Below are 106953 nucleotides of genomic sequence, written 5' to 3' on the forward strand. Positions count from 1 at the left end.
TCAAACACTGACCCCCCTCCGACGGAAGAAGGAGAAGAGCCAGCACATACCCACACCACAACTCACAACCAAACCACAACGGCCAGTTGATCATCCATGATGCGGAGTACCAAAAACATTTGGCACTGACATTCATCGACACACTGTTGAGTTCTCAAAGAACACGCACACACCATCACACCCGAAGACAACATCTCCGACCGATCCGGGGCAACCGCTCCATCTTATCCCCTCCGACTCACCGGCGCAAACCAGTACTCCGTGAAGACAATCCGGGGCTGAAGCACAACCATACACGATGGCCCACTTCGGAAAATTTCGCCAGGCACTCCGTACAACCTCGTGTCCCCAGCCCTTACAGGCGGAGTCGGTGTCCGTGTCGCTCTGACTCGGAATAAGTTACGCGATGAAACCCGCAACGCCAAACTGCCTGGTCAGCCTGTCCGGAATGACTTTTCTACGGCACCCAGTACTTCGCGGCGAGCTCCTCGATGATCACATCGCCGTCAGCTGCCTGTTCCAGTGCGGCGAGGTCGGCATCGATCGATACCAGCCGGGGATCGTCACCTTCCGCCTGCTGGACCGGGTGGCCCCCGTCTTCGGCGAGCTGGCGGAGCAACTTCTCGCGAACCCGGTCCTTCAGCGAATCACTCATACCGAAATCATGGCTGTGGGGCCGGAGGTTGTCGAGGGCCGCCCCGGCCGCTCACTCCTCGGCGTCGTCGGGTGCCTTCACGTTGTCGCTCTTACCGAAGATCCGGAGCGCTGCCGGAATGAGCACGATCAATGCCCCGAGAATCGCAATCAACGAAAAGACCTGCATTGCCATCTGTGAACCCGACTCTCTGTTTCATGCTTGCGGCGTCCGTCGTCAAGCCGGCGCCAGCCAGCTTCCCCAAGATGTATTCCTCGTGACCGTAAACGCCGCGAGAGCGATCAGTACACCCACCATCAAGTACGGACGAATGACAATCGCTCGACGGCGCGTTCCTGCCCACCGCCGCTGAGCCCACCGAACCCAAAGGTATGCCGAGACAGCGATCAACGGAACGATCAGGACGTTGCTCGACAACGCTGCACTGATGTCGAGGTTGGTGAGGTCGTGGACCGCCCGAAGGCCCCCACAGGCCGGGCACCACCACCCCGTCGATGCGTACACGGGACAGAAGCCGTACGAACCCGACTGATGTGGATCGCGAAAGTGCAGGACTGCTACTGCGGCGGCCACCCCTGCGGCGACTGCGGCCGGCGCACCGAGCGCGCGCGGACCGGCCACCGGTGACGTCTCGGGCCGATTCTCGATGTCCACGCCTCCAGTGTTGCCGATCTTCTCCGTCGGCGGCGGGCAGGGACTCCGTTGCGGAATGGATCCGCGTCATCGATGTGTCGGTCCGGATACAACTCTGGCCCTCCCCGATGATCGGGAAGGGCCAGAGGACCGCTGAGCTGCCTGAGAGAATCGAACTCTCGACCTTTTCATTACGAGTGAAATGCTCTACCGACTGAGCTAAGGCAGCGGTGCCTTTCGGCGGTGGCGAGTCTAGCGCCTCAACCCCGAGTATGCGAAAACGGCTCCCTGAACGCGTCGGCGAGGCTGGCTACCATGGCGTCGACGGCCCACTGTGGTTTGACGTTGACGGCGATCGCCTCGCGGCACTCGAGTACCGCTTCAATACACTTCAGCAGGCCTTCCGGCGAGGTTCGCGAGGCCAGTTCCGCAGCTCGGTCAGCCATATCGGGATGGTTGGCCGCGGCGGCGGATCCCCACGTGGCGGCGAGGGCGTCACGGTAGAGACCGGCGAGATCGATGAGCGCTCGGTCCAGCGCATCGCGCCCGGTACGGGTAGCCCTCGACTTCTGCCTCTTCTCCAGATCCTTGAGCACCCCGGCTGATCCTCGGAGAGCGCCGGCAGCACCTTTCCCGGTGCCGCCTGCGCCGAGGGCGGTGCGCAACTCCTCGGTCTCCTGCTCGTCTCGGGCCGCGCTCATCTCTTTCGCTTCGGCATCGGCCGAGCGCACCAACTCCTCGGCCGCGGCGAAAGCAGTCGCGGGCCGCAACGCCGCAACTGCGAGGTCCAGCGCTTCCTTACGACGAACGCGAGCGTTCAAGTCGGTCGCCAGCCGTCGGGCACGTCCCACATGACCACCACTGATCGATGCAGCCAAGCGCGCCTCGTCCGGCCCGACACCATCCCGCTCGCGCAAAACCTGAGCAATCGCCTCCGCCGACGGCGTGACAAGAGGGACGTGTCGGCAACGCGACCGTAGGGTCACGGATATGTCCTGAGGATCGACGGATGGTGCGCACAGCAGGAACACCGTGCGATCCGGCGGCTCCTCGACGACCTTGAGGAGAGCGTTGGCGGCGCCCTCGGTGAGCCGGTCTGCATCCTCTACGACGACGATCTGCCAGCGGCCGGTACTGGGCCTGCGGGACGCCGTCTGGACGATGGCCCGCATCTCCCTCACGCTGATGCTCAGTCCCTCCGGGACCACCCGCCGCACATCACCGTGGGTGCCGGCCATCGCTGTGGTGCAGGAGTGGCACGCACCGCAGCCGGGGACGCCGTCACTTGTGCATTGCAATGCCGCGGCAAAGCACTGCGCGGCCACCGACCTGCCCGAGCCCGGGGGGCCAGTGAAAAGCCACGAATGCGTCATCGACGACCCCATCGAGCCGACTCCCCGACGGGCCGCCGTAGCAGCGGCTGTCAGTTCTGCCTCGACGTCTGCCTGGCCCACCAACCGGTCGAATACGGTCACGACGTCAGACTAACCGGCACTTGCGACACCCCAGCGGCCCCGCCGTCCCGGCTCACGTCTTCTTGTCCGCGGCCTTTTTCGCAGCAGCCTTCTTGGCGGGTGCCTTCTTGGCAGCAGTCTTCTTCGCTGCGGCCTTCTTGGCGGGCGCCTTCTTGGCGGGTGCCTTCTTCTTGACGGGTCCGCGCGCGCGACGCTCCGCCAGCAGTTCCGAGGCGCGGGCGTCGGTGATGCTTTCCACTTCATCGCCCTTACGGAGGCTGGCGTTGGTTTCGCCGTCGGTCACATACGGTCCGAACCGGCCGTCTTTGATCACCATCGGCTTTTCACTGACCGAGTCGACGCCCAGCTCGCGCAGCGGCGGCGTCGCGGATGCCTGCCGTCCCCGGCGCTTGGGCTCCGCATAGATCTTCAAAGCCTCTTCGAGAGTGACCGTGAACATCTGATCCTCGGTGGCGAGCGACCGCGAATCGGTGCCCTTCTTGAGGTAAGGACCGTACCGGCCGTTCTGAGCGGTGATTTCTTCCTTCGACTCCGGATCGATACCCACCACACGCGGCAACGACAACAGTTTCAGGGCGTCGTCCAGAGTGACTGTGGCCAAATCCATGGACTTGAGGAGCGAACCGGTTCTCGGCTTGGGGCCGGCAGCCTTCTTGGCAGCCTTCTTGGCGGGGGCCTTCTTCGCAGCCGTCTTGGTCTTGGTGGTGCCCTCGGCGGGCTCGGTGACCGGCACCACGGCAGGCTCGGGCTCCGGTTCCGGCTCGGGAAGGATCTCCGTGACGTAAGGGCCGAAGCGGCCCTCCTTCGCCACGATCTCGTGCCCGGTGAGTGGATCGACACCGAGCTTGCGGCCTTCCTGCGGCGTCGAGAACAACTTCTCGGCGTACTCCGGTGTCAGCTCGTCGGGCGGAAGGTCGTCGGGCAGATTGGCCCGCTGCGAGATCAGATCGCCTTCGGGGTCGTCCGGGTTCTGAACCATTCGCTCGAGGTACGGACCGAAGCGTCCGACGCGGACGTGAACTTCACGGCCCTCCGTGTCGTCGAACAGCCGGATGGAGTTGACCTCGCGAGCGTCGATCTCTTCGAGATTGACACCGACCATTTTTTTCAGGCCACCCTCGCGGGCGACGGAACCCTCGGCGCCGTGGTCGCCACCGAAGTAGAAGCTGCTCAGCCAGTTGCCGCGCTGCTCCCGGCCCCCGGCAATGGCGTCGAGATCATCCTCCATGCCCGCGGTGAAGTCGAAGTCGACCAGCCGTCCGAAGTGCATCTCCAGAAGCCCGATGACCGCGAACGCGACCCAGGACGGGACCAGCGCACTACCGCGCTTGTAGACGTAGCCGCGATCGAGGATGGTCTTGATGATCGACGAATACGTGGACGGACGGCCGATCCCGAGTTCTTCGAGAGTCTTGATCAGACTCGCCTCTGTGTACCGCGCCGGCGGATTGGTGGTGTGCCCGTCCGGATCGAGCTTGGTGGCCGTGACCGCCTGGCCCTCGACCAGGACCGGAAGCCGCGACTCGGCGTCGTCGGACTGGCCGCCCGCCTCCTCGTCGACACTCTCGACGTATGCCTTCAGGAAGCCGGCGAACGTGATGGTCCGACCCGACGCGGAGAACGTGCATTCTTCGCCCGTACCTGCCGTACCCGAGATTCGCAGAGTGAGCGTGGTGCCGCGGGCATCGGCCATCTGCGACGCCACCGTGCGCTGCCAGATCAACTCGTACAGCCGGAACTCGTCGGTGTCGAGCCTCGAGTGCAGCTGCCCGGGAGTCTGGAAGACGTCACCCGCAGGCCGGATGGCCTCGTGAGCTTCCTGCGCGTTCTTCACCTTGCGGGTGTACTGGCGCGGCGACGAGTGAACATACTCGGCGCCGTACAACTCCGTGGCCTGCGCGCGCGCGGCAGCGATGGCCGACGCAGACAACGTCGTGGAGTCGGTACGCATGTACGTGATGTAGCCGTTTTCGTACAACCGCTGGGCGATGCGCATCGTCCGCTCCGACGTGAATCGAAGCTTCCGTCCCGCTTCCTGCTGGAGCGTCGACGTCATGAACGGCGGGTAGGGCTTGCGGGTGTACGGCTTACTCTCGGCGGACGACACTGTGAGATCGACACCGGCGAGCGATTCAGCAAGCCTCTGCGCGCGGGACTCGTCCAGCACGGTGACCGTGCTGGTCTTCAACTGGCCGTCCGCGCCGAAATCACGCCCCGACGCAACTCGTGAACCGTCGACACTCACCAGGCGGGCCCCGAAGCTGCGCGGGCTCGCGTCGGCGCCTGCGTCGAGCGTGGCCGATATGTCCCAGTAGGACGCGGACCGGAACGCCATCCGTTCACGTTCACGCTGAACGATGACGCGGGTAGCGACGGACTGCACACGGCCCGCCGACAACTTCGGCATGACCTTCTTCCACAGAACCGGGCTGACCTCGTAACCGTAGAGACGGTCCAGGATGCGGCGGGTCTCCTGCGCGTCGACCAGGTCGTTGTCGAGTTCGCGGGTGTCCTCGGCCGCGGCGCGGATAGCCGGCTCGGTGATCTCGTGGAAGACCATCCGGCGAACCGGGATCTTCGGCTTGAGCGTCTCGAGAAGGTGCCAGGCGATGGCCTCGCCCTCGCGGTCGGGGTCGGTGGCAAGGAAGAGTTCGTCGGCGTCCTTGAGGAGACTCTTCAGCTCCGTGACCTTGGACTTCTTCTCCGGACTGACCACGTAGAGGGGTTCGAAATCATGGTCGACGTTGACGCCGAGCCGGGCCCACGACTCGCCCTTGTATTTGGCCGGGACATCTGCGGCCCCGCGCGGTAAGTCACGAATGTGGCCGACCGACGCCTCGACGACATAGTTCTTTCCGAGGTACGGGGCGATCTTGCGGGCCTTGGTCGGCGACTCGACGATCACGAGGCGGCGAGGCTGGCCGGACGCTCCCGCCGCATCCTGTGCACTGCCGTTGTCACCTTTTGCCACGTGTTGCCCGAGCCTTCCTGAAGTCGATCGCTGCCACTCGACAGTTGTGCAGACACCCCGTTTATACCGGGTTCGCCTTTTACTAGAGTGACATACCCGGAACACATCCTCGCAGATCAGTACTGCCTACACGGTCCTACACGTGGGGCCAAACGGTACAATCGTCCACATTTCCGGGTGCTTCGCCGATACTCTCGACGAGTCTGCCGAGCCTACGCCGACCCGATATCCGGAGGCCCGGACCCGACCCTCGAGTGCCGATCAACGTGGGCGCGATACCCGCCCTCATCAAGGCCTGCGCCAGCGGCGCGTGGGTATCCGGGGCGTGCGGATCGAGTCCGAGAACGAAACGTTCCCCCTCCGCTTCACCGCGGCCCGCAGCCAGAGCCCACAGCCGCAACTGCCTCCCCGACGGCACCCAGCCCGGCGGGACCGCCTTCACCGCGCCCCTCGTCCACTGTTCCGCGAGCGGCCGCAAGTCGACGACCGAGGCGGTGCGCACGAGGGGGCTGCCCTCGTCGCTCCGGGTGATCTCGGCTTCCAACCCTGCCTCCGCGATCAGCCCGGCGATTGCCTCGGCACGCCACAGCGCATCTACCACAATCGAGATGCGCGCGCGGCCGCCCGCGGAGACCACCTGCCCGGACGCGGCGAGAAGCCCACCCAGATCTGCAACCGCCGGTGGAAGGGCCTCTGCAGAGAAGAAGGAGAGTTGACTCATCGAAGTACCCCTTTGTGCCACGTCACTGTGGCCACCAGCCGTTGAAAAACGAATCGTCCCCCACCGCCTCGGGCGATGGGGGACGATTCGGACGGTGATCGCGAGGATCCCGCCTATCTGATCTTGATGTCCACCGAGTGGACGGCAGAATCAGACTGCGCGAACGCCGGTTGCCTGGGGGCCCTTGGTGCCCTGGCCGACCTCGAACTCCACGCGCTGGTTCTCCTCGAGGGTGCGGAAGCCGCTGCCCTGGATCTCGGAGTAGTGAACGAAGACGTCAGCGGAGCCGTCCTCGGGTGCGATGAAGCCGAAGCCCTTTTCCGCGTTGAACCACTTCACAGTGCCCTGTGCCATGCTTTTCCTTCTCTTTCTAACCACCGGATTCGGCGGACAGCACGTACAGTCCGCCGGGCCGGTTCCGACCGCTGTACTTCTTGATTTCCCCCTCAGGAAAAGCAGAGCACCGCGTTCGCAACATCGATCCTGCGAACGCTCACTCTTTCAAGCCCACGAACACAGAAGCTGCGACCAGTTGTAGTCAACCATGAACTCCGCGAACGCAACAGTCGAAAACGGAACAATTCACACAAAATGTTGATCTTGCAGCGAACAGCCGCGGAGCAGCGCATCCGGCAGGCACCTGCGGCACCCCCGACAGCAGCCTCGGGAGGTCACTCGCTATCATCAAATGTGCAGGTCGTGGGCGGTGTAGAAGCTCCTCGCCCCGCTCCATCGACAGCCCGGAGAGATCAGTGAGCACACCGTTTTCGCCACGTGACGACAGTGGGAATTCTGGCGGAACGTACGGTCGCGAGTTGCTCGACAGAGTGCTCGACGGCGTCCCTCACTACGAAACGCCACTGACATTCGCTGCCGAAATGCCCGCTCGGACGTCGTCACTGACGGATTGGCCCGTGTGGGTTCACCCCTCGGTCGTCTCGGCCCTGCAGCAGAATGGGATCGCTCGCCCCTGGAGCCATCAGGCCGCCGCCGCCGATCTCGCCCACCACGGGACAAATGTGGTGGTGTCGACGGGAACCGCTTCGGGGAAGTCGCTCGCCTACCAGCTTCCGGTACTCACCTCTCTGGCAATGGATCCGCGGTCGACCGCCCTCTACCTGTCCCCCACCAAAGCGCTGGGCGCAGACCAGTTGCGGGCGGTGACGTCGATCATCGACTCTGCGGAAGACCTTCGGGGTGCCTGCCCGTGCATGTTCGACGGTGACACACCGACGGAGGTGCGTCACTGGGCACGCGAGAACTCACGGTGGCTCTTCACCAACCCAGACATGCTGCATATTTCCCTTCTCCGCACCCATCAGCGGTGGGCGCATTTCTTCCGCAACCTTGCCTTCGTCGTGATCGATGAATGCCACTCCTACCGTGGTGTCTTCGGCTCCAACGTGGCACTCGTCCTGCGCCGCCTCCGACGCATCGCTGCACGGTACGGGGCAGACCCTGTCTTCGTTCTCGCATCCGCCACCACAGCGGATCCCGGCTCTGCCGCGTCCCGCCTGATCGGGGCCCCGTGCGCCGAAGTAGTGGACGACGGGTCGCCCCACGGACCGCGAACCATCGCCCTGTGGGAGCCACCCCTCATGCGGGATGTGACGGGAGAGAACGGAAGTCCCGTCCGCAGGCCTGCAGGTTCGGAGGCCGCACGCATCATGGCCGCCCTGATGGCCGAAGGGGCACGCACTCTCACCTTCGTTCGTTCGCGGCGCGGCGCGGAGTTGACCGCCATGGCCACCAAACGCCTACTCGGGGAGGTCGATCCCGAACTCGCGACGCGGGTCGCGTCGTACCGAGCCGGCTACCTGGCCGAAGACCGGCGTGAACTCGAGGCTGCCCTCGCCGACGGAACGCTACTCGGTGCGGCAACGACGAACGCGCTCGAGCTCGGAGTCGACATCGCCGGACTCGATGCCGTGGTCGTCGCTGGATTTCCCGGGACAGTTGCCTCGTTCTGGCAGCAAGGAGGCCGTTCCGGTCGGCGCGGCGAAGGATCCCTCGTGGTCCTGGTGGCCCGTGACGATCCACTCGACACCTACCTGGTCCACCATCCTTCCGCACTGCTGGACAAGCCGGTGGAGGCAACGGTCACCGACCCGTCCAATCCCTACGTCCTCGGTCCGCAATTGCTCTGCGCAGCAATGGAGTTGCCGCTGTCCGATGCCGAAGCCGACAAGTTCGGGGGACTGGACGTCCTCGCGAAGCTGTCCGAGCAGGGCCTGATTCGCAGGCGCGCCCACGGTTGGTTCGTGACCGCGGGGACAAATCCGCATGGCGCGCTGGATATCCGGGGCGGAATCGGTACGCAAGTAGCAATTGTGGTGTCGGAAACCGGACGCCTACTCGGAACCGTCGACACCGGTCGCGCCCCTGCCACCGTCCATCCCGGCGCCGTGCACATCCATCAGGGTGAGTCCTATGTCGTCGACGAACTGGATCTCGATCAAGGTCTCGCCTTGGTGCACGCCGAGGACCCCGATTGGACGACGTCGGCTCGGGAAACCACCGAGATCTCCGTGACCGCCGTGCTCGAGCAGAAACTGTTCGGTGACGTCGAAGTCGCACTTGCCGAGGTAGAGGTGACGCATCAGGTGATCGGATTCCTACGCCGACTGCCGTCCGGCGAAGTTCTCGACGCAGTGGAGTTGGACATGCCCGAGCAGACCCTGTGCACCCGAGCCGTGATGTACACGATGACCCCGGAGTTGCTCGCACAGGCCGGTGTCCCGGCCGAACGAGTGCCCGGATCACTCCACGCCGCTGAGCACGCCGCGATCGGACTCCTACCCCTGGTCGCGATATGTGATCGCGGGGACATCGGCGGCGTCTCGACCGCCCTGCATGCCGACACCGGCTTACCCACCGTCTTCGTCTACGACGGACACGCCGGTGGTGCCGGATTCGCCGACCGGGGTCACGCCGAGCTCACGCGATGGCTGGGCGCGACCCGGGAAGCGATCACTTCCTGTGAGTGCACCTCCGGTTGCCCTTCCTGTGTGTACTCACCGAAATGCGGCAACGGAAACGACCCCCTCGACAAGGATGGTGCGATCCGGGTTCTCACCGCGGTGCTGGACGCGCTCGGCTGAGTGGCCGGCTCATTCCGCAGGTCCCGCCCGCGCAACGGCCCGGGCATCTCGAATGCCGAGCGAGGACAGCAACACCGGGGCGTTGACCGTCACCTCCACATCCCAGGCCTCGACCTTGCAGTCGATCATCTCGACATGCATCCGCTGGGCCACGACCCGCGCCGCGGCGCACGCGGACTCGCCGCCCCGGTCGAGTCCCACACCGGCGGCAAGGGCAGCGAGGTCGGCCGCGGACTGAGCCCGATGCCGCACCGAGACCGCCGAACCGACGTGCAGCAGAGTCGCCGTGATCACCACGAGGGCCGCGAGCGCGAAACACGCGAGCACCGTGGCAGAACCACGCTCGCCCCCCGGCTGGGCACTCACCGCCCACCCCTACCTGCAACAGTCGGCTCGAGCGCCGCGACGGCTTCCGCCGAGATATGCACGAGTGGGAGGAGCGGACTGCGGGCACGCACGGTGGCCACGACAAAAGCCCCGTCCTCTCGCAACTCCACGTCCGCGCCCTCCGGAGCCACCCTCATTGCCGCGGACATCGCCGACTCCCGATCTCCCCGGGCAGCGAGGCGAGCCGCTTCCCGAGCCGAATCGACACAGCGAACCTGGAGCGTCGCCGCCGTGATTGCTCCGATGCACAGGACGACCACTACCACGATGGACGCGATCGCAATGGCCGCCTCCACCGTGACCGCCCCCGCATCCGAGCGGCCAAACCCCTTCGACGGTGCCATCAGACCGCGGTACTCAGCGCCTTGTCGATGATGTTCGTCAGCGCGGTCACGATGCTGTCGCCGGTGACGACCGAGTAAAGCACCGCTCCGAACGCCGCCGCGGCGATGGTGCCGATCGCGTACTCGGCGGTCGACATCCCCTCCTCCCCCACTGCGAGCAGGGTCAAGCGAGCCGTAAGTGCGCGCATCTTGTTCTCCATCATGTTTCCCCCTTGATGAACCGGCGCAGCGGATCTGCACCGGGAGTATGAAGTCAGAGCAGTCCGCCGTCGACGACGCGGGAGGCGAGACCGATGACGACGGGAACGATCCCGAGGCAGATGAAGGCCGGTAGGAAGCACAGACCCAGCGGACCGCTGATCAGCACGCCGGCGCGTTCGGCCGATGCCGCCGCCGAATCCTCGGCATGGGTGCGGCTTTCGGTAGCCAGCTCGGTCATGGAACCGGCCAACGACGAACCCGATCGCGCCGAGCGACGGGCCATCCGAGCGAGTGATTCGGTGGCTGGATCAGACGCCGCCGATTCCCAGGCGGTGGCTGCGTCCGCTCCCAGAGACAGCAGATCCGCTGCTCGGCGCAACGACTCGGACAACGGTGGTGGGGCAGTGAGCGACACCGCCTCGGCAGCAACGGCGACCGGGAGGCCCGAGCGTAGGCACGCAGCCAGCAGGTCGAACGTGGCAGCGATAGCGAGCGGGTCCTCACGGCGGCGTCGATCGTCACTGTCGACGTCCACGATCGGACTGCGCTCGTCTCGCAGACGGCCCCGTGAAGGCCGTCGGCCGGGAAGGACGAGAAGTGCACCGGCCATGAGAGATAATGTGATCCAGCTCATTCCGTTACCTGCGCTGTGATTCGATCGGTCCACAAGAGTCCCGCACACACCAAGCCCGTACCCAGTACTGCCAGACCGCCGCCGAGTCCGCCACCGAACAGCACGTCGAGTGGTGCCGCACCCATCATGTGGCCGAGGCCGATACCCAGGAGCGGAAGCCCAGCAAGGACGCTCGCTGTTGCCCTCGCGCCCGCCAGCCCCGCCTCGGTGCGTTGACGGAATCGTCGTCGACCGAGCAGATCGGTGCGCGCGGCCTCCAGTAACTCGGCGAGCGCCAGACCGTGCTTCTCCGCGACGTCCCAGATGTCGGCAACTCGGGCCAGTTCGACTCCGACCCGAGAATCGTTGGTACGCAAACCATCCGCAGCGGTACCACCGAGGCGCGCGCGTGCCGAGGCGGCGCGAAAGGCCACCGACACGACACCGGAACTCTCATCCGCCGCAGTGTCACACGCCGTCGCAGGATGCGCACCGACGCGCAGTTCGGCAGTGACCACCTCGAGGCTCGACAGAATCACGCGCAGATCGGCATCTCTCGCGCGAGCTGCTCTTCGCCGCACATACCTGAAACGGAATGTGGCGCCTGCCATCACCGCCGCAAGCACCACCGAGATTCCGCCCAGTTGGTAGAAGACGGGAAGGACGACGAGCGCAGGCGGAACTATTCCGGGCACTTTCGTGCCTCGCCGGGTCGGCCGTCGTCCGACAGCGGTAAGCAGGCGGGTCCGGGCCAGCGCTGACGGCATCGCGAGGAGAGCGCAGGCCAGGACCACGAGACCCACGATCATGTCGCCACCACCCGTTCGGCAGGTTCATCTCGGATACGCCGAGCGCAGAGTTGCTGCAGCAGTGCAGCACCCGCGTCCGGACCAATACCGAAGGTCCATGCCGGGACGATGGTGACGAGCCCACGGTCGTCATAGGTGACCACACCGATCTGCATCAGCTGCCGCGCCCCACTCGAGGACCGGTGCACGTGCAGGATCACCTGGACGGCCGCGGCCAGTTGACTGTGCAGAGCTCTGCGGTCCATTCCGCCCAGCGCCGCGAGGGCCTCGAGCCGGGCGGGCACTTCCTCGGGCGAGTTGGCATGGACGGTCCCCGCCCCGCCGTCGTGCCCGGTGTTCAGAGCCGTCAACAAGTCGACGACCTCTGCACCGCGCACCTCCCCCACAACGATTCGATCGGGACGCATACGGAGAGACTGGCGCACCAGGTCGCGGACGGTCACTTCGCCGACTCCTTCGACGTTGGCCGCCCGCGCCACGAGCCGGACCACATGCGGGTGCCTCGGTGCGAGCTCGGCGGCATCTTCGACACAGATGATGCGTTCGGCTGGGTCGACGGCACCGAGCAGCGCGGCGAGCAGGGTGGTCTTTCCGGCGCCCGTGCCCCCGGTGACCAGAAAGGCGAGCCGCGCGCGCACCACCGTTCCGAGCAGGGCGTGAGCCTCGTCGGTGAGGGCGCCGCCTGCGAGGAGTGCGTCGAGTCCCTGGGTTGCCGGCCGCAGCACTCGCAGCGACAGGCACGTTCCACCGTGAGCCACAGGGGCGAGCACGGCGTGGAGCCGCACTCCGAACGAGCCGTTGCCTACCCCGCGCAGGCGCCCGTCGACCCAGGGTTGCGCGTCGTCGAGCCGGCGACCGGCAGACAGGGCGAGACGTTGAGCGAGTCTGCGCACCGCCGCCTCGTCGGCGAACCGGACTTCGGTGTGTTCGAGGCCGCGACCCTGGTCGACCCACACCTGGTCGGGGGCGGTGACGAGGACGTCCGCGACGCCGGGCCGAGTGAGCAGCGCCTCGAGAGGGCCTGCCCCCGTCAGCTCGGTCATCAGTACCCTCAACGCACCGAGCAGGTCCGTGTCACCGAGCACACCACCGGACTCGGTGCGGATGGCTGCAGCGACCGTTGCGGGGGTGGGCTCCCCCGAGGTGTGGGCAAGGCGTTCCCGGACCCGGTCGAGGAGGTCGGGCGTGACGAGGGAGCTCACGCTGCCCACTCTCGGGAACGCGGCCTCTCGGCGGCCGTGTCGAGGATCGCCGACGCAGCCGCCGCGAGCGCCGAACGCCGACCGGGTTTCAAGCCACCGTGCTCGAGCATGGCGGTGAGGGAGCGCTCGGCGCGTATGGACGCGATCAGTGGCAGGTCGAGCACTTCTGCCACATCCGAGCCTCGCAGACCTCCCGGTGCCGGGCCTCGCACCACGACACCCTGATTGGGGTTCCGCTCGATGATCCACTGCGCGACCTTGCCGGCAGCGATACAAGCCCGGACGGTCGCCGGCACTACGAGGACCACCAGGTCTGCCAGTTCGAGGACCGTTTCGGTGACCGGTCCGGGGAACCTGGACAAGTCACATACGACGAGATCACCCGCGTGACGGCTGGCGTCGATAACCGCGCGGGCCGCTGCCGGCGTCGGCCCTGCACTCGCGTGGCCGCTACGACTGCAGGAGAGGACCCGTAACTGTTCGCCGCGGGCGGGGAGCGCGTCTCTGAGCGCGTCGGACGAGATCCGCCCGCCCTCGATCGACAGGCCCGACCAACGCAGGCCTGGAACGTCCTCGAGACCGAGGAGCACGTCCAGACCCGACCCCCACGCATCGGCGTCCAGCAGCAGTGTCGGCTCCGCTCGCGCACCTGCGGCGGCACACAGCGCCACCGCGGTTGCCATGGTGGATGCACCGGCACCCCCGCAGCCCCCGACGACCGCGACGACGCTGCCGTCCGCCTCAGGTTTCTGAGGTTGCTCGCCGAGAACCGTGACGAGAGCGGCTTCGTCCTCCGGTACCGCCAGTACGTGCTCGGCGCCGACCGCGGTCGCGATCCTCCACTCGTCGATGCCCGGCGCACCGGCACAGAGCAACACCACCCGGCGGCGGCGAGGCAGACGCTGACAGCAGGCGATGGCAGCCCGCGTGTCGAGGACGACGAGGGGAGCGCTGGCCCAGGTGTGGCGCGCATCCGCGAGGTCGACTTCGTCGAGCCTGCGATCCGCTGCGGCGGCAACCCGGCGAATGCTGTGCAGGAGAGCCGGGTCGTCGATCAGAACCAGCACTTCCCCACCGATGTCTGCGTCCATGGCAGTGAGCGTGCCCGGCACGGCACCACGCCGGGAAGGGGGACTGAGCGATCTGTGGACAACTTCTGCCCTGTGGATAGAAATCGGTACGATCGCACCATTCTGCGGGAACCGGGCTGTATTTCGTCGGGGACTTCGAGACACTTGCCGCAAACAGAGGACGACCCTCGCCAGGGGGGGAGGAGGCGAGGGTCGTCGGTGTTCAGCCCCGGGGGGTCGGGCTGAACATGTCCGAATCAAATCCGGACATCTTTGATACTACACCTCTCCAGATGGCTATTTGCAAGTTCAACTGTCGAACGGTTGTGCCGTGTCGCAAGTGTCGTACGAGGTCCGCGCTGTGGCGTCCGGAACGCACCTCCCCGGCCGAGCAGCGCATATCCTGGCACGTGTGACCGTGAAGCCGCAGACAAGTGCAGAGACAGGTCGACACACCGAGACGGGTCGAGTGGCCGCATTCTTCGACCTCGACAAGACGATCATCGCCAAATCGAGCACCCTCGCGTTCAGCAGACCGTTCTTCGACCAAGGGCTCATCAACCGCCGGTCGGTCCTCAAGAGCAGCTACGCCCAGTTCCTCTTCCTGTTGTCCGGCGCCGACCACGATCAGATGGAACGGATGCGCGCCTATCTGACCAGCATGTGCGCCGGGTGGAACGTGGAACAAGTCCGGGCCGTGGTGGCCGAGACACTGCACGACATCGTTGACCCCCTCGTGTTCGCGGAGGCCGCCGATCTCATGGCGGATCACAAGCTACGGGGTCACGACGTGGTCGTGGTCTCGGCATCGGGCGAGGAGGTGGTGGCACCGATCGCCGAGGCGTTGGGAGCCACCCGCAGCACCGCCACGCGCATGGCGGTGAGGGACGGTCTCTACACAGGCGAGGTGGAGTTCTACTGTTACGGCGAGGGGAAGGTGGAAGCCATGCTCGAGCTGGCCGAGGAGAACGGCTACGACCTGTCGGCCTGCTATGCCTATTCCGACTCCGTCACCGACCTCCCCATGCTGACCGCGGTGGGTCACCCGACGGCCGTCAACCCGGATCGCGCACTACGGAAGGTTGCAGCCGGAAACGGTTGGCCCATATTGACTTTCTCAAATCCGGTTTCTCTCCGGGCACGCCTGCAGTCGCCGTCGGCGACGAGGGTCGCCACCACGGCGGCCGTCAGCATAGGCGCCCTCGTCGCCGGTGCGTTCACCTATGGAGTCCTGCGGCGCAAGCGCTGACGCGCGGCAACACGCGACACGGCCACAAACCGAATTTGACACTTGCTGTGAGGTGGGTCACGGGGTACAAAGGAGTTACGGAAGAACGGAAGGCCAAGATCGACCCAGAAGAGAAGGATCGATCTCCCGACCGAGATTCCCGGCACGGGCACTAGGTACCCACGCGGAGCACAAGCCACTATAAGGGCAGAAGCGTTGTGGGCCTGCGAGACTCGGGTTTTCATCGGCAAGGACCCTGCACCGGTTGCAGGGACGACCCGACGACAGTCGAACTCTCGCCGAGGCCATCCACACAACCCACCGAGCACGCTTGGTAACCGGTAGTCCGCGCTGACGGGCGGCGAAGTCGATGAAAGTCGGCAGCGCCGCCCGTTTCGTGTGGTCGCTCGACCGTGTGCCGAATCCTGATGTCAGGTAGCCGCCGCCTCAGCGATAGATGTCGCCTCCCGGGCCCCAGCCTCCAGCGCACCACAGCACAGAATCACCCAGCTCCCGACACCTTCCGCGGCGCCGGACGCGAATGCGGCAATCCCGTTGCGGTACGCCTGCTGGCGGCGCAACCAGCTCACCTCCGGCACGCCCAGATTGTGAGGGTCGAGGCCGCTGGACACGCACACCAACCGTGACGCGGCTCGGGCGACGACACCGTCGCCGACACCGAACGGCTTCAACGCCAACAGTTCCCCGTGCACCACCGCGGCCAGGACCGGGGCGGGCGCTGCGGTCCCACCGGTAACGAGTTGCGCGAGACCGTCCAGCCGTTCTGCCACCCCGCCGGCTGGCCGTGGCCTGCCCAGCAACTCCGGATCATCCACGAGGTCTGCGGCGGCGAGCAGGTGCAACCTCGCGAGCGCTTGCAGCGGAGCACGCTGCCACGTCGACTGCAGAAGACCCAGCGCGTCCCCGTCGAGCGCCTGACCCACGCGCAGCGCACCGGATAGGATCGGATCCGCGACCTTACCCGGGGCCGGCAGTTCGGTGCGTCCGCCGTCGAGGGAGGCCGACGCGCGAGCCGCCCGGACGGCCGCCTCCGCCGCCGTGGTCGGCCAGCCACGCCGGTTCGTCTTGTGGCGATGGACCTCTCCGAGCGCGTCGCGCGCACGGTCCGCGGCGTCTCGGACACCGGGAAGGTCGAGGAGGGGTTGCAACGGGTCACTCACGTCTGAGAACGCTACCCGGCGCGGAGTCGCCCTCAAGCGCCGAGCCGGATCGATCCTCCCGGGATGGCCTCGAGCAACTTCCGCGTGTAGACCTCCTTCGGCGAGCAGAACACCTCGTCGGTGGTCGCCTTCTCGACGATGGCACCCGCAGACATGACCAGGACGTCGTCGGCGATCTGCCGCACCACCGCCAGGTCGTGGGTGATGAACAGGTAGGTCAACCCCAGTTCTGCCTGCAGATCATTGAGCAAGGTGAGGATCTGGTCCTGTACCAGCACGTCCAGCGCCGACACCGCCTCGTCACAGACCACCATCTCCGGTTGCAGCGCCAGCGCCCGGGCGATCGCCACCCGCTGTCGCTGCCCACCGGAGAGCTCGTTCGGGAACCTTCGCATCACCGACGCCGGCAATGCGACCTTGTCCAACAGGTCACGTACCCGGGCCTCCCGTTCCCCCTTGGTACCCACCTTGTGGGCGCGAAGAGGTTCCTCGATGGTGCGGAAGATGGAATACATCGGGTCGAGTGTGCCGTACGGATTCTGGAAGATGGGTTGTACCCGGCGACGGAAGGCGAGCGTCTCGCTCCGGTCGAGCGTCGCTACGTCCTTGCCGTCGAACACGACATTTCCCGACGTCGGGGCCAGCAGTCCGAGCACCATGTGCGCCACCGTCGACTTACCCGACCCGGACTCGCCGACGATCGCGGTTGTCGTTCCCCGGCGGACCGCGAACGAGACGTCGTCGACGGCCTTGAACTCGGTGGTTTTCCGCAGTCCATGACGGATCGTGAAGACCTTGTTCAGACCGGTCGCCACCACCACGTCGTCGGTGACCTCACCGAACTCGCCCCCAATCGCACCCGTCTGCTCTGCCTCGCCGACCACCTCGAGTGTCTGTTCCCGGATGTCGGCCCGTGCGAGCGACGAACTGCGCCGCTGCGACGCCAGCGACGGTGCGGCTGCCACCAGCTTCCGAGTGTAGGCGTGTTGTGGGCGTTGCAGAATTTCCAGGGCGGGCCCTGATTCCACCACACGGCCCTTGTTCATGACGATGAGATGCTCCGCCCGCTCGGCGGCGAGACCGAGGTCGTGGGTGATGAGGAGCACCGCCGTCCCCAGCTCGCTGGTGAGCCCGTCGAGGTGATCGAGTATCTGCCGCTGGACGGTGACGTCGAGGGCCGATGTCGGTTCGTCGGCGATGAGCAATTGTGGGCGGGCGGACAGTCCGATGGCGATGAGCGCCCGCTGTCGCATACCGCCCGAGAACTCGTGCGGGTACTGCCCCAATCGGTCCTCGGCATCCGCGAGCCCGGCTTGTTCGAGGAGTTCGGCTGCACGGACCCTCGCGGCCCTTCCCTTCGCGATCCCGTTGGCCGACAGAGCCTCCCGTATCTGAAACCCGACTTTCCACACCGGATTGAGGTTGGACATCGGGTCTTGCGGAACGAGGCCGATCTTCTGTCCGCGCACGGCGACGAAGTCGCGCTCCGGGGCGCCCGCAAGGTCTCTTCCCTCGAAGAGGATCTGACCGCCGGTGACCGTGCCCGTGCCGGGCAGCAGATCGATGATGGCGTGAGCAATGGTGGACTTACCGGAACCGGACTCACCGACAATCGCCACCGTCTGCCCCGGGTACACCGTGAGGCTCACGCCGCGCACAGCGGGAACCGCACCCGAACGGGAGTGGAAAGACACCTCCAGATTCCGAATCTCGAGCAGCGGCACCTCCTCGGCCACCGTCGTCGGTCCGGCGGATTCGTTCGAAGACATCGCGCTCACCGCTTCCGGGCTTTGGGGTCGAACGCGTCCCGGAGAGCGTCACCCATCATGATGAAGCCGAGCACCGTGATCGCCAGCGCGGCAGCCGGATAGAAAAGAATCGCCGACCCCTGACGGAGCGTGACCTGGGCGGTGCTGATATCCCCGCCCCACGAAATCTCCGAGGACGGGAGACCGATCCCGAGGAACGACAGCGTCGCCTCCGCGACGATGTAGATGCCCAGCGAGATGGTCGCGATGACGATGATCGGTGCCAGGGAATTGGGCAGCACATGACGCAGAAGTGTCCGGAAGTTCGAGACTCCGAGCGCCCTCGACGCCATCACGTAGTCGTTGTTCTTGGCCGAGAGAACCGCTCCGCGAGCGATTCTCGCCATCTGAGGCCACCCGAAGAGAGCGAGCACGACGATCACCGTCCAGATGGTGCGATCCGCGAACAACTGCATCAGGACGATCGCGGCGAGGATGAGCGGGATCCCGAAGAAGATGTCGGCTACCCGCGACAGCAGCGAATCGGTCCAACCGCCGTAATACCCGGCGAGGGAACCGAACACCACGCCCACGACCAGAACGATCGAAGTCACGCCCACACCGACCAGCACCGACGCGCGAGCTCCGTGGATGGTGCGCGAATAGATGTCACACCCCTGCTTGTCGTAACCGAACCAGTGGCCCGAGGACGGGCCTTGCATACTGAACGCGAGGTCGCAGAAGCGCGGGTCGGCATCGGTGAACAGGCCCGGGAAAGCGGCCACGGCGACGACGGCGAGAATGATCAGGGACGCCACCGCGAACAGGGGACGACGGCGTAGATCGCGCCACGCATCCGACCACATGCTGGTGGGCGGCTGATCGATGGCCACGGTGTCGGTCTCCCCCGGCGCCGCCACTTCGTCCGGTGCCACGAAATGCGCCTGACGGGTCTTCCGGTCGCCCGTCCAGGCGGACTCGTTCTCCACTTTCTCAGACATAGCGAATCCTCGGGTCGAGCGCGGCGTACAACAGGTCGACGATCAAATTGGCCAGTAGGTAGATGACGATCAGCACCGTCACGAAAGACACCACCGTGGGCGCCTCGCCCCGGGTGACGGCCTGGTAGATCGTGCCGCCGACACCGTTAATGTTGAAGATGCCCTCGGTGACGATCGCGCCACCCATCAAGGTCGCGAGGTCGGCGCCGAGGAAAGTGACCACGGGAATCAGCGAGTTCCGCAGGACGTGCACCTGCACAACTCTGCGCCGGGAAAGACCCTTGGCCGTAGCTGTTCTCACGTAGTCGGCGGTGAGATTCTCGGCCACCGAGGTCCGGGTGAGCCGCAGCACGTATGCAAACGACACCGACCCGAGGACGAAGGCCGGCAACAATAGATTCGTGAAGCTGGTATTGCCACCTACCGTCGGCGGAACCCATCCCCACTTCACCCCGATGAAGAACTGGGCGAGAAATCCGATGACGAAGATCGGGACCGCAATGATCACGAGACTCACCAGAAGCACGGTGCTGTCGAAAAGGCCGCCCTTACGCAGGCCGGCAAACAGTCCGAAGCCGATCCCGAAGATCCCTTCGATGGCCAGTGCCATCAGGGACAGTTTGACGGTGATCGGAAAAGCCTGCGCGAGAACCTCGCTGACCGGGCGACCCGAGAAGGACATACCGAAATCGAGCGTGAAGATGCCTTTCAGATACAGAAAGTACTGCATCAGGAATGGCTGATCGAGGTGATACCGGGCGCGGAGCTGGGCCGTGACCGCGGGACTCAGGGCCTTGTCGCCGGCGAGCGCCGCAATGGGGTCGCCGGGCAGAAGGAACACCATGGCGTAGATCAGGAACGTCGCCCCCAGGAACACAGGAATCATCTGAAGCACACGGCGACCGATGTACCAGAGCATCGGATCCCCTCCTCTCCGCCGGGGCCGGTGACGAGGAATCTCGCCTCACCCCGTCGGCGACTCCGGTGTCAGTTCTTCTCGATGTCGGAATACATCGGGATGCCCTTCCAGTCGATCGTCACGTTCGATACTTTCTCCGACCAGCCGCTGGCGGCATTGCGGTACCACGTGGGAACAGCCGGAAGATCCCTCAGGAGCACTTCCTGCGCCTGGTCGAGCAGATCCTGAGCCTTGTCAACATCGACCTCGCCGGCCGATGCACGCAGCAGCCGGTCGAACTCCGGGTTCGAGTAGTCACCGTCGTTCGAGCTGCCGCCCGTCTGGTAGTTCTGCGCGAGGAACCCATACTGCTGCGGGTAATCGCCCTGCCATCCCGAACGGAATGCGGACGGGATGGTGCGGTTGGTGGCCTCGGTACGAATCTGAGCGAACGTCGGGTATTCCTTACCCTTCGCATCGATTCCCAGAGTGTTGCGAATGCTGTTGGCCGTGGCGTCCACCCATTCCTTGTGCCCGCCGTCTCCGTTGTACGCGATCTCGAAACTGCCGGTCCACGGGGCAATGGCATCGGCCTGCGCCCACAGTCTCTTTGCCGCCTCCGGGTCGTACTTCAGGTTGCCGTTACCGGCGAGCGAATCCGACCAACCCTCGATAGCGGGACTCGTGAAGTCGAGAGCCGGAGTACGGGTGTTGTTGTAGATCTGTTCCGTGATCTGGTCGCGGTTGATCGCCATCGAGATCGCCTGCCGACGGAGGGTGCCTTCTTCACCGCTGAAGTGCGGCAGACGTCCCGGAATGGTGAAAGTCTCGATGGTCGCGGACGGCTGGTTCACGGTGCGGCCCGGCAAATCCGACTCGAAAGTGGTGACTGCGCTCGGCGGAACCTGGTCGAGAACATCGACGTTGCCGGACAGCAGATCGGTGTAGGCGGTGTCGAGGCTGTTGTACATGATGAAGTCGACACCGTCGTTCTTCGGCTTGCGATTGCCGTTGTAATCGGGGTTGGTCACGGTGTCGATGCGTACGTTGTGCTGCCATGCGCCGGGTCCCGCGAGCTTGTATGGTCCATTGCCGACCGGGTTCTCACCGAACGCCGCCATGTCCTCGAAAGCGACCTCGGGCAGGGGGAAGTACGCAGCGAATCCGAGTCGATCGGGGAACGCGGCCTCCGGCTGCTTCAGCTCGATCGTGAAGGTGGTGTCGTCCACCACCTTCAGTCCCGACATCGTCTGGACGGTCGGGTTCCCGGCCGCCACCTCGTCGTAGCCCTGGATCGGGTCGAAGAAGGATGCCTGAAGCTGCGCATTGGTGGACAGCGCGCCGTAGTTCCACGCATCGACGAACGACGACGCCGTGACGGGTGAGCCGTCCGTGAAGGTCCAGCCGTCCTTCAACTTCACGGTGAACGTCTTACCGTCCGTGGTATCGATGGACTCGGCCACCTCGTTGGTGATTCCACCGTCGGCGTCGTACGAGACGAGACCGGCGAAGAGGGAGTCGACGACCCGGCCGCCCTGGTTTTCGCTGGTATTCGTAGGGATCAACGGATTCTGGGGTTCACCCGCCCAGGCATTGACTATCCCGCTTCCTCCGCCCGAGGACTCGCCGGACGAGCAGGCGGACAGCATTCCCGCTGTGAGACCCACCGCCAGAACGACGGTTGCCACGCGTGTCATACGCACAACGTTCCTCCAGCCCCGGTGGGATAATGGGACGACGATAGTCACGTTACGGCTCCGTGGGGCCGGGGGCGCAGAATCTCGCCGAAATGCTGTCTCACCAAAACATCACCTGGCACGTTTCGGTAATTCGACCACCAGCGGATACCGTCCGGCGCGCTGATCGGACCGATCGTCGCAGAATACGGCCATGCAACCTTGTGCAACGGTGCGCTCACGAGACCTTGTGACTACCCTCACACGTGCTAGAACTGCCATTTTCGAGACTGGAAAGAAGGCCGGGCCACAATGACCAGTGCAGCACAGGCGAACGGATCGACGGAGAAATCCGAACAGCCGGATGCCGTCCCGCAGGTGTACCCGCCGAGCCCCGAGTTCACCGCGACCGCCAACGCCGGACCCGAACTCCAGGCCGAGGCAGATGCCGATCGACTCGAGTTCTGGGCCGAGCAGGCCAAACGACTGCACTGGCATGCACCGTTCACCGACGTCCTCGACTGGTCCGACGCCCCCGTCGCGAAGTGGTTCGTGAACGGCAGGCTCAACGTCGCGTTCAACTGCGTCGACCGCCACGTCCTCGAAGGCAACGGCGACCGCGTCGCCATCCACTTCGAAGGCGAACCGGGCGATACCCGCGACCTCACCTACCACGACCTCCTCGCCGAAGTAAGCAAGGCCGCCAACACCTTCAGCGACCTCGGACTGGTCCCCGGCGACCGCGTCGCGATCTACATGCCGATGATCCCCGAGGCCATCATCGCCATGCTCGCCTGCGCACGCCTGGGCCTTACCCATTCCGTCGTCTTCGCCGGATTCTCCGCCAGCGCGCTGCGCTCACGTATCGACGACGCCGAAGCCAAACTCGTCGTCACCGTCGACGGCCAGTGGCGACGCGGACAGGCCGCTCCCCTCAAGCCGTCGGTCGACGAAGCAGTCGACGGCGCCGAATCCGTGAGGAACGTGCTGGTGGTCAAGCGCACCGGCATCGATGTCGACATCACCGAAGGCCGAGACCTGTGGTGGCACGAGACCGTCGACAAGGCCTCCGACACCCACGAGCCGAAGCCGTTCGACTCCGAACATCCCCTGTTCATCCTCTACACCTCCGGCACCACCGGAAAGCCCAAGGGCATCATCCACACCTCCGGCGGTTACCTCACCCAGGCGTCCTACACCCACCACAACGTCTTCGACCACAAAGCCGGACAGGACGTCTACTGGTGCACCGCCGACATCGGCTGGGTCACCGGGCACACCTACATCGTGTACGGGCCACTGAGCAACGGTGTCACCCAGGTGGTCTACGAAGGCACCCCCAACTCCCCCGACGAGCACCGCCACTTCCAGATCATCGAGAAGTACGGAGTGAGCATCTACTACACGGCGCCCACCCTGGTACGCACCTTCATGAAGTGGGGCAGGGACATTCCCGACGCCCACGACCTGTCCTCCATCCGGTTGCTCGGCTCGGTCGGCGAACCGATCAACCCCGAGGCCTGGAAATGGTTCCGCGAAGTGATCGGCGGGAACAAGGCACCGATCGTCGACACCTGGTGGCAGACCGAGACCGGGGCGATCATGATCTCCCCGCTCCCCGGCATCACCGCCACCAAACCGGGATCCGCCATGGCCCCGCTACCTGGCATCTCCGCAAAGATCGTCGACGACGACGCCACCGAACTCGGCAACGGCGGCTCCGGCTACCTCGTCCTCGACAAGCCGTGGCCGGCGATGCTCCGCGGAATCTGGGGCGACATGGACCGCTACCGCGATACCTACTGGTCCCGCTATCCCGAGCAGGGCTGGTACTTCGCCGGCGACGGCGCCAAGTACGACGAAGACGGCGCCCTGTGGGTCCTCGGCCGCGTCGACGATGTCATGAACGTCTCCGGCCACCGCATCTCCACCTCCGAGGTCGAATCAGCCCTCGTCGGCCACCACGGAGTCGCCGAGGCCGCGGTCGTCGGCGCCGCGGACGAGACCACCGGCCAGGGCATCGTCGCGTTCGTCATCCTGCGCGAGGGAGTCGAGAACACCGGCGACGCCCTGATCGCCGAACTCAAAGCCGAGGTCGCGCGGGAAATCAGCCCCATCGCGAAGCCGCGGCAGATCACGGTCGTCCCAGAACTGCCGAAGACGAGGTCGGGCAAGATAATGCGCCGCCTGCTCAAGGACATCGCCGAAGGCCGCGACCTCGGCGACACCTCCACCCTCGTCGACCCCAAGGTTTTCGACGCCATCCGCGGCAAGTAGGGCGCTCCGCGCCCCGTGAGTGGTTGACGAGTCCCTGCACTCCTCAACCACTCACGGGCGGCGAAGCCGCCACTACTCACGCGACATCTCCTACAGATGCGAATTCCAACTAGTGGGACGACCATCCAAATCGCAGGAATTGAACATCGCGTCACTTTCGGATGGCAAATCGTGAGCCGATGCGCGGCGCGACGATACTCCAACGCCCACTCGCACCCGGGGGGCGCGCTGACCGTTAGCCTTCTCGTAGCGGATCTCGCGATCGCGGGAATCAGTGACGGCAGCACGGTCGACGTAGTGAAGGTCGGGCTGCTCATGACATCGTCGGCAGTTACTGTGACGACGATGTCGGGCACACGTGGCCCGAAGAAGACTCGGACGTGCAAGAGCTACCTGGAGGGGTCGACAAGTGAGCATCACTCACGGCAAGGGAGACAGCCCGCGTTACACGGGAGACGGGGTGCCGAACACGGTGTCCTCGATCCCGCTCACGGACGCGGACATTTCGCCGTCCGGCGAGGCGACTCTCGGCACGCTGGTCAAGCACGCGACCGCCCAGGTGTCCACTCTCGTGCGCGCCGAGGTCGAGCTGGCGAAGGCGGAGGTGACCGGCGAGGTCAAGAAGGGCCTGCAAGGCAGCCTGTTCTTCATTCTCGCGTTCACCGTGCTGCTGTTCAGCTCGTTCTTCTTCTTCTTCTTTCTCGCCGAACTCCTAGACGTGTGGATCGCCCGCTGGCTGGCCTTCCTCATCGTCTTCCTGATCATGATCGTGGTCACTGCGATTCTGGGATTGCTCGGCTATCTACGGGTCCGCAAACTTCGCGCACCGGAGAAGACCATCGATTCCCTCAAGCAGGCCAGAACCGTGCTCCCGACGTCGTACTCCGATGCGGAGGCCCACCTCGCGTCTCCCAGCGGACGACACGCACGATAGTTCCGTCCGGTGGCACCACCCGATCCGTCAACCGTCCGTTTCGACGGCCCGTGGATTCACCGCGACATCCATGCGAATGGAATCCGCTTTCACACCGTCGAGGTCGGCGCGTCCGCACCGGATGCGCCGCTCGTCGTCCTGCTGCACGGATTCGCGGACTTCTGGTGGTCGTGGCGACATCAACTCAGCGCGCTGTCCGGGGAAGGCGTCCGCGCCGTGGCCGTCGACCTCCGCGGTTACGGCGACTCCGACAAACCTCCCCGCGGCTACGACGGCTGGACCCTGGCCGGTGACATCGCGGGCCTGATCCGGGCGATGGGCTACAGCGAGGCCACGCTGGTGGGGCACGCAGACGGCGGCCTGGTCTGCTGGGCTACCGCGGTGCTCCACTCGCGTCTCGTGCGGTCGATCGCACTGATCAGCTCTCCACACCCGATCACCCTGAGACAGGCGGTCCTCCGCGACCGCTACCAGCGCAAGGCCGTGCTGCCCCCGTTCGTGTCCTATCAGGTGCCGTGGCGCCCCGAACGGCGGCTCACGCGCGACAGCGGGGCCGAAGTCGAGCGCGTGATCGTCGAACGCTCGGGGCCGGCCTGGCCGAAATCTCCGGAATTCGACCTCGTGATGTCCCGGATGCGGTCGGCGATCCAGATCCCCGGCACCGCGCACTGCACGCTGGAGTATCAGCGGTGGGCGTTCCGCAGCCAGTTCCGCCCCGACGGCCGCCGGTTCATGGCGTCGATGGATCAGACGCTGCGGATACCCGTGCTGCACCTGCACGGCGACCTCGACCCCTACGTCCTCGCCGACACAGTGCGACGCAGCCACCGCTACGCGCCCACACAGGAATTGCACACGATCACCGGTGTCGGGCACTACGCGCACTGGGAAGCGCCCGAGCGGGTGAACACCGCCCTGCTGGGTCTGGTCTCGACGCGCCGCGTGTAGCGGTCGCTCAGAGGATGCAGCTTCCGGTGTCCACCGGTGCCGTCGCCCCGGACGCCGTCTGCAACTGATACGACACCTCTGCGGCGGTGAGGACGAAACCGGTGTCGCTGTTGTCGACGGCGGCGCCGAAGACCACTCCGAGCACCATCCCCTCACCGTCGACGAGGGGTCCACCCGAGTTGCCCTGCCGGATGGAACCGCGCACCGTGTACACCTCGCGCTGGACCGTCCCGGCCCGGTAGATGTCGGGACCGCTGAGGTCGAGTATCTCGCGGATCCGCGCAGCACTGGCCGTGTACGACCCGCCGCCCGGGTAACCGAGGACCAGCGCGCTGTCGCCCGTTCGCCCCGTCTCGGGCGCGAAGTTCAGCACGGGAGCGTCGAGACCCGGCACCTCGAGAACGGCCACGTCCGTGGACGGGTCGAACAGCACCACCTCGGCATCCATGGGCCCGTCTGCGGTGTCGACGACGATTCCCGCCGTGCCCGCCACCACGTGCGCATTGGTCATCACGCGTTCGGGCGCGACGACGAAGCCCGAACCCTCGAGCGCACGCTGGCAGCTGGGCGCCACACCTCGGATGCGCAGCACGCTGGACTGCAACGACGACGCCACCGGGCTCTCGAGAACACTGGCGTCGGGCGGATCGACGGTGGTGATGGGGGTGCGTCCGAACGGACCGATGACATCCGGAAGTCCCGAGGTGTCGAGGAGAGCGGAGAACTCCGTGGGGAGTTGGCGCATCCACGCCGGTGCGATGTTGTCGACGGTTTCGAGCACGCTCGACCCGCGAACAGCTGCCGCGAGTTGCGGTTGAGACGACGACGTCAGCGGGATGGCCAACAGCCACGCCGCCACGAATACCGCGACCGCCTGCACGCAGGCACCGATCACGCTGTCAACGGAGCGCGCGACCGGACTGTGCATGCTTCCGCGGGCGGCGCGGCCCAGGACCATGCCCGCGACTTCCCCGATGATCACCAGCACCACGATCAGCGCGATTCCGACGAGCACCCGGCCCCGTCCCCCGTCGACGTGCACCAACACGTGCGGGGCGATCAGGATGCCCGCGACCGCACCGAGCAGCACCCCGACGAAGGCGAGCACGGACGCCACCGCGCCCTGTCGCCAACCGGAGCTGGCCGCCACGAGTGCGATCAGCACGATCGCCAAATCGATCCAGCGCGACCCCGTCATCGCTCACCCACCCGATGTCCGTGTATGTGCGGCAGGTGGTCGTCGTCGATGTCGTTCTCCATTTCGGCCAGGACGGTGTCGAGGTCTCGGATGTCCCGGCGGTCCCACTCCTGTTCCCAGCCCGAGATCGCGAACAAAGCCGCCAGGATGCCGGCCGTGAAACCCCACACGAGCATGCCGTCGGCCGAGAATGCCGGACCCTGGTAGCCGGCGGGGTGGCGCACCTGGAACCGGTTCCGCGGGTCGATCAGGGTGTGAACGGGTACCCGGGCGACACGTTCGGCCTCCGCAGGATCGACCACTCCGACCTCGCTGGGCTTCTCCCAGTACGCAAGGACGGGAGTGACGTCGAAACCGGACGGCGGGATGAAGATCTCCTCGAGCACTGCGAGCGGTCGCACTCCGGACGGGTCGAGTCCCGTCTCCTCCTGGGCCTCACGCAGAGCGGTGGCGATGGGACCGTCGTCGCCGGGATCGCTGGCTCCGCCCGGGAACGCGACCTGACCGCTGTGCTGACGCATGGTGGACGCCCGCTGGGTGAGGAGGACGTCGGCGTCGGCGGGCAGTCCGCCGGACATCAGCGGGTCTGCCTCGGCAGGGCCGCCGAACAACACGAGTACCGCGGCCTCGCGCGTGGCCGCCCCGCTGGGGGCACGCCGGTGCAGGACCGGATTGATGCGGTGCGGGTCGGCCGGTGTGCGACGCACGACCTCGCGTAACCAGGACGGAACAGCGGCGCCGTCGACGGACGCGGTCATGCCGCCACCCCCAGGTTCTGCTCGACAGCGGCTGCGATCTCGTCGACGCTGCGGAACGGCTGCGGCAGAACTTTCGCCACACTGCCGTCCGGCCGGATCAGGACGGACACGGGCAGTACCGCCGGCGCCCCGACCGCGGCAGCGACGCGCCCGTCAGCGTCCTGCACACCGGGCACCGTGACGGAGTAGTCGACGAGCCGTGACAACGCACTGGCCTGTTGGGGATCGGTGTGCACGGTAAGGACGGTAACGGCGTCGCCGGCCCGATCGGAAAACTGCTGCATGTACGGCAACTCCTCCGCGCAGGGACCACACCAGTAAGCCCACAGGTTCAGCACCGCCGGCCGCCCGGCGAGAGCGGACGCGAGATCGACACGGCTGCCGTCGCCCACGCATTCGAGTGTGATGCCGGCCAGCACCGAATCGGCCGCGGGCGTCGACGAGGCCGCGATAGGGCAGGGTTCGAGCGCCGCATCCGCCCGCAGTGCGGAAAGCGCGTCGGGATCGGCGCCGACGGACATCGGCGCACCACCGCCCGAACCGAACCGGTCCTCGTACGACGGCGCCTGCGCATCGTCACCCCGCGGCCAGATCGCCACGACCAGAGCCGCTACGACGACGAGGGCGGCCACACTCCACCGCGCTGCACTGGACACTCGTATCGACCCTTACCGGCCGGCCAGACGAAGCAAATGCTCCGTCTCCGGTCCGCGAACCAACTCGGCAGCGACATCGGGGGCGACCGGGCCCAGTCCGTACGACGGACAGTCCTTGGCGAGCACGCACACGCCACACGCCGGCTTGCGCGCATGGCAGACCCGGCGGCCGTGAAAAATCACCCGATGGGACAGCAGCGTCCATTCCTTGCGTTCGATGATGGCCCCGATCGCATGCTCGACCTTGACGGGGTCCTCCTCGTCGGTCCATTGCCACCGCCGGACCAGCCGGCCGAAGTGGGTGTCGACGGTGATGCCAGGGATGTCGAACGCGTTGCCCAGAATCACGTTGGCGGTCTTCCGGCCGATACCGGGGAGCTTCACCAATTCCTTCAGGGTCTTCGGAACCTCTCCGTCGTGATGCTCGAGCAGGGCCTGTCCGAGGCCGATCAGCGACGTCGCCTTGTTCCGATAGAAACCGGTGGACCGGATGTACTCCTCGAGCTCGGTACGTTCGGCTTCCGCATACGACTTGGCGTCGGGGTAGCGGGCGAACAACGCGGGCGTCGTCAGGTTCACCCGGACGTCGGTGCACTGCGCGGAGAGGATGGTCGCGACCGCAAGTTCCAGTGGAGTGGTGAAGTCGAGTTCGCAGTAGACGTGTGGGAACGCCTCCGCCAGGCGGCGGTTCATCCTACGGGCGCGCCGCACGAGGCCGAGCCGGGATTCCTCCTGATTCACGGCCCGCGAACGGGCGCGTCCACGCACTTGGGAGCCGTCACTGGGGGTCTCATGCACGAGTCCAACTCTACGGACCCCCGCACGACCCGAATCGCCGCTGTGTCGCTTCTGAGACATTCGCAGTGTTTACTTCCCGGTATGCAAGGTCTCGCTGTGGTCCTCTTCCCAGTGCTGCTGATGCTGTTTGCGCTGGCCATGGAACGTGTGGAGTTCCGGCTCCGCCGGCTCACCGTTCGTCAGCAAGAGGTGGAAGAGTTTCTCGACCAGGCAAGTCACGACGAAGTGGCCACCCTGGCCCATGAGGGATTCCCGCACGCCCTGGCACGCTTCCATCGACGGCGCAGAGGGCAGTCGCGGTTCGACAGCGACGAGGCTGCGGTGACGGAAGTCGGCTCACGCCGCGCCAGCTGACACCTGAAGAATGTGTTTCGCAGCACGCTTCGTGCGGGTTAACTTTTTCGACTTGCGTGGTATCGGTCACTCATACCGAGCCGTCTCAACGTAGACTTCAGAGCCGGACCTGTTGCACAGCGACACGCCGCCGATGACCGGGGCGCCGTCGACATGCAGCAAATCGCGCACAATATGACTACAGACGAACGAATATTCCCAAGGAGCGCACACGTGGACGACGTCCTGGCAAGAGCCGGCATCTTCCAAGGAGTCGAGCCCTCAGCAGTAGCGGCGCTGACCAAGCAGCTGCAGCCTGTCGACTTCCCCCGCGGACATGTCATCTTCAACGAGGGTGAGCCCGGTGACCGCCTGTACATCATCGTCTCGGGCAAGGTGAAGATCGGCCGCCGCTCACCGGACGGCCGTGAGAACCTGCTCACGATCATGGGGCCGTCGGACATGTTCGGTGAACTGTCCATCTTCGACCCGGGCCCGCGTACGTCCACCGCGACCACGGTGACCGAGGTCCGCGCCGTGAGCATGGACCGGGAAGCGCTCAAGGCGTGGATCGACCATCGTCCCGAGATCGCCGAACAGCTCCTCCGGGTGCTCGCCCGCCGTCTGCGACGCACCAACAACAACCTGGCCGACCTGATCTTCACGGATGTTCCCGGCCGTGTCGCCAAGGCTCTGCTGCAGCTCGCTCAGCGGTTCGGCACGCAGGAGGCCGGTTCACTGCGCGTCACGCACGACCTCACGCAGGAAGAGATCGCTCAGCTCGTCGGCGCTTCCCGCGAGACGGTCAACAAGGCCCTCGCCGACTTCGCACACCGCGGGTGGCTGCGTCTCGAGGGAAAGAGCGTGCTGATCTCCGACTCCGAGCGGCTGGCGCGGCGCGCCCGGTAGTTTTCCTCGTTCGAACGACTTCGGCCACCCCTGTCGCCAGGGGTGGCCGAAGTGGTTTCTCAGTCTCAGTCGGGTGCCCGCAGATACGCGAGCTGCACGTTGACCGATTTCTCGGCCGCCGGCCACAGCTGGGGATCGACGTCCGAATACACGTGCTCGACCACCTCCCGAACGGTGGCCTCGCCGCCCAGTTCCAGGAGCGCCGCCCGCACCTGAGCGAGACGCTCCTCACGATGATCGAGGTACTGCCGGGCAACGGTCTGCAGGTCGGGCAACTCGGGGCCGTGCCCGGGCATGACCCCGTGTCCTGCCCCGAGGTCGAGCAGACGACGCAGCGAAGACAGATAGTCGCCGAGGTCACCGTCCGAGTCGTCGAGGACCGTGGTGCCGCGGCCGAGGATCGTGTCCCCGGTGAGGATCGTGCCTTCACCTTCCACGATGAACGACACCGAATCACGGGTGTGGCCCGGTGTCGCCACCACCCTGACAGTGAGCCCGGCGACGTCGATGGTCTCGCCGTCGACGAACGGCTCGCCGCCGCCGCGGAGAAACTCCGGGTCGACCGAACGCACCGGAGCGCCGGTCAGTTCGAAGAACCGCTGCACCCCACCGGTGTGGTCGAAGTGGCGGTGGGTGATCAACGTCAGCGCGACGGGGCCGAGGGCGGCAACCCGGGCGAGGTGCTCTTCGTCCTCGTCGCCCGGGTCGACCACGATGCACTCGTCCCGGCCCGGCGCCCGCAGGATCCAGGTGTTGGTGCCGTCGAGCGTCATCATGCCGGGATTGTTCTCGAGCACGACCGAGACGATCGGGGTGACCGCACGGACCTGCCCGTACGCGGGATGGGCGAGCGTCATCGCATTACGCCTCCGGTAGCACTTCTGCGATCACTTCCACCTCGACGGGTGCGCCGAGCGGAAGTTCCGCGACACCGACTGCGGACCGAGCGTGCGCGCCCGACGCACCGAAGATCTCACCGAAGAATTCGGATGCGCCGTTCACTACACCGGGCTGACCGGTGAATCCTTCGGCGGAGGCGACGAAACCGACGACCTTGACGATCCGCACCACGGAGTCGATGCCCACCAGCGCGTCGACAGCCGCCAGCGCATTGAGCGCACAGGTGCGCGCACCCGCTTTGGCGTCGTCCTCCGACACGTCGGCGCCCACCTTGCCCTTGGTCGTCAACTTGCCGTCGACGATCGGCAGCTGACCCGAGGTGTAGACGTAGTTGCCGGTCCGCAAGGCCGGCACGTAGGCGGCGACCGGTGGCACGACGGGCGGCAACGTCACGCCCAGCTCACTCAGGCGAGCCGACCACTTCTGTGTTTCGGTCACGCCCTCAGCCCTTCGGACGCTTCAGATACGCAACGTGCTGTTCGCCGGTGGGCCCGGGGAGAACCGTGACCAGTTCCCAGCCGTCGGTTCCCCACTGGTCGAGGATCTGCTTGGTGGCATGTGTGAGCAGCGGAACGGTGGCGTACTCCCAGGAAGTCAATTCACTCATGCCGGTGAGCCTATCCCCCGCACATCCCGGCTCCCAGACTTATAGGCTCGACGCGTGGTTGCATCCGAAGAGCAGTTCACCCCGACATGGCCAGAGAAGGCAGCTCGAGCGCGGCTGCACTTCGTGTCCGGAAAAGGTGGCACCGGAAAGTCCACGGTCGCCGCCGCGTTGGCCCTCGCCCTCGCCGAGGGCGGGCGTCGTGTGCTGTTGGTGGAAGTCGAGGGCAGGCAAGGTATCGCCCAACTCTTCGACGTGCCTCCGCTGCCGCCGCAGGAGACGAAGGTCGCGGCAGCCGAAGGGGGCGGCGAGGTGATGGCGCTTGCCATCGACATCGAGACCGCCTTCCTCGAGTACCTCGACATGTTCTACAACCTCGGTTTCGCCGGCCGGGCGATGCGCAAATTCGGTGCCATAGAATTCGCCACCACCATCGCACCGGGACTTCGCGACGTGCTGTTGACGGGCAAGATCAAGGAATGTGTCGTGCGCACCGACAAGAGCGGGCGGCAGGTGTATGACGCTGTGGTCGTCGATGCTCCCCCGACGGGTCGGATCAGCAGTTTCCTCGACGTCACCAGGGCCATGGCGGACCTCGCGAAGGGCGGCCCGGTGCGCTCGCAGAGCGAAGGCGTGGTGCGGCTGCTTCATTCGGACGACACCGTGGTGCACCTGGTGGCACTGCTCGAGGCGCTGCCCGTGCAGGAGACCGCGGATGCGGCTGAGGAACTCGCCCGTGCCGATCTCCGTTTGGGGACCGTCGTCGTGAACCGGACCAGCCCGCAGTTCCTTCCGGACGAGACACTGGCCGAGGTCGCGAAGGGACGCATCGACGCGGATGTCGTTCGTGCCGGTTTGGAGAAGAGCGGGATCACGTTGGACGACGGAGACTTTGCCGGACTGCTGACCGAGACCATCGAGCACGCCTCGGTACTCGAAGCTCAAAGAGAGAGCGCCGGACAGCTCAGCGCAGTGGACGGGGCGCGGCTCCAGCTGCCCTCTCTCGCCGACGGTGTGGACCTGGGCGGGTTGTACGAACTCGCAGAAATTCTGACGGAACAGGGTGTCCGATGACCCAGACGATGGAACATGAGCGACGTCGAACCGCCCCCGCCCTCGACATGGCGAGCATCCTCGAGAGCCCGGGAACACGGATCGTGGTGTGCTGCGGAGCCGGTGGTGTCGGCAAGACGACGACGGCCGCGTCGCTGGCACTGCGCGCCGCGGAGCGGGGCAGGAAGGTGGTCGTACTGACCATCGATCCGGCCCGCAGACTCGCGCAGGCCCTCGGGGTGCAGGAGCTCGACAACTCGCCGCAGCCGGTGCAGCTCGGACCCGGAGCCACCGGCGAACTGCACGCGATGATGCTCAACATGCGGCGCACCTTCGACGAGATGGTGATCGAGCATTCCACGCCGGAAAAGGCGCAGCAGATCCTCGCCAATCCCTTCTATCAGACAGTCGCCACGTCGTTCTCCGGAACACAGGAGTACATGGCGATGGAGAAGCTGGGCCAACTCGCCTCCAGCAAGGAATGGGACCTCGTGGTGGTCGACACGCCGCCGTCCCGCAATGCCTTGGACTTCCTCGACGCGCCCCAGCGTCTCGGCGCCTTCCTCGACGGTCGGATGATCCGGCTGCTGACCGCGCCGGGACGCGGCATCACCCGGCTCGTGACCGGTGCGATGGGCTTGGCGCTGCGCGGCGTGTCCACCATCGTCGGCAGTCAGATGCTGTCGGATGCATCGAGTTTCGTGCAGTCACTCGACTCCATGTTCGGAGGTTTCCGCGAAAGGGCAACGCGTACTTACGAGTTGCTCCGACAGCCCGGCACAAATTTCCTGGTTATCGCGGCGGCCGAACCGGATGCGCTGCGGGAGGCCGCGTTCTTCGTGGACCGGCTCGCAGGCGACGGCATGCCGCTCGCGGGCCTCGTCCTGAATCGGACGCACCCCACTCTCAGTTCCCTACCCGCCGATCATGCGGCCACCGCCGCCGATCAACTCGGGGAACAGGATCCCCTCACCGCCGCTGTCCTGCACATCCATGCCCACCGAGCAGTGACAGCGAAGCGAGAGGTACAACTACTGAGCCGGTTCACGGCTGCCCATCCTCGGGTGCCGATCGTCGGCGTTCCCTCATTGCCGTTCGAGGTGTCCGACCTCGAGGCGCTGAGGGCGGTGGGTGATCAGCTCACCCGCGGGAGCTGATCAGCTCTCTGCGGAGACCCGCTCGCCCACCTTCCGAACTTCTGCCCGTCCGCCCACCCGATGTTGGAGGTCAGACGGCGGACTGGTGCTGTCGCTGTGCTTCGAAGAAGTCGGACCACGACTCGACCTCGGGATGCTGTTTGAGCAATGCCCGACGCTGACGTTCCGTCATGCCGCCCCACACGCCGAACTCGACACGATTGTCGAGCGCATCGGCTCCACACTGCATCAATACCGGGCAGTGCCGGCAAATCGTCGCAGCCTTGCGCTGCGCTGCGCCACGTACAAAAAGTTGATCGGGATCGACTTCCCGGCAACGGGCCTGCGTAACCCAGGCGATTCGGGCTTCTGCTTGCTCGACGTCCAGACGGCTGGTTGGGGTGGTCATGTGCATTCGTTTCCCCTCTTCGAGTCTGCGCAGCCCAGCACTTATCACGGAAGGGCTGCACCACATTCGCAATAGAGTGTTACCTCCATCACACTGTTCCAACAACTTAAGTAAAGAAACCGCAACGCGCAAGACGGGGAAGACGCTTTTTTGGTACGGCCGTCCATACCCCGTGCTCAGGGCATTTTCTCGGTCGAAATCCGCGCCCAACCAGCGGACCCGCAGAGCCCACGTACTCTGTAGATCGTGTCGATTGCAAAAACAGTGGGGAAGCTCGCAGGATCCTCCGCCCTGGCAGGTGTACTGCTCGCCGGCGTGATGTTTCCGCTCGCCGGCGGCTTCGGTTTCATGTCCAACAGAGCGGCTGACACCGTCGACAACGTTTCCGCCGAATTGGTCGAGGGCACCGTCCCGGCCGTCTCGACGATGGTCGACTCCGCGGGCAACCCCATCGCCTGGCTGTACGAGCAGCGACGGTTCGAAGTCCCGAGCGAGAAGATCTCCAACGAGATGAAACTCGCGATCGTCTCGATCGAGGACCGCCGCTTCCCCGAGCACAAGGGCGTCGACTGGCAGGGCACAATGCGTGCCTTCCTGACCAACACGACCAGTGGTGAAGTTCAGCAGGGTGCGTCCACGCTCGACCAGCAGTATGTGAAGAACTACCAGCTACTCGTCGTCGCAAAGACCGACGCCGAACGTCGCGCCGCGATCGAGACCACTCCGGCACGCAAGATCCGTGAGATCCGGATGGCGCTGACGCTCGACAAGGAACTCACCAAGGACGAGATCCTCACCCGGTATCTCAACCTCGTCCCCTTCGGTAACGCCTCGTTCGGAATTCAGGACGCCGCGCAGACGTACTTCGGCATCGACGCGTCCGAACTGAACGCGGGGCAGGCCGCGATGCTCGCGGGCATGGTGCAGTCGAGCTCGGCTCTCAACCCGTACACGAATCCCGAAGGCGTGCTCGAACGCCGCAACGTCGTGCTCGACACGATGATCTCCAATATCCCCGACCGCGCGTCGGAGTTCCGGGCGCTCAAAGAGACACCGCTCGGTGTGCTCCCCGAGCCCAACCGGCTGCCGCGCGGTTGTATTGCCGCAGGTGATCGCGGCTTCTTCTGTGACTACGCGCTGCAGTATCTGGCCAACGCCGGAATCAGTCGCGAGCAGATCGACAAGGGCGGCTACCTGATCAAGACCACCCTCGACCCGGCCGTGCAGGCGTCGACCAAGGCGGCGCTCACCGCGAATGCCAGGCCGAATCTCGACGGCATCGCCAACGTCATGAACGTCGTCCAACCGGGCCAGGATTCGCATCGAATTCTGGCGATGGGGAGTAGCCGCACCTACGGCCTCGATGCCAACGCGAGTGAGACCGTCCAGGCCCAGCCGTACTCACTGGCAGGTCATGGCGCCGGGTCGATCTTCAAGATTTTCACTACCGCCGCCGCCATGGAGAAGGGACTCGGCACCAGTGCCGTGCTGGACGTCCCCGGGCGGTTCGAGGCCCGAGGCATGGGTAGCGGTGGTGCGCGAGGGTGCCCGGTCGCCACTTACTGCGTCGAAAACGCCGGCCGATATCCGGCGGCACTGTCGGTGACGGATGCGCTCGCGCAGTCGCCGAACACGGCGTTCGTCAAGTTGATCCAGGCCACCGGCGTCGCCCCGACCGTCGACATGGCGGTGCGTCTTGGGCTGCGCTCTTACACCGAGCCCGGCACCTCCGGCTTCGACGACCGCAGCATGGCCGATTTCCAGAAGGACCAGAATCTGGGGTCGTTCACGCTCGGGCCCACCTGGATCAATCCCCTCGAACTGTCGAATGTCGCAGCCACACTCGCCTCGCACGGCAAGTGGTGCCCGCCGACTCCCATCGACTCGGTGTTCGACCGTGAAGGCAAGCCCGTCTCGGTGACCCAGCAGGCCTGTGAGCAAGTTGTCGAGCCGGGATTGGCCGACACCCTCACCAACGCGATGAGCAAGGACGACAAGCCCGGTGGCACATCCGCCGCCGCGGCGGGCAGCGTCGGCTGGACGCTCCCGATGGCCGGCAAGACCGGCACCACCGAGTCACACATGTCCTCGGGCTTCCTCGGGTTCACCAACAACCTCGCCGCAGCCGTGTACGTGTTCGGCGACTCGCCCACACCGGGCGAGATCTGCTCGAGCCCGCTGCGTCCGTGTGGTGATGGCAACCTCTTCGGTGGTAACGAACCGGCCCGCACGTGGTACGCGGCGATCAATCCGATCGCCAACAACTTCGGACCGACGACCCTGCCGCCGATCGACCAGAAGTATGTGCGGGGGTCGCAGAACGGCCAGGTTCCGGACGTCGTCGGACTGAGCCAGTCGGCCGCAACCTCACGGCTCCAGGCAGCAGGCTTCACCGTGAATGCGGTGACCACTCAGGCTCAGGCCGCGAAGGGCACGGTCACGGGCGCATCACCGTCCGGATCGGCCATCCCCGGTTCGACCATCACGATCTACATCAGCGACGGATCGGTGCGCGCGGCGCCGCAGCAGGTACCCGGGCAGGGCATCCCCGTGCCGCCCATCCAGCTGCCCGGTCTGCCGCCGATCCAGCTGCCGCCCATACCGCGCTGACCATCTGGGCGTGGGAAGGTGCGCTGGCGTGCACTTTCCCACGCACTGCAGATCAGAGGCGCGACTTGACCGCGTGGGACAACCGCGAGCCGTCGGCCTTGCCGCCCGCGAGCGCAGTGGCCGCCTTCATGACCTGACCCATCTGGCGCATGCCGGGACGCTCCCCGATCTCCTCCGCCACCTGGGCGATGGCCGTATCCACGACGTCGACGAGTTCGGCATCCGTCAGCGGGGTCGGCAGGTACTCGTCGATGATCTGGGCTTCGGCCCGCTCCTGTGCCGCCAATTCCCCTCGACCGTTCTCGGTGTAGATTTCGGCCGACTCCCCGCGCTTCTTCGACTCCTTCGCGAGGACCTTCAGCACCTCGTCGTCGGTCAGTTCACGGGCTTCCTTGCCGGAGACCTCCTCGGTCTGCACAGCGGCCATGAGCATGCGAATAGTGGCGGTGCGCAGCGAATCCTTCGCCTTCATGGCGGCCGTCATGTCGGAGCGCAGTCTTGCTTTCAGTGAATCTGGCATGGCGGAAACGCTACGCGCCCGGATCGCGTCACATGCACGGGAATGCCGAGTACCCGTTTGTACCCTGCAACTCGATTGCACTCACCCGTATCCTGGAAGTGTGTCCAACGAGTTCCGCACCAATCTGACCCGCGCCGCGCTGGGTACGGCGGGCGCCGCCGCACTCGGTGTCGGCTACGCCTCGCTCATCGAACGCAACGCATTCGCGCTCCGTGAGGTCACGATGCCGGTCCTCGAGCCCGGGTCGTCGACGCTGCGTGTGCTGCACATCAGCGACCTGCACATGATGCCCGGACAACGTCTGAAGCAGAATTGGCTGCGCGAACTGGACAACCTGGAACCCGACCTGGTGGTGAACACCGGCGACAATTTGTCCCACCAGCGGGCCGTCCCCGCGGTGGTCCAGGCGCTGGGGAATCTGCTTGCCCGTCCGGGCCTGTTCGTCTTCGGCAGCAACGACTACTTCGCGCCCAAGCCCAAGAACCCGCTGAAGTACTTCCGCAAGGAGCATGAGCGCGTCCTGGGTGAACCGTTGCCGTGGGGTGATCTCCGCGCTGCCTTCACCGAGCGGGGGTGGTTCGACGTCACGCACGTGCGCCGCGATCTCGAGGTGTCGGGGGTCCGGATCGCGTCGGCCGGGGTGGACGATCCCCATTTGCAGCGCGACCGTTACGACACCATCGCCGGCCGGCCGAACCCGCTGGCCGATCTGCGCCTGGGCCTCACCCACTCCCCCGAACCGCGGGTGCTCGACCGGTTCGCGGATGACGGGTACGACCTGGTGTTGGCGGGCCACACCCATGGCGGGCAGTTGTGTCTCCCGTTCTACGGGGCGTTGGTCACCAATTGCCAGATCGACCGTTCCCGGGTCAAGGGTCCGTCGAAGTGGGGCGCCCACACCCGACTGCATGTGTCCGCGGGTATCGGGACTTCGCCGTGGGCTCCGGCCCGCTTCTGCTGCCGTCCCGAGGCGACGTTGCTGACGTTGGTACCGGCCAAGCGTGGCGGCTCGGACAGCGGTGTCGGCGAGGGTCGGACGGAGCCGTCGGAAAGCTCTGCGATACGCCGTTGACCTGCGGATTTATTCGCGGCTGACTCTGTACTGTAAGCTAGCCGAGGTTCGACACGGGGTGTGGCGCAGCTTGGTAGCGCGCTTCGTTCGGGACGAAGAGGTCGTGGGTTCAAATCCCGCCACCCCGACAGTGTGGGATTGAAAGAGGCTCCCTCCGCGCAGGCGGAGGGAGCCTCTTTCTTCGTTGTGGACGGTTGTCGGTGACTCCCGGAGACCCACCCCACCCACAGTAGGCTAGCCTGCCCTCATGTCTACGAGGGTTCCTCTACGCGCCGGACTCGTCGCTCTGGCCACCGTCTTTCTCGCCGCCTGCGGCACCACCGACACCGGGTCCAGTTCCGGCAACACCGAGGTCGCTACCGGCGGACGACTCTTCGCCACGGCGGACGAAGAGACCGCCAAACTGGGTACCGATGCCGAACCGGGCGCGTTTCCGCGCACCGTCACGCACGCAGTCGGCGAGGCTGTCATCGAGAAGAAGCCGGAACGCGTCGTCGTTCTCGACGGCGGCGAACTCGACGACGTGCTGTCGCTGGGCATCACGCCCGTGGGATTGGCGAGCCCGGAGAGCGCGGCCGGTCAGCCGTCGTATCTCGCGGACAAGCTGTCGGGCGTGCCGGATGTGGGAACGATCAACAACCTGAACATCGAAGCGATCACTGCGTTGCAGCCCGACCTGATCCTCGGCAGCAAGCTGCGGGCCGACAAGCTGTACCCGCAACTGTCCTCCATTGCACCGACGGTGTTCGGCATCCGTCCCGGCTTCCCGTGGAAGGAGAACTTCCTTCTGGCCGCCGACGCGCTCGGCGAGGAAATGCAGGCCGAGGAGGTACTCAACGCATATCAGACCCGCGCCGGGGAGGTGCGGGACTCGATCACCGGCGAGCCCACTATCTCGTTGGTCCGCTTCATGGCCGGCAAGATCCGGCTCTACGGCAATCTGTCGTTCATCGGCGTCATCCTCGAGGATGTGGGGCTGCCCCGCCCGCAACTGCAGGATGTCGACGAACTGGCGGTCGAGGTGAGCCAGGAGACCATTTCGCAGGCGGATGCCGACCGGATCTTCCACTCCAGCTACGGCGCACCCGAGACGACCGACGAGGCCGCAGTGGTCGGTGGGCCGCTGTGGAACCAGCTTCAGGCGGTCAAGGACGGCCACGCCGTGCACGTCAGCGACGAAACCTGGTTCCTCGCCCTTGGTCCCACCGGTGCCATGCTGGTACTCGACGACCTCGAGAAGATGCTCGCAGCCTGATTCGTCCTACGGGCTGACGGGCATGAAGGCGTCGTAGATCGCCTCCGGTGCACCGTCGACGGCCCAGATCATCATCACCGCGACGGCGATGGTGAGGGCGGGCCCGAGAACAAGTTTCTCGAAGGGCCCGCCCGCCCGGATGGAGAGGAAAGACGGCAGCCGGAACTCCCACCACCGCTCTCTGCCCAGCGGCAGGAACGGGGCGAGGAAGGGCACACCTTCCTTGGTGATGGCGTCGCCGAGGCAGTGGGTGGCGCAGCCGAGCGCCACCGCAACGCCGAGCCCGGTGGAACCGGCCTCGGTGGGATACGACTGCCAAGTGAGCGCCGACAGCACCGCAGCCACCGCCGAAACAGCTAACCAGCCTTTCTCTTTGGCGAACTCCCCGGCAAGGCCGCGGAGCGCCAGGCCCAGGCAGAGAAACAGGGTGGCGATGATCGCCGGCTTACCGAACTGCACGACAAGCGCCGACACACCTGTTCCGAGCCCCGCCGCGAACAACGCGGTGTGGGTGAGGGTGCGGTGCCCACCACGACGCTTACCGTCCCGTTTACCCTTGGTCACCGTGTAGAAACCCAGCGATACCGCGTCGACTCCCTTGGCGACGATACTGCTCACGGGGCCGAAGGACCGTGCCACGGTCGACTGGCTGGTGTCGAGGTCGGGTAGCAATGCCGCGCCCGCGCACACCGCCGCAAATGTGAACGTCTCGGCGGTCGAGGTGGGCCCACCCCACTCCAGGGGAAGCAAATCTGCCGTCGCCAAACCGACAGCAGCACCGGACATTGCGTGGGTAGGACCCATGACCATGGAAGAACGCACCTTTCGACCCCGACTCGGGACACGGTCATCCGAGCCGGTGTCCTGACACCGCTCAACCTAGCAACAACATCCGACACTCCAGTCACACGCCGGGAGTACTTCCTCACCGTCGGTAGTGAAGAAATACTTCCGGGCCGAAGCGCTCTCAGGCGCCCTGGGCCTGCCACATCCAGTGCAGTTGCTCGAGCCGGGCCGTGATGGAGATCAACAGGTCCTGCGTTACCGGATCGGCCGATTCGGTGGCCGCGACGCGCTCGCGCAGTCGGTCGATGACGGCGGCGAGATTTCCGACGATCGACGCGGTGATCTCGGCATCCTCGGTCCACCCGTCGCCGATGCCCTTGGCACCGGAATCCTGTGCGACCGTGGCCGCGCGGCCGTCCGGGCTGACACCGATCGCGGTCGCACGTTCCGCTGCCTCGTCGGTGAAATCGCGTGCCGCGGTCACGAGCTCGTCGAGCGCGAGATGCACCGATCGGAAGTTCTGGCCGATCACATTCCAGTGCGCCTGTTTGGCGATGAGGGTGAGGTCGATCAGATCCACGACGGTGGCCTGTAGTGCGTCACCGGCGATCTTCTGCTGCGCGGGATTCAATGTGCTGGTGATGGGATTACTCATGGTGTATTTCCTCACTTGTCGTTTTCGTTGCGGGCGCATCCGGACCGACGAAAGTCGTGCGCCTCAGGCTTGTTTCTGTCCTTCGCGGACACCGATTTCCACTCGCTTGCCGAGGTCGGCGTCGACGTTCTTCCAGTACTCGAAGACGCGCAGCAGAACCGGTTCGCTGACGCCACCGAGTGCGTGGCCGACGATGTTGTTCACCAGCCGGTCGCGTTCGTCGTCATCGAGAACCTCACGAACGAGTGTGCCGGCCTGGGTGAAGTCGCCGTCCTCGGCGTGCTGGATGTAGCCGGCGCGCACCGACTCCCCGTCGAACGCCCACAGGCCCTCGTCACCGGCGAGGGATGCATCCGCGTGGGGACCACCGTACGAGTTGGGCGCGTACACCGGCGTTTCCGGCGAGTTGGTCGCGTACCGCATCGCCCCGTCCTGCGAGTAGGAGTTGACCTGGCTCTTCGGCGAGTTGACCGGCAACTGGGCATAGTTCGCGCCGATCCGGTACCGGTGCGCGTCTGCGTAGGAGAAGACACGACCGAGGAGCATCTTGTCGGGCGAGAAGCCAATTCCCGGAACCACATTGGACGGCTCGAACGAGGCCTGCTCGATCTGCGCGAAGAAGTTGTCGGGGTTGCGGTTCAGCGTCCACTTGCCGACCTCGATCAGGGGGTAGTCCTTCTGGGACCACACCTTGGTGAGGTCGAACGGGTTGAATCGGTACCCCTCCGCCTCGGCAACCGGCATGACCTGAACCTTCAGCGTCCAGCTGGGGAACTCACCACGGGCGATGGTGTCGTACAGGTCGGCGCGGTGGTGGTCGGGCGCCGTCCCGGCCAGCTCGTCGGCCTCCGCCTGGGTGAGGAACTCGATGCCCTGGTCCGTCTTGAAGTGGTACTTCACCCAGAACCGTTCACCCTCGGCATTGACCCACTGATAGGTGTGGGAACCGAAGCCGTCCATGTGACGCCACGTCTTCGGAATTCCGCGGTCACCCATCAGCCAGGTCACCTGGTGCGCCGACTCCGGCCGCAGCGTCCAGAAGTCCCACTGCATGTTGTGGTCGCGCAGGCCGGAACCCGGCAGACGCTTCTGCGAGTGAATGAAGTCCGGGAACTTGATGGGGTCCTTGATGAAGAAGACCGGCGTGTTGTTGCCGACGAGGTCGTAGTTGCCGTCCTCGGTGTAGAACTTCACGGCGAACCCGCGCGGGTCACGCCAGGTGTCGGGGCTGCCTTGCTCGCCCGCCACAGTGGAGAAGCGCACGAGCGACTCGGTTTTCGCTCCCGGCTGGAACAGCTTCGCCTTCGTGTACCGGCTCACATCGTGCGTGATGACCAGTTCTCCGAAGGCGCCGCCGCCCTTGGCATGGACCACCCGCTCCGGGACGCGCTCGCGGTTGAACTGGGCGAGCTTTTCGACGAGGTAGTGGTCGTGCAACAGGATGGGGCCCTGCGGTCCTGCGGTGAGCGATTCGTTGTCGCTGACGACAGGAATTCCGGCGTTGGTGGTGGTAGCGCGCTGTGTTTGCGGCATGGCAAAGCCTCCAGAGTGCTCAGCGGTGATGGGATGTAGGAAGACGGGTCAGAACTGGGGTTCAGTCGCGTCGGGACGGCACTGTTCACACAGTCCCCAGAAGACGACTTCGGCCTCGTCGACCTGGAAACCGTGCGACTGTGACGGTTCGAGGCAAGGCGCGTCACCGACGGCGCAATCGACGTCTGCGACGGTGCCGCACGATCGACACACGAGGTGGTGGTGGTTGTCTCCGGTGCGGGTTTCGAACCGTGCGGGTGACCCCGCGGGTTCGATGCGGCGAAGGAGGCCGGCAGCCGTGCACGCTTTCAGGACGTCGTACACGGCTTGCGTGGACACCGAACCCAGCTGGTCGCGCACTACGGCAGCAATGTCGTCGACGTCGGAATGCGGCTGCGAGGCAACCGCATTCAACACTGCCACCCGAGGTGCAGTGACACGGAGGCCCACGCCGCGCAATTGCGCTCGGGGATCTTGGTCGTGTCGCATGTATCCCAGTATGGCCCTCTTTTGGAATTAGTCAAGAAAACAAAGGGTCGGAAAAACTTGACACGTCGGAAGTTCCCGACATAACGTCGGAGGGTGCCAGACGACCTCGTCTTCCTCGCCCTGTCGAATCCGGTCCGTCGACGCCTTCTCGAGATCCTCGCGGACGGCCCGCACACCGCCGGTGACCTCGCGGGACGCTTCGACCTGAGCCGTCCGGCCGTCGCCGAACACCTGCAAGTGCTCCGCCGGGCCGGGTTGGTTCGAGACGAACCTTCCGGACGGCAGCGGCACTACCACCTCACCCCGGAGCCCCTCTCCGACGTCGGCGACTGGCTACACCCGTTCGAGCGGTTCTGGCGACATCGCCTCCGCACTCTCGCCGACTTCCTCGAGGAGGACTCGTGATCGACCCCACCACCACCGCGATTTCCGTCGACCAGTTCATCGCCGCACCACCGGCGAAGGTGTGGCGCGCCCTCACCGAGCCCGAACTACTTGCCCGCTGGTGGGCACCCGGTGACATCGCCCCCACGGTCGGGCATCGATTCCATCTCGAGATGCCGGGCTGGGGATCTGTTCCCTGCCAGGTCGTCCAGGTCGAGGTCGAAGCGCGATTCGTCTACACCTTCACCGAGAACTGGACTCTGGACTGGCAACTCGTCGCGGAAGGCACTGGCACCCGCCTCTTCCTCGATCACTCCGGATTCGACCTCGACGACAAGAGAAGTCGTGACGCCTTCGAGCGCATGGGTCCGGGTTGGCGCGACACCGTTCTGCCCCGCCTCGCAGGCGTCGTCACAGAACTCGGTTGACGGCGCCCCGCGCTCAGCGCAGCTTCGCCGGCCCGGTGGTCATACGGCCCGTGATCACGACAGCGTGATGGGTCCCGGGCACCAGCCAGTCGGCCAGAGTGGGGCCTTCTGCTCGCACGGCTACGCGGGCGTACCGGAGGTGCCCCCGCAGCCGGGCCGACGCCGCCAGGAGGCGTTCACCCGACTCTTCGGGCTGGGCGAATCCCAACGCGCCCGCGATCGGCAGCCTCGGACCGCGGGGGTGCGCCGTCGTCGACACACGCCACGCCCCGGATGACGCCTCGAACACACCGTGAACGTCCCCGTCGAACGCAGCCAGCACCTTCGGCAAACCCCAGTGCACGCGTCCGCCGTGGACGGATGGTTCCGAGTCGACTGCGATGAACGGCACCGCCATGCGCGGCATCGGACCTGTCCGACGCCCGGGTGCCCGCAGCACCGGGCTGGCCAGGATCTCGCGATACGGTCCGACGGGCGAGTCGAGGTAGTCGACCATCATGGCCAAGGTCACCGGCAACAGGGCGCCCCCGGGGCCGAGTTCGCGGGCGGCGTCGGTGGCGCGATGCCACCACAGCGTCGCGCGCACCTCGGCGCGCCACGGCGGCGGCGAGCTCTCCGGCCATTCGGTGCGGTCGGTGGTCGATTCAGGCACGCTCCACATCGACGGTCTCCTTTCGGGTCGTCACGGTGAGGGGAAGGCGCAGGGCGCCGGGTGCGTCCGCCGGTACCACCGGGAAGCGCGGGAGTGAGGGGTCGATACGCACGTATGGCTTACCCGGTTCCGGCCTGGTGTCCGCCTCCCCCTTGTTCGGCCACAACGCGAACGCCCGCTCCGCCTGCGCCGTGATGGTAAGCGACGGGTTGACGCCGAGATTCGCGCTGACCACGGATCCGTCCGCCACGTGGAGTCCGTCGTGCCCGTAGGCCCGCAGGTACGGGTCGACGACTCCGGCGCGGGGTGAGTCGCCGATCGCGCACCCACCCAGGAAGTGGGCGGTCATCGGGATGTTCACCACGTCGCCCAGCGAACCACCGGGGTCACCGTCGATCTTGTCGGCAACCTTGCGGATGGCCGTGTGCCCTTGGGGTATCCATTCCGGTGGAGGAGTGCCCGGACCGGGCCGACTGGTGACCGCGCGCCCGAAGCGGCCCCGCCCCTTGGTGAGTTCCAGGGAGTTGTCGTCGGTTTGCATCACCAGCGCGATCACCGTCCGCTCGGACCAGTGCCGTACCGACAGACTGCGCAGGAAGGCGTCGGGTCTGCGGAGCGCGACACCGATAGTCTTCAGCAGACGAGGTGTCCTGCCCCCGCCGTCACTGAGGACGGTCTGCAGCAACCCGATCGCGTTGCTGCCCTTGCCGTAGCGCACAGGTTCGATGTGGGTGTGATCGTCCGGGTGGAACGAGGACGTGATCGCGATCCCGCGCGTGAAGTCGGTGTTCCGGTTCTTCGCGGTGGCCGCGAGTACAGCCTCCGAGTTTGTCCGCACTACGGTTCCGAGCCGCGGCGACAGCCGTGGCAACGCCCCCGACTCCTTCATCGCGAGCAGCAGTCGCGCGGTGCCGTACGTGCCCGCGGCCACCACCACCTGGTCGGCGGTGAAGGTACGCTCCCGCTTGCGGATTCCGTTCGTTCGACGAGTGCGTACCTCGTATCCGCCACCCTGGCGTGGGCGTAACTCCTTCACCGTGGTCAACGGATGTATCTGCGCACCGGCCTGTTCCGCCAAGTAGAGGTAGTTCTTGACGAGCGTGTTCTTGGCGCCCACGCGACAGCCGGTCATGCAGCCACCGCACTCGGTGCAACCGGCGCGATCCGGGCCCTTGCCACCGAAGTAGGGGTCCGCGACCGTCACTCCCGGTTCCCCGAAGAAGACACCGACAGGCGTGGACGTGAACGTCTCACCGACACCCATCTCTTCCGCCACCTCGCGCATGATTGCGTCGGCCGGGGTGAACAACGGACTGGTCCGCACTCCCAGCATCCGTTTCGCCTGCTCGTAGTACGGAGCCAACTCCGACTGCCAGTCGGTGATATGCGCCCACTGCTTGTCCTCGAAGAATCGGCGGGGCGGCTGATACAAGGTATTGGCGTAGTTGAGCGAACCGCCGCCTACACCGGCACCCGCCATCACGAGGACGTCGGGAAAGAGGTGGATGCGTTGCATGCCATAGCAACCCATCCATGGAGCCCATAGATACCGGCGCAGCCTCCAGCTGGTCTCCGGCATCTCGTCGTCGGCGAAACGCCGTCCCGCCTCGAGGACACCGACCTTGTACCCCTTCTCGGTGAGCCGCAGGGCAGCCACACTGCCGCCGAAGCCCGAGCCGATCACCACCACGTCGTAGTGCGTCACGCGACGGCCTCCTTCTCGGTCTTTCGACGCGCCACGTAGTTCTCCCGGTCGAAGTGCTGCAGTTGCGAACGGAATCTGAAGGTGAACGTCGGCCACTGCACCGAGTTGCGCCCCTCCGCGTCGTAATACCAACTCGAACATCCACCCTTGTTCCAGACGGTGCTCTGCAAGTCCGATTGGATTCGCGTGTTGTACTGCCGCTGCGCCTCCTCTGTCACCTCGAACGCTGCAATGCCGTTGTCCCGCATGGTGTCAAGTGCATCGACGATATACGCAGACTGGGATTCGAGCATGTACACGATGGAGCTGTGCCCGAGGTTGGTGTTGGGGCCGTACATGAGGAACAGATTGGGGAATCCGGCGACCGTCGTCCCCTTGTAGGCGTGGGGACTGCCCTTCCAGTGCTCGGCGAGGGTGTGCCCGTCCGCACCGCGGAGCGCATGTGCGACAGGGGGTTCCGTGGGGGTGAAACCGGTAGCGAAAATGATGGTGTCGACCTTGTGTTCGCCCCCGACCGCGTCGACCACACCGTCCTCGGTGATGCCCGCCAGGCCTGCGTCGACGAGCGTGACGTCCGGCCGGTCGAGCGTGCGCAACCAGTCGTTCGACAACAGCATCCGCTTGCAGCCGATCGTGAAATCGGGGGTGAGCTTCTTTCGCAGTTCGGGATCGCGAATCTGCCGACGCAGATGCGCTTTGGCCACCATCTCGAACACGGGCAACAGTCCGGTGGCATGAGCCAGGACTCCGCCGAGCGCTTCACGGAAACTGTAGACAGAGCCGCGAACTACTTTTTGCGCCATAGGTATCCGGCGATACAGGCGTTTCTCGGGATCGGAGAGCACTCGATCGAGCCGCGGGATGACCCACGCCGGCGTGCGCTGAAACACCGTCACGTGCTTCGCGTGCGGTGCGATTTCCGGAACGAACTGCACGGCCGACGCACCCGTGCCGATGACGGCCACCCGCTCACCGGTGAGGTCGTGGTCGTGATTCCACGTCGCGGAGTGGAAGGTGGTGCCGCCGAACGTGTCGATGCCCGGCATGTCCGGGATGCTCGGGGTCGACAGAGCACCGGTGGCCGCCACCACCACATCGGCGGTCAACGAGCCACGGCTCGTACGCACATGCCACAGCGCTTTGGTGTCATCCCAGTTCGCCCCCTCCAGTTCGCAGTCGGTCACCACCCGGGACGAAATGCCGGTGTCGGCCGCGACCTTCTTCAGGTACCGGTAGATCTCGGGTTGCCGGGCGAACGTGTGGCTCCAGTCGGCGCTGGGTGCGAAGGAGAACGAGTACAGCGACGTGGGGACATCGCACGCACACCCCGGGTAGGTGTTGTCGCGCCACGTGCCGCCGACATCGTGGCCACGCTCGATGATCAGGACATCGGCCTCCGGACGGGACCGGAGGATCCGAGCCGTGAGACCCATTCCCGCGAAACCGGCTCCCACGACGAGAGTGTGTACATGCTGCGGAAGACTCACGACTTCTTCACCTTCGATTCCCACGCCGGCAGCAGCCGCGCGCGTGCTGAGTGATCGGCCTCGGGGGTCCGGAACAGTGCCGACACCGCGAGACCGCGAACCAATTCGATACTGAGCTCGATGGTGTCGGCGTCGTACCGATCACCGAACACCTCCGCGGACCCGTGTCGCAGCGCCTCGGTGACCTTCCGCTCCAGCGGAACGGTCGCCTCGAACAACGCCGGGTCGGTGCGGGCGGCCACCCACAACTCGAGTGCCGCATAGAACAACGGGCCGGAAAAGGCGTCGGCCAGCACGTCGATGCCGCGATCGGCGTCCACTTCGGCGGCGAGGATCTCCGCCATCCGCTTGTCGACGAGGTACTCCACCGCCGCCACGACCAGCGACTCCTTGGTGGGGAAATGGTGCAGCTGGGCGCCCCGCGACACCCCCGCCCGGCGGGCGATGCCCTGGGTGGTGGTGCGCGCGTAGCCGAGCTCGACCAGCGAGTCGACCGCAGCCTCGAGCAATCTGGTGCGCATCGCGGCGGTGCGCTCGGCCTGGGTGCGAGTCGGTTTGGCGAGGGCTATGTCGGAGGTCACATCTGCACTGTAGGCCGAAATATGAAAACAGTCCAGACTGCTTTTAAGTTTCCGGCCGCTGACACCCCATGAGTGCCTTATCAACGTCCGGCGGTCAAGGCGTACGCACAGGCCTACGGGACGAGGCGGTACCTCAGCATCATGTCGTGGTCCTCGTGGTCGAGCATGTGGCAGTGCCACACGTAGCCCTGCAGAGGTCGCGACGCCTGACCGTCGGTGTGCCCGCCCGAGTGCTGTGTCGGATGCGCCGACATGCCGAAGGTCGCGTCGGGATCGAAACCCAGTTCCCCGGCCGTCGGGAACCGCACGACGACCCGAGTGACGGAGTTGGCGTCGGCGATGACCGTGTCCTTGAAACCGGACTCCCACGGCTGCGGCGACTGCACCGGTCCCCGGATGAACGGATCCGGAGACGGCGTCCACCGTGTCCCGACAGCGGGCAGCGGCGACGCCGACATCATTGCGACCGTATCGACCGCCTGCCGCCCGAGTACGCGGAACCTCACCAGATGCAGATGGATGGGGTGCGGTTCGGGTGTGGCGTTGACGATGTTCCACTGTTCAACCGCACCCTGCCGCGGCATCTCGATGTCGTCGGTGGTGTAGCGCAGGTTGTTGAGCGACATGAGCGGCGAGGGTTGGCCGAGGCCCTGTCCGATTTGCAGTACCGAGACGTTGCGTACCGTCCGGGGTTGTGCGACCGGTGCGAGCAGTGGCGGCTGCCGGCTGCCGCCGCGCAGGGTCTGCGGCACCGGCCCGGTGAACCCCGCCGCAGCTCCCACGCGGAAACGGCAAAAGCGCGGCATGGGCACGATCCCGCGCTGCGCGACCTGGTCGGGAATCGCCTCGTCGTTCCGCAGTTCGACGGTCGCGCCGGGCCCCAGCGCCCCGAAGTCGACCAGCAGGTCGGCCCGTTCACCCGGACCCAGGCGAACGTGGTCGACGGGGACCGGAACGTCGAACAGGCCGCCTTCGGCACCGATCACCCAGAACCTCATGCGATTGTCGAAGAAGAGGTTCCACACGCTGAACGAGGCGGCATTGACCATGCGCAGGCGGTACAGCCCGCGCGCCACGGCCATCTCGGGCCACACCTTGCCGTTCACCACGCCGGTGTCGCCGGGTGTCGCCGCTTCCCAGCTCCCCTGCGGGTTCAGCGGGTTGGAGCGGACACTCTGCCTGCCGTCCTCCGTGAAGGTCTTGTCCTGCAGGATGAGCGGAACCTCGAACTCGCCGGCCGGCAGCCCGAGCGGATTACCCGCTGTACCCGTGTCGAACTCGTCGCGGAGCAGGTACAGACCGGCCAGTCCCGCGAAGATGTTGAGCCGGGTCACGCCCATCGCGTGATCGTGGTACCAGAGTGAACACGCATCCTGCTGATTCGGGAACTCGTAGACCAGCCCCTGCCCGCGCCGCAGCGTGTGCTCGGGGTGTCCGTCGAACTCGGGCGGATTGGACCCGCCGTGCAGATGCAGTGCGGTCGGCACGTCGGTGCGGTCCGCCTCGGTCACACCGTGCAACCTCGTGTCCACATCCGCGGCGAGAGGATTACTCGCGATGTCGTTGCGGTACACGAGCGACGTCCGTTCGCCGACCCGGGCCTCGATCGTCGGTCCCAGGTAGTCGGTGCCGCCGTAAGCGAGCGCCGGGGACGCCGCGAGGTCGGAGTGAAAAATATGCATCGTGCTGCTCGCATGCACCTCGACGGAGGTGCCCCCGAGTGTCGGAAGCAGCGGAAGTGGGTCCCGAAACGGCTCGAGTGGCGGCGACCGGAACACGAAGGGTCGCAGAGGGTCGATCCCGAACGGGAAAGCAGCCGCAGAGCCGACTCCTACCGCCCCCAACCCGGCCGTCAACGCCAGTCCACGAACGAACGACCTGCGCGGAATCCGTCCACCCATTCGCCGCCCCCTGCACGGTGAAAAATCCTTTGCGACTCGGAAAGCCGACGGTACCTCGAGCCGGGGTGCCCTCAGCCCGGTTTCGCCACCCGGGGATTCCGTCGCGCCCGTGTGCCGACCGTGCCACTCTGACGTCATGACTCGTGCGGTACCGAAGAACATGGCCTGGATTCCGGGTGGCACGTTTTGGATGGGGTCGGAGGACTTCTATCCCGAGGAGCGCCCCGTCCACCAGGTGACGGTCGACGGGTTCTGGATGGACTCGCACCAGGTGACCGTCGCCGAGTTCCGGCGGTTCGTGAAAGACACCGGGCACGTCACGACCGCCGAGGTCGTGCCCGACCCCGCGCAGTATCCGGGCGCGGACCCGTCGTTACTGGTCCCCGGATCGCTGGTATTCACGCCGACCCCCGGACCGGTTCCGCTCGGCGACTACACCCGCTGGTGGTCGTTCACGCCGGGGGCGGACTGGCGTCATCCAGAAGGTCCAGACAGCAACGTCGGCGGACGTGAACGCCATCCCGTCACCCATGTGTCGTGGTTCGACGCCCGCGCGTACGCGCAATGGGCCGGCAAGGACCTGCCGACGGAAGCAGAGTGGGAGTGTGCGGCGCGCGGCGGACTGGACCGGAAACCGTTCGTGTGGGGCGATGAGCACGAGCCGGGCGGCAGGCCGGGCGGCAATGTATGGCAAGGGCAGTTCCCGTGGGAAAACTTGCTCGCGGACGGCTTCGCCCGCACATCGCCAGTGGGTCACTTCCGGCCCAACGGATACCAGCTCAGTGACATGGCCGGCAACGTGTGGGAGTGGACCACCGACCATTTCACCGCTGATCACTTCGCGAGCGGGAAGAACGTTGCGCCCACCAGTTCTTGCTGCATTCCGACCAATCCGAGAGTCGACACTGCGCGTGTCGAGAACCCCGGCGAGCCCTACGCGCGGCGAGTCATCAAGGGTGGTTCGCACCTGTGCGCGCCGAACTACTGCCTGCGCTACCGGCCGTCGGCTCGGCAGGGCGACACCGAGGAGACGTCGACGTGCCACATCGGGTTCCGGTGCATCATGCGACCGTGAGGCTGCGGGCCGGTCTCACCTCACGGGGATGAAGACAGACGGCGCCCGCTGCGGTTGAGTCGGTCGGGTGCGGTCGACCAAGCTGTCAGTGACCCTGGCCCGGGAAGCTCTTGCGGCGCGGACCGAATCGGCCAACGGCTGGTTGCAGGGCACCCCTCCCGGCCGAACAATACGTCGCGTCATCGACGGACTCGTCGAGATCGAACTCGTCGACCGGTCGATGACGCTCGCCGCGAGAATATTCACGTCGGTACTACCCGTGATGATTGCGGCCTCGACGTTGAGCAGTTGGAACCTGACCGCCCGCACCATCAAAAACCAGTTCGGCTTCGACCCCACGGTGTTGACTTCCACGTCCGGCGCCGTGGACACCACCGACCCGTCCTTCGCAGCGTTCGGGGTGGTCGGTCTGCTGATGATCGCGATCAGCGGCACGTCGTTTGCCCGGGCCCTCGCCCGGATCTACGGGAAGATCTGGAACGTCCCGTCGATCAACCTCCGGGACGCCTGGCGATGGCTGGTGGTCCTGTTCGCCGTCGCGCTGTCGGGGACGGCGATCGGCCTGGCGAGCGAGCTCGCGAGCGTCCGGTTCATCGGGCCACCCCTCGCAGTCGCCGGGGAGTTCGCGGTGTGGATGGCCGTCTGGACTCTCAGCCCGTACCTGCTGACGATGGGCACCCTCGAGGGCCGCGTCCTCTGGGCCACCGGGGCGCTGACCGCGGCAGCACTCACTGCTCTCCACGTCGGCGGACGTCTCGTTCTGCCCCGGATCACCGCCTCCGCACAGCACCAGTTCGGGCCACTAGGCCTGGTGTTCACCGCGATCAGCTGGCTGTTCGTCCTGTCCGTCGTGATCGTGGGGTCCGCGGTGATCGTCAAAGCCGTCGCGCTGGACGAGGCCTACATCGGGCGGTATCTCCGCGGGCCGGACGCCGTCGCGTCAGAACGCTCCGCCGAGTCCCTTGCCGAGAACGACGGCTCCCATGACGAGTAGCAGCACACTCATGACGGCTGCGTTGTTCGCCTGCAGCCACACCTTCAGGTTGTCGAGGGTCCCCCTCATCTTGTCGGCGGCGACAGCGTAGGCAACCACGGGAACGAGCACCGTCGAGCCGGCCAGCACTGTGAACACCACCAGCGCGATCCCTTGCTCACCGCCGCTCACCCCGGACGAGCCGATCACCACACCCGCGGAAACACACAGCAGGAGGTTCTTGGGATTGACTGCGGCCAGGACGAATCCGAATCCGATCGACTTGACGAAGCTCAGATCATCGATGGCCTGCATCCACTTCGGTGGTTCCGCATGGGCATTGCGACCTCTCCACTGCCGTCCGGCGAGCAGGAGCAGCAGCACACCGAGGACGACCTTGACCCACGACGTCGTCGCCGAGGGGCCATCGGAGTCGGCGGTGTCGATACCTCCGGCGAGAAGCACGACGATGCCGGTGGCCACGAGAATCCCGGCTATCCACCCCACGCCGAAGCCCGCACTCGCACCGCCGGCGCGCTTCGACAACAACATCAGGATGACCGCGATGATCGGAATCGGTGAAATGGCGACACCGACGGCGAGCGGGAGCATTTCTCCGATGACCGAGCCCATACCCGAACCGTAGGGGCGGCGGTCTCGTCGCGCCTCGCACCCGGTGGGTGAATGTGAGTGCCGCAGGACAATTCTGAGTACTGCGGCACTCACCAGACGCGGCGAGCGCCGCGTCACTCACTCAGGGGACGAGCAGTTCGGCGATCTGGATGGTGTTGAGCGCGGCACCCTTGCGCAGGTTGTCGCCGGAGACGAACAGTGCCAGTCCCCTGCCCTCGGGGACACCCGGATCCTGCCGGATGCGGCCGACCAGCGACGGATCGCTGCCGGCCGCCTGCAGCGGGGTGGGCACGTCGACGAGCTGTACCCCGGGAGCGGCGGCCAGAAGTGCCTGCGCGCGTTCCACCGACAGCGGACGCTCGAACTCGGCGTTGATCGACAACGAATGCCCGGTGATCACGGGGACACGCACGCACGTGCCCGACACCAGAAGGTCGGGCAGCCCGAGAATCTTGCGGCTCTCGTTGCGGAGCTTCTGGTCCTCGTCCGTCTCACCGCTGCCGTCGTCGACCAGAGAACCGGCGAGCGGCAGCACGTTGAACGCGATGGGTGCCACGTACTTGTTCGGGGCCGGGAAGTCGACGGCGCTGCCGTCGTGGACCAACTTCTCCGCATTGTCGATGACGGCGCGCGCCTGGGTCACCAGTTCCTCGACACCGGCGATGCCGCTACCCGACACCGCCTGATAGCTCGACACGATGAGACGCTGCAGTCCGGCCTCGTCGTGCAGCACCTTCAGGACCGGCATCGCCGCCATCGTGGTGCAGTTGGGGTTGGCGATGATGCCCTTCGGCGGGTTCTTCGCTTCCTCCGGATTGACCTCGCTGACGACCAGGGGAACGTCCGGGTCCTTGCGGAACGCGGAGGAATTGTCGACGACGATGGCACCGGCCGCGGCGAAGCGCGGGGCCTGCTCACGCGAGAGCGTCGCACCGGCCGAGAACAGGGCGATGTCGATGCCCTTCAGATCCTCGTCCGAGGTGGCGGACGCATCTTCGACGACGATTTCCTCGCCGCGGAACGGCAGCTTCTTGCCCGCCGACCGCGCCGACGCGAAGAACCGCACCTTGTCCGCGGGAAAGTTCCGCTCCTCGAGAAGAGTGCGCATGACGATGCCGACCTGACCGGTGGCACCGACTACAGCGATGGTGGTCATGATTTACCGTCCCGTTCCTGCGTGCACGACAGCTTCTTCGTCGCCGCCGAGTTCGAATGCGTCGTGAATCGCCTTCACAGCCTTGTCCAGATCGGTGTCCTTGACGAGTACCGAGATGCGGATCTCCGACGTGGAAATGAGGTCGATGTTGATCCCGGCCGTGGCGAGCGCCTCACAGAAGGTGGCGGTGACGCCGGGGTGGCTCTTCATGCCGGCTCCGACGAGGGACACCTTGCCGATGTGATCGTCGAAGACGATCTGGGTGAAGCCGATTTCACCCTGCAGCTTCGAAAGCTTCTCGACAGCGCGCGGACCGTCGGCCGTCGGCAGGGTGAACGTGATGTCCGTCTTCCCCGTCTCGACCTTCGAGATGTTCTGCAGCACCATGTCGATGTTGATCTCCGCGTCGGCCACAGCCCGAAAGATCTGCGCGGCGTAACCCGGGGTGTCGGGCAGGCCGACGACGGTGACCTTGGACTCGCTGCGGTCGTGCGCGACTCCGGTGAGAATGGCTTCTTCCACGGGGATGTCCTCCATCGATCCGGACACGATGGTGCCCGGCTTTGTCGTGTATGACGAGCGGACGTGCACAGGCACGTTGTAACGGCGGGCGTACTCGACGCAGCGCAGCATCAGCACTTTCGCACCGCACGCTGCGAGTTCGAGCATCTCCTCGAACGAAACCGTCTCCAAACGCTGCGCATCGGGAACGATGCGCGGGTCCGCGCTGAAGATGCCGTCGACGTCGGTGTAGATCTCGCAGACGTCCGCCTTCAGGGCAGCCGCGAGAGCCACGGCGGTGGTATCCGAACCACCACGTCCGAGCGTCGTCACATCCTTGCTGTCCTGGCTCACGCCCTGGAACCCGGCAACGAGGACGATCGACCCCTCGTCGAGCGCGTCGCGAACGCGACCGGGGGTGACGTCGATGATCTTGGCGTTGCCGTGCGCACCCGTGGTGATCACACCTGCCTGCGAGCCCGTGAACGAACGGGCTTCGGCACCGAGCGAATGGATCGCCATCGCGACGAGAGAGTTGGAGATGCGCTCACCGGAGGTCAGCAGCATGTCCATTTCGCGGGCGGGTGGGGCAGGGCACACCTGCTGAGCCAGATCGAGCAGCTCATCGGTGGTGTCCCCCATCGCTGAAACCACGACGACGACATCGTTGCCGGCCTTCTTGGTCTCGACGATCCGTTCAGCCACTCGTCGGATTCGCTCGGCGGTTGCCACCGAGGATCCGCCGTACTTCTGGACGACGAGAGCCACGCGTTTCTACCTCCAGGTCGAAGAATCTGTACTGGTCCAGCTGTCGAGCTTACCGGCGCAGTCCAATGTGATCCCGGGTGAGTCCGTCGGGCCGCTTATCCGAACACCGTGGTCGCGGCCTCCGCGACCCTCGCGACTTCCGTGCAGTTCGGCCCGTGAACAGTGACGACTGCACCGGCGGAACCGAGCTTGCGGGTGAACTCGTCCACCTGAGCGCCGGGCCGCGTGACGTCGATGGGCTCACCGACAGGGGTGCTCCACTGGCATCGGTCCCCGACCATCTCCGGATCGGCCTGAACGCGCGGTCTGTTTCCGTTGATCGGCGCGAGTGTGAATGTCACCGTCACCTCGGTTCCGGGCTCGCGCCGCGTGGGAAACAGAACGCAGTCGAACGGGGTCGGCGCGGCAGCGGGATCGACGACGCGACCGCCCGCCGCGTCCCCGAGGACGCCCAGCACCTCGCACGGATCATGGCTCGCCAATGCCACTTGCCGAGAGGAGGAGCCTCGGCCCGGCAATCCCGACGCCATTGCGTCGATCGCCGACACGAGCACTGCGTCGACAAGGGGGCAGACGTCCTCGCCGGCGACCGTTCCCGCGCGGACCGTCGCGAGCTGCGGCGCCACCTCCAAGCTGCCGAGCTCCAGCTGGAAGACGCGCTCACAGGTTCCTCGGGCAAGGTCGGCCCCCGCACCGCCATACACCGTCACCCCGTCCACCGTGTCCGGCTCGGTCAGCGATTTTCCCGAGAGCATCGACGGCAGAAGAGAGAGCTCCACGTAGGTGGTGCCGCCGCGCGGTCCTGCCATCAGGGCCGAACACACCGACAGCTGTACCGCCGACCCGTACTGAAGGATCGGCCCGAAGTCGCGTAGCGGCCCCTCGTCGAGCAGTCCACAGGGATCGGCCGCACGGAGGGCGTCCTCGAGCTCGAGATGACGCTGCTCGGGCGCGGACAGTGCCTTCTGCGGCGTCGCAGCGGGAGTTCCCGCGACCGAATGCCCACACCCGGACGTGATCACGGCACAGAGAACCGCCGCGGCGACCTTGTTCATCCGATCCCCCCTCGAATCGGCCCGAACACTACCGGCCAGGCGCTGCACGGAGACCGAAAGCTTCGGCACGGTCGACGATCCGCCACTCGGGCGCGTCGATCGTTCGGATCTCGAAGAAGTCGTCGTTGTAGTCGAAGACGTGATACATCAGTTGCCAGCCGTTGACGACCGCGCCGCCCTCCCCCGATTTCAGCGCCGCGACGATCGATTCGCGACCGGCCTGCGCCCGCCGTCAGCACGGACGCGAGATCGGGAGGCGCTTCGACGTACGGGGGCGGCCCGACTTCGAGCAACCCGAGCGGCGCGAACGCCTGCTGCACCACGAGGTCCCGGGCGCCGGAGGATAGGCCAGCGCATACACGCGGAGCTTCTCCCAGAACGCCAACTCCTCCGGAACGTTCGGGTCGGGCGTGGGTAACCCCGATGCTGGATCGTGATCGCCGACCGGTGTCAGGGCGAGCCCGGACTGCAGTTCCTGCACCCGCGGCAGGTCGTCCTCCCCCTCGCATGCCCAGCGGCCGATAATGGAGCCCACCGCGGTCGGGAACGAGATTCGGGTGGCTCCTTCCAGCACGCCTGCCTCCCAGCCCGGCCCCGTGAGCCGGTAGGTGCCCGCGGATGTACCCGTCGCTCGCTTGCCGACATACGCGAAATTGTTCGTCCACGCGTCAACGAATTGCAGCACGTAGTACGTCCCGCCGGTGTCCGGCACGGTCAGCAACTGCGGGCCGTGCGTGAGGTCCATTTGGGCGATCGAACAGATGGTGTCGTTGTTCACCGAGACGAACGTGTCCCGGGGCCCCGCGAGCGTGCGCGCGTGGCTGAACCAATTGAAGGGCCCCGCATCGAGACTCCCTTTACCCTCCGATACGAAACGGTTCACCTGGTCGAGGTCGAACACCTGCGGAAATCCGTACATCCACGCCTTGGCAGCGAGTTCCTGCAGCTCTGCACCCAGGACTTTCTCCTGTCCGTTGGCGGCTTCGCCGCCCGTGCGCCTTTGTGGGAGCTGGAGCAACCACAAGGCGCACGAGCGCGCAGCGCCTCGGCGTCCGTCGTCCTAGTACGTGCCGGTGTCGTACTTGCTGGTGTCCCACGTGGTGACGGCCCAGATCACGACCACGTCCAGAGCGATGATCAGAATCGACCACAACGGGTAGTACGGAAGCCACAGGAAGTTCGCGAGAATCGACAGTGCAGCAATGCAAACGGCCACGATCCGCGCCCAGGTAGCGCCCGTCATCAGGCCGACGGCACTGGCGACCAGGACGACGCCCAGAACGATGTGAATCCACCCCCACGTGGTGGTGTCGAACTGATAGGTGTACTCGACGCCGATGACCAGAAGATCGTCGGAGGCAACTGCGGCGATCCCCTGGAAGAAGGAGATCACGCCCACCGTCAGCAGCAATATCGCCGCTGCCAGCGAGGTTCCCGCGGCAAAACCCTGTTTGACAGGGCTGTTCGTCCTGGACTCCGGATTTGTCGTCATGTCCATGCCCTTCTCGAAGGATGTGTTCGAACAGTCGAATCGTCCTTCGAGTGCGCCGGTGCCGGCATCATCCGCACCGGGTGATCCTCATCTGCAACGGATGATGCGGCGCAAACAGCCAAGTGCGAGAGTCGAGATCGGCATGCCCACGGGCCGACCTTTTCCGAAGGGGTACGTGATGACCGATCCGCCAGACGTGTCCGTGCCGACGGCAGACTCTCGGTGGTCGATGCCGCGAGGCCTGATCGTGATTCTCGGGCTGGCCGCCCTCGTCGTGACTGTGGCGGGGATCCAGGTGGCCGCGTCGATTGTCGGCCCGATCTTCCTCGCTCTGATGCTGACCGTCGCGGTTCACCCGCTGCCCGAATGGCTGCACCGGAAGGGTGTCCCAGGATGGCTCGCGACGATCGCGGCGATCCTGGTGGTCAACGGCATCGTTCTCGTCCTCGTGCTGTCGCTGGCCCTGTCGGTCGCCCAGCTCGCAACGCTCCTACCCGAGTACGCGGACGACTTCACGGCACTCATCGATGAGGCTCAGAGTTTCCTGAACAGCAACGGCGTGAACTCGACCGACGCCCAGACCCTGCTGTCCCAAGTGGATTACAGCAAGGTGTTCGGACTCGTGGAGGGCATCCTGCAGGCAATGCTGGGCGTCTTCTCGAATTTGCTGTTCGTCCTCGCCCTGTTGCTGTTCATGGCCGTCGACGGAAGCTCCTACGGTGCGCGGATGCGGATCGTCACGCAGATGCGCCCCGACATCGCCACCGCTCTCACGTCTTTCTCGGCCGGCACCCGCAAGTATCTGATCGTGTCCACGGTCTTCGGGCTGATCGTCGCCGTCATCGACACCGGAGCGCTGTGGGCGCTCGGGATTCCGCTGCCGATCCTGTGGGGACTGCTGTCGTTCATCACCAACTACATCCCGAACGTCGGCTTCATCCTGGGGCTGGTTCCGCCGGCGCTGCTCGCCCTGCTCCAGGGCGGTCCGGGACTGATGCTGACGGTCATCGTCGTGTACAGCGTCATCAACGTCATCATCCAGTCCGTGATCCAGCCGAAGTTCGTCGGTGACGCGGTGGGCCTGTCCGTGACGTTCACGTTCCTGTCGCTGGTGCTCTGGGCGTGGATCCTCGGGCCGCTCGGCGCGATCCTGGCAATCCCGTTGTCGTTGATGGCGAAGGCGCTGTTGATCGACATCGACCCGTCTACGCGGTGGGTGAACACAATCCTCAGCAGCGCTCCCACTCCCCCTGCGCCGGTTCCTGCCCCCTCCCCACCGCGACACGAGAAGGAAGAATCATGACACCCGATTTCTCGGACACCACCGATTTCGAGGACGCCGACCGCGGTTTCGTCGACCGCCTCGACCCATGCACCGTCACGGACGCGGGCGGTCGCGCGGTGTGGGACATGCAGGAGTATTCGTTCCTGAACGGTGACTGTCCGGATACCGCCCACCCGAGCCTCTGGCGCCAGTCGCAACTGTGCGCGAAGGACGGTCTGTACGAGGTCACGGATGGTATCTACCAGCTACGCGGTATCGACCTGTCCAACATGACGATCGTCGAGGGCGAGACGGGCGTCCTGGTGATCGACCCGCTGATTTCGCGAGAAACCGCGGCCACCGCGCTCGCGCTGTACCGGAAGAACCGTGGCGATCGGCCCGTCACCGGTGTGATCTACACGCACTCCCACATCGATCACTTCGGCGGCGTCGCCGGCGTTCTCCCGGACGGTCGCGACGACGTGCCGATCCTCGCCCCCGAGGGCTTTCTCGAGAACGCCGTGGCCGAAAACGTCTACGCCGGGACCGCGATGGGACGTCGCGCCACCTACATGTACGGAGCGTTGCTCCCCAAGGGACCGCGCGGTCACGTCGGCGCCGGCCTCGGCACCAACGTGTCGTCCGGTATCCCCGGTCTGATCCCACCGACCGTGGACATCACCCACACCGGTCAGGAGGAGACCGTGGACGGCATCCGGATCATCTTCCAGGTGACGCCCGGAACGGAGGCGCCCGCCGAGATGAACTTCCTGTTCCCGGACCATCGGGCACTGTGTATGGCCGAGAACGCCACCCACAATCTGCACAATCTCTTGACGTTGCGGGGCGCATTGGTCCGGGACCCCCGCGCGTGGTCCCGGTATCTCGATCAGGCGATCGAGATGTTCGACGGCGGGTACGACGTCGCGTTCGCCTCCCACCACTGGCCGACGTGGGGTCGGGATCGGGTGGTGAAATTCCTGTCGGAGCAGCGCGACCTGTACCAGTACCTGCACGACCAGACGTTGCGGATGCTCAACTCCGGGATGACGGGCGTGGAGATCGCGGAAAATTTCCCGATGCCTCCCAGTCTCGAATCGGCATGGCACACACGTGGTTACTACGGCTCTGTCAGCCACAACGTCAAAGCGATCTACCAGCGCTACATGGGCTGGTTCGACGGCAATCCGACTTCACTGTGGCAACACACACCGGCGAACGTCGCGACACGATACGTCGAATGCCTGGGCGGTCAGGCCGAGGTCCTGGCCAAGGCCCAACGCTATTTCGACGACGGTGACTTCCGGTTCGCCGCCGAAATCCTGAAGCATGCGGTGTTCGCCGACCCTTCGGACAGCGACGCGAAAGAAATGCTCGCCCGCACGTACGAGCAACTCGGGTTCGGCTCGGAGAACGCGACGTGGCGCAACTTCTACCTCACCGGCGCACTCGAACTGCGCGGGGGAATCGTTCCTCCTCCCATCACAGAACTCGGAGCAGACATGCTCGGCGCCCTGACGATCGAGCAGATTTTCGACTCCGTGGCCCTCCGTATCAACGGCCCACGAGCCTGGGACAAGTCCCTCGTCGTGGAGTGGCACTTCACCGAACCCGAAGCGCACTACCGGACGACGCTGTCCAACGGTGCACTCATCCAGACGGTCGCGCCGAGGACCACGACGCGTCCGGACGTCTCGCTGACCCTGACGAAGATGCAGTTGCTCGGACTGTTCGCCGGCAAGGGGCTCGAGGGCATCGAGGTGACGGGTGACCCGTCGACGCTCCTGGCCCTCACGGAACTTCTCGACGCACCAGACAGCGCGTTCCCGATCGTCACACCGTAGGCGCTCCGCGCCTGTGCGTGGTTGGCGAGTGCAGAGACTCGTCAACCACGCACGGGCGGCGGAGCCGCGCAGGGCGTTCGCCCACACGAACTCACACGATCTCGCTAAAATCAGCGCACCGACCAATGCAATCGGCGGTTGGCGATCGTCGAAGATCTTGTTTCTCGGTGCAGCGAGAATGTGGGGGTCGGTATGACGGCAGTGCATTTCGGCGAGTTCGATTCGAGCGTGCAGATACCGTCCGATACCGGAGGCCGGACAGTGCGACGCACCCGGTTACACGACGCGCTCGACGCGGCGCTCACGGACGACGTACGGCCGTTCCCCGTCGCCCTCGTCTGCGCTCCTGCGGGTTCCGGTAAGACCCAATTTCTCGCCGGTTGGGCGCGGGACATACTCGACACCGAAGGCGCACCCACGATCGCGTGGTTGACCATCGAGGAGCGCTACAACGACCTCGACCTCATTCACCGCGTCATTCTGCGCGCCCTGAGCGAGACCGGAAACCCTGCGCTGGTACACCTCTGCGATCTGCTGGGCGGCGACACTCACGACCTCGGTGCAACACTGTCCGCTGCGCTCGTCGATCTCGGGGAGCGGGTGTGGATGGTGATCGACGACGCCCATCTGCTCCTCGACGACGAGGTACTCACCGACCTCGAATTGTTCATGCGGTGGCAGCCGCCGCTGTTGCGCACCATCATCTCCGGGCGGTTCGAGCCGCCCCTTGCATTGCAGCGACTTCGCCTCGACGGCAAGCTCTTCACCTTGACGGCACAGGATCTCGCGTTCACGGCCGACGAGGCGGCTGAGATGCTGGTCGAGCACGGCGTGCACCTTCGACCGGATGACCTCGCCGCGCTCATGGACCGCACCGAGGGTTGGGCTGCCGGTATCCGTTTGGCTGGAATGTCTTTGGAGGGACATGCCGATCCGACCGGGTTGATCGAGGAGTTCACGGGCAATCGTCGGGCGGTCGCGGACTACCTCATCGAGGAGGTACTCGCCGGCCAGACGGACGACATGCGCGAGTTTCTCCTACGCACGTCCGTTCCCGGATCTTTCACAGTCGAACTGGCGGAGCAGCTCACCGGTTTCGCCGACGCGCACGCCAAAGTGGGCTGGCTGGAGCATCACAACTTCTTGGTCAACCGCATCACCGACAGTCCGACGCGCTACCGCTACCACCCGCTCCTGCGTAGCTACCTGCGCGCGGAGATCAGCAGGATCGGACGTGTAGAAGTCGAACACCTCGAACTGACCGCGGCCCGCTGGCACACGGAATTCGGTGACGCGCTGCTCGCACTCGAACATGCAGTCAACTCCGGTGATCACGACGAGATCGTGTCGCTGCTCTCCCGTACGTCGGTGTCGTTGATCGTCAGTGGCCACGGCGCCGCGGTCGATCGGCTCCTGGAAAGGGCCCCCCGTTCGACGCAGGACCATCCGTCGGCGCCCCTGATCCGTGCTGCCGCAGCCCTCGCTGCCGGCAATGTTCCCGTCGCGGCGTCGACTCTGGACCGTCTGGATCGGGAGGTGTCCGTCGTGCTCACGGACGGCACCGAGTATCGCCACCATCTCTTGCTGCGCGAATCACTACGTGTGCAGACCGCACTCCAGAGCGGCGGTGTCGGCGAGGCTTTGACACGGCTCCGCGAAGTGGGAGTCGAGTCCACCGGTGATTCCGCATACGACGCCTTCGTGCTACTCCAAGAAGGGCGGGCCCTGCTCTTCCTCGGACGGAACACAGAATCGGAGCAAATTCTCCTGAAGGCACTGGCTCATGCCCGCCTCGCGGGCCCCGCACTCACCGTCATGTACTGCCTCGGGAGCCTCGCTGCTGTGTCCATGTCGCGCGGTGAAGTATTGCGGGCCTCCACGTTGGCCGACGAGGCGCTCACCCTCGGCAGAGCCCAGGACGTCAAGGGTGATCCGACGTTCCACCTCATCGAACTGATCGACGCCTGGTGCCGCTACGTCCGCCTCGACGAGGATGCCGCCAGGACTGCAATCGAAGCCGCCGACGCGCTACGCTGTGCCGACGCCCGGACCGCCGGACTGGTCGACGGCGCAGCGGCACTGTTCGGCCTCGGCACGTCCGGACAGCGACACGCCTCGGTAGCCGTCTTGCACACGCACAGCCCGGTGTCGTCGTCCCGGCCGATGCCGCCCGGGATCCGCGCTGCATTGCTGCCTGCCATTCAGTACGCATACCTGGCTTCGGGTGAGTCCGGTTGGGCACACGAATTGGTCACCGAAACACAGTCGCTCCTCGGGGCGACGGGAGACACGGCGGTCATCGAAGCGATCGTGCATCTGCACGCCCACCGACTCGACCTGGCCCGCAAGACGTTGCAGCCCGTCCTGAACGGCGACCTCGAATGCACCGCGGGTACCAATCTGATCGCGGCGTGGCTCGTGGACGCGACCACTTCGCTCGCCCGAAAACACGACTCTCGCGCTCACAGCGCGCTTACCGAGGCGTTGCACCTGGCCGAGCCAGAATCGGTGCTGCGCCCGTTTCACGATTGTGGGCCACAGGTTCGCGACCTTCTCGTGCGGAGTACCGGCCGTTTCGGTGTGCTCGACACGTTCGCCGAGGAGCTGCGCGCCTCGTTTCCCCGCTTGTCGAACACCACCTCGGATGCCCTGACGCCGCGTGAACTGGAACTGCTCGTGGAACTTCCCTCGTGGCGGACCGCCGAGCAGATAGCCGAAGATCTGTGTGTCTCCGTGAACACCGTGAAAACCCATCTTCGCGGTATCTACCGAAAACTCGGCGTCACCTCCCGGCGCGACGCAATCGGTGCGGCGCAGAAGCGCGGTCTGCTCTGAGCCGATTCACCACTTGCGGGTGAGGCGAACCGCAGTCCCAGGGGTCACTCTGAAAAGCAACGGCCTGACCGCTGTCGAACGACTGCACATCCCGAATGAAGGAGCCCGCCGTGGTGCGTCCGGAATCGAGCTGGCCCGACAACGTCAGGTACGCCTTCCTGCTCGGTGGCAGGCTTTCGGAACGAGTTCTGGCAGCTTTTCCCGAATTGGACGTGTCCGCGGTGACCACAAGCGACACCACGCTGTACGGGCGTGTCGACAGCCCGACGGATCTGCGCGGGCTGCTCGCCCGGTTCGACGCCCTGGGGCTGACGGTGATCGAGATGCGGCGACTCCCGGACTAGCTTTCAGGCGCGCCGGGCGACGTCGAGCGCGAAAGACGCGGAGACAGCGTCGGCGACGCGGCCCTGGTGGTGGGCGAGAAGTTCTTCGCGCTCGTGCGCCGCGAGGCCACCCCAGATTCCGTACGGCTCCGCGACGCTGAGCGCGTGCTCGCGGCACTCGAGCAGCACGGGACAACCACGGCAGATCTGTTTCGCGCGAAAATCACGCAACTCACGTGCCCGGCCGCGTTCTCGGTCGGGGTGGAAGAAGTGTGAAGATTCGTAGCCGCGGCAGGCGGCGTCTCGTTGCCAGTCCCAGACCTCGGCGACCGGGATGGGAAGACTCAGCTTATTGGGCACTGCACGCCTCCAGATGCTCGTGATCCGTCATGTGCAAGCCCGAGAACATGCTCCCGGGCCAGGTCTGCTGCGCCGACGATGCCGACGTTCGCGCCGAGTTCGGCCAGCCGAACCTCGGCGACCGGACGATGCGAGCGTCCGGTCAGGCGGTTTTCGAAGGCGGCCGCAGCCGGTGCGCGGAGCAGTTCACCCGCCTCGCAGACACCCCCGCCGATGATGAGGACGTCAGGGTCGAAGAAGGCCGCGATGTCGGCCATGCCGTGTCCCAGCCAGGAGCCGATCACCTGGAAGCACTCGAGCGCCGCCGCATCGCCTTGGCGCGCTGCAGCGGTCACGTGATGTCCGGTGATGTCATTGGCGTACCCACCGGCTCGGGCCAGAAGATCGGCCGCATAGCCGGGTGAGACACTCGCAAGGTCCTGAGCTTCCCGAACGAGCGCCCGTCCGCTGGCGTAACGCTCCCAGCATCCGTGATTCCCGCAACCACATCGGCGTCCGTGCGGTTCGACATTGAGGTGACCGAATTCCGCAGCTACCCCGAAACGTCCGCGATGCAGGACACCGTCCACGACGATGCCGCCGCCGATCCCCGTTCCGACGGTGAGAGCGACGACAGTGTGTCCGCCGCGTCCTGCTCCGAACCGCGTTTCACCCCAGGCCGCGGCATTGCCGTCGTTCTCGACGACCGTCGGCAGACCGCAGGCGCCTTCCACCACCACACCCAGAGGCTCGTTGCGCCAGGCCAGGTTCGGTGCAAACAGCACGGTACCGCGATCGGAAGCCACGAATCCGGCGGCGCCGATGCCCACCGCTTCCACGGGATGCGTCCGAGCCAGTTCGCCGACGAGTTCGGCGATCACAGCCTCGACTCCGCGGGCGTCGTAGGCAGGCGTGGTCCGGCGCACCATCCGGTGGATCACGCCGTCGCTGTCGACAACTCCGGCCGCGATTTTCGTGCCACCCACATCGATGCCGATCGTCAGGGCCATGGTTCGTGTCCTCCATACGAGTGAGCGGTGTCACGCTGACAGTAGAGGAACTTACGACCAACATCAATACATACTTCAGTCTTTTTGCGAACAAAGACCGAGTTGTTGGGAGTCGGCGCTTTCGCGGCTTCCGCTCAGGTGGCACCATTCTTCGGGTGACCTTCGCCCATCGTTTGCGTCCGCGCCTCGTCCAGGAGCGCGAGTCGGTTTCGACGCTCGAACTGTTCTTCGACCTCGTGTTCGTGTTCGCGATCACCCGCGTCACCGACTTCATGGCCGACGACCCCACCGGGGTCAATCTGCTGCGTGGCGCGCTGGTGATCGCCGTGCTGTGGTGGAGTTGGGTGGGGTACGCGTGGATCTGCAACCTCGTGCGCGCCGACGAGGGAGTCGTGCGGGTGGTGATGTTCGGTGCAATGGGTGGCGTCTTCATCACCGCGTTGACCATCCCCGAGGCATTCGACGATCTCCCCGGCGGACTGGACGGTCCCGTCGTCTTCGCCCTCGGCTACTTCGTGGTGCGGGCCCTGCATCTGCTGATGTTCTGGGTGATCAGCCGCGACGATTCCCAACTCCGCGGACAGGTTCTCCGGTTCACGCCCAGCATGTTGATCGGCACGACATTCCTGCTCATCGCCTCGCAGCTCACCGGAACCGCGCAAACAGTGATGTGGTTCCTGGCCCTCGCCGGTGATTACGTCGGCACCCTCATCGGGGGAACCGGGTGGCGGCTGCGATCGATCGCCCATTTCGCGGAGCGGCACGGGCTCATCATCATCGTCGCGCTGGGCGAATCGATCGTGTCCATCGGCATCGGCGTCGCGACCCTGCCGATCTCCTGGGCCATCATCGTGGCGTCACTCCTCGGCCTCGCGGTGTCGGGGCTGCTGTGGTGGTCGTATTTCGACGTGACATCACTGGCCGTGGAGCACGCGTTCGAACAAGCAACGGGTGCCCGTCAAATTCGGATCGCCCGCAACTGCTACAGCTTCCTGCACCTTCCGATGGTGATAGGTGTCGTCATGCTGTCGCTGGGACTGAAGAAGATCCTGTCGTATGTCGGCGACGGTAACCATCACCGGCTCACCGACGCGCTGTACGGCTGGCCGCTGATCGCGCTGTTCGGCGGCGCTGCGCTCTACCTGCTCGCGCTGGTGTGGTTCAAGGCCTACGCCGCCGGATCCGTGACGGTGCCCCGCGTGGTGGCGGCCCTCGTCCTGCTCGCACTGATCCCGCTCGTCTGGCACGTCCCGGCCCTCGCGACGCTGGGAATTCTCACCACAGTCCTGCTCGCGCTGATCGGCTTCGAAATGATCCGCTACGACCAGCCCCGCGATCAAATCCGTCACGCCCACCCGTGAGCACTTTCTCGACGGCGGGCGGTTAACGAGTACGCACGGGTGGGGACGGGAGGATCTCCCGGAGGAACGGCTCGATCCGGTTCTCGATGGCCGCGTTGTACGCCGCCGGTTGCTGGATGGGATTTGCGTGTCCGATCCCGTCGAGCTTGGCGACGAGCAGCGTGCCGTCCACACCGCCGGACTGTTCGACGAGTATGCGTTGGGTGTAGTCGACATCGACCACCGGGTCGAAGCGTCCGTCCCGTGGCCGCACGAAAACCACTGCAGGCAGGGGCTTCCCGTCCCGCTCCGTGGCGAGCGATTTCAGATTGTCGATGGCACCCGAGGCGACGATCACCTTGAACTGGGACTCGATCAACCCGTTACTGGCGGCATCCTCCGAGAGCACCTTGTCGCGGAGGACCTCGCCGAAAACGCGGCCGAGTGCGGACAGGTCGACACGGGGGAACCACGAGTCTCTGCTGTCCAGAAAGCGATCCTTGCGGGCCGCAGTTTCGACAACCACGCGAAGGCTCCTACTTTCCCTGGCGCCCGGTAACCAGCCGACCCACCGCAGCATGTCTTCCCCGGCGTCACGCATATCTCCCCGCACCGCGTGCAGATCGACAGGAGTGCAGTCGAGTACGACCCCTGCCAGCAGGGTGCCGGTGTCCTCGTAGATGTGCTGAGCCACCTCCAGCGCAACCACCCCACCCATGCTGTGCCCCGACAGGATGAGGTTGTCGGTTCCGGTGGCGGCGGCGTGGTCGACGATCAGGTCGCTGATCACCTTGGTGTCGATACCGCTGTTGTCGTATTCCACTGCCCACACCTGCCCCAGCCCGGTATAGGCACTGAGCGAGCGTGCCGTGGCTGTGGCGTCGACGTTGCCCAGCCCGACCAGATCGACCACGGCTGTGCGCCGATCGGCTGGGTTCTTTGCGTCGTAGACGGCGTGGACGGCGGGCTGGGTCAGGGCCAGCCGCTCCCTTTCGGGTTGGACGTCCTCGATCCAATACTGCCCACCCACGATGAGCACGGGCACCATCGACAATCCGAGCCACATCAGCGCCCGGCGAGTGCGACCGAACCGGCGCCACGCGTGTCCGGGCCGGGATCGGCGCAATTGCATTTTCCGTCGGGCATCACTCCAGTCGCCGACGGTGGACGGGGGACGAGGGACGTACTGTTGCATCTCTTCCGACGGTACGCGCGCCAGTCTCCGAAGGTGTTCACGCAGCAACGGAGACGTCGGTGCGATCACCTGCCCCGCTCCTGCCCTCACGCCCCTCCCAGGCCCTGCACAGCAGAATGGCCAGTCCGACGCAGACCCAGCCGGCGAGCACATCCACTACATAGTGCTCCCCGCCGTAGACGAGCGCGAATGCCATCGCCAGTGGGTACAGCACCAGTGGAATGCGCAGCCACCACTTGGTGGCGAGCGGCCACAACGCAACGGAAACGAGGAAGGCGAAGCCGGCGTGCAGCGAGGGCATTGCGGCCACCGGATTGCCTTGCGCCTCCAGCCACCGCGTACTGACGTCGAGCGGAACGATGCCGAATCCGAAACCGGCAACACGGCCCACAGGGTCGTCGATCGCGCCCGCCTCGGCGGCGAACCACGGCGGTGCGGACGGCAGCAGAATGTAGGTCGCCAATCCGAGGTAGGAGAGCACCAGCACCCGCCTCATGTATGTGCCCCAGATCGGCCTGGAGTACGCGTAGAAGATCGCCGCCACCAGCCACGGCACCAGAAAATGACTGGTGTAGACGATCCCGGTGAGAACTGTCCACCACGGTGGCACGCCATGCGCCCCCAGCAGATGGTCCTGCAGCCAGACCGTCGGGATCGTGCCGCCGAAGAGCCAACTCTCCGCGGTGACCAGTTCCGTGACACGGACGGGCATTCCGAGTTCGTCGGCGACCCCGCGGCTGAGGTCGTATACCACCAGCGCCGCGATGAGAGGCAGCCAATCGGTCAGTACCTTCAGGTGCTCACGCCAGGTGCGGTCGATGGTGAATGCGATCAGGCCTGCGATGATCCAGGCTGCCTGATAGAGACGATCGGTCGGCAGGCCGACGAAGTAGACGACCAGCACCAGCGCCGACAGGTACGAGAACCACACCACCTGCCGCAGGCGAATCCTGCGCCGCGACGGGTCCTCGGCCTCGGCCTCCGTCGGTGCCGCCCGGAAGAACTGCTCCTTCAGCCAGTCGTTCACGTGCACCCCACCTTCGAGCCCGGTTCATCGATGCTACGCACCTGTCATCGCCACCGGGCTCGGTCAGGAGGGATCTGCCTCTTGCGTGTCGAACGATCCGTGCCGCCCGGCGCCGGCGGCGAACCGCGACGCTCCCTCGACCGTTCCGTTCGCCAACGAGGTTGCGCCATGGCGCAGTTCCGCCAGCAGCGCGAGTTCCTCGGGGAGACCGTGCTGTTCGAGGACGGAAAGACGGTCTTGTCGCATGCACACCTGAGGGAAGGCTGCGATGTCGGCGGCGAGCTGCTGCGCCGCCGACACGGCGTCGCCGGCCGGTACCCTCCGGTTGATCAACCCGATGCGGAGTGCCTCGTCGGCGTCGACGGCGCGGCCGGTGAGGATCAGATCCATTGCCCGGCTTTCACCGATGAGCCGTGGGAGGCGGACCGTCCCGCCGTCGATCAGGGGCACACCCCAGCGCCGGCAGTACACACCGAAAATTGCGTTCTCGTCGGCTACCCGCAGGTCCGCCCACAGCGCCAATTCGAGTCCGCCGGCCACGGCATGACCCTCGACCGCGGCGACGACCGGCTTGGACAGCCTCATCCGGGTCACCCCCATCGGGGCATCACCGTCCGGGGCTACGCGATTGCCCCGTCCTGCACTGATCGCCTTCAGGTCCGCGCCCGCGCAGAACGTTCCACCCTCGCCGTGCAATACGGCGACCGACGCGTCTTCGTCTCGGTCGAATGCGCGGAAGGCCTCGGCGAGTGCCTCGGCAGTGGGACGGTCGACCGCGTTGCGCACCTCCGGCCGGTTGAGGCTGATCGTCGTGACCGGGCCGTCCCGTCGGACGAGTACCACGTCGGAAGTCATCGAGTGCGCCTTTCCTCGCTGGTCCGGCCGACGTTAGCACCCTTGACTGAAGAACGGAACGGGTGTTCACTTCTTTGGTATGGCCTATCGGCGCACTCCTGCCGTCCAGGAACGACTGGACGCTCTCCGCATCACCCTGATCGACTCCGCACTCGGGTTGATCGCCCGGCACGGCTACTCCGGGTGCTCGATCTCGGCCGTCGCCGCCGAGGCCGGAGTGGGCACCGGCACCGTGTACCGACACTTCGCGAACAAGGGCGAATTGTTCGCGGAAGTCTTCCGGATCGTGTGCAGCCGCGAAGTGAGTGCTGCGGTCGAGTCCGGAAACTCGGCGCACAGCACCGAGGGACGCTACGTCGCGGCCGTGTCGGCGTCCGTGCGCACTTTCGCCGAACGCGCCCTGCGCGCACCGACACTTGCCTACGCGCTGTTGGCCGAACCCGTCGACCTCCAGGTCGACACGGAGCGACTGCTGTTTCGTGAATCGTTCCGCGACGCGCTGGCCGTTGCCATCGCCGCCGCCGTCGACGCCGGGGAGATCCCGGATCAGGACGCGTCGGTGACAGCGGCCTGCATCGTCGGGGCCATCGGCGAGGCGTTGATCCTGCCCCTGGCCCGCGGAGCCGCCGACTCCGCGATCATCCCGGCCCTGCTCACCTTCACACTTCGATCTCTCGGGAGCCCGACATGAGTGCCACCCACGAAGTTTTCAACCAGGTGCCACCCCTCACCGACTTCGACGCGGCCTACTATCCGCCGATACTCGAAGCGCTGCAACGGGAGGGCGCACACGACGCGCTCGACGAGCTCCACGACGTCGGACGGCTCGCGGGAAGTGAGGAAGCGCAACGGTGGGGTGACCTCGCCGAGGCGCACCCACCGGTCCTGCGGACGCACGACCGTTACGGTCACCGCATCGACGAGGTGGAGTACGACCCGTCGTATCACCGGCTGATGACCACCGCCGTCGAGATGGGACTGCACGGTAGTCCGTGGGCGGATCCGAATCCGCACGCCCACCTGATCAGAGCGGCAAAGATGGCGGTGTGGGGGCAGGTCGACGCCGGGCACGGCTGCCCGATCTCCATGACGTACGCCGTCGTTCCCGCGTTGCGTCACAACCCCGAACTTGCCGCACGATACGAACCGTTACTCACCTCACGCGTCTACGACCCGGCGTCGCGCCCGCCCCTGACCAAGGCTGGGTTGACCGCCGGAATGTCCATGACGGAGAAGCAGGGCGGCTCCGATGTCCGCGCGGGCACCACGCGCGCCGTGCCGCAGTCCGACAGCAGTTACCTGCTGACCGGGCACAAGTGGTTCACCTCCGCGCCGATGTCGGATGTATTTCTGGTCCTCGCGCAGGCGCCGGGCGGGCTGTCGTGTTTCCTACTCCCCCGCGTACTTCCGGACGGCACGCGGAACCGGATGCACCTGCAGCGACTCAAGGACAAGCTCGGCAACCACTCGAACGCGAGTAGTGAGGTGGAGTACGACGAGGCCGTGGCATGGCTCGTCGGCGAGGAGGGCCGTGGTGTCCGGACCATCATCGAGATGGTCAACATGACCCGCCTCGACTGCACGATCGGGTCTGCCACCGGCATGCGGGTCGGTACCGCGCAGGCAGCGCACCACGCCGTGCACCGCAGCGCATTCGGTGCCCATCTGGTCGATCAGCCCCTGATGCGTAATGTGCTCGCCGATCTGGCGGTGGAGTCCGAGGCGTCCACCACAGTCGCCCTGTGGCTGGCCGCACTCACCGACCGCGCGGCGGCCGGTGACGAGCAGGCAACGATGCTGCGCCGGATCTCCCTCTCGGTGAGCAAATACTTCGTCTGTAAACGCGGGCCGATCCATGCAGCGGAAGCGTTGGAATGCCTCGGCGGCAACGGCTACGTCGAGGAGTCACGCATGCCGCGGCTGTATCGCGAGGCTCCGCTGCTGTCCGTGTGGGAGGGCTCCGGCAACGTCGCCGCAATCGACACCCTGCGTGCCGTGGCGAAACAGCCGGAATCGCTGCAGGTGTTCTTCGACGACCTCGACAGCACCGCCGGAGTCGATCCCCGACTCGATGCCGCAGTCGCCGAGCTGAAGTCGAGCTTCGGCGACCTCGACACCCTCCAGCACCGGGCCCGCCGGGTCGTCGGCGACATGGCACTCGCCCTGCAGGGTTCGCTCCTCGTCCGCCACGGACATCCGGCGGTGGCCGACGCCTTCTGCGTCAGCCGGCTCTCGGGAGACTGGGGCACCGTGTTCGGGACTCTTCCGGCGGGCGTCGACACCGCGGCGATCATCGACCGCGCCACACCCAAGGTGGGGTCGTGACCGACTATGAGAACCACGCCGGCATGCGTCCCGGCGCGTGGCGGGAAGGCTGGGACGAGGGGGCCGATTCGCTGTTCGCGGACCGGGAACAGGCCGACGACTGCACCGAGTACCGCACACTCACCTACGAGGTGACCGGGCGGGTCGCGCGGATCACCTTCAACCGGCCGGAACATGGCAACGCCATCACCGCGGACACCCCCCTCGAGCTCGCCGCCACCGTCGAGCGGGCCGACCTCGACCCCCGGGTTCACGTTATGTTGCTGTCGGGACGCGGCAAAGGTTTCTGCGGCGGATACGACCTCGGGGTGTTCGCCGAGAGCGCCGGCAATCCAGGGGACGGACCGGACCGGACCACCGGCACGGTGCTCGATCCGATGGTGCAGGCGCGCAATCACAATCCGTTCGCCAACTGGGATCCGATGGCGGACTACGCGATGATGAGCCGATTCAATCGTGGGTTCGCGAGTCTGCTCCATTCGAACAAGCCGACCGTCGCGAAGATTCACGGGTTCTGCGTGGCGGGTGGCACCGACATCGCCCTGTACTGCGACCAGATCATCGCGGCCGACGACACGAAGATCGGCTACCCCCCGACCCGCGTGTGGGGCGTGCCCGCTGCCGGAATGTGGGCGCACCGCCTCGGTGATCAACGGGCAAAACGATTACTGCTCACCGGTGACTGCCTGAGCGGACGGCAGGCGGCCGAGTGGGGGCTTGCGGTCGAATCGGCGCCCGCCGAGGATTTGGACCAGCGCACCGAGGACCTCGTCGGCAGGATCGCCCAGATGCCGATCAATCAGCTGATGATGGTCAAGCTCGCCTTGAACAGCACTCTCCTCGCCCAGGGGGTGACCAACTCGGGGATGATCAGCACCGTGTTCGACGGCATGTCCCGGCACACCCGCGAGGGGTACGCATTCCAGTTGCGTTCGGCAACGGCAGGATTCCGTGAGGCGGTCCGAGAGCGCGACGAACCGTTCGGTGACCACAAGCGGCGGCAGTTCGATCAGGGCTAGCCGGCCTACCGGCGCTACCCCGCACGTGAGTGCCGAAGTCCGCCACTTCGGCACTCATTTGTCTTACGCGCAGTCGCGGCAGATCAGCTGTCCACCTTCGTCCGACGCGAGACGAGACCGGTGGTGCACCAGGAAGCAGCTACTACACGTGAATTCGTCGGCTCGCTTCGGAACGACCCGTACCGTGAGCTCCTCACCGGACAAGTCCGCGCCGGGCAGTTCGAAAGACTCCGCCGTGTCGGCCTCTTCCACGTCGACGACCGAAGACTGCGTATCGTTCCTTCTCGTCTTCAGTTCCTCGAGCGAGTCCTCCGCGAGTTCGTCGTCGACGGTAACCCGTGGTGCGTCGTAGTCGGTTGCCATGACTTCCTCCCTTCGGCTCGGGTCTCCCCTGCCGGACACATTCCCGCGCTTGCGGGGCATGGTTGCTAGACAACGCGCCGGTCCCCGATTTTGTTCCCCAACCACCGGTCAATGTCATGCCGGTTGTGGTATGCCCGATCGGGGTACTTCTCAATCAGCCGACAAGGAAAGTGATCGAGGCGATGACGAGCTACCGTGACGAGCCCCTGAACCCGATCTCCGACTCGGGACCGGTGCCGCCCGAGCCGGAACCGCAACCGCCGATACCGCCGACTCCGACCCCGCCGCATCCGTTCCCACCGGAGCCCGGGCCGGAACGTCCGCCGCCCGAACCGGAACCGCACCCCGAACCGGGCCCGCTGCCGGGGCCGGGACCGCAGCCACCCGGACCGCAGCCACCCGACCCGATGCCGCCGTATCCGCCGCAGATGTAAGTTTCACTCGGATTGATCGCCGAGCCGCGTGAGCGCCACCAGTGTGCGCACACCGTGCATCATGGCGCGCTCGTCGAGCCGGAAGCCAGGCTGATGCAGTTCCTGACGCTCGCCGGCGCCGTCCCAGACGCCGAGACGAGCCATCGCACCCGGAACCTGCTCGAGATACCAGGCGAAGTCCTCTCCGCCGCTCGACTGCTGGGCTTCCGCGAGATGATCGAACCCGACCACGGACTCGATCGCTTCCCGCAGGTCCGCTGCGCAGTCGGGGTCGTTGACCACGGGAGGCACGCCCTGCAGGTAGGAGAGCTCGTAGCGCACGTGATAGGGAGCGAGCAGTTCCCCGATCGTCCCGGTCACCAGAGGTTCGAGGCTTGCCCAGGTTGAGTGTGACGCACTGCGGAGCGTCCCGATCAGCTCCCCCGACTCCGGCACGGAATTGCCCACCTGACCGGCCGAGACCTTTCCCCAGGTAAGCACCGTGGCCGTGCGAGCGTCGATGCGCCGGTCCAGGACCGAAGCGAGCCCGGTGATCAGTACAGCAGCGGCGTGGATCAAGTCACCTGTCAGATGTGGCCGCGCCGTGTGCCCACCCGGCGACCAGAGGCGCACGGTCACCGAGGCGTTCGACGAGGTGATGGGACCGCTCCGGGTGGCCAGCTTCCCGACTTCGAGGTTCGGGTCGCAGTGCAGGGCGTAAATCTTGGTGACACCCTCGAGTGCGCCGGCGGCGATGGTGTCGACCGAACCACCTGGTGTGGTTTCTTCGCCCGGTTGAAAGATCATTCGCACTCGGCACGTCGGCGGGTGCTTGGCGAGGACGGCAGCCGCGCCCATCAGCATGGCGGTATGCGCATCGTGACCGCACGCGTGGGACACCCCGGGCACGGTGGATTCGAACTCGAGGCCGGTCGCCTCGGTGACCGGCAGCGCGTCCAGGTCGGCGCGCAAGGCGATGCTGTTTTCCGTCTCGGGTCCCACATCGCACCACAGGCCGGTTCCACCGGGCATGAGGACGGGCTCGAGGCCGAGACTACCGAGGTGATCGCGCACGACACGCGTGGTTCGTCTCTCCTCGAACGACAATTCGGGATGAGCATGAAGATCCCGGCGCCAGGCGAGCAATTGCTGTTCGTCGAGCTCTCCCGACCCGGTCCAGGTCAGCTCGGACTCACTGTCACGCCGGGTGAATCGCGCCGCCCAGTGCCTGCGCGGGCGGGTCACCACGGTCGACTGCCACCTTCCCGCGTGCGCGCTCGGCTCTGGGATCTCGCCCTCGGGGAGCGGTGCCGCGCGGTCTGCCGTCTCGGCGAGAAGCTGATCGACGACGTCGGTCAACCGGTTCCGTCGCTGGAACGCCTGACGCTGACGAGCCGACGAACTTCCGAGTGTGAGGGCCGCGGCAGACAGATCCAGGACGGTATCCCAGTCGCCTGTCTCCTCGAGCTGTGGCCTCAAGGACCGCACGAAGTCGTCGACGATCTCCGCGGCGGGACGTGATCGCGGAACCTCCACGTCCACCAAATCTGCTTCCAGGCCGGAACGGGCCGCCCGCCACAGCGCCGCCCGGGTCATCGTCGAGACGATCGTCACGCCCTTGTCACCGGCCCGCAGACCCTGGATCTCCCGCTCGACGAGGGCGCGGAAAAGCGCCGCGACCAGAATGACCGTGTCGAGTCGCGGGCAGCTGTCGCACACCCGCAGTTCCAGCGTCGGAAGCTTGGCCGAGGGGCGGATGTCGAAGTACGCCATACCGGGGTCGCTGATGACGCCGCTCGATACGAGGTCGTCGATCAGGGTGTCGTACTCGGCGGCAGAAACAACGGGCGCCGCGGGACCGGTACTCGGCCACCGCAGCCACAACAGCGTCCGCGCGCTCGCGTAACCGGTGTCCGAACCATCGGCTCGGAACGGCGAACTCACACTGAGTGCGAGGAACACCGGGAGGTAGGGAGCGATGCGGTTAGCCACCTGCACGGCCTCGTCCCGGTCGGGCACATCGACATGCACCTGGGTACCGCAGATCAGCTGTTCGCGGGCGAGCATCTGATAATCCGCGAGCATGCGCTGGTAGCGCAGCGACCCTGTCACCTGCATTTCCGTCGGAAGGGCGAGCGGCATCGAGCCGGCGGCCGCCACCCCGACGCCCAGCCCCCCGGCCGCGTCGACGAGCAGCGAGCGGTGCCGCGCGAGGTCGGCCCTCAGATCGGCGAGGGCGGTGAACACACCACTGTTGACCTCGACCACACACCGTTGCAGCTCGTCGACGTAGGCGTTGTCGGGCAGTCGCGCCAGCAGTTCCGGCGCACGGGTTGTCAGGCGCCGGGTCTTCAAGTCGATGAGGTGGAACTCCTCCTCGACGCCCAATTTCCTTGGGCTGCTGGCGAACACGGTGGGGTCTCTACTGTTTCGAAACGCCCTCGGTGTCGTCGAAGAACGACCATTCGCCGTCGTGCTCGACTTCCATCCGCCACCCGAGTTCGCTGTTGTCGGCCCGGACGTCGACGAACCACGCGTGCGCGTCGTCGGCTGCGTCGATTTCTCGGGTCTCTACCACGTCACCTTTGGGGTCGATTACTCGATAAGTCGCCATACTCTTGTGTTCCCCGACCGCGACGATCCGAACCAACGCCACACTGCGGCCGCCGCGCTGGCTAGAATTCTCTTCGATGCCGAGGACGACCGCAGGAAGCGCCGTACCCGCGGGCACGGCCCGCACACTCGCACAGGTGTACCGACGCTTCGGTGAGGTCGACGCCGCCGACACATCCCCCCTGTACGAGCGCGTCGCCGTCGCCGTCAGTGAGTCCGACGTGGCGCTGCGCGCGATCGAGATGGCGCCGGCCCGCAAGCGACACCCCACGGTGATCCTCGCCGCGCTACACGACCTCGCCCTCGCAGGACGCGCCCCGGCGCTTGCCGCCGCCTATGCCACTGCGGACGGCGACGCTGCCGCCGACGCAGCGATCGACACGCTGTTGCACATGACCGACTCGGTCGTGGCCATCGCCGTGCGCCGGCCGACGCGGACCAACGAGACCGGACGTTGCGCCGTGCTGTATCCGGCCGTGGCCGAGGCGGCGCGCCGGGTAGGCGCGAATGCGGTGGGGCTGATCGACGTGGGCTGTTCGGCCGGGCTCAATCTCAATGTCGATCGCGTCGGCATCACGTACAGCAACGGACAATCGTTGGGCGACACGTCATCTCCCGTGCAGCTGTCTGCTTCGATCGTGGGAGACCGGCCCCTTCCGACCCGGGCAATGCCCGAGGTCGTCGCCCGGGTCGGCGTCGACCTCGATCCGGTCGACGTGACCGACGCGGATGACGCCCGATGGTTGCGCGCCTGCCTGTGGCCGGATCAGCGGGAGCAGGTCGCGAGGCTCGACGCGGAGATGGCGTTGGCGGCAACGGCCCCTCCGCTGCTGCTGCAAGGTGACGCCGTCGAGGTGCTGCCCGACGCCTTCGCCGAGATGCCCGGGGACGCCCTGCCTGTCGTCACTACGACCTGGGGACTGTCGCGCTTTCCGCTCGAGAGCCGACTGCGCTTCCTGCACCGCCTCGACGAAGCGGCGGCAGGCCGGGCGGTGGCGTGGGTGTCAGCGGAGGGGGTCGGAGTCGCGCCGACGATACCGACGCTCGGCGATCGCCGCGCGTCCGGCCACAGCATCATCGGTCTCGCGGTGTTCGACCGGTCGGTTCTGCGCGCCGAGGCCGTTGGCCGCTGCTGGTCGCAGGGCCGGTTGCTGGCGTGGCTCGCTGACTAGCCGGTACCGTCGCCCATCACTGCACCCTCACGCCGGGGATCGGCGCCGCCGACCCACCCCGCGTCGACGCGTTGCAGCGCACTGAGCCCGCTCGACTGCGGAGCAACCGAGACCTGGTGACCCATCGCCCGCAACTGCGCGATCAACGGGTCGTCGGCGCCGTCCCGGGCAGCGTTGATGTTCGGGTGTTCGCCGCCCACCCCGGTCACCGGAGTGTTGGCAGCACCGAAGTCGACGCCCGAGACTGCCTGCTGCGGGTTCATGCCCCAATCGAGCATGCCCACCAGGGTTTTCACGACGAACTGGATGATGACCGAGCCACCGGGTGAGCCCGTCACGAATTCGACGTCACCACGCGTGCCGTCGTCGCCGCGACTGAAGACGAGTGTCGGCGCCATCGAACTGCGCGGCCGCTTACCCGGTTCGACCCGGTTGGCCAGCGGCGCACCATCCGGCCCGACAGGTTGCGCCGAGAAGTCGGTGAGCTGGTTGTTGAGCACGAAACCCTCGGTCATGTGGAACGACCCGAACGCCGACTCCACCGTGGTGGTCATCGACGCGACGTTGCCGTACTTGTCCGCGACCGAAATATGGCTGGTGCCATGCTCCTTGTCCTGCGGCTGCACACCCAGCGGCACCGGCCCGAAGTCACCCGGCTTCGCGGTACCCATGCTCTTGCCGGGGTCGATGAGCTCGGCACGTCGCTTCAGGTAGTCGTCGTCCAGCAGGGTGTCTACCGAGTTACCGGGCAGCGGAACGAAATCGGAGTCGGCCACGTACTTGTCCCGGTCGGCGTATGCCAGTCGCTCGGCTTCGGAGATGAGATGCACGGCCTCCGCGGTCGGTTTCCCGCCGTTGGCGTCGAGGTTCGTCGGTCCCGAGGCCGACAGATCGAAGTTCTCCAGGATGCCGAGGGTCGCCGCCACCGCCGTCCCACCGGACGACGGGTTCGGCATACCGCAAACCTCGTGGTCGCGGTACGGCGTGCACAGCGCTGTGCGCTTCTTCGCCTGGTAGTTCGCAAGATCGTCGAGCGTGATGTGCCCGGGGGTCCGTCCACCCGACGCGTTCGCCGTGGAGTCGACGATGCTCTGGGCGATCGCGCCGGTGTAGAAGGCTTCGGCACCACCCGAAGCTATGGCCCCGAGTGTCTTGGCCAGCGCGGGATTCGTCAACTTCGTCCCCGCCGGTTTGGGGCTGCCGTCCGGGTTCAGGAAGTACGCCTTCGATTCCTCGTCGACAGCCAGTTCGGGAGCGGACGCGGCAATCTGCCCGGCCATGCGGGGGCTGATCTCGAAACCCTGATCTGCCAGTGAGACGGCCGGGTCGAACAACTCCCGCCACTCGTTTCTACCGTGTTCACGGTGAGCCAGCTCGAGCATCCGGACCACTCCGGGCACACCGATCGACCGTCCACTTGCACGCGCGTCAGGCTTGGGTTCGGTACGGTCCGCGTCGCTGATCCAGCGGAGGTAGTTCTCCGTCGCCGACATCGGTGCCACCTCGCGCCCGTCGTACGCCTCGACACTGTTCTTCTCCGCGTCGTAGTAGAGCAGGAAGGCACCACCACCGATCCCCGACGACTGCGGTTCGACGATGCCCAGGACGGTCTGCGCGACGATCAACGCGTCGGCCGCCGTACCCCCGTCGCGCAGAACGTCACATGCTGCTCGGGTCGAAATCGGGTTGGCGGTCGACACCGCATACGACGCGGTGTCGACGGGTACCATCCCGGAGCGGTAAGCCGTCGCGATCTCCGGATTGGTCGCGAGGTTTTGACTGGTGGGCGGAGCGCCCGCCGGCGGCGCGGGATTTAGACCTGGCGGCGGCGCCGCAGCCGTCGTGCCGTTGGGAACATCGGCACACGTGGCAGCGGGATCGCTCTGCGGCGCCTCGTCAGACGAACACGCCGCCAACATGCCGACGCAGAGTGCTGCCGCCAGCGATGCCCGGATTCCGATGCCGACTCCTGAGACACGACCCATCTCGAGACCCTAACGAAAACTTCGGCCTCGGGAGAGCGGAACGCCGCCGTACCTCGCGATGTCGCGACCCGTCAGATCCGTGGTCCAGCTCTGCGCCCGGCCGCTCACGACCGCATTCCGACGACGACGGTGGCACCGAGTTCGGCGGAAGTCTCGACTCGCGCACTCAACCCCACGTCGGTGAACGCCTTGACGGTCCGAGCCGCCTGGCGCTCACTGGTCTCGATCAGGAGGTGACCACCGGGGGCGAGCCAGTGGTGGGCACCGGCCGCCACGCGCCGCTGAATACGCAGGCCGTCGGTGCCGCCGTCGAGCGAGACGAGCGGCTCGTGCAGACGCGCCTCAGGGGGCATCAACCGAATCGCCTCGGTCGGCACATACGGCGCGTTGGCCACCAGAACATCGACCTGTCCGCGCAAGCGCGGCGGCAACGGGTCGTAGAGGTCGCCCTCGAACACACGCTCCGCGGGCACGTTGCGACGAGCGCACCGCACCGCAGCGGGGTCGATGTCGACCGCATACAACTCGGGAGAGTCGGTGACGGCGGCGAGCGCAGCCCCGACCGCCCCCGAACCGCAGCACAGGTCGACCACGACAGCGCCTCCCCGAAGCACAGCCCTGGCCTGATCGACGAGAAACTCGGTACGGCGGCGAGGCACGAACACATCGGCATCGACCGCTATTCGCAGACCACAGAATTCTGCCCAGCCGAGCACGTGTTCGAGGGGTCTACCAGCGACGCGGCGCTGAACCATCGACACGAGGCTCGCCGGATCATTCGCCGCCGCGAGGATCAACCTCGCTTCGTCCTCGGCGAAAACGCAACCGGCAGCACGCAATTGATGAACAAGAACATCTTCGGTGGAGGGTGAAACCGACATGAGAGGGCCTTTCGGAATGCCGAGGGGCGCTCTCTCGGCCACCTTAGGTCGGCACCACCGCGCGGTCGCGGGGCGAGAGCACCCGAACTGAACTGACGAACACGGGTCTCACCTCCTCGAACGACTCCTGCTGGAGAGGGCAACACTACCTGCCGCGCACCCCGGCGAACAGACGAACGCCGCGAAGCCACACGCGTGCTGTGGCCGTCCGGGCGATACGATCGTCGCCGCACCAGCCTCGAAAGGACTCCTCCGCCCCATGCGCCGCACCCTAGCTCTGACCGCCCTCACCGTCTGCTCCGCGACGATCCTTTCTGCCTGCGGTGGGGACAGCACCGACTCCGCAGCCCCGGAGTCGAGCAGCACCTCCGCCGCCAGGACCACCGCCGACACCGCGCCCGGCAAGCGCATCTTCGCAGTCGCCGACGACCCCGCCACCGCCGCCGACTACCTGGCCTACCTGAAGTCGATGAACCAGAACGTCACCAACGACGAGACCGCGGTGCACCAGGCCGGCGAAATCTGCACCGCCCTCGACGCCGGCAAGCCCCTCGACCGGGTGCGCGAGGAGTGGACGCCGATGCTCACCGCCGACGGCGTCTACTACTACATCATCGGCGCCGTCACCCGGTATTGCCCCGACCACGAGGAGATCCTCAACTGAGGGCGCTTCGCGCTCGTGCGTGGTTAACGAGCCTCTGCACTCGTCAACCACGCACGGGCGGCGGAGCCGCCTGGGCGCGGGAATACCCGCGCTCCGCCGGTGTTACACCTCGTAAGGTAATTGAAACATCAATTACATGAGTATGAGGAGACACCACATGCCTGCCGTGACGGTCGACAACATCCTTGCCCTGCCGCGTATCGACGCACCTGCTCCGGGCGCCGTCGACCGGCCGGTCCGCTCACTGACCACGGCCCCGGTCGGGTACGAGGGCGAGGGCTTCCCCGTGCGCCGCGCCTTCGCCGGCATCGACCTGGCTGCGCTCGACCCGTTCATCCACATGGATCAGATGGGTGAGGTGAACTACGCGCCCGGCGAACCCAAGGGAACGCCGTGGCACCCGCATCGCGGGTTCGAGACCGTGACCTACATGATCGACGGAATCATGGAGCACCAGGACTCCAACGGAGGTGGCGGCACCATCGGCGGCGGCGACACCCAGTGGATGACGGCCGGTGGTGGCATCCTCCACATCGAGACGCCCCCCGAGCACCTCGTCGTGAGTGGTGGACTCTTCCACGGCGTCCAGCTGTGGGTGAACCTTCCCCGCGACAACAAGATGGCCGCACCCCGCTACCAGGACATCACCGGACAGAAGGTGGCGCTGCTGTCCTCCCCCGACGGCGGCGCTCTGGTGCGTGTCATCGCCGGCGAGGTGGACGGGCATTCCGGCCCGGGCTCGACGTACACGCCGATCAGCCTGGTTCACGCGACCATTGGCCCCGGGGCGAGCCTGACGCTGCCGTGGAATCCCGAATTCAACGCCCTGGCGTACGTCCTTGCAGGTGAGGGCATGGCCGGTTCGGAGCGCAGGCCGTTCCGGATGGGGCAGACCGCGGTCTTCGGGCGCGGCGACACCCTGACCATCGCCGCGGCCGACACCCAGGACTCACGGACCTCCTCGCTGGAGGTGTTCGTTCTCGGCGGCAAGCCGATCCGTGAGCCGGTGGCCATGGCCGGACCGTTCGTCATGAACACCAAGGCCGAGGTGATGCAGGCGTTCGAGGACTTCCAGGCCGGTCGCCTGGGATCCATTCCCGCGGCACACGAGACGCAGGGCTAGGCATGGCTGCTGTGGCGATCCAGCGTGCGGGTGAACGCAGGCACCTGAGATACGGATGGCTCGATTCCCGCCACTCCTTCCCGATGGCGGGAAACTTCGACCTCGCGGAGGGCGCTCACGGGCTGCTCCTCGTCAACAACGAGGACGTCGTCGACGCGGGCGAAGGATTCGACACCCATCAGCATCGGGACGTCGAGATCGTCACGTGGGTGCTCAGCGGATCCCTGGTCCACCAGGATTCCGCTGGGCACACAGGCGTACTTCATCCCGGACTCGCCCAGCGGATGAGCGCAGGCACCGGGATTCTGCACTCCGAGCGCAACGACCGCCGACGTGCCGACGGATCGCGCGCGACCGAGCCTGTGCACCTGGTGCAGATGTGGGTACCGCCCAGCGACTCCGGTGCCTCCCCCAGCTACCAGGAGCTGCCCATCGACGACGAGCTCGACTCCGGGGCGCTGGTGACCGTTGCGTCCGGCCTTCGGAGAGATCGGAACGATGCGGCGATCGGACTGGGGAACAGACACGCCGCTCTGCACGCGGCGCGCCTGAACACCGGTCAGTCCGTGGTCCTACCGGACGCACCGTTTCTGCATGCGTTCTTCGCACGCGGTGGCGGCGACGTCGAGGGCATCGGCCTTCTGCAGCAAGGGGATTCGCTCAGGCTCACGGGAATCGGCGGACATCGGTTCACCGCGACCGAATCCACCGAGATCCTGATCTGGGAGATGCACGCCGGACTGCAGTGAGCAGCACACGTCTTCAGGGACGCCGGATCTTCGCATCGATGCGGTGGATCCGGAGGTCGTTCTGCGGTATTCGGAATGTCTCGATCACCCGCACGGTCATGAGCGTTCGGCCGAACAGTCCGGCGTCCAGGAGATAATCGGCGGTGATGTCGTCTCCGGCCACCGACCACGCAACCTCACGGACGGCCCGGACCAGACGGAACTGAGGCCCTCGGGACAGGCTGCGGCGCAAATGGTTTCCCGAGAGGGCCGTTTTGATCCCCGCCTCGTAGCGAACGGCCCGAGGACCGATGGGCACCGAGTTGCCGTCGTGACTGAGCAACGCATCCAGGTAGGCCTGGGCCACTTCGACCTGAGTCAACATGTCAGTAGTCGAACATGTCCGCCGCGGCCAGCACCAGCATTTGCGCGTCATCGCAGTTGCGCGCCGTTGCTGCCACCGACGCGATCAGCCTGTTACCGCGTTTGGCCGATTCACTCATGGGACTGTCCGGAACGTTGGTGTCGAGGACGGCCCCTGGATAAAAGTAGTAATGGCATTCCAGCGCGTCCTCGAAGTGGGCGAACGACCTGCCGTCGATCTCGACCACGTCCGGCCCCCCTGTCCTCGGCGGAGTGGACAGGGCGAACCGCAGGGAAGCCTCGTCGCCGCGCCGGAGAGTCAGACGGCACTCGTACGGCCGACTGCCGGGGACGAACGTCGCGATCTCGGGTTCGGTCACCTTTTCGACCACCCGACACGGGTCTTGTTGCGCCAGAGGAATATCTGCTCTGCCGGTCGGCGCGGAACGCAGCCTGGCGGTCACGGCCTCGAGCACGGCGCGCGCCTCCGCACAGCCGTCACCGGAATTCGACGTCCCCGCTCCGTCCGCCCCGGCGAGGTAAGCGACGTGACCCCAGCGCTCCGACGCCCCGCCTCCGGGAACCGGCGGCAGCGAGAAGTAGAGCGTGCACGTACCGGGCAGCGGCGCCAGCGCCGGGCGCACCTCGACACCACCGGCGGCGTCGCCGCTTCCGACTCCCTCGGACGGTTCACGCTCCCCTACCACGACCTCGATCCAGGACGGATCGAGTGGTGTGCCGCCGGGCGGGATCACTTCCGCATGACACGTCGACAGGTCTCCAGCCGGACCGTATGCGGTGAGGACGCCGAACGAGGCCACCGAGGCTGCGTCGAGCAATCCGCACGGTTCGACGGCCCGGGCCGCGGCGGCCACCGCGAGCTCCGCGCGGACGAAGTCGCTGACAGGCAGACCGTAGACCGGTGCACCCACACCGACGACGCGCGGCGAGCCGTCGACGATCACGCCACAGGACAGGGCACACGCTGCGAGAACGACGACGAGGACCACCGGAGTGAACCGTGAGATGAGACGCACTGCACCTCCCTCGCTCGACGTGTCGAACGGCGACACATCCGAGTGTCGTGCCGAACCCCTACACACGGAGAATAGGCTCAGGAGTAGAGTGCTCGTTATGCATCGCGCACTTCTCCTTGGTTGCCGCGACGGGGTCTGATCCAGACTGGCTTCCCGTCGCGGGGTTCTCGTGCGCCGGTCGACACAGCCGTTGGACTCACAAAGTCCGCATCGAATCTGGAGATCAATCCCATGTCCCCCGCTGACGCTTTCACCACCGGAACGCGCACCATCACGCCGCCTTCCAAGCCTGCTCCCGCCGACCAGCCGGCGTGGAACACCCAGAAGAACTCTTCGATGCCGACATTCCGGTATCGTTCGTTCGCCGAAGAGGTGGAACCGGTGTCGCTGCCGGACCGCACCTGGCCCGACAAGACCATCGACCGCGCCCCGCAATGGTGTGCGGTCGACCTCCGAGACGGCAACCAGGCCCTGATCGACCCGATGAGCCCCGCCCGCAAGCGCCGCATGTTCGAACTGCTGGTGCGGATGGGCTACAAGGAGATCGAGGTCGGATTCCCGTCGGCCAGTCAGACGGACTTCGACTTCGTCCGCGAGATCATCGAAGACGGCGCCATCCCGGCCGACGTCACCATCCAGGTGCTCACCCAGTCCCGCCCCGAGCTGATCAAGCGCACGTTCGAGGCGTGTGAGGGCGCCGAGAAGGTGATCGTGCACTTCTACAACTCCACCTCCATCCTGCAGCGCCGAGTGGTGTTCAAGGCCGAGCGCAACGTCATCAAGAAGATCGCCACCGACGCGGCGGCGCTGGCGCTGGAAGAGGCGAAGAAGTACCCGGACACGCAGTGGCGCTGGGAGTACTCGCCCGAGTCGTACACCGGCACGGAACTCGAGTACGCCAAGGAGGTGTGCGACGCCGTCACCGAAGTCCTGCAGCCCACCCCCGAGAACCCGGTCATCCTGAACCTGCCGGCCACCGTCGAGATGGCCACCCCCAACGTGTACGCCGACTCGATCGAGTGGATGCACCGCAACCTGGCCCGCCGCGACTCGGTCATCCTGTCGCTCCACCCCCACAACGACCGCGGCACGGGCGTCGCCGCCGCAGAGCTGGGCTATCAGGCCGGCGCCGACCGCATCGAGGGATGCCTGTTCGGCAACGGCGAGCGCACCGGCAACGTCTGCCTGGTCACGCTGGGTCTGAACCTGTTCACTCGCGGTGTCGACCCGCAGATCGATTTCTCGAACATCGACGAGATCCGCCGCACCGTGGAGTACTGCAACCAGCTGCCCGTTCACGAACGCCACCCCTACGGCGGTGACCTCGTGTACACGGCGTTCTCCGGCAGCCACCAGGACGCCATCAACAAGGGCCTCGACGCCATGAAGATCGACGCCGACTCCCAGGACGCCGACGTCGACGACATCCAGTGGGCGGTTCCCTACCTGCCGATCGACCCCAAGGATGTGGGCCGCACCTACGAGGCGGTCATCCGCGTCAATTCGCAATCGGGCAAGGGTGGCGTCGCCTACATCATGAAGGCCGATCACGGGTTGGTGCTGCCGCGCCGGCTGCAGATCGAGTTCTCCCAGGCTGTCCAGCGGATCACCGACGGCGAAGGTGGCGAGGTGTCCCCGAAGGAGATGTGGGACGTCTTCCACGAGGAGTACCTCGCTCCGATTACCCCGCTCGAGCGAATGAAGCAGAAGGTCACCGCGTCCGAAGAGGACGGCGGCACCGACTCCATCACCGCAACGGTCAAGGCGAACGGCAAGGAACACGAGATCTCGGGTTCCGGCAACGGCCCGCTGGCCGCGTTCGTCGACGCACTCGCCACCATCGACTTCGATGTCCGGGTGCTCGACTACTCGGAGCACGCGATGTCGGCGGGTGACGACGCCCAGGCAGCTGCCTACGTCGAGTGCGCCGTCACCGCTCCCGACGGCCGGAACACAGTGGTGTGGGGTGTCGGTATCGCCACGTCGATCACCACGGCGTCGCTGCGCGCCGTGGTCTCGGCGGTCAACCGCGCCCACTGACCCATTCATCCGTATCGCCGCGAGTGCGCCCGAGCGCACTCGCGGCGTTCGCGTTTTCCGGGACACCCCCGGCTCACGCACCGAACCGGTCGGTAACTTGCGCGAAAGTGCGCTACGGCGTAGCACTTTCGTACTTCGGCACGAAACTCAGGCCGTGACAATGGGTTACAGGTAACTTCTTGAACACTTGACAAACCGACAGTGACCTCCGCTGAAGTTACGCGCGGGTACAAAATTTCGACGTTATGCTCCAGTTCCCGGGCATCGGGTCTTGCAGAGTCGCAGGACCCGATGATCGCATTCGGGGCGCCCTTGGAGGGCGACAAGTGGGTTGTGCAGGGGTGCACGCGTCCGCGAAGGCGGCACCCAGTCCACGGCGGGCATGGCCTTGGCCATCGAAACACTCTGCGGATCAATGAGTTTTACGGAAACGGAGCGCTAACTGATGTTCAAGCGAATAGCGATAGTCAATCGCGGCGAGGCTGCGGTCCGCCTGATTCGTGCCGTGCGTGAGCTGAACGCCGAGCACAACTACGGCATCACGACGGTCGCACTGCACACCGAGGCGGAACGCCGCGCGATGTTCGTGCGCCAGGCCGACGAAGGTGTGTGCTTGCGCACAGTCAAGAGCGGAACGGCCTACCTCGACCACGCCGAGCTGGCCCGCGCCCTGCGCGAGAGCAAGGCCGACGCCGTGTGGGTGGGCTGGGGCTTCGTTGCCGAGGATCCCGCTTTCGTCGAGGTCTGCGAACAGCTGGGGATCACCTTCATCGGTCCGCCGGCTGAAGCGATGCGTCTCCTCGGCGACAAGGTGGAGGCCAAGCTCCTCGCGGAGAAGGTGGAGGTCCCGGTCGCGCCGTGGAGCGGTGGTCCGGTCGCCACCCGCGCCGACGCACGCCGTCACGCGCAGGCCATCGGCTACCCGCTCATCATCAAGGCCCGAAGTGGTGGCGGTGGCCGCGGCATCCGCAAGGTCTGGTCCGAGGACGAACTCGAACTCGCCCTCGAGCGCACCCAAGGTGAGGCTCAGCGGTCGTTCGGTGACCCCGTCGTCTTCATCGAACGACTGGTCACCGACGCGCGCCACGTCGAGGTACAGGTCATTGCCGACAACTTCGGCAACGTCTGGGCTCCTGGTGTGCGTGACTGCTCCATCCAGCGCAAGAACCAGAAGGTCATCGAGGAGTCCAGCTCGCCGCTCCTCACCACCGAGCAGTCCAATCACCTCCGCACCGTGTCGAGCGAACTCGTGCGTGCGGCCGGATACCGCGGCGCGGGCACGGTCGAGTACCTGTACCAGCCCGAGCAGAAGACGTTCACGTTCCTCGAGGTCAACACCCGCCTGCAGGTCGAGCACCCCATTACCGAGGCCACCACAGGCATCGACCTGGTGAAGCTGCAGATCCTCGTCGCCAGCGGCGAGCCGCTGGTCGGCGACTGCCCGCCCGAGTTCGGTCACGCAGTCGAGGCCCGCCTCAACGCTGAGGACGCCGCCAACGGCTTCGCTCCCGCGCCCGGCGCGGTGCAGCTGCTCAAGTTCCCGCTCGGCAGCGGTCTCCGCGTCGACACCGGCATCGCCCAGGGCGACGTCATCCCGCCCGACTACGACTCGATGGTCGCCAAGGTCATCGCCTGGGGTCGCGACCGCTCCGAGGCGCTCGCGCGTCTGCGCACCGCTCTCCGCGAGACCACAGTCGTGCTGCAGGGCGGCACCACCACCAAATCGTTCCTGCTGGACCTGCTGGACCGCGAAGAGGTCATCACGGCGTCCGCCGACACCGGCTGGCTGGACCGCACCGACGCGGGAACGTCCAACGTCCCGTCCCGCACCGCCGACGTTGCACTGATCGCCGCGGCCATCGACGTCTACGACGCCGAAGAGAAGCTCGAGCGTCAGGCATTCCTGTCGTCTGCCCGCGGTGGACGACCCCGCGCCGGCCACGCCATCGGCCGCAAGGTGGAGCTCAGTTACCAGGGTCAGGCGTACGGACTCACCGTCACGCAGGTCGGCGCCCACCGCTACCGCGTCGACGGTGACGCCCCCGAGACCGAGGTCGAGGTGGACCGGCTCAGCGAGTTCGAGAGCCGGCTGGTGATCGGCGAGCGCCGCCACCACGTCGTCTCCGTCGCGGGACGCGCCCAGTACCTCGTCGAGGTCGACGGCATCAGCCACCAGATCAGTCAGGACGAGGCCGGTGTCGTGCGCGCCCCCGCCCCGGCGGTCGTGGTCGCGGTGCCGGTGTCCGTCGGTGACGAGGTCGAGGTCGGTGCCACCCTGGTCGTCCTCGAGAGCATGAAGATGGAAACCGCGGTCCGCGCGCCCGTTGCCGGCCGCGTCCGGGAAGTGCTGGCAATGGTCAACTCGCAGGTGGACGCCGGAACGGCGCTGCTGCGGGTAGAGGAAAGCTCCGACGAGTCCGCGGCGCAGCAGTCGCCCCGAGTCGAATTCGATCTCGGCGCCCCGGCGACCCACGGTGACCCGCGTATCGATGCCCTGTCACAGATCGATGCTCTCGGTGCGCTGCTCACCGGGTACGACGTCAGCGCGAAGCGGGCGGGCGTGTTGCTCGCCCAGTACGAGAAGTTGCGGGCGCAGATCGCCGGCGACCCCGACCTCGTGCAGGCCGAACTGGCGCTGCTCAACACGTTCGCCGACATCTGCGAGATCGGCCGTAACCGTCCGACGGTGGCCGAGGAAGACGGCGACGAGCGGGTGCACAGCCCGCGCGAGCACTTCCACACCTATCTCCACACCCTCGACGTCGAGCTCGAGGGGCTCCCGGAGTCCTTCCAGACCCGGCTGTCGCGCGCGCTGCGCCACTACGACGTCACCGGTCTCGAGCGCACCGCCGAACTCGAAGAGGCTGTCTACCGTCTCTTCCTCGCGCAGCAGCGTATGGACAACCAGGTTTCCGTCATCACCGCGCTGCTCAACCGCTGGCTCAACGACGGCAACGCACCCGGCCGCGCCCCGAGCGGGCTCGGTGAGGTCCTGGACCGGTTGATCGTCGCCACCCAGGTCCGCTACCCGGTGATCGGCAACGTCGCCCGCAACGTCCGCTTCCGCTTCTTCGACGAGCCGCAGATCCGCAAGGCCCGCGAGCAGGTGTACGACGGTGTCCGCGGCAGCCTCGAGTACCTCGCCGAGCGTCCCGACGCCCACGACTACCAGGAACGTCTCGAAGCACTGGTCGCCACCCCGCAGTCGCTGACCGAGCTGCTCGGACAGCGCATCGCCCGCAAGAGCGCCACCGTGGGCCCGCTGCTCGAGGTGGTCACCCGCCGCTACTACGACATCCGCACGCTCGAAGACGTCGCAGCCTTCGATCGAGGCGGCCGGCACTTCGTCACCGGCAACTTCGACCTGCTCGGGGAGCGTCTGCACCTCGTGTCGGCCGTCGCCGACTACGCCGAACTGCCCGGTGCGCTCGCCGAGATCGGTGACGTGGCCTCGGAGACCCCCGAGAACCTCGTCCTCGACCTCTACCTGTCTTGGTCCGAGCCGCCGGCCGATCCGGACACGATGTCCGAAGACCTGCGCAAGACGCTGGCGAAGCTGCCCCTGGCCGCCTCCAGCCGCCGCGTCACGGTCTCGGTCTTCGGTGGCCTCGGCACGGACGTCCGGAAGTTCACCTACCGGCCGGACGCGGGTGTTCTCGCGGAAGAGGCACTGATCCGGGACATGCACCCGCTCACCGGTCAGCGCTTCGACCTGTGGCGCCTGAAGAACTTCGAAGGCACCCGTCTTCCCGCAGCGGCGGACACGTTCCTGTTCCACCTGGTGTCGCCCGAGAACCCCACCGACGAGCGCCTCATCGCACTCGCCGAGATCCGCGACATCACCCCCGTCCGGAATGAAGACGGCCAGGTGATCGGCGTTCCCGCCGCCGAGCGCGTCCTGCAGTCGTGCCTCGACGGGATCCGGCGGGCTCAGGCGGCCCGTGGCAGCAAACGCAAGCTCGACGCCAACCGCGTGGTGCTGTACGTGTGGCCGAAGATCGACGTTCCGGTGGAAGACCTGCAGGAGTTCGCGCGCGTCGCCGCCCCGCTGACCGCGGGCGCCGGACTCGAGGAAATCACCGTGATCGCCCGGCTCCAGGGCGCGGCGGGCAGTCAGTCGCAGGAGAAGGCGCTGCGCTTCTCCTACCGCACCGGCAGCGGCGTCGTCGTCAAGGTCACCGACCCGCCGACCGAGCCGCTGCAGCCGCTCGACGCGTACACCCAGAAGGTCCGCAGTTCCCGCGCCCGCGGCACCGTCTACCCGTACGAGCTGATTCCCCTGCTCACCGGTCGCGACGGAACCTTCGTCGAGCACGACCTGGACGAGTCGGGCCGACTGGTTCCGGTGGACCGTCCGTACGGACAGAACCGCGCCGGCCTCATCGTCGGTTTGGTCACCGCCCGTACCGAACGGCACCCTGAGGGCATGACCCGGGTCGCACTCTTCGGCGATCCGACGAAGGCTCTGGGCACCGTCGCCGAAGCTGAGTGCGCGCGCCTCGTGGCGGGCGTCGACCTGGCCGAGGAGCTGGGTGTGCCGGTCGAGTGGTTCGCGTTGTCGTCCGGGGCGACGATCTCCATGGACAGCGGCACCGAGAACATGGACTGGGTGTCCCGCGGCTTGCGTCGCATCATCACGTTCACGCAGAACGGTGGCGAGATCAACGTGATCGTGGCCGGCATCAACGTCGGCGCACAGCCCTACTGGAACGCCGAAGCCACGATGCTGATGCACACCAAGGGCATTCTCGTGATGACGCCCGACAGCGCCATGGTGCTCACCGGGAAGAATTCGCTCGACTACTCCGGTGGTGTCTCGGCCGAGGACAACTTCGGTATCGGTGGTTACGACCGTGTCATGGGACCGAACGGTGAGGCGCAGTACTGGGCACCCAACCTGCCCGCGGCCTGCCAGATCCTGTTCGCGCATTACGATCACGCGTATGTGGTTGCCGGAGAACGCTTCCCGCGTCGGGCACACACCGCCGACCCGATCGGACGAGACGTGCGCACCTTCCCGCACGTTCACCCGTCCAGCGACTTCACCACGGTCGGCGACATCTTCTCCGCGGAGACGAACCCGGAACGCAAGAAGCCGTTCGACATTCGCACGGTGATGCGGGCGCTCGTCGACCAGGACCACCAGGTGCTGGAGCGGTGGGCCGACATGGCGGACGCGGACACGTCGGTCGTCATGGACGCACACCTGGGCGGTTACCCGGTGAGTGTCATCGGCATCGAGTCGCGGGCCATCGCCCGTAAGGGATGGTCGCCGGCCAACGGTCCCGACCAGTGGACCGCGGGAACGTTGTTCCCGCAGTCGTCGAAGAAGACGGCACGAGCGATCAACGCCGCGAGCGGCAGTCGCCCGCTCGTCGTGCTGGCCAACCTGTCCGGATTCGACGGATCCCCGGACTCGCTGCGACACATCCAGCTCGAGTACGGCGCCGAAATCGGCCGCGCCATCGTCAATTTCGACGGTCCGATCGTGTTCTGCGTCGTCTCCCGCTACCACGGTGGCGCGTTCGTGGTGTTCTCCGGAGCACTGAACGACAACATGGAGGTGCTGGCGGTCGAGGGTTCGTTCGCGTCGGTGCTCGGCGGCGCCCCCGCCGCGGCCGTGGTGTTCACCCGTGAGGTCAACTCGCGGGTGGCCGCCGATCCGTCGATCCGGGAACTCGAAGCCAATCTGGCCGGCGCACAGACCGACGCTCAGCAGGCTCACCTGCGGGTCGAACTGGCCGCCCAACAGGCTGCGGTCCGCAACGAGAAACTCGGTGAAGTCGCCGCCGAGTTCGAGGCCGTGCACAACATCCAGCGCGCCCAGCAGGTCGGCTCCGTCGACGCGGTCATCCCCGCCGTCGAACTCCGCCCGTACATCATCGGTGCCGTCGAGCGCGGTATGCGACGAGCGGTGGAATCCGCGAGCTAAAACGACGCGACACGGCCGCGGCACCTACCGGTGTCGCGGCCGTTCGTGTGTACTTCTCCTGCACCGATGTCACATTCGGTCGGCAGGCTGTGCCCATTTCACCTGTTTCGGATGACGCGGGCGGGCGGGAGAACTGCGATAGTCGGCGCAGACTTCCTTCGACTGTGTGAAATGGAGCGCTGCAATGGACTCGTTCTGGGACTTCCTCTGGGTAATTATCACCACGTTCGCCTTCGTGGCTTACCTGATCCTGCTGTTCTCCATCATCACCGACCTGTTCCGCGACCATAAGTCGTCGGGTTGGGCGAAGGCCATCTGGATCATCTTCCTGTTCGTCGTCCCCTTCCTGACCGCGCTGGTGTACCTGATCGTCAAGAGCGACGGCATGGCGCAGCGGTCGATGGCTGCTGCGCAGCAGGTCAAACAGGCACAGGACAGCTACATCCGCGAGGTCGCGGGCAAGTCGTCGGCGGAACAGATCGCGGACGCGAAAGCACTCCTCGACGCCGGCACCATCAACCAGCGGGAGTACGAGACGCTCAAGGCGAAAGCGCTGAGCTGACCGCTGCACAATTTCCGCCGGGGACCCGCTGTCGAGCGGGTCCCCTTTTTCGTGTCAATCCGACACCTCCGACGCGATGTCCCGGAACGCCTGGAGCACCGTCGCCACGGCAGGGATGGCATCGGACGCCGGACGACGAGCCAATTCGTAGATGCGTGCCGCGCGGACGCCGGCCAGCGGCAGCCGGACCACCGACGGGTGGGTCACCGCATGACGGGCCAGCAGCGCGACACCCCGCCCGCCGGCCACCAGTTCCTCGATCACGCGGAAATCGTTGATGCGCATCACGACCCTGGGTTGCACTCCGGTTGCCGCGGCCACCGACAGCAGCACGTCGTCGACGGGAAATCCGCCGCGCACGCTGATCCAGCTCTCGTCGGCCAACTGTTCCGGTCTCACCGATCTCTGCCCCGCAAATCGATGACCGGGCGGCAGGATGAGGTCGATCGGCTCGCGCATGAGCGGTTCGGCGGTCACCCGCGGCGACGACGTGTCGGCGGCCCGCTCATCCCGGTGCGTGAGCACGACGTCGTAGTCGGCGAGCAGCGTGGGCACCGCCGAGGACGGTAGATCCTCGTCGCGCGGCTGCACGTCCACGCCGCTCCCGTCGAGTACGTCGAGGAGCCGGGGCAACAGCAACGCGGCACCGGAAGGAAACAGCGCCACCCGGACGCGGCCTCGCGGCGACCCGCGGTAGGCGTTCATCTCCGCCGCCGCCCGGTCGAGAGCGGCGAGGACGTCGTCGGCGCGTACCACCAGAGCGTGTCCGGCGTCGGTGAGCCGCAGGCGCCGGCCATCGGGTTCGAGCAGCGTCACACCCGCCTCCCGCGCCAGGATCTTCAACTGCTGCGACACCGCCGACGGGGTCATCGACAGGGCCGCAGCAGTGGCGGCGACCGTCCCGCGGTCAGCCAGCTCGCGCAGGACTCGCAACCGCGTCGCATCCATGAAGTAAACCTACATCGACGATGCATATTAATGTGCTTGTCCTGATGGTTCGGTGCGCTCACGATGGAGCACATGACCACCCGCGATCGGCTACTCGGACTCACCGTCGTCGTCCTGTGGGGTCTGAACTTCCTCGCCATCCGCGCCGGCCTCGATCATTTCCCGCCATTCTTCTTCGCCGCAGTGCGCTTCTTGCTCATCGCGGTCCCGGTGATCATGTTCGTGCCCCGGCCGCAGGTACCCACCAAGTGGCTGTTGCTCTACGGCGCCGGCTTCGGCGTCGGGCAATTCACCTTCCTGTTCTGGGCCATGCACGTCGGCATGCCCACCGGGCTGGCGTCGCTGGTGCTGCAGTCGTCGGCGCCGTTCACCGTCGTACTGGGCGCGATCGCGCTCCGCGAACGACTGCGGCCGGTGCAGGTGGGCGGGCTCCTCGTGGCGGTGTCGGGGATGGTCCTGATCGGCTGGGATCGTGCCCAGCACGCCGCAGTGCTCCCCGTGGCGCTGACGTTGCTCGCCGGCCTGTCGTGGGCGCTGGGCAACCTCGGAAACCGGAAGGCGGCCTCCGACCAGCCGATGCGGCTGATGTTGTGGATGTGCGTCATCCCACCTCTGCCCATGCTCGCCCTGTCGTTCGCGGTCGAAGGGCCGTCGTCCGGCTGGAACGCGCTGACGTCTTCGCTGCACGGCAACGGTCCGCTGGCGCTCGCCGGGCTCGCCTACATCGTGATCCTCGGCACCATCGCCGGCTCCGGCCTGTGGACGGCTCTGCTCAGCCGCTATCCCGCAGGCACCGTCGCCCCCCTCTCCCTCCTCGTTCCCGTTGTCGGAATCGGGGCAGCGTGGCTGGTGCTGGACGAGGAGCCGAGCGTCCTGTCGCTGATCGGCGGCACCGTCGTCATCGCCGGTGCCGCGGCTACCCAGGTGAGCGGCAAGGTCCGCCAGCGCGCACCTTCGCACATCCGTGCACCGGCGCGAGTCGGCGTCTGACCGGACCCTGTGCAAAACTCGCGGAGTGAGTACTGGAACTGGGATCACGACACGCGGCAAGGTCGCCCTCCGGGCAGCAGCGGCCGCCTCCTGGGCATCGCAGAAGGCAGGACGCGGCAAGGGCTCGATGATCGGCGGGTTGATCGCCCTGAAGATCGACCCCACGCTGATGGAACAGCTCGGTCGTAGTCGGCGCACCGCGGTGATCACCGGCACCAACGGCAAGTCGACCACCACCCGGATGACCGCCGCCGCACTCTCGACCCTCGGTGAGGTGGCCAGCCAGGCCGACGGCGCCAACATGGACGCCGGGATCGTCGCGGCGCTGAGCAACCGTGTGCACGCACCCCTCGCCGCGCTCGAGGTCGACGAACTGCACGTCCCCCATGTCAGTGACGCAGTCGATCCTGAGGTCCTGGTGTTCCTCAACCTCAGCCGCGACCAACTCGACCGCGTCGGCGAGATCAACATGATCGAGCGCAAACTCCGCGCCTGCGTCGCCGCGCACCCCGAGGCCACCGTGATCGCCAACTGCGACGACGTCCTCGTCACGTCGGTGGCCTACGACGCGAAGAACGTCGTCTGGGTCGCAGCGGGTGGCGGCTGGGCCAGCGACGCCGCCAGCTGTCCGCGCACCGGCGAACCGATCGTCTGGGAAGGATCGCACTGGCGCAGTACCGGTTCCGACTTCGCGCGCCCCACCCCCGACTGGTGGCTCGACGACGAAAACCTCTACGGGCCGGACGGCTGGAAGATCCCCATGACGCTGGCACTGCCCGGGCGCGCGAACCGGGGCAACGCCGCCCAGGCAGTGGCCGCCGCAGTCGCGATGGGCGCGAAGGCCGAGGACGCCGTCGCCGCCGCGGCCACCGTGCAAGAAGTGGCAGGCCGCTACAGCACAGTCGAGGTCGGGTCGCACTCGGTGCACATGCTGCTCGCCAAGAACCCCGCCGGCTGGCAAGAGGCGCTGTCGATGATCGACCCCACCGTCGACGGACTGGTGATCGCCGTCAACGGTCAGGTACCCGACGGCGAAGACCTGTCGTGGTTGTGGGACGTGCGGTTCGAGCACTTCGAAGGCGTCAAAGTGGTGGCCGCAGGGGAACGCGGCACCGACCTCGCGGTGCGCCTCACCTACGCGGGCGTCGACCATACCCTCGAACCGAACCCCTTGCGGGCCATTGCGTCCTGTCCGCCCGGACGTGTCGAGGTACTCGCCAACTACACCGCGTTCCGCGACCTGAACAACGCCATCGCGAAGGAGGCGCGCAATGTCTGACTCCACCGTGCGCATCGGACTGGTCCTCCCGGACGTCATGGGTACCTACGGCGACGGCGGCAACGCCCTCATCTTGCGGCAGCGTCTGCGCATGCGCGGATACGACGCCGAGGTCGTCGAGATCACGCTGAACGACCCGGTCCCCGAATCGCTCGACGCCTACACCCTCGGCGGCGCCGAGGACTCGGCGCAGCGGCTCGCAACCCGCCACCTCGCCAAGTACCCCGGACTGCAGAAGGCCGCCGAACGCGGCGCCCCCGTGCTCGCCATCTGCGCCGCCATCCAGGTGCTGGGCAACTGGTACGAGACATCCAGCGGCGAACGCGTCGACGGGGTGTCGATGCTCGACGTCACCACCTCCCCGCAAGCCACCCGCTCCATCGGCGAGGTGATCACCAAGCCCCACATCGACGGCCTGACCTTGCCCCTCACCGGTTTCGAGAACCACCGCGGCGGAACAACTCTCGGTCCCGACGCGCGCGGTCTTGCCCGCGTGACTCATGGCGTCGGGAACGGGGTCGGAGACGGACTCGAAGGTGTCGTCCAGGGTTCCGTGATCGGCACGTACATGCACGGACCGGCGCTCGCCCGTAATCCCGAACTCGCCGACCTCATCCTGAAGCGAACCCTCGGGGTCGACGAACTTCCCGCCCTCGACCTCCCCGAAGTCGAACAGCTGCGTCGGGAACGCCTGCGCGCGTAGCCCAGGTGAGAGCGGCCCCGTGTGCGCGGGTCGGTAAACCGTTCTCGTGCAAACACTTCGTTCGAATGCGTGATGGTGTTGATGCCGTGGATCACGGCGGCGTCTCCCCGGCGCCCGTCGAGTGGCGGTTCGTTCCCACGGTGGCATACGTCCACCCGGTCGGCAGAAACACACACAGCTCTTCCACAGGTTGTGAATAGGGCGATGTGAGCGCTGGCGTCCGTCGTGGGCGCACTTGCAACACAAATGTGCAACTGCAGGGTTGCAAACCCCGATTCGTGTATGCAACCATTGAGTTGCAGATCAACCACGAAGGAAGGGTAACCGACATGGACAGCATCACCCGAACCGTTGTCATCAGCGCCCCGCGATCGACCGTCTGGGCCGCCATCACGGACGCCGACAAGGTCGCCCAGTGGTTCGGACAGCAGGCCGAAATCGACCTCACTGTGGGCGGCACCGCGAAATTTACCTGGGACGGGCACGGAACGTCTCGTGCGATCGTGACAGAAGTCGACGAGCCGAACTGCTTCGGTTTCCGTTGGGCGACCGACAAGGACACCGATCCCGTCGAAGGAAATTCGACGCTGGTCCGGTTCACCCTCGCCGAACACGAGTCGGGAACCGAACTGACGGTGACCGAAACCGGATTCGACACCCTCGACCGCGACACGAATGCACAAAACCGGCAGCGCGAGGGCAACGTCCAGGGCTGGCACGCCGAACTCGGCGAACTGGTCGCCTACCTGCACGGTGTGAAGGCATGACGGTGGGCACCTATACCGAACTCGCTTCGGTGTTCGCCGCCCTGTCCGACGAGACGCGCTGGGACATTCTGACCGAACTCGGACAGGCGGATCACTCCGCGTCGTCGCTCGCCACGCGACTACCGGTGTCGAGGCAGGCGATCGCCAAACATCTCACCGCCCTGCAGGCGTGTGGATTGGTGGAGTCGGTGAAGGTGGGCCGTGAGGTTCGCTACCGGGCACTCGGCGCCGAACTCGGCAAGACGGCCAGGAAGCTCGAACGGATCGGGGCCGAATGGGACCGCCGACTGGCGGCTATCAAGAACATCGCGGAATCGCTGTAACTACCCCAGACAGGGGTTCGGCCGGGAATGCTTCTGCATTCTCGGCCGGATCTCTGCTTCACGAGTTTTCTCTGCTCACAGGTACATTTCCTCGATCCGCACTGCTTACGATACTTGAGGGTGATCTATGTCACAAGAGGTTCTACCAGATTTTTCTGCACTCGATCATGGCCAGGCAAGGCGAGGGAGACGGCGAACACGAGGACGGCCAGCACCGCGCACACGCCGTACGCCAGCGAGAACGCTCCCGAAGATGCGACCCCACCCACCACGCTCGCTGCGAGCACCGACGCGACCACTGCGCTGCACATGGTGGTGCCCATCGTCCGCAGCAGGACATTCACACCGTTGGCCGCAGCCATCTGTGTCGCGGGTACGGCACGCACGATGAGCATCGGAAGGGTGCTGTAGACCAGCGCCGTGCCGATCGCCGCGATACCCAACGCCACGATCACCAGCGGCAGTTCCTTACCCGGCACGGCGTGCAGCGAGTAGCCGACGACGAGGCACACGGCACCGGCGAGGATGGTCACCTTGGACCCGAACCGCGCGGTTACACCCGCCCCGACCTGAGCGAACACAATCATCGACAGACTGGTCGGCAGCTGGCAGACCGCCGCCTGCAAGATCGTCAGACCGTACCCGGCTCCACTGCGCGGCGCCTGTAACAGCTGCGTCGTGATGAGCGCGTTGCCGTAGAAGGCGAACCCGACGAGGAGTGCGGTCACGTGCGGCAGGAGAACCGACCGGCGCGCAGACACGCGAAGGTCTACCAGCGGATTCCGGTTACGCAACTGCTGGTAGCCCCACAGCGCGAAGAGAAACACCGAAGACGCGAACATGCCCAGCACCGCGGGACTCGACCAGCCCCACGAACTGCCTTGGGTGATCGGTACCAGCAAGCTGACCAGTGCGGCCGTCAGCCCGACCGCGCCGACGCCGTCGAAGCGTCCACCGGAGCGCACCGCCGATTCGCGGATGAACAACGCCGCCGCCGTGGTGACGGCCAGTCCGATCACCGCGATCACCCAGAAGAGAACGTGCCAGTGGGAGTACTCGGCGATGGCAGCCGCGAACGGCAGACCGAGGGCGGTGCCGATGCCGAGGGTGGAACTCATCATCGCTATCGCGCGGTGCACCTTCTCCGGCGGCAATTCGTCGCGGAGAATCGAGATACCGATCGGAATCACAGCGGCGCCGACGCCCTGCAGCCCACGCGCGAAGATGAGCAATCCGATGTCGGACGTCAACGCACAGATCACTGCGCCCAGCGCCATGAACATGAACGCCACCATCAGCATTCGCTTCTTGCCGTACATGTCTGCGAGGCGCCCGAAAATGGGGGTGACCACCGCGCCGACGAGCAGAGTTGCCGTGATCAGCCAGGACACCGCCGTAGGGTCGGCGCCGGTGTACGTCGGCATGCTCGGCAGCAGTGGCACCATGACCGTTTGCAGCACGGCCTGGAACACTCCCGCGAAGGCCAGGATGGGAAAGAGGAACCGTGATCCACGCGGGCGCGGGGACGGCTGCGGCCCAGCCACAGTGCGCGCGGAAAAGGGTCGCGGCAACGAAATCGTCACGCGTCACCCCCGCACACAGTTGGTAAATGGCTGTTCACCACACTAGGTGAACAGCCATTTACTACGCAAGCGGAACGATCAAGGTTCGAGCAATTGCTGCACCAGGGGGGCGTAGTGCGACACCACCTCTTCCGGGGAACCGGAAGCGTACTCCTGCATCATTTTGCGACGCATGACCGCGAGACCGGTCAACATCGACATCACCAGTTCCGCGCGCAGCCGCGCATCCGGGCCGGTCAGGCGTTCCGCCAGCGCATCGATCATCTGAGACGAATAGTTGGCGCGCAGCTTGCGGCTGCTCTCCTCGCTGGGCCCGCTCATGAACAGAATGTTCAGCGAAAGCGGTCTATACGGTTCCATCGGACGCGCGAACATCGACACCATCCGCTCCCCTAGACCGTCCAGCGGGCCGCTGAACACCAACTCGGCGGCCCCGCGGAAATCGACGAGGGTGTCGAACAACTGCTCCTTCGAGCCGAAGTATTTGATGATGAGGGGGGCGCTGACTCCCGCGTCATCGGCAATTTCCTTGAGGGTGATCTCCCGATAGGGCCTTGTCGCGAATGCCCGCCCAGCCGCATCGACGATGAGCGACCGCGACTGCTCGGCTGTGCGCTTCGCAGGTGCCGTCGCGGTGGGCTCGGACGTCACAGCGGGCTCGGACATCACAGTGTGCGTCTCCCGGACAACGCTCGGCCCAGGGTCAGTTCGTCGGCGAACTCGAGGTCGCCGCCCATCGGCAGCCCCGACGCGAGCCTGCTCACCGTCAGCCCCGGAAAGTCCCGAAGCATGCGCACCAGATACGTCGCGGTGGCCTCACCCTCAGTGTTGGGGTCGGTCGCGATGATGACCTCGGAGACGTCGACTCCGTCCTCCTGATTTCCGATGCGTCCCAACAACTCCCGAATGCGGAGCTGGTCGGGGCCGATACCCGACAGCGGGTCGAGGGCACCGCCGAGAACGTGGTAGCGACCCTTGAACTCCCGGGTCCGCTCCACCGCCTGCACGTCCTTCGGCTCCTCCACCACGCAGATCACCGTGCGGTCCCGGCGGGGGTCGGCGCAGATCCGGCAGTAATCCTTGTCGGATACGGTGCCGCACACCACACAGAACTGGACGCCGTCACGCACCCGCTCCAAGGCGTTCTCGAGCCGCTGGATCTCGGAAGGTTCGACGCTGAGCAGGTGGAACGCGATGCGCTGCGCACTCTTCGGCCCGACACCGGGCAGCTTGCCGAGTTCGTCGATCAGGTCCTGAACCGGCCCTTCGTACACGCCGAACCTCTAGAAGCCGGGAAGACCGGGCAGGCCTCCACCCAATCCCCCTGCGAGCGGACCGAGCTTCTCGGCCGCGATCTGCTGCGCCTTGTTCGACGCGTCCTCGATTGCCCCGATCACGAGATCCTGCAACGTTTCGACATCGTCGGGATCGACGACCTTGGGATCGATCTTCAGACCGACCACTTCACCTGTGCCTTTGACGGTCGCAATGACGAGTCCGCCACCGGCCTGCCCCGTGACCTCGGCTTCGGCCATCTCCTGCTGCGCGGCCATCAGTTGCTGCTGCATCTGCTGTGCCTGCGCCAGAAGCTGCGACATGTCGGGCTGTCCACCTGGTTGCACTGACGTGGTCCTTTCTGCGGTTACCCTGCCAGCGTAGACGGTCGGCGCCGGCGTGGCCCGATGCCGGCGAACCAGGCAGCGAGCACCCGCCGACCTCGCCGGGCTCGACATGTCCGAGAGGCCGTCGTGGGCGGCATCTCCACCTTGCCCGCTCGGGAGCGAAAAGGTGACGGTCAGGCGAGTTCGCGCTCCAGATTGGCGAGAACCTTCGCCTGAATCTTCTTCAGCCCCAGCGGGGCGAACGTCTTCTCGAAGAAGCCGCCGATGCCGCCCGCACCCTTCCACTGCGTGGTCGTGGTGACGGTCGAACCGGACCCGCTCGGTGCGACCACCCAGGTGGTGACGAGCGAAGAATTGGCGTCCGTCTCCGTGATCGTGTCGCCCACCACGGTGACCGTCGCCTTGATGTCACGCGACCGCTTCTCGGTAGCCTTCAACGTCCACTGCGCGACGGTGCCAGTGCCCTGCCCGCCCTCGAGAACGCGGTAGTCCAGATACTGCTCGGAAAGGATGCGGGGACGCACCGTCTCGTAGTCCGACAAGGCCGCGAGCACCTTCTCCGGTGTGGCTGAGACGGTAATCGAACTGCTCGCGCTGACCTGGCCCACTGTTCTGACTCCTCTTGTACGACTCGTACGAACTACTTCCTCCCCCATCCTGCCTCCCGGGTGCGGACATCGGCGACGACGCGACAATCGATTGTGAGCTAGGTCACCGGATCGCGGTCACGACCCGCGGGTTGGTGAGACATTTGTGTGAATCTTCGGCCCACCGCGGCGATATGCGTGGCTTCAATCCTCGGAGAGGGATAGCGTCAGGGTGTGGCTGCCTCTTCGGTCGAACTACTGAAAAGCATGCGGGAGGGTGGACGCCCCTCCCGTGCGCATCGCACATCGCCCGTGACCGGGATCGACGCTCACCGCGCCGGTGTCGAACGGTTACTCGCGTCGTATCGCGCGATCCCTTCGGACGCCGACGTACGCCTCGCGAAGAAGACGTCCAACCTGTTTCGGGCTCGCGCACAAACCACCGCCCCAGGGCTGGACGTCTCCGGCCTCGGCGGGGTCATCTCCGTCGATCCGCAGGCGCGCACAGCAGATGTCGCGGGGATGTGCACGTACGAGGATCTCGTGGACGCCACCCTGCCGTACGGGCTGGCACCGCTGGTAGTTCCACAGCTCAAGACGATCACGCTGGGGGGCGCGGTAACCGGGCTCGGCATCGAGTCGACCTCGTTCCGCAACGGACTGCCGCACGAGTCCGTGCTCGAAATCGATGTTCTGACCGGCAGCGGCGAGATCATCACCGCCACGCCGGAGGGTCAGCACTCCGACCTGTTCTGGGGATTCCCCAATTCGTACGGCACCCTGGGCTATTCGACGCGCCTGCGGATCCAGCTCGAACCCGTCAAACGATATGTGGCACTGCGACATCTGCGGTTCGACTCCCTGGACGAACTGCAGTCGACGATGGACCGGATCGTCGGTGACCGGACTTACGATGGAATTCCCGTCGACTACGTGGACGGCGTGGTCTTCACTGCATCCGAAAGCTACCTGACGCTGGGCCATCAGACCGACGAGGGCGGCGCGGTGAGCGACTACACCGGCCGCAACATCTTCTACCGGTCGATCCGGCACGCGTCGGTAAACCATCCAAAAACGGACAAACTGACTATCCGAGACTACTTGTGGCGGTGGGACACCGACTGGTTCTGGTGCTCACGCGCGTTCGGTGCGCAGAATCCGACGATCCGCAGGTTGTGGCCGAAAAAGCTTCTCCGTAGCAGCTTCTACTGGAAGCTGATTGCGCTCGACCACAAGTACGACATCGGTGACCGGCTCGAGAAGCGGAAGGGCAATCCTCCGCGTGAGCGAGTCGTGCAGGACGTGGAGGTCCCCATCGAGCGCACCGCCGACTTCGTCCGGTGGTTCCTCGACGAAATCCCCATCGAACCGTTGTGGTTGTGCCCGTTGCGCTTGCGCGAACCCGCGCCCGCCGGGGCGTCGTCGCAGCGACCGTGGCCCCTGTATCCCCTCGAACCGAAACGAACCTACGTGAACATCGGTTTCTGGTCTTCGGTGCCCATCCAGCCCGGCGAGCCGGAGGGGGCGGCCAACCGGCTCATCGAGGACAAGGTCAGCGACTTCGACGGACACAAGTCCCTCTACTCTGATTCCTATTACTCACGAGAAGATTTCGAACGCCTCTACTACGGCGGCGATCGATACACCGAACTGAAAAAGCACTACGATCCCGATTCCCGGTTACTGGACCTCTTCTCCAAGGCGGTGCAACGTCGATGACAACCCTGAAAGCTCCCCGCACACAAGACCGGAAGCTGACCATCGCGGAGATTCTCGAAACTCTGTCCGACGGCATGCTCCCGCTGCGGTTCACCGCATACGACGGCAGTGCCGCCGGACCCGAGGACGCACCCTACGGCCTACATCTCAAGTCCACCCGCGGAACCACCTACCTGGCAACCGCGCCCGGTGATCTCGGGATGGCACGAGCCTACGTGTCGGGCGACCTCGAGGCACGGGGAGTCCATCCCGGCGACCCCTACGAGATTCTCCGGGTGATGGGTGACGAACTGCATTTCCGTCGTCCGTCAGCGCTGACGCTCGCGAACATCACCCGTTCGCTGGGATGGGACCTCCTGCGGCCCATCGCCCCTCCCCCGCAGGAACACCTCCCGCGGTGGCGTCGCGTAGCCGAAGGACTACGGCACTCCAAGGCCCGCGATGCCGAGGTGATCCACCACCACTACGACGTCTCGAACACCTTCTACGAGTACGTCCTCGGCCCCTCCATGACGTACACGTGTGCCTGCTACGAGAACGCTGAGCAGACCCTCGAAGAGGCTCAGGAGAACAAGTACCGTCTCGTGTTCGAAAAGCTCGGCCTCCAGCCCGGTGACCGGCTGCTCGACATCGGCTGCGGCTGGGGTTCGATGGTCCGGTACGCCGCCCGTCGCGGCGTCAAAGTCATCGGCGCCACCCTGTCACGCGAACAGGCCGAGTGGGCGCAGAAGGCCATCGCGGAAGAAGGTCTGTCCGATCTCGCCGAGGTCCGGTTCTCCGACTACCGCGACGTGCCCGAAACCGGCTTCGACGCCATCTCGTCGATCGGCCTCACCGAGCACATCGGCGTCGGCAACTACCCCGCCTACTTCACCCTGCTGAAAGACAAACTGCGGGAAGGTGGACGACTGCTCAACCACTGCATCACCCGTCCCGACAACCGCAGCCAGGCGCGCGCCGGCGGCTTCATCGACCGATACGTCTTCCCCGATGGCGAACTCACCGGCTCCGGTCGCATCATTTCCGAGATCCAGAACGTGGGCCTCGAAGTCCGGCATGAGGAGGACCTGCGCGAACACTATGCATTGACCCTCGCCGGATGGTGCCAGAATCTCGTCGACAACTGGGACGCCTGCGTCGCCGACGTCGGGGAAGGAACCGCACGGGTGTGGGGCCTCTACATGGCCGGATCTCGCCTCGGGTTCGAACGCAACGTCGTCCAACTGCACCAGGTCCTCGCCGTCAAGCTGGGGCCGAAGGGTGAGGCGCACGTCCCGCTCCGCCCGTGGTGGTCGTAGGCGGCTCCGCCGCCCGTGCGTGGTTAAGGAGTCTCTGCACTCCTTGACCACTCACAGGCCCGGCAGGGCCTCGCGCCGGGCCCGACCCACCCCTCCCGCACCAGCACGGTCTCCACTTCGCGGGCCACCGCGCACGGACTCTTCGTCACCTCGTCGAACCCGTACACGAGTCGCGGCCGCCCCTGCAGTTCCGCGGCGTTGTCGCGACGACGGTCCCGGAACGCGACCTCCGCCATGGCATGCGCGCGGCGTCCGTCAAGTCGCACGATGAGTGGCACACCGTGATCGGAGTAGTCGCAGTCCTCGAACAATGTTCGACCGTCCACGACCACGGGTGACTGCCGTCGCGCCCGTGGAAGCCCGTGCGCGTCCTCGACGTCGGTGGCGTAACGGTACTCGAGCACCGACTGGACGCCGTCGGCGAGCAATCGCACCGCACCCACGAGCGCCTTGCCGTACCGACGCGGTCGTCGCTCCTCCATGCGTCGCCGGATGTCGCGCAGGGGGATCCGGGCATTGGTCACGAGAGCAATGAGCCGGGTGTAGGCGTCCCGTGCCGTGGGCTCGGCGATAGCAACATCCAGAGCCGTATCCGCCCTTGCCGTCCGGGGTTGGTCCGTGTCGACAGCAATGTAGTCGTGCGCCCTCGACCGGTGCACGACGACTCCTGGATGCACGACAGTTCCTTCCCGATGGCACAGACTGACCGACGCGAGGCGCGCACCGACAACGGTCGGCGGCTGGGTGATAGCCGATCTTCCGTAGGGAACGGTGATGTGCACGGGGCATGCAGGATCGACACGAATCATGTGCCATTCCTCGGCGGCAGTGTGGTGGCTGAGGATTGCGCCCTTGCCTCCGAAGAGCAGCGCGGCTTCCAGCGACATCTCACGTGTGATCGGGCCGCTGCTCACCGAATAGACACCGTGGAGTACTGCTTGCCATCGACCGGATTCGACGCGGTGCCGAACTCTGTTGCGGGGAAACCCGAGGGCGTGGAGTTGCGTGTGGGTGATCAGGCCGAACTGCGCGTCGGCGACGTCTTTCAAGGCGGCGAAGTTCACTGAGGTCATACCGGGCACGGTCACCGAGACCCCCGACGGGCCTCGGTGTCGCACCTGGGAATACCAATTGCCCTGTGGATAACCCACAGGTTGGGGATAATTCAGCCCGTGCGTGGTTAACGAGTCCGGAGACTCCTGTGTGTGCTCAGGACATCGCGAACACTTGATGTCTCAGGACATCGTGAACACTGAGCGGCTCATCCCTGGGATCCTCGGGGATGAGCGGAACAGGGTTTTCGATGGATCCAGAGTTTGTGTCCGCGATCGTCCGGGTGGCACG

At 65.9% G+C, this 106953-nt stretch carries 100 protein-coding genes, 2 tRNA genes and 2 pseudogenes; 41 read left to right on the forward strand and 63 right to left on the reverse strand.

Translation table 11 applies throughout. The annotated features are described in order from the left end of the window. Positions 1-457: 457 nt before the first annotated feature. From NOF53_RS21375 to NOF53_RS21410, 8 genes are all read right to left on the reverse strand, one after another. Positions 458-655, reverse strand: a complete 198-nt coding sequence (locus tag NOF53_RS21375) for a hypothetical protein (protein ID WP_255972461.1) — start codon at positions 653-655, stop codon at positions 458-460. Between the two features lie 51 nt (positions 656-706). Then, positions 707-829 (reverse strand): hypothetical protein, encoded by a 123-nt coding sequence (locus NOF53_RS21380; protein WP_255972464.1) that lies wholly within the window; start codon positions 827-829, stop codon positions 707-709. A gap of 42 nt (positions 830-871) precedes the next feature. Next, positions 872-1309, reverse strand: a complete 438-nt coding sequence (locus NOF53_RS21385; protein ID WP_255972466.1) for a DUF2752 domain-containing protein — start codon at positions 1307-1309, stop codon at positions 872-874. 135 nt (positions 1310-1444) lie between these two features. Next, positions 1445-1517, reverse strand: a tRNA-Thr gene (locus NOF53_RS21390). A 31-nt stretch (positions 1518-1548) separates the two neighbouring features. Then, positions 1549-2763, reverse strand: coding sequence for a DNA polymerase III subunit delta' (locus NOF53_RS21395; protein ID WP_255972469.1), 1215 nt, complete (start codon positions 2761-2763; stop codon positions 1549-1551). 52 nt (positions 2764-2815) lie between these two features. Further along, positions 2816-5734 (reverse strand): type I DNA topoisomerase, encoded by a 2919-nt coding sequence (gene topA, locus NOF53_RS21400; protein ID WP_255972472.1) that lies wholly within the window; start codon positions 5732-5734, stop codon positions 2816-2818. Positions 5735-5870: 136 nt separating this feature from the next. Then, complete coding sequence (locus tag NOF53_RS21405) at positions 5871-6455, reverse strand: hypothetical protein (RefSeq protein ID WP_255972475.1); 585 nt, start codon at positions 6453-6455, stop codon at positions 5871-5873. Positions 6456-6605: 150 nt separating this feature from the next. Beyond that, positions 6606-6809, reverse strand: a complete 204-nt coding sequence (locus NOF53_RS21410) for a cold-shock protein (protein WP_005248460.1) — start codon at positions 6807-6809, stop codon at positions 6606-6608. Between the two features lie 398 nt (positions 6810-7207). Here NOF53_RS21410 and sftH point away from each other — a divergent pair, with 398 nt between their 5' ends. After that, on the forward strand, positions 7208-9556 hold the full coding sequence (sftH, locus tag NOF53_RS21415) for a DEAD/DEAH box helicase (RefSeq protein ID WP_255972478.1): 2349 nt from the start codon (positions 7208-7210) through the stop codon (positions 9554-9556). A 9-nt stretch (positions 9557-9565) separates the two neighbouring features. On the opposite strand, the gene NOF53_RS21420 is transcribed toward sftH, so the two are convergent. From NOF53_RS21420 to ssd, 7 genes are read right to left on the reverse strand one after another with little or no spacing between them, the layout of a single operon-like run. Then, the gene (locus NOF53_RS21420; protein WP_255972480.1) at positions 9566-9922 is read right to left on the reverse strand and encodes an Rv3654c family TadE-like protein; all 357 of its coding nucleotides are present in this window, start codon (positions 9920-9922) and stop codon (positions 9566-9568) included. Then, positions 9919-10287 (reverse strand): TadE family type IV pilus minor pilin, encoded by a 369-nt coding sequence (locus NOF53_RS21425; RefSeq protein ID WP_255972482.1) that lies wholly within the window; start codon positions 10285-10287, stop codon positions 9919-9921. Before NOF53_RS21425 ends, NOF53_RS21420 begins: the two co-directional genes overlap by 4 nt. Further along, positions 10287-10490, reverse strand: a complete 204-nt coding sequence (locus tag NOF53_RS21430; RefSeq protein WP_255972484.1) for a DUF4244 domain-containing protein — start codon at positions 10488-10490, stop codon at positions 10287-10289. The genes NOF53_RS21425 and NOF53_RS21430 overlap by 1 nt, the downstream gene beginning before the upstream one ends. 50 nt (positions 10491-10540) lie before the next feature. Continuing rightward, entirely contained in the window at positions 10541-11122 is a 582-nt protein-coding gene (locus NOF53_RS21435) for a type II secretion system F family protein (protein WP_255972486.1), read from the reverse strand. Continuing rightward, positions 11119-11910, reverse strand: coding sequence for a type II secretion system F family protein (locus NOF53_RS21440; RefSeq protein WP_255972488.1), 792 nt, complete (start codon positions 11908-11910; stop codon positions 11119-11121). Before NOF53_RS21440 ends, NOF53_RS21435 begins: the two co-directional genes overlap by 4 nt. Next, on the reverse strand, positions 11907-13121 hold the full coding sequence (locus tag NOF53_RS21445) for a TadA family conjugal transfer-associated ATPase (protein WP_374212649.1): 1215 nt from the start codon (positions 13119-13121) through the stop codon (positions 11907-11909). The genes NOF53_RS21440 and NOF53_RS21445 overlap by 4 nt, the downstream gene beginning before the upstream one ends. Beyond that, positions 13109-14203: a septum site-determining protein Ssd gene (gene ssd / locus NOF53_RS21450; RefSeq protein WP_255972492.1), complete on the reverse strand. Its 1095-nt coding sequence runs from the start codon at positions 14201-14203 to the stop codon at positions 13109-13111. The genes NOF53_RS21445 and ssd overlap by 13 nt, the downstream gene beginning before the upstream one ends. A gap of 391 nt (positions 14204-14594) precedes the next feature. Between ssd and NOF53_RS21455 the strand changes: the two genes are divergently transcribed. Next, positions 14595-15431, forward strand: a complete 837-nt coding sequence (locus NOF53_RS21455) for an HAD-IB family hydrolase (protein ID WP_255972494.1) — start codon at positions 14595-14597, stop codon at positions 15429-15431. Between the two features lie 410 nt (positions 15432-15841). On the opposite strand, the gene NOF53_RS21460 is transcribed toward NOF53_RS21455, so the two are convergent. The 5 genes from NOF53_RS21460 to NOF53_RS21480 all read right to left on the reverse strand — a co-directional run bounded on the left by NOF53_RS21460 (position 15842) and on the right by NOF53_RS21480 (position 21935). After that, positions 15842-16591 (reverse strand): Fic family protein, encoded by a 750-nt coding sequence (locus NOF53_RS21460; RefSeq protein WP_255972496.1) that lies wholly within the window; start codon positions 16589-16591, stop codon positions 15842-15844. A 32-nt stretch (positions 16592-16623) separates the two neighbouring features. After that, entirely contained in the window at positions 16624-18369 is a 1746-nt protein-coding gene (locus tag NOF53_RS21465; RefSeq protein WP_374212650.1) for a dipeptide ABC transporter ATP-binding protein, read from the reverse strand. Beyond that, positions 18366-19340: an ABC transporter permease gene (locus NOF53_RS21470; protein ID WP_255972500.1), complete on the reverse strand. Its 975-nt coding sequence runs from the start codon at positions 19338-19340 to the stop codon at positions 18366-18368. The genes NOF53_RS21465 and NOF53_RS21470 overlap by 4 nt, the downstream gene beginning before the upstream one ends. Then, complete coding sequence (locus tag NOF53_RS21475; protein ID WP_255972502.1) at positions 19333-20259, reverse strand: ABC transporter permease; 927 nt, start codon at positions 20257-20259, stop codon at positions 19333-19335. Before NOF53_RS21475 ends, NOF53_RS21470 begins: the two co-directional genes overlap by 8 nt. A gap of 68 nt (positions 20260-20327) precedes the next feature. Continuing rightward, positions 20328-21935, reverse strand: a complete 1608-nt coding sequence (locus NOF53_RS21480; protein WP_255972504.1) for a peptide ABC transporter substrate-binding protein — start codon at positions 21933-21935, stop codon at positions 20328-20330. Positions 21936-22226: 291 nt separating this feature from the next. Between NOF53_RS21480 and acs the strand changes: the two genes are divergently transcribed. The 4 genes and pseudogenes from acs (at position 22227) to NOF53_RS21500 (ending at position 26073) form a co-directional block, all read left to right on the forward strand. Beyond that, entirely contained in the window at positions 22227-24191 is a 1965-nt protein-coding gene (gene acs, locus NOF53_RS21485; protein WP_255972506.1) for an acetate--CoA ligase, read from the forward strand. Between the two features lie 231 nt (positions 24192-24422). Further along, positions 24423-24604: pseudogene (gene nhaA, locus NOF53_RS21490) on the forward strand (Na+/H+ antiporter NhaA); the annotation flags it as partial. Continuing rightward, the gene (locus NOF53_RS21495; RefSeq protein ID WP_255972508.1) at positions 24601-25125 is read left to right on the forward strand and encodes a phage holin family protein; all 525 of its coding nucleotides are present in this window, start codon (positions 24601-24603) and stop codon (positions 25123-25125) included. The pseudogene nhaA and the gene NOF53_RS21495, both read left to right, overlap by 4 nt. Positions 25126-25134: 9 nt before the next feature. Continuing rightward, a complete protein-coding gene (locus NOF53_RS21500) occupies positions 25135-26073 on the forward strand; it encodes an alpha/beta fold hydrolase (RefSeq protein ID WP_255972510.1) in 939 nt (312 codons plus the stop codon). Positions 26074-26080: 7 nt separating this feature from the next. Here NOF53_RS21500 and NOF53_RS21505 read toward each other — a convergent pair whose 3' ends face one another. The 4 genes from NOF53_RS21505 to nth are packed head-to-tail and all read right to left on the reverse strand — an operon-like array spanning position 26081 to position 29483. Beyond that, positions 26081-27271, reverse strand: coding sequence for a MarP family serine protease (locus tag NOF53_RS21505; RefSeq protein WP_255972512.1), 1191 nt, complete (start codon positions 27269-27271; stop codon positions 26081-26083). Further along, complete coding sequence (locus NOF53_RS21510) at positions 27268-28029, reverse strand: NUDIX hydrolase (RefSeq protein WP_255972515.1); 762 nt, start codon at positions 28027-28029, stop codon at positions 27268-27270. Before NOF53_RS21510 ends, NOF53_RS21505 begins: the two co-directional genes overlap by 4 nt. Continuing rightward, positions 28026-28685, reverse strand: a complete 660-nt coding sequence (locus tag NOF53_RS21515; protein WP_255972517.1) for a TlpA family protein disulfide reductase — start codon at positions 28683-28685, stop codon at positions 28026-28028. Before NOF53_RS21515 ends, NOF53_RS21510 begins: the two co-directional genes overlap by 4 nt. 12 nt (positions 28686-28697) lie before the next feature. Next, positions 28698-29483, reverse strand: a complete 786-nt coding sequence (nth, locus tag NOF53_RS21520; protein ID WP_255972519.1) for an endonuclease III — start codon at positions 29481-29483, stop codon at positions 28698-28700. Positions 29484-29564: 81 nt separating this feature from the next. On the opposite strand from nth, the gene NOF53_RS21525 reads away from it, so the two are divergent. Next, positions 29565-29837: a hypothetical protein gene (locus NOF53_RS21525; RefSeq protein WP_255972522.1), complete on the forward strand. Its 273-nt coding sequence runs from the start codon at positions 29565-29567 to the stop codon at positions 29835-29837. 213 nt (positions 29838-30050) lie between these two features. Further along, on the forward strand, positions 30051-30725 hold the full coding sequence (locus tag NOF53_RS21530) for a Crp/Fnr family transcriptional regulator (protein ID WP_005256089.1): 675 nt from the start codon (positions 30051-30053) through the stop codon (positions 30723-30725). 65 nt (positions 30726-30790) lie between these two features. Here NOF53_RS21530 and NOF53_RS21535 read toward each other — a convergent pair whose 3' ends face one another. The 3 genes from NOF53_RS21535 to sp36 are packed head-to-tail and all read right to left on the reverse strand — an operon-like array spanning position 30791 to position 32232. Beyond that, entirely contained in the window at positions 30791-31582 is a 792-nt protein-coding gene (locus tag NOF53_RS21535; protein WP_255972525.1) for an MBL fold metallo-hydrolase, read from the reverse strand. 4 nt (positions 31583-31586) lie between these two features. Beyond that, positions 31587-32063, reverse strand: coding sequence for a RidA family protein (locus tag NOF53_RS21540; RefSeq protein WP_255972527.1), 477 nt, complete (start codon positions 32061-32063; stop codon positions 31587-31589). A gap of 4 nt (positions 32064-32067) precedes the next feature. Beyond that, on the reverse strand, positions 32068-32232 hold the full coding sequence (gene sp36, locus NOF53_RS21545; protein ID WP_005248493.1) for a Sp36 family protein: 165 nt from the start codon (positions 32230-32232) through the stop codon (positions 32068-32070). A gap of 54 nt (positions 32233-32286) precedes the next feature. Here sp36 and bagA point away from each other — a divergent pair, with 54 nt between their 5' ends. After that, positions 32287-33303 carry an ATPase BagA gene (gene bagA / locus NOF53_RS21550; protein WP_255972530.1) on the forward strand — a complete coding sequence of 339 codons (1017 nt, stop codon included), beginning with the start codon at positions 32287-32289 and terminating at the stop codon, positions 33301-33303. After that, positions 33300-34439, forward strand: coding sequence for an ATPase BagB (bagB, locus tag NOF53_RS21555; protein ID WP_255972532.1), 1140 nt, complete (start codon positions 33300-33302; stop codon positions 34437-34439). The genes bagA and bagB overlap by 4 nt, the downstream gene beginning before the upstream one ends. A gap of 70 nt (positions 34440-34509) precedes the next feature. On the opposite strand, the gene NOF53_RS21560 is transcribed toward bagB, so the two are convergent. After that, positions 34510-34833, reverse strand: a complete 324-nt coding sequence (locus tag NOF53_RS21560) for a WhiB family transcriptional regulator (RefSeq protein WP_005248496.1) — start codon at positions 34831-34833, stop codon at positions 34510-34512. Positions 34834-35091: 258 nt separating this feature from the next. Between NOF53_RS21560 and NOF53_RS21565 the strand changes: the two genes are divergently transcribed. Further along, positions 35092-37437 carry a penicillin-binding protein gene (locus NOF53_RS21565; RefSeq protein ID WP_308213856.1) on the forward strand — a complete coding sequence of 782 codons (2346 nt, stop codon included), beginning with the start codon at positions 35092-35094 and terminating at the stop codon, positions 37435-37437. Positions 37438-37489: 52 nt separating this feature from the next. Here the strand turns inward: NOF53_RS21565 and NOF53_RS21570 are convergent, their stop codons facing one another. Next, positions 37490-37957, reverse strand: a complete 468-nt coding sequence (locus tag NOF53_RS21570; RefSeq protein ID WP_255972535.1) for a GatB/YqeY domain-containing protein — start codon at positions 37955-37957, stop codon at positions 37490-37492. Positions 37958-38057: 100 nt separating this feature from the next. Here NOF53_RS21570 and NOF53_RS21575 point away from each other — a divergent pair, with 100 nt between their 5' ends. The 3 genes from NOF53_RS21575 (at position 38058) to NOF53_RS21585 (ending at position 40284) form a co-directional block, all read left to right on the forward strand. Beyond that, positions 38058-39029, forward strand: a complete 972-nt coding sequence (locus NOF53_RS21575; protein ID WP_255972537.1) for a metallophosphoesterase — start codon at positions 38058-38060, stop codon at positions 39027-39029. A gap of 54 nt (positions 39030-39083) precedes the next feature. Beyond that, a tRNA-Pro gene (locus tag NOF53_RS21580) sits at positions 39084-39157 on the forward strand. 119 nt (positions 39158-39276) lie between these two features. Next, positions 39277-40284, forward strand: a complete 1008-nt coding sequence (locus NOF53_RS21585) for an ABC transporter substrate-binding protein (protein WP_255972539.1) — start codon at positions 39277-39279, stop codon at positions 40282-40284. Between the two features lie 6 nt (positions 40285-40290). Here the strand turns inward: NOF53_RS21585 and NOF53_RS21590 are convergent, their stop codons facing one another. The 4 genes from NOF53_RS21590 to NOF53_RS21605 all read right to left on the reverse strand — a co-directional run bounded on the left by NOF53_RS21590 (position 40291) and on the right by NOF53_RS21605 (position 43747). Beyond that, positions 40291-41094, reverse strand: a complete 804-nt coding sequence (locus NOF53_RS21590) for a metal-dependent hydrolase (protein WP_255972541.1) — start codon at positions 41092-41094, stop codon at positions 40291-40293. Between the two features lie 157 nt (positions 41095-41251). Beyond that, the gene (locus NOF53_RS21595) at positions 41252-41725 is read right to left on the reverse strand and encodes a Dps family protein (RefSeq protein WP_255972543.1); all 474 of its coding nucleotides are present in this window, start codon (positions 41723-41725) and stop codon (positions 41252-41254) included. 63 nt (positions 41726-41788) lie between these two features. After that, positions 41789-43258, reverse strand: a complete 1470-nt coding sequence (locus NOF53_RS21600) for a catalase (protein WP_255972545.1) — start codon at positions 43256-43258, stop codon at positions 41789-41791. Positions 43259-43306: 48 nt separating this feature from the next. Next, the gene (locus NOF53_RS21605) at positions 43307-43747 is read right to left on the reverse strand and encodes a Fur family transcriptional regulator (RefSeq protein ID WP_255972547.1); all 441 of its coding nucleotides are present in this window, start codon (positions 43745-43747) and stop codon (positions 43307-43309) included. 93 nt (positions 43748-43840) lie between these two features. Between NOF53_RS21605 and NOF53_RS21610 the strand changes: the two genes are divergently transcribed. Together NOF53_RS21610 and NOF53_RS21615 are read left to right on the forward strand one after the other, a co-directional pair. Next, complete coding sequence (locus NOF53_RS21610) at positions 43841-44152, forward strand: ArsR/SmtB family transcription factor (RefSeq protein ID WP_255972549.1); 312 nt, start codon at positions 43841-43843, stop codon at positions 44150-44152. Beyond that, positions 44149-44559 carry an SRPBCC family protein gene (locus NOF53_RS21615; RefSeq protein WP_255972551.1) on the forward strand — a complete coding sequence of 137 codons (411 nt, stop codon included), beginning with the start codon at positions 44149-44151 and terminating at the stop codon, positions 44557-44559. Before NOF53_RS21610 ends, NOF53_RS21615 begins: the two co-directional genes overlap by 4 nt. A gap of 13 nt (positions 44560-44572) precedes the next feature. On the opposite strand, the gene NOF53_RS21620 is transcribed toward NOF53_RS21615, so the two are convergent. The 5 genes from NOF53_RS21620 to NOF53_RS21640 form a co-directional block, all read right to left on the reverse strand. Further along, the gene (locus NOF53_RS21620) at positions 44573-45220 is read right to left on the reverse strand and encodes an acetoacetate decarboxylase family protein (RefSeq protein ID WP_255972553.1); all 648 of its coding nucleotides are present in this window, start codon (positions 45218-45220) and stop codon (positions 44573-44575) included. After that, entirely contained in the window at positions 45204-46916 is a 1713-nt protein-coding gene (locus NOF53_RS21625; RefSeq protein ID WP_255972555.1) for an FAD-dependent oxidoreductase, read from the reverse strand. The genes NOF53_RS21620 and NOF53_RS21625 overlap by 17 nt, the downstream gene beginning before the upstream one ends. Beyond that, positions 46913-48403, reverse strand: a complete 1491-nt coding sequence (locus NOF53_RS21630; protein WP_255972557.1) for a flavin-containing monooxygenase — start codon at positions 48401-48403, stop codon at positions 46913-46915. The genes NOF53_RS21625 and NOF53_RS21630 overlap by 4 nt, the downstream gene beginning before the upstream one ends. Continuing rightward, the gene (locus tag NOF53_RS21635; protein ID WP_255972662.1) at positions 48400-48924 is read right to left on the reverse strand and encodes a TetR/AcrR family transcriptional regulator; all 525 of its coding nucleotides are present in this window, start codon (positions 48922-48924) and stop codon (positions 48400-48402) included. Before NOF53_RS21635 ends, NOF53_RS21630 begins: the two co-directional genes overlap by 4 nt. 173 nt (positions 48925-49097) lie before the next feature. Beyond that, a complete protein-coding gene (locus tag NOF53_RS21640) occupies positions 49098-50885 on the reverse strand; it encodes a multicopper oxidase family protein (RefSeq protein WP_255972559.1) in 1788 nt (595 codons plus the stop codon). A 136-nt stretch (positions 50886-51021) separates the two neighbouring features. On the opposite strand from NOF53_RS21640, the gene NOF53_RS21645 reads away from it, so the two are divergent. Beyond that, positions 51022-51960, forward strand: a complete 939-nt coding sequence (locus NOF53_RS21645; RefSeq protein WP_255972561.1) for a formylglycine-generating enzyme family protein — start codon at positions 51022-51024, stop codon at positions 51958-51960. Positions 51961-52027: 67 nt separating this feature from the next. Continuing rightward, on the forward strand, positions 52028-52954 hold the full coding sequence (locus NOF53_RS21650; RefSeq protein ID WP_255972563.1) for a hypothetical protein: 927 nt from the start codon (positions 52028-52030) through the stop codon (positions 52952-52954). On the opposite strand, the gene NOF53_RS21655 is transcribed toward NOF53_RS21650, so the two are convergent. The 6 genes and pseudogenes from NOF53_RS21655 to NOF53_RS21680 form a co-directional block, all read right to left on the reverse strand. Beyond that, a complete protein-coding gene (locus tag NOF53_RS21655) occupies positions 52901-53566 on the reverse strand; it encodes a GAP family protein (protein WP_255972565.1) in 666 nt (221 codons plus the stop codon). The two genes, NOF53_RS21650 and NOF53_RS21655, sit on opposite strands and share 54 nt — an antisense overlap. Before the next feature lie 121 nt (positions 53567-53687). Next, positions 53688-54722 carry an aspartate-semialdehyde dehydrogenase gene (locus NOF53_RS21660; protein ID WP_255972567.1) on the reverse strand — a complete coding sequence of 345 codons (1035 nt, stop codon included), beginning with the start codon at positions 54720-54722 and terminating at the stop codon, positions 53688-53690. A 3-nt stretch (positions 54723-54725) separates the two neighbouring features. Then, the gene (locus tag NOF53_RS21665) at positions 54726-55991 is read right to left on the reverse strand and encodes an aspartate kinase (protein ID WP_255972569.1); all 1266 of its coding nucleotides are present in this window, start codon (positions 55989-55991) and stop codon (positions 54726-54728) included. A 95-nt stretch (positions 55992-56086) separates the two neighbouring features. Next, positions 56087-57046 (reverse strand): hypothetical protein, encoded by a 960-nt coding sequence (locus tag NOF53_RS21670; protein ID WP_255972571.1) that lies wholly within the window; start codon positions 57044-57046, stop codon positions 56087-56089. 43 nt (positions 57047-57089) lie between these two features. Further along, positions 57090-58004, reverse strand: a pseudogene (locus NOF53_RS21675) (DUF1254 domain-containing protein); the annotation flags it as partial. Between the two features lie 102 nt (positions 58005-58106). Further along, positions 58107-58544, reverse strand: a complete 438-nt coding sequence (locus NOF53_RS21680) for a DUF7144 family membrane protein (RefSeq protein ID WP_255972575.1) — start codon at positions 58542-58544, stop codon at positions 58107-58109. A 172-nt stretch (positions 58545-58716) separates the two neighbouring features. On the opposite strand from NOF53_RS21680, the gene NOF53_RS21685 reads away from it, so the two are divergent. The 4 genes from NOF53_RS21685 (at position 58717) to NOF53_RS21700 (ending at position 64825) form a co-directional block, all read left to right on the forward strand. Then, positions 58717-59841 carry an AI-2E family transporter gene (locus NOF53_RS21685; RefSeq protein ID WP_255972577.1) on the forward strand — a complete coding sequence of 375 codons (1125 nt, stop codon included), beginning with the start codon at positions 58717-58719 and terminating at the stop codon, positions 59839-59841. Next, positions 59838-61646: an alkyl/aryl-sulfatase gene (locus NOF53_RS21690; RefSeq protein WP_255972579.1), complete on the forward strand. Its 1809-nt coding sequence runs from the start codon at positions 59838-59840 to the stop codon at positions 61644-61646. The genes NOF53_RS21685 and NOF53_RS21690 overlap by 4 nt, the downstream gene beginning before the upstream one ends. Before the next feature lie 192 nt (positions 61647-61838). Further along, positions 61839-64481: a winged helix-turn-helix domain-containing protein gene (locus NOF53_RS21695; protein WP_255972581.1), complete on the forward strand. Its 2643-nt coding sequence runs from the start codon at positions 61839-61841 to the stop codon at positions 64479-64481. A gap of 95 nt (positions 64482-64576) precedes the next feature. Next, on the forward strand, positions 64577-64825 hold the full coding sequence (locus NOF53_RS21700; protein ID WP_255972584.1) for a DUF8691 family protein: 249 nt from the start codon (positions 64577-64579) through the stop codon (positions 64823-64825). A gap of 3 nt (positions 64826-64828) precedes the next feature. Here the strand turns inward: NOF53_RS21700 and NOF53_RS21705 are convergent, their stop codons facing one another. Together NOF53_RS21705 and NOF53_RS21710 are read right to left on the reverse strand one after the other, a co-directional pair. Beyond that, a complete protein-coding gene (locus NOF53_RS21705; protein ID WP_255972586.1) occupies positions 64829-65164 on the reverse strand; it encodes a WhiB family transcriptional regulator in 336 nt (111 codons plus the stop codon). Next, positions 65149-66153 carry an ROK family glucokinase gene (locus NOF53_RS21710; protein WP_255972589.1) on the reverse strand — a complete coding sequence of 335 codons (1005 nt, stop codon included), beginning with the start codon at positions 66151-66153 and terminating at the stop codon, positions 65149-65151. The genes NOF53_RS21705 and NOF53_RS21710 overlap by 16 nt, the downstream gene beginning before the upstream one ends. Positions 66154-66308: 155 nt before the next feature. On the opposite strand from NOF53_RS21710, the gene NOF53_RS21715 reads away from it, so the two are divergent. Next, on the forward strand, positions 66309-67514 hold the full coding sequence (locus NOF53_RS21715; RefSeq protein ID WP_255972592.1) for a low temperature requirement protein A: 1206 nt from the start codon (positions 66309-66311) through the stop codon (positions 67512-67514). A gap of 22 nt (positions 67515-67536) precedes the next feature. Here the strand turns inward: NOF53_RS21715 and NOF53_RS21720 are convergent, their stop codons facing one another. The 3 genes from NOF53_RS21720 to NOF53_RS21730 form a co-directional block, all read right to left on the reverse strand. Then, on the reverse strand, positions 67537-68688 hold the full coding sequence (locus NOF53_RS21720) for an alpha/beta fold hydrolase (RefSeq protein ID WP_255972594.1): 1152 nt from the start codon (positions 68686-68688) through the stop codon (positions 67537-67539). A gap of 37 nt (positions 68689-68725) precedes the next feature. Continuing rightward, positions 68726-69619: a phosphatase PAP2 family protein gene (locus NOF53_RS21725; RefSeq protein ID WP_255972664.1), complete on the reverse strand. Its 894-nt coding sequence runs from the start codon at positions 69617-69619 to the stop codon at positions 68726-68728. A 159-nt stretch (positions 69620-69778) separates the two neighbouring features. Beyond that, a complete protein-coding gene (locus NOF53_RS21730) occupies positions 69779-70570 on the reverse strand; it encodes a crotonase/enoyl-CoA hydratase family protein (RefSeq protein ID WP_255972597.1) in 792 nt (263 codons plus the stop codon). A gap of 79 nt (positions 70571-70649) precedes the next feature. Here NOF53_RS21730 and NOF53_RS21735 point away from each other — a divergent pair, with 79 nt between their 5' ends. The 3 genes from NOF53_RS21735 to NOF53_RS21745 are packed head-to-tail and all read left to right on the forward strand — an operon-like array spanning position 70650 to position 73914. Beyond that, positions 70650-71261, forward strand: a complete 612-nt coding sequence (locus NOF53_RS21735) for a TetR/AcrR family transcriptional regulator (protein WP_255972599.1) — start codon at positions 70650-70652, stop codon at positions 71259-71261. Beyond that, positions 71258-72895 carry an acyl-CoA dehydrogenase family protein gene (locus tag NOF53_RS21740; protein WP_255972602.1) on the forward strand — a complete coding sequence of 546 codons (1638 nt, stop codon included), beginning with the start codon at positions 71258-71260 and terminating at the stop codon, positions 72893-72895. Before NOF53_RS21735 ends, NOF53_RS21740 begins: the two co-directional genes overlap by 4 nt. A 23-nt stretch (positions 72896-72918) precedes the next feature. Next, a complete protein-coding gene (locus tag NOF53_RS21745) occupies positions 72919-73914 on the forward strand; it encodes a crotonase/enoyl-CoA hydratase family protein (protein ID WP_305087177.1) in 996 nt (331 codons plus the stop codon). 63 nt (positions 73915-73977) lie between these two features. On the opposite strand, the gene NOF53_RS21750 is transcribed toward NOF53_RS21745, so the two are convergent. Continuing rightward, positions 73978-74277 (reverse strand): DUF4193 domain-containing protein, encoded by a 300-nt coding sequence (locus tag NOF53_RS21750; protein WP_255972606.1) that lies wholly within the window; start codon positions 74275-74277, stop codon positions 73978-73980. A gap of 182 nt (positions 74278-74459) precedes the next feature. On the opposite strand from NOF53_RS21750, the gene NOF53_RS21755 reads away from it, so the two are divergent. Next, positions 74460-74711, forward strand: coding sequence for a hypothetical protein (locus NOF53_RS21755; protein WP_255972608.1), 252 nt, complete (start codon positions 74460-74462; stop codon positions 74709-74711). 3 nt (positions 74712-74714) lie between these two features. Here the strand turns inward: NOF53_RS21755 and NOF53_RS21760 are convergent, their stop codons facing one another. Together NOF53_RS21760 and NOF53_RS21765 are read right to left on the reverse strand one after the other, a co-directional pair. Then, a complete protein-coding gene (locus NOF53_RS21760; RefSeq protein ID WP_255972610.1) occupies positions 74715-77102 on the reverse strand; it encodes a glutamate--cysteine ligase in 2388 nt (795 codons plus the stop codon). Positions 77103-77112: 10 nt separating this feature from the next. Continuing rightward, on the reverse strand, positions 77113-77304 hold the full coding sequence (locus NOF53_RS21765; protein WP_109326290.1) for a hypothetical protein: 192 nt from the start codon (positions 77302-77304) through the stop codon (positions 77113-77115). Positions 77305-77380: 76 nt separating this feature from the next. On the opposite strand from NOF53_RS21765, the gene NOF53_RS21770 reads away from it, so the two are divergent. Beyond that, on the forward strand, positions 77381-78475 hold the full coding sequence (locus tag NOF53_RS21770) for a DUF2332 domain-containing protein (RefSeq protein WP_255972614.1): 1095 nt from the start codon (positions 77381-77383) through the stop codon (positions 78473-78475). On the opposite strand, the gene ggt is transcribed toward NOF53_RS21770, so the two are convergent. Continuing rightward, positions 78472-80460 (reverse strand): gamma-glutamyltransferase, encoded by a 1989-nt coding sequence (gene ggt, locus NOF53_RS21775; protein ID WP_255972616.1) that lies wholly within the window; start codon positions 80458-80460, stop codon positions 78472-78474. The genes NOF53_RS21770 and ggt overlap by 4 nt on opposite strands. A gap of 104 nt (positions 80461-80564) precedes the next feature. Next, complete coding sequence (locus NOF53_RS21780; protein ID WP_255972618.1) at positions 80565-81341, reverse strand: putative protein N(5)-glutamine methyltransferase; 777 nt, start codon at positions 81339-81341, stop codon at positions 80565-80567. Positions 81342-81600: 259 nt separating this feature from the next. Here NOF53_RS21780 and NOF53_RS21785 point away from each other — a divergent pair, with 259 nt between their 5' ends. The 3 genes from NOF53_RS21785 (at position 81601) to NOF53_RS21795 (ending at position 83877) form a co-directional block, all read left to right on the forward strand. After that, on the forward strand, positions 81601-82005 hold the full coding sequence (locus NOF53_RS21785) for a DUF732 domain-containing protein (RefSeq protein WP_255972620.1): 405 nt from the start codon (positions 81601-81603) through the stop codon (positions 82003-82005). A gap of 157 nt (positions 82006-82162) precedes the next feature. Further along, a complete protein-coding gene (locus NOF53_RS21790) occupies positions 82163-83128 on the forward strand; it encodes a pirin family protein (protein ID WP_255972622.1) in 966 nt (321 codons plus the stop codon). A gap of 2 nt (positions 83129-83130) precedes the next feature. Then, positions 83131-83877, forward strand: a complete 747-nt coding sequence (locus NOF53_RS21795; RefSeq protein ID WP_255972624.1) for a pirin family protein — start codon at positions 83131-83133, stop codon at positions 83875-83877. Positions 83878-83890: 13 nt separating this feature from the next. Here NOF53_RS21795 and NOF53_RS21800 read toward each other — a convergent pair whose 3' ends face one another. Beyond that, positions 83891-84241, reverse strand: a complete 351-nt coding sequence (locus NOF53_RS21800) for a DUF8021 domain-containing protein (RefSeq protein ID WP_255972626.1) — start codon at positions 84239-84241, stop codon at positions 83891-83893. A 1-nt stretch (position 84242) separates the two neighbouring features. Next, the gene (locus NOF53_RS21805; RefSeq protein WP_255972628.1) at positions 84243-85256 is read right to left on the reverse strand and encodes a hypothetical protein; all 1014 of its coding nucleotides are present in this window, start codon (positions 85254-85256) and stop codon (positions 84243-84245) included. A 231-nt stretch (positions 85257-85487) separates the two neighbouring features. On the opposite strand from NOF53_RS21805, the gene leuA reads away from it, so the two are divergent. The 3 genes from leuA to NOF53_RS21820 all read left to right on the forward strand — a co-directional run bounded on the left by leuA (position 85488) and on the right by NOF53_RS21820 (position 93790). Further along, a complete protein-coding gene (gene leuA / locus NOF53_RS21810) occupies positions 85488-87296 on the forward strand; it encodes a 2-isopropylmalate synthase (RefSeq protein WP_255972630.1) in 1809 nt (602 codons plus the stop codon). 445 nt (positions 87297-87741) lie between these two features. Next, entirely contained in the window at positions 87742-93228 is a 5487-nt protein-coding gene (locus tag NOF53_RS21815) for an ATP-binding protein (RefSeq protein ID WP_255972633.1), read from the forward strand. 184 nt (positions 93229-93412) lie between these two features. Then, positions 93413-93790 carry an SHOCT domain-containing protein gene (locus NOF53_RS21820; protein ID WP_255972635.1) on the forward strand — a complete coding sequence of 126 codons (378 nt, stop codon included), beginning with the start codon at positions 93413-93415 and terminating at the stop codon, positions 93788-93790. 54 nt (positions 93791-93844) lie between these two features. Here NOF53_RS21820 and NOF53_RS21825 read toward each other — a convergent pair whose 3' ends face one another. Continuing rightward, positions 93845-94738: a LysR family transcriptional regulator gene (locus NOF53_RS21825; RefSeq protein WP_255972637.1), complete on the reverse strand. Its 894-nt coding sequence runs from the start codon at positions 94736-94738 to the stop codon at positions 93845-93847. A gap of 72 nt (positions 94739-94810) precedes the next feature. Between NOF53_RS21825 and NOF53_RS21830 the strand changes: the two genes are divergently transcribed. The 5 genes from NOF53_RS21830 (at position 94811) to NOF53_RS21850 (ending at position 98800) form a co-directional block, all read left to right on the forward strand. Continuing rightward, positions 94811-95728, forward strand: a complete 918-nt coding sequence (locus NOF53_RS21830) for an EamA family transporter (RefSeq protein ID WP_255972639.1) — start codon at positions 94811-94813, stop codon at positions 95726-95728. Positions 95729-95753: 25 nt separating this feature from the next. Further along, positions 95754-97007 carry a Mur ligase family protein gene (locus NOF53_RS21835; protein WP_255972641.1) on the forward strand — a complete coding sequence of 418 codons (1254 nt, stop codon included), beginning with the start codon at positions 95754-95756 and terminating at the stop codon, positions 97005-97007. Further along, positions 97000-97710: a type 1 glutamine amidotransferase gene (locus NOF53_RS21840; protein WP_255972643.1), complete on the forward strand. Its 711-nt coding sequence runs from the start codon at positions 97000-97002 to the stop codon at positions 97708-97710. The genes NOF53_RS21835 and NOF53_RS21840 overlap by 8 nt, the downstream gene beginning before the upstream one ends. A 329-nt stretch (positions 97711-98039) precedes the next feature. After that, positions 98040-98477 (forward strand): SRPBCC family protein, encoded by a 438-nt coding sequence (locus NOF53_RS21845; protein ID WP_255972646.1) that lies wholly within the window; start codon positions 98040-98042, stop codon positions 98475-98477. Beyond that, positions 98474-98800, forward strand: a complete 327-nt coding sequence (locus NOF53_RS21850) for an ArsR/SmtB family transcription factor (RefSeq protein WP_255972648.1) — start codon at positions 98474-98476, stop codon at positions 98798-98800. The genes NOF53_RS21845 and NOF53_RS21850 overlap by 4 nt, the downstream gene beginning before the upstream one ends. A gap of 125 nt (positions 98801-98925) precedes the next feature. On the opposite strand, the gene NOF53_RS21855 is transcribed toward NOF53_RS21850, so the two are convergent. From NOF53_RS21855 to NOF53_RS21875, 5 genes are all read right to left on the reverse strand, one after another. Further along, positions 98926-100383, reverse strand: coding sequence for an MFS transporter (locus NOF53_RS21855; protein ID WP_374212651.1), 1458 nt, complete (start codon positions 100381-100383; stop codon positions 98926-98928). Between the two features lie 78 nt (positions 100384-100461). Continuing rightward, positions 100462-101034 carry a TetR/AcrR family transcriptional regulator gene (locus NOF53_RS21860; protein ID WP_255972668.1) on the reverse strand — a complete coding sequence of 191 codons (573 nt, stop codon included), beginning with the start codon at positions 101032-101034 and terminating at the stop codon, positions 100462-100464. 14 nt (positions 101035-101048) lie between these two features. Next, positions 101049-101657, reverse strand: a complete 609-nt coding sequence (gene recR, locus NOF53_RS21865; protein WP_255972650.1) for a recombination mediator RecR — start codon at positions 101655-101657, stop codon at positions 101049-101051. Between the two features lie 9 nt (positions 101658-101666). Continuing rightward, positions 101667-102005, reverse strand: a complete 339-nt coding sequence (locus tag NOF53_RS21870) for a YbaB/EbfC family nucleoid-associated protein (protein WP_445263538.1) — start codon at positions 102003-102005, stop codon at positions 101667-101669. Between the two features lie 173 nt (positions 102006-102178). Then, positions 102179-102613: an SRPBCC family protein gene (locus NOF53_RS21875; protein WP_255972654.1), complete on the reverse strand. Its 435-nt coding sequence runs from the start codon at positions 102611-102613 to the stop codon at positions 102179-102181. Between the two features lie 246 nt (positions 102614-102859). Here NOF53_RS21875 and NOF53_RS21880 point away from each other — a divergent pair, with 246 nt between their 5' ends. Both NOF53_RS21880 and NOF53_RS21885 read left to right on the forward strand, forming a co-directional pair. Continuing rightward, positions 102860-104311 (forward strand): FAD-binding oxidoreductase, encoded by a 1452-nt coding sequence (locus NOF53_RS21880; RefSeq protein WP_255972670.1) that lies wholly within the window; start codon positions 102860-102862, stop codon positions 104309-104311. Further along, positions 104308-105609, forward strand: a complete 1302-nt coding sequence (locus NOF53_RS21885) for a class I SAM-dependent methyltransferase (RefSeq protein WP_255972656.1) — start codon at positions 104308-104310, stop codon at positions 105607-105609. Before NOF53_RS21880 ends, NOF53_RS21885 begins: the two co-directional genes overlap by 4 nt. Before the next feature lie 23 nt (positions 105610-105632). On the opposite strand, the gene NOF53_RS21890 is transcribed toward NOF53_RS21885, so the two are convergent. Then, positions 105633-106682, reverse strand: a complete 1050-nt coding sequence (locus NOF53_RS21890; RefSeq protein WP_255972658.1) for a type IV toxin-antitoxin system AbiEi family antitoxin domain-containing protein — start codon at positions 106680-106682, stop codon at positions 105633-105635. Positions 106683-106953: the final 271 nt, after the last annotated feature.

Source organism: Rhodococcus tibetensis, from assembly GCF_024438035.1.
GTDB lineage: Bacteria > Actinomycetota > Actinomycetes > Mycobacteriales > Mycobacteriaceae > Rhodococcus_F > Rhodococcus_F tibetensis.

What these genes read in the sequence shown, in the direction of transcription:
- NOF53_RS21480 (WP_255972504.1), bottom strand. Translation starts at nt 21,935, where the DNA reads ATGACACGCGTGGCAACCGTCGTTCTGGCGGTGGGTCTCACAGCGGGA.
- NOF53_RS21820 (WP_255972635.1), top strand. Translation starts at nt 93,413, where the DNA reads ATGGACTCGTTCTGGGACTTCCTCTGGGTAATTATCACCACGTTCGCC.
- NOF53_RS21750 (WP_255972606.1), bottom strand. Translation starts at nt 74,277, where the DNA reads ATGGCAACCGACTACGACGCACCACGGGTTACCGTCGACGACGAACTC.
- NOF53_RS21735 (WP_255972599.1), top strand. Translation starts at nt 70,650, where the DNA reads ATGGCCTATCGGCGCACTCCTGCCGTCCAGGAACGACTGGACGCTCTC.
- NOF53_RS21405 (WP_255972475.1), bottom strand. Translation starts at nt 6,455, where the DNA reads ATGAGTCAACTCTCCTTCTTCTCTGCAGAGGCCCTTCCACCGGCGGTT.
- ssd (WP_255972492.1), bottom strand. Translation starts at nt 14,203, where the DNA reads ATGGACGCAGACATCGGTGGGGAAGTGCTGGTTCTGATCGACGACCCG.
- NOF53_RS21770 (WP_255972614.1), top strand. Translation starts at nt 77,381, where the DNA reads ATGCCGAGGACGACCGCAGGAAGCGCCGTACCCGCGGGCACGGCCCGC.
- NOF53_RS21570 (WP_255972535.1), bottom strand. Translation starts at nt 37,957, where the DNA reads ATGCCAGATTCACTGAAAGCAAGACTGCGCTCCGACATGACGGCCGCC.
- NOF53_RS21470 (WP_255972500.1), bottom strand. Translation starts at nt 19,340, where the DNA reads ATGTCTGAGAAAGTGGAGAACGAGTCCGCCTGGACGGGCGACCGGAAG.
- NOF53_RS21680 (WP_255972575.1), bottom strand. Translation starts at nt 58,544, where the DNA reads ATGGACATGACGACAAATCCGGAGTCCAGGACGAACAGCCCTGTCAAA.
- NOF53_RS21800 (WP_255972626.1), bottom strand. Translation starts at nt 84,241, where the DNA reads ATGTTGACTCAGGTCGAAGTGGCCCAGGCCTACCTGGATGCGTTGCTC.
- NOF53_RS21890 (WP_255972658.1), bottom strand. Translation starts at nt 106,682, where the DNA reads ATGACCTCAGTGAACTTCGCCGCCTTGAAAGACGTCGCCGACGCGCAG.
- NOF53_RS21730 (WP_255972597.1), bottom strand. Translation starts at nt 70,570, where the DNA reads ATGACTTCCGACGTGGTACTCGTCCGACGGGACGGCCCGGTCACGACG.
- NOF53_RS21655 (WP_255972565.1), bottom strand. Translation starts at nt 53,566, where the DNA reads ATGGGCTCGGTCATCGGAGAAATGCTCCCGCTCGCCGTCGGTGTCGCC.
- NOF53_RS21765 (WP_109326290.1), bottom strand. Translation starts at nt 77,304, where the DNA reads ATGGCGACTTATCGAGTAATCGACCCCAAAGGTGACGTGGTAGAGACC.
- acs (WP_255972506.1), top strand. Translation starts at nt 22,227, where the DNA reads ATGACCAGTGCAGCACAGGCGAACGGATCGACGGAGAAATCCGAACAG.
- NOF53_RS21740 (WP_255972602.1), top strand. Translation starts at nt 71,258, where the DNA reads ATGAGTGCCACCCACGAAGTTTTCAACCAGGTGCCACCCCTCACCGAC.
- NOF53_RS21710 (WP_255972589.1), bottom strand. Translation starts at nt 66,153, where the DNA reads ATGGCCCTGACGATCGGCATCGATGTGGGTGGCACGAAAATCGCGGCC.
- NOF53_RS21645 (WP_255972561.1), top strand. Translation starts at nt 51,022, where the DNA reads ATGACTCGTGCGGTACCGAAGAACATGGCCTGGATTCCGGGTGGCACG.
- NOF53_RS21660 (WP_255972567.1), bottom strand. Translation starts at nt 54,722, where the DNA reads ATGACCACCATCGCTGTAGTCGGTGCCACCGGTCAGGTCGGCATCGTC.
- NOF53_RS21670 (WP_255972571.1), bottom strand. Translation starts at nt 57,046, where the DNA reads ATGAACAAGGTCGCCGCGGCGGTTCTCTGTGCCGTGATCACGTCCGGG.
- NOF53_RS21880 (WP_255972670.1), top strand. Translation starts at nt 102,860, where the DNA reads ATGCGGGAGGGTGGACGCCCCTCCCGTGCGCATCGCACATCGCCCGTG.
- NOF53_RS21790 (WP_255972622.1), top strand. Translation starts at nt 82,163, where the DNA reads ATGCCTGCCGTGACGGTCGACAACATCCTTGCCCTGCCGCGTATCGAC.
- NOF53_RS21720 (WP_255972594.1), bottom strand. Translation starts at nt 68,688, where the DNA reads ATGCAACAGTACGTCCCTCGTCCCCCGTCCACCGTCGGCGACTGGAGT.
- ggt (WP_255972616.1), bottom strand. Translation starts at nt 80,460, where the DNA reads ATGGGTCGTGTCTCAGGAGTCGGCATCGGAATCCGGGCATCGCTGGCG.
- NOF53_RS21825 (WP_255972637.1), bottom strand. Translation starts at nt 94,738, where the DNA reads ATGGATGCGACGCGGTTGCGAGTCCTGCGCGAGCTGGCTGACCGCGGG.
- NOF53_RS21605 (WP_255972547.1), bottom strand. Translation starts at nt 43,747, where the DNA reads ATGCGACACGACCAAGATCCCCGAGCGCAATTGCGCGGCGTGGGCCTC.
- NOF53_RS21380 (WP_255972464.1), bottom strand. Translation starts at nt 829, where the DNA reads ATGGCAATGCAGGTCTTTTCGTTGATTGCGATTCTCGGGGCATTGATC.
- NOF53_RS21510 (WP_255972515.1), bottom strand. Translation starts at nt 28,029, where the DNA reads ATGACCGCGTCCGTCGACGGCGCCGCTGTTCCGTCCTGGTTACGCGAG.
- NOF53_RS21410 (WP_005248460.1), bottom strand. Translation starts at nt 6,809, where the DNA reads ATGGCACAGGGCACTGTGAAGTGGTTCAACGCGGAAAAGGGCTTCGGC.
- NOF53_RS21745 (WP_305087177.1), top strand. Translation starts at nt 72,919, where the DNA reads ATGCGTCCCGGCGCGTGGCGGGAAGGCTGGGACGAGGGGGCCGATTCG.
- NOF53_RS21845 (WP_255972646.1), top strand. Translation starts at nt 98,040, where the DNA reads ATGGACAGCATCACCCGAACCGTTGTCATCAGCGCCCCGCGATCGACC.
- NOF53_RS21585 (WP_255972539.1), top strand. Translation starts at nt 39,277, where the DNA reads ATGTCTACGAGGGTTCCTCTACGCGCCGGACTCGTCGCTCTGGCCACC.
- NOF53_RS21640 (WP_255972559.1), bottom strand. Translation starts at nt 50,885, where the DNA reads ATGGGTGGACGGATTCCGCGCAGGTCGTTCGTTCGTGGACTGGCGTTG.
- NOF53_RS21840 (WP_255972643.1), top strand. Translation starts at nt 97,000, where the DNA reads ATGTCTGACTCCACCGTGCGCATCGGACTGGTCCTCCCGGACGTCATG.
- NOF53_RS21595 (WP_255972543.1), bottom strand. Translation starts at nt 41,725, where the DNA reads ATGAGTAATCCCATCACCAGCACATTGAATCCCGCGCAGCAGAAGATC.
- NOF53_RS21600 (WP_255972545.1), bottom strand. Translation starts at nt 43,258, where the DNA reads ATGCCGCAAACACAGCGCGCTACCACCACCAACGCCGGAATTCCTGTC.
- NOF53_RS21755 (WP_255972608.1), top strand. Translation starts at nt 74,460, where the DNA reads ATGACGAGCTACCGTGACGAGCCCCTGAACCCGATCTCCGACTCGGGA.
- NOF53_RS21425 (WP_255972482.1), bottom strand. Translation starts at nt 10,287, where the DNA reads ATGGCACCGTCGAAGGGGTTTGGCCGCTCGGATGCGGGGGCGGTCACG.
- NOF53_RS21785 (WP_255972620.1), top strand. Translation starts at nt 81,601, where the DNA reads ATGCGCCGCACCCTAGCTCTGACCGCCCTCACCGTCTGCTCCGCGACG.
- NOF53_RS21850 (WP_255972648.1), top strand. Translation starts at nt 98,474, where the DNA reads ATGACGGTGGGCACCTATACCGAACTCGCTTCGGTGTTCGCCGCCCTG.
- NOF53_RS21525 (WP_255972522.1), top strand. Translation starts at nt 29,565, where the DNA reads ATGCAAGGTCTCGCTGTGGTCCTCTTCCCAGTGCTGCTGATGCTGTTT.
- NOF53_RS21505 (WP_255972512.1), bottom strand. Translation starts at nt 27,271, where the DNA reads ATGACGGGGTCGCGCTGGATCGATTTGGCGATCGTGCTGATCGCACTC.
- sp36 (WP_005248493.1), bottom strand. Translation starts at nt 32,232, where the DNA reads ATGAGTGAATTGACTTCCTGGGAGTACGCCACCGTTCCGCTGCTCACA.
- NOF53_RS21430 (WP_255972484.1), bottom strand. Translation starts at nt 10,490, where the DNA reads ATGATGGAGAACAAGATGCGCGCACTTACGGCTCGCTTGACCCTGCTC.
- NOF53_RS21440 (WP_255972488.1), bottom strand. Translation starts at nt 11,910, where the DNA reads ATGATCGTGGGTCTCGTGGTCCTGGCCTGCGCTCTCCTCGCGATGCCG.
- NOF53_RS21685 (WP_255972577.1), top strand. Translation starts at nt 58,717, where the DNA reads ATGACCGATCCGCCAGACGTGTCCGTGCCGACGGCAGACTCTCGGTGG.
- NOF53_RS21590 (WP_255972541.1), bottom strand. Translation starts at nt 41,094, where the DNA reads ATGGTCATGGGTCCTACCCACGCAATGTCCGGTGCTGCTGTCGGTTTG.
- NOF53_RS21435 (WP_255972486.1), bottom strand. Translation starts at nt 11,122, where the DNA reads ATGAGCTGGATCACATTATCTCTCATGGCCGGTGCACTTCTCGTCCTT.
- NOF53_RS21885 (WP_255972656.1), top strand. Translation starts at nt 104,308, where the DNA reads ATGACAACCCTGAAAGCTCCCCGCACACAAGACCGGAAGCTGACCATC.
- NOF53_RS21620 (WP_255972553.1), bottom strand. Translation starts at nt 45,220, where the DNA reads ATGTGGAGCGTGCCTGAATCGACCACCGACCGCACCGAATGGCCGGAG.
- NOF53_RS21560 (WP_005248496.1), bottom strand. Translation starts at nt 34,833, where the DNA reads ATGCACATGACCACCCCAACCAGCCGTCTGGACGTCGAGCAAGCAGAA.
- NOF53_RS21700 (WP_255972584.1), top strand. Translation starts at nt 64,577, where the DNA reads ATGAAGGAGCCCGCCGTGGTGCGTCCGGAATCGAGCTGGCCCGACAAC.
- NOF53_RS21780 (WP_255972618.1), bottom strand. Translation starts at nt 81,341, where the DNA reads ATGTCGGTTTCACCCTCCACCGAAGATGTTCTTGTTCATCAATTGCGT.
- NOF53_RS21795 (WP_255972624.1), top strand. Translation starts at nt 83,131, where the DNA reads ATGGCTGCTGTGGCGATCCAGCGTGCGGGTGAACGCAGGCACCTGAGA.
- bagB (WP_255972532.1), top strand. Translation starts at nt 33,300, where the DNA reads ATGACCCAGACGATGGAACATGAGCGACGTCGAACCGCCCCCGCCCTC.
- NOF53_RS21375 (WP_255972461.1), bottom strand. Translation starts at nt 655, where the DNA reads ATGAGTGATTCGCTGAAGGACCGGGTTCGCGAGAAGTTGCTCCGCCAG.
- NOF53_RS21690 (WP_255972579.1), top strand. Translation starts at nt 59,838, where the DNA reads ATGACACCCGATTTCTCGGACACCACCGATTTCGAGGACGCCGACCGC.
- NOF53_RS21830 (WP_255972639.1), top strand. Translation starts at nt 94,811, where the DNA reads ATGACCACCCGCGATCGGCTACTCGGACTCACCGTCGTCGTCCTGTGG.
- leuA (WP_255972630.1), top strand. Translation starts at nt 85,488, where the DNA reads ATGTCCCCCGCTGACGCTTTCACCACCGGAACGCGCACCATCACGCCG.
- NOF53_RS21815 (WP_255972633.1), top strand. Translation starts at nt 87,742, where the DNA reads ATGTTCAAGCGAATAGCGATAGTCAATCGCGGCGAGGCTGCGGTCCGC.
- NOF53_RS21635 (WP_255972662.1), bottom strand. Translation starts at nt 48,924, where the DNA reads ATGCGCACCAGATTGCTCGAGGCTGCGGTCGACTCGCTGGTCGAGCTC.
- NOF53_RS21535 (WP_255972525.1), bottom strand. Translation starts at nt 31,582, where the DNA reads ATGACGCTCGCCCATCCCGCGTACGGGCAGGTCCGTGCGGTCACCCCG.
- NOF53_RS21695 (WP_255972581.1), top strand. Translation starts at nt 61,839, where the DNA reads ATGACGGCAGTGCATTTCGGCGAGTTCGATTCGAGCGTGCAGATACCG.
- NOF53_RS21475 (WP_255972502.1), bottom strand. Translation starts at nt 20,259, where the DNA reads ATGCTCTGGTACATCGGTCGCCGTGTGCTTCAGATGATTCCTGTGTTC.